This is a genomic window from Haloarcula sp. NS06 (genome assembly GCF_051122755.1).
Taxonomy (GTDB): domain Archaea; phylum Halobacteriota; class Halobacteria; order Halobacteriales; family Haloarculaceae; genus Haloarcula.
Map to the genome: position 1 here is coordinate 2,394,157 of NZ_CP184844.1, position 115,343 is coordinate 2,509,499.

Annotated in this window: 98 protein-coding genes and 5 pseudogenes (2 of these 103 only partly in view); 51 read left to right on the top strand and 52 right to left on the bottom strand. The window is 60.9% G+C overall.

The window, feature by feature from the left end; translation table 11 throughout:
- The 4 genes and pseudogenes from gyrB to ACODNH_RS16330 form a co-directional block, all read left to right on the top strand.
- Positions 1–354 carry the final stretch of a DNA topoisomerase (ATP-hydrolyzing) subunit B gene (gene gyrB / locus ACODNH_RS16315; RefSeq protein WP_306706040.1) on the top strand. The gene continues 1,575 nt to the left of window position 1, outside the view, so the window shows 354 of its 1,929 coding nt (coding positions 1,576–1,929); the start codon falls outside the window, past its left edge; it ends in the stop codon at positions 352–354.
- Positions 351–2,804, top strand: coding sequence for a DNA gyrase subunit A (gene gyrA / locus ACODNH_RS16320; RefSeq protein WP_434530583.1), 2,454 nt, complete (start codon positions 351–353; stop codon positions 2,802–2,804). Before gyrB ends, gyrA begins: the two co-directional genes overlap by 4 nt.
- 406 nt (positions 2,805–3,210) lie before the next feature.
- Positions 3,211–3,348 (top strand): annotated as a pseudogene (locus ACODNH_RS16325) (FAD-binding oxidoreductase); the annotation flags it as partial.
- A gap of 18 nt (positions 3,349–3,366) precedes the next feature.
- Positions 3,367–3,924, top strand: a complete 558-nt coding sequence (locus ACODNH_RS16330) for a hypothetical protein (RefSeq protein WP_434530584.1) — start codon at positions 3,367–3,369, stop codon at positions 3,922–3,924.
- Here the strand turns inward: ACODNH_RS16330 and rocF (ACODNH_RS16335) are convergent, their stop codons facing one another.
- Together rocF (ACODNH_RS16335) and ACODNH_RS16340 are read right to left on the bottom strand one after the other, a co-directional pair.
- Positions 3,925–4,839, bottom strand: a complete 915-nt coding sequence (rocF, locus tag ACODNH_RS16335) for an arginase (protein ID WP_306706046.1) — start codon at positions 4,837–4,839, stop codon at positions 3,925–3,927.
- A 63-nt stretch (positions 4,840–4,902) separates the two neighbouring features.
- Positions 4,903–5,820, bottom strand: a complete 918-nt coding sequence (locus tag ACODNH_RS16340; RefSeq protein WP_306706048.1) for an NAD-dependent epimerase/dehydratase family protein — start codon at positions 5,818–5,820, stop codon at positions 4,903–4,905.
- 110 nt (positions 5,821–5,930) lie between these two features.
- Here ACODNH_RS16340 and ACODNH_RS16345 point away from each other — a divergent pair, with 110 nt between their 5' ends.
- Together ACODNH_RS16345 and ACODNH_RS16350 are read left to right on the top strand one after the other, a co-directional pair.
- Positions 5,931–6,464 (top strand): Rrf2 family transcriptional regulator, encoded by a 534-nt coding sequence (locus ACODNH_RS16345; protein WP_004515710.1) that lies wholly within the window; start codon positions 5,931–5,933, stop codon positions 6,462–6,464.
- A gap of 145 nt (positions 6,465–6,609) precedes the next feature.
- Positions 6,610–7,779 carry an NAD(P)/FAD-dependent oxidoreductase gene (locus tag ACODNH_RS16350; RefSeq protein ID WP_306706051.1) on the top strand — a complete coding sequence of 390 codons (1,170 nt, stop codon included), beginning with the start codon at positions 6,610–6,612 and terminating at the stop codon, positions 7,777–7,779.
- Between the two features lie 233 nt (positions 7,780–8,012).
- Here ACODNH_RS16350 and ACODNH_RS16355 read toward each other — a convergent pair whose 3' ends face one another.
- The 6 genes from ACODNH_RS16355 to ACODNH_RS16380 all read right to left on the bottom strand — a co-directional run bounded on the left by ACODNH_RS16355 (position 8,013) and on the right by ACODNH_RS16380 (position 12,677).
- Positions 8,013–8,837: a nucleoside phosphorylase gene (locus tag ACODNH_RS16355; protein WP_434530585.1), complete on the bottom strand. Its 825-nt coding sequence runs from the start codon at positions 8,835–8,837 to the stop codon at positions 8,013–8,015.
- A complete protein-coding gene (gene cdd, locus ACODNH_RS16360) occupies positions 8,834–9,220 on the bottom strand; it encodes a cytidine deaminase (RefSeq protein WP_004962275.1) in 387 nt (128 codons plus the stop codon). The genes ACODNH_RS16355 and cdd overlap by 4 nt, the downstream gene beginning before the upstream one ends.
- Before the next feature lie 64 nt (positions 9,221–9,284).
- A complete protein-coding gene (locus ACODNH_RS16365; RefSeq protein WP_306706058.1) occupies positions 9,285–10,652 on the bottom strand; it encodes a phosphopentomutase/phosphoglucosamine mutase in 1,368 nt (455 codons plus the stop codon).
- 44 nt (positions 10,653–10,696) lie between these two features.
- Positions 10,697–11,497 carry an FkbM family methyltransferase gene (locus ACODNH_RS16370; protein WP_306706060.1) on the bottom strand — a complete coding sequence of 267 codons (801 nt, stop codon included), beginning with the start codon at positions 11,495–11,497 and terminating at the stop codon, positions 10,697–10,699.
- A 191-nt stretch (positions 11,498–11,688) separates the two neighbouring features.
- Complete coding sequence (gene psmB, locus ACODNH_RS16375; protein ID WP_306706062.1) at positions 11,689–12,411, bottom strand: archaeal proteasome endopeptidase complex subunit beta; 723 nt, start codon at positions 12,409–12,411, stop codon at positions 11,689–11,691.
- Positions 12,412–12,506: 95 nt separating this feature from the next.
- Positions 12,507–12,677 carry a hypothetical protein gene (locus ACODNH_RS16380; protein WP_306706064.1) on the bottom strand — a complete coding sequence of 57 codons (171 nt, stop codon included), beginning with the start codon at positions 12,675–12,677 and terminating at the stop codon, positions 12,507–12,509.
- Positions 12,678–12,950: 273 nt separating this feature from the next.
- On the opposite strand from ACODNH_RS16380, the gene ACODNH_RS16385 reads away from it, so the two are divergent.
- The 3 genes from ACODNH_RS16385 to ACODNH_RS16395 all read left to right on the top strand — a co-directional run bounded on the left by ACODNH_RS16385 (position 12,951) and on the right by ACODNH_RS16395 (position 14,201).
- Positions 12,951–13,322 carry a DUF555 domain-containing protein gene (locus tag ACODNH_RS16385; protein WP_004515717.1) on the top strand — a complete coding sequence of 124 codons (372 nt, stop codon included), beginning with the start codon at positions 12,951–12,953 and terminating at the stop codon, positions 13,320–13,322.
- A 70-nt stretch (positions 13,323–13,392) separates the two neighbouring features.
- The gene (locus tag ACODNH_RS16390; protein ID WP_306706070.1) at positions 13,393–13,935 is read left to right on the top strand and encodes a CBS domain-containing protein; all 543 of its coding nucleotides are present in this window, start codon (positions 13,393–13,395) and stop codon (positions 13,933–13,935) included.
- An 86-nt stretch (positions 13,936–14,021) separates the two neighbouring features.
- Positions 14,022–14,201, top strand: a complete 180-nt coding sequence (locus tag ACODNH_RS16395) for a hypothetical protein (protein ID WP_434530586.1) — start codon at positions 14,022–14,024, stop codon at positions 14,199–14,201.
- Positions 14,202–14,228: 27 nt separating this feature from the next.
- On the opposite strand, the gene purM is transcribed toward ACODNH_RS16395, so the two are convergent.
- From purM to ACODNH_RS16410, 3 genes and pseudogenes are all read right to left on the bottom strand, one after another.
- Entirely contained in the window at positions 14,229–15,239 is a 1,011-nt protein-coding gene (purM, locus tag ACODNH_RS16400; protein ID WP_306706074.1) for a phosphoribosylformylglycinamidine cyclo-ligase, read from the bottom strand.
- Between the two features lie 60 nt (positions 15,240–15,299).
- Complete coding sequence (locus tag ACODNH_RS16405; RefSeq protein ID WP_434531448.1) at positions 15,300–15,974, bottom strand: metalloprotease; 675 nt, start codon at positions 15,972–15,974, stop codon at positions 15,300–15,302.
- Positions 15,974–17,504 (bottom strand): annotated as a pseudogene (locus ACODNH_RS16410) (TraB/GumN family protein). The gene ACODNH_RS16405 and the pseudogene ACODNH_RS16410 overlap by 1 nt, the downstream one beginning before the upstream one ends.
- Positions 17,505–17,751: 247 nt before the next feature.
- Here ACODNH_RS16410 and ACODNH_RS16415 point away from each other — a divergent pair.
- The 4 genes from ACODNH_RS16415 (at position 17,752) to ACODNH_RS16430 (ending at position 19,397) form a co-directional block, all read left to right on the top strand.
- The gene (locus ACODNH_RS16415) at positions 17,752–18,027 is read left to right on the top strand and encodes a PadR family transcriptional regulator (RefSeq protein WP_004515723.1); all 276 of its coding nucleotides are present in this window, start codon (positions 17,752–17,754) and stop codon (positions 18,025–18,027) included.
- 57 nt (positions 18,028–18,084) lie between these two features.
- On the top strand, positions 18,085–18,528 hold the full coding sequence (locus tag ACODNH_RS16420) for an acyl-CoA thioesterase (RefSeq protein ID WP_306706079.1): 444 nt from the start codon (positions 18,085–18,087) through the stop codon (positions 18,526–18,528).
- Between the two features lie 105 nt (positions 18,529–18,633).
- The gene (locus tag ACODNH_RS16425) at positions 18,634–19,089 is read left to right on the top strand and encodes a hypothetical protein (protein ID WP_306706081.1); all 456 of its coding nucleotides are present in this window, start codon (positions 18,634–18,636) and stop codon (positions 19,087–19,089) included.
- Between the two features lie 128 nt (positions 19,090–19,217).
- Entirely contained in the window at positions 19,218–19,397 is a 180-nt protein-coding gene (locus tag ACODNH_RS16430; protein ID WP_004593110.1) for an HEWD family protein, read from the top strand.
- Between the two features lie 133 nt (positions 19,398–19,530).
- Here the strand turns inward: ACODNH_RS16430 and ACODNH_RS16435 are convergent, their stop codons facing one another.
- Positions 19,531–22,347: an oligosaccharyl transferase, archaeosortase A system-associated gene (locus ACODNH_RS16435; RefSeq protein WP_434530587.1), complete on the bottom strand. Its 2,817-nt coding sequence runs from the start codon at positions 22,345–22,347 to the stop codon at positions 19,531–19,533.
- 96 nt (positions 22,348–22,443) lie between these two features.
- Between ACODNH_RS16435 and aglG the strand changes: the two genes are divergently transcribed.
- Together aglG and ACODNH_RS16445 are read left to right on the top strand one after the other, a co-directional pair.
- Positions 22,444–23,379, top strand: coding sequence for a glucosyl-dolichyl phosphate glucuronosyltransferase (gene aglG, locus ACODNH_RS16440; protein ID WP_306706084.1), 936 nt, complete (start codon positions 22,444–22,446; stop codon positions 23,377–23,379).
- 3 nt (positions 23,380–23,382) lie between these two features.
- Positions 23,383–24,576, top strand: a complete 1,194-nt coding sequence (locus tag ACODNH_RS16445; RefSeq protein WP_434530588.1) for a glycosyltransferase family 4 protein — start codon at positions 23,383–23,385, stop codon at positions 24,574–24,576.
- On the opposite strand, the gene ACODNH_RS16450 is transcribed toward ACODNH_RS16445, so the two are convergent.
- Genes ACODNH_RS16450 through ACODNH_RS16460 form a run of 3 tightly spaced genes read right to left on the bottom strand, consistent with a single transcriptional unit; the run spans position 24,564 to position 28,776 of the window.
- Positions 24,564–25,916 (bottom strand): sulfatase, encoded by a 1,353-nt coding sequence (locus tag ACODNH_RS16450; RefSeq protein ID WP_434530589.1) that lies wholly within the window; start codon positions 25,914–25,916, stop codon positions 24,564–24,566. The two genes, ACODNH_RS16445 and ACODNH_RS16450, sit on opposite strands and share 13 nt — an antisense overlap.
- A gap of 35 nt (positions 25,917–25,951) precedes the next feature.
- Positions 25,952–27,394, bottom strand: a complete 1,443-nt coding sequence (locus ACODNH_RS16455; protein WP_434530590.1) for an oligosaccharide flippase family protein — start codon at positions 27,392–27,394, stop codon at positions 25,952–25,954.
- On the bottom strand, positions 27,391–28,776 hold the full coding sequence (locus ACODNH_RS16460) for a sulfatase (RefSeq protein ID WP_434530591.1): 1,386 nt from the start codon (positions 28,774–28,776) through the stop codon (positions 27,391–27,393). The genes ACODNH_RS16455 and ACODNH_RS16460 overlap by 4 nt, the downstream gene beginning before the upstream one ends.
- A gap of 379 nt (positions 28,777–29,155) precedes the next feature.
- Between ACODNH_RS16460 and ACODNH_RS16465 the strand changes: the two genes are divergently transcribed.
- The gene (locus ACODNH_RS16465) at positions 29,156–30,127 is read left to right on the top strand and encodes an alkaline phosphatase family protein (protein WP_434530592.1); all 972 of its coding nucleotides are present in this window, start codon (positions 29,156–29,158) and stop codon (positions 30,125–30,127) included.
- 1 nt (position 30,128) lies between these two features.
- On the opposite strand, the gene ACODNH_RS16470 is transcribed toward ACODNH_RS16465, so the two are convergent.
- Positions 30,129–31,241: a glycosyltransferase family 4 protein gene (locus ACODNH_RS16470; protein WP_434530593.1), complete on the bottom strand. Its 1,113-nt coding sequence runs from the start codon at positions 31,239–31,241 to the stop codon at positions 30,129–30,131.
- 2 nt (positions 31,242–31,243) lie between these two features.
- On the bottom strand, positions 31,244–31,561 hold the full coding sequence (locus ACODNH_RS16475) for a hypothetical protein (protein WP_434530594.1): 318 nt from the start codon (positions 31,559–31,561) through the stop codon (positions 31,244–31,246).
- Between the two features lie 476 nt (positions 31,562–32,037).
- Here ACODNH_RS16475 and ACODNH_RS16480 point away from each other — a divergent pair, with 476 nt between their 5' ends.
- Positions 32,038–33,774 (top strand): carbamoyltransferase family protein, encoded by a 1,737-nt coding sequence (locus tag ACODNH_RS16480; RefSeq protein ID WP_434530595.1) that lies wholly within the window; start codon positions 32,038–32,040, stop codon positions 33,772–33,774.
- 102 nt (positions 33,775–33,876) lie between these two features.
- On the opposite strand, the gene ACODNH_RS16485 is transcribed toward ACODNH_RS16480, so the two are convergent.
- Positions 33,877–34,719 carry a TrmB family transcriptional regulator gene (locus tag ACODNH_RS16485; RefSeq protein WP_434530596.1) on the bottom strand — a complete coding sequence of 281 codons (843 nt, stop codon included), beginning with the start codon at positions 34,717–34,719 and terminating at the stop codon, positions 33,877–33,879.
- Positions 34,720–34,968: 249 nt separating this feature from the next.
- Between ACODNH_RS16485 and aglJ the strand changes: the two genes are divergently transcribed.
- On the top strand, positions 34,969–36,015 hold the full coding sequence (gene aglJ, locus ACODNH_RS16490) for an S-layer glycoprotein N-glycosyltransferase AglJ (RefSeq protein ID WP_434530597.1): 1,047 nt from the start codon (positions 34,969–34,971) through the stop codon (positions 36,013–36,015).
- A gap of 1 nt (position 36,016) precedes the next feature.
- On the opposite strand, the gene ACODNH_RS16495 is transcribed toward aglJ, so the two are convergent.
- Positions 36,017–36,343, bottom strand: coding sequence for a hypothetical protein (locus tag ACODNH_RS16495; protein WP_434530598.1), 327 nt, complete (start codon positions 36,341–36,343; stop codon positions 36,017–36,019).
- Between the two features lie 46 nt (positions 36,344–36,389).
- Positions 36,390–36,740 (bottom strand): winged helix-turn-helix transcriptional regulator, encoded by a 351-nt coding sequence (locus tag ACODNH_RS16500; protein WP_306706106.1) that lies wholly within the window; start codon positions 36,738–36,740, stop codon positions 36,390–36,392.
- A gap of 136 nt (positions 36,741–36,876) precedes the next feature.
- On the opposite strand from ACODNH_RS16500, the gene ACODNH_RS16505 reads away from it, so the two are divergent.
- Complete coding sequence (locus ACODNH_RS16505) at positions 36,877–37,296, top strand: DoxX family protein (protein ID WP_306706108.1); 420 nt, start codon at positions 36,877–36,879, stop codon at positions 37,294–37,296.
- Positions 37,297–37,411: 115 nt separating this feature from the next.
- Positions 37,412–39,070: a rhomboid family intramembrane serine protease gene (locus tag ACODNH_RS16510; protein WP_434530599.1), complete on the top strand. Its 1,659-nt coding sequence runs from the start codon at positions 37,412–37,414 to the stop codon at positions 39,068–39,070.
- On the opposite strand, the gene ACODNH_RS16515 is transcribed toward ACODNH_RS16510, so the two are convergent.
- The 5 genes from ACODNH_RS16515 to ACODNH_RS16535 all read right to left on the bottom strand — a co-directional run bounded on the left by ACODNH_RS16515 (position 39,067) and on the right by ACODNH_RS16535 (position 44,842).
- A complete protein-coding gene (locus ACODNH_RS16515) occupies positions 39,067–39,693 on the bottom strand; it encodes an METTL5 family protein (RefSeq protein WP_434530600.1) in 627 nt (208 codons plus the stop codon). The two genes, ACODNH_RS16510 and ACODNH_RS16515, sit on opposite strands and share 4 nt — an antisense overlap.
- Positions 39,694–39,736: 43 nt before the next feature.
- A complete protein-coding gene (locus ACODNH_RS16520) occupies positions 39,737–41,302 on the bottom strand; it encodes an ATP-binding protein (protein WP_434530601.1) in 1,566 nt (521 codons plus the stop codon).
- Positions 41,303–41,398: 96 nt separating this feature from the next.
- Positions 41,399–42,472 (bottom strand): ATP-binding protein, encoded by a 1,074-nt coding sequence (locus tag ACODNH_RS16525; RefSeq protein ID WP_434530602.1) that lies wholly within the window; start codon positions 42,470–42,472, stop codon positions 41,399–41,401.
- A 2-nt stretch (positions 42,473–42,474) separates the two neighbouring features.
- Positions 42,475–42,921 (bottom strand): response regulator, encoded by a 447-nt coding sequence (locus ACODNH_RS16530; protein WP_306706118.1) that lies wholly within the window; start codon positions 42,919–42,921, stop codon positions 42,475–42,477.
- Positions 42,914–44,842 carry a PAS domain-containing sensor histidine kinase gene (locus ACODNH_RS16535; protein ID WP_434530603.1) on the bottom strand — a complete coding sequence of 643 codons (1,929 nt, stop codon included), beginning with the start codon at positions 44,840–44,842 and terminating at the stop codon, positions 42,914–42,916. Before ACODNH_RS16535 ends, ACODNH_RS16530 begins: the two co-directional genes overlap by 8 nt.
- A gap of 220 nt (positions 44,843–45,062) precedes the next feature.
- Here ACODNH_RS16535 and ACODNH_RS16540 point away from each other — a divergent pair, with 220 nt between their 5' ends.
- Both ACODNH_RS16540 and ACODNH_RS16545 read left to right on the top strand, forming a co-directional pair.
- On the top strand, positions 45,063–45,644 hold the full coding sequence (locus ACODNH_RS16540; RefSeq protein ID WP_306706122.1) for a LemA family protein: 582 nt from the start codon (positions 45,063–45,065) through the stop codon (positions 45,642–45,644).
- Complete coding sequence (locus ACODNH_RS16545) at positions 45,644–46,405, top strand: hypothetical protein (protein ID WP_434530604.1); 762 nt, start codon at positions 45,644–45,646, stop codon at positions 46,403–46,405. Before ACODNH_RS16540 ends, ACODNH_RS16545 begins: the two co-directional genes overlap by 1 nt.
- Position 46,406: 1 nt before the next feature.
- Here ACODNH_RS16545 and ACODNH_RS16550 read toward each other — a convergent pair whose 3' ends face one another.
- The 3 genes from ACODNH_RS16550 to ACODNH_RS16560 are packed head-to-tail and all read right to left on the bottom strand — an operon-like array spanning position 46,407 to position 49,709.
- Positions 46,407–47,288: a cytochrome-like protein gene (locus ACODNH_RS16550; RefSeq protein ID WP_434530605.1), complete on the bottom strand. Its 882-nt coding sequence runs from the start codon at positions 47,286–47,288 to the stop codon at positions 46,407–46,409.
- A gap of 3 nt (positions 47,289–47,291) precedes the next feature.
- On the bottom strand, positions 47,292–48,338 hold the full coding sequence (gene dph2, locus ACODNH_RS16555; protein WP_434530606.1) for a diphthamide biosynthesis enzyme Dph2: 1,047 nt from the start codon (positions 48,336–48,338) through the stop codon (positions 47,292–47,294).
- A gap of 54 nt (positions 48,339–48,392) precedes the next feature.
- A complete protein-coding gene (locus ACODNH_RS16560; protein WP_434530607.1) occupies positions 48,393–49,709 on the bottom strand; it encodes a methyl-accepting chemotaxis protein in 1,317 nt (438 codons plus the stop codon).
- A gap of 293 nt (positions 49,710–50,002) precedes the next feature.
- On the opposite strand from ACODNH_RS16560, the gene ACODNH_RS16565 reads away from it, so the two are divergent.
- Positions 50,003–50,401 (top strand): YlbF family regulator, encoded by a 399-nt coding sequence (locus tag ACODNH_RS16565; protein WP_004593080.1) that lies wholly within the window; start codon positions 50,003–50,005, stop codon positions 50,399–50,401.
- 112 nt (positions 50,402–50,513) lie between these two features.
- Here ACODNH_RS16565 and ACODNH_RS16570 read toward each other — a convergent pair whose 3' ends face one another.
- Positions 50,514–50,963, bottom strand: a complete 450-nt coding sequence (locus ACODNH_RS16570) for a universal stress protein (protein WP_306706133.1) — start codon at positions 50,961–50,963, stop codon at positions 50,514–50,516.
- Between the two features lie 197 nt (positions 50,964–51,160).
- On the opposite strand from ACODNH_RS16570, the gene ACODNH_RS16575 reads away from it, so the two are divergent.
- The 3 genes from ACODNH_RS16575 (at position 51,161) to ACODNH_RS16585 (ending at position 54,207) form a co-directional block, all read left to right on the top strand.
- Positions 51,161–51,994, top strand: a complete 834-nt coding sequence (locus tag ACODNH_RS16575; RefSeq protein ID WP_306706135.1) for an MBL fold metallo-hydrolase — start codon at positions 51,161–51,163, stop codon at positions 51,992–51,994.
- Between the two features lie 173 nt (positions 51,995–52,167).
- The gene (locus ACODNH_RS16580) at positions 52,168–53,271 is read left to right on the top strand and encodes a hypothetical protein (RefSeq protein ID WP_306706137.1); all 1,104 of its coding nucleotides are present in this window, start codon (positions 52,168–52,170) and stop codon (positions 53,269–53,271) included.
- Between the two features lie 39 nt (positions 53,272–53,310).
- A complete protein-coding gene (locus ACODNH_RS16585) occupies positions 53,311–54,207 on the top strand; it encodes a hypothetical protein (protein WP_434530608.1) in 897 nt (298 codons plus the stop codon).
- An 8-nt stretch (positions 54,208–54,215) separates the two neighbouring features.
- Here the strand turns inward: ACODNH_RS16585 and ACODNH_RS16590 are convergent, their stop codons facing one another.
- From ACODNH_RS16590 to ACODNH_RS16625, 8 genes are all read right to left on the bottom strand, one after another.
- Positions 54,216–55,160, bottom strand: coding sequence for an ABC transporter permease (locus ACODNH_RS16590; RefSeq protein WP_306706141.1), 945 nt, complete (start codon positions 55,158–55,160; stop codon positions 54,216–54,218).
- Positions 55,157–56,164, bottom strand: a complete 1,008-nt coding sequence (locus tag ACODNH_RS16595) for an ABC transporter ATP-binding protein (RefSeq protein ID WP_306706143.1) — start codon at positions 56,162–56,164, stop codon at positions 55,157–55,159. Before ACODNH_RS16595 ends, ACODNH_RS16590 begins: the two co-directional genes overlap by 4 nt.
- Complete coding sequence (gene nosD / locus ACODNH_RS16600; protein ID WP_434530609.1) at positions 56,151–57,542, bottom strand: nitrous oxide reductase family maturation protein NosD; 1,392 nt, start codon at positions 57,540–57,542, stop codon at positions 56,151–56,153. The genes ACODNH_RS16595 and nosD overlap by 14 nt, the downstream gene beginning before the upstream one ends.
- Complete coding sequence (locus tag ACODNH_RS16605; RefSeq protein WP_306706147.1) at positions 57,539–58,330, bottom strand: hypothetical protein; 792 nt, start codon at positions 58,328–58,330, stop codon at positions 57,539–57,541. Before ACODNH_RS16605 ends, nosD begins: the two co-directional genes overlap by 4 nt.
- A 30-nt stretch (positions 58,331–58,360) precedes the next feature.
- On the bottom strand, positions 58,361–60,340 hold the full coding sequence (gene nosZ / locus ACODNH_RS16610; RefSeq protein WP_306706148.1) for a TAT-dependent nitrous-oxide reductase: 1,980 nt from the start codon (positions 60,338–60,340) through the stop codon (positions 58,361–58,363).
- Between the two features lies 1 nt (position 60,341).
- Positions 60,342–60,854, bottom strand: a complete 513-nt coding sequence (locus tag ACODNH_RS16615; RefSeq protein ID WP_306706149.1) for a plastocyanin/azurin family copper-binding protein — start codon at positions 60,852–60,854, stop codon at positions 60,342–60,344.
- 200 nt (positions 60,855–61,054) lie between these two features.
- Positions 61,055–61,744, bottom strand: a complete 690-nt coding sequence (locus tag ACODNH_RS16620; RefSeq protein ID WP_306706151.1) for a YqjF family protein — start codon at positions 61,742–61,744, stop codon at positions 61,055–61,057.
- An 85-nt stretch (positions 61,745–61,829) separates the two neighbouring features.
- The gene (locus tag ACODNH_RS16625; RefSeq protein ID WP_306706152.1) at positions 61,830–62,555 is read right to left on the bottom strand and encodes a DUF7260 family protein; all 726 of its coding nucleotides are present in this window, start codon (positions 62,553–62,555) and stop codon (positions 61,830–61,832) included.
- Between the two features lie 535 nt (positions 62,556–63,090).
- Between ACODNH_RS16625 and ACODNH_RS16630 the strand changes: the two genes are divergently transcribed.
- The 9 genes from ACODNH_RS16630 (at position 63,091) to ACODNH_RS16670 (ending at position 72,288) form a co-directional block, all read left to right on the top strand.
- Complete coding sequence (locus tag ACODNH_RS16630; RefSeq protein ID WP_306706154.1) at positions 63,091–63,897, top strand: IclR family transcriptional regulator; 807 nt, start codon at positions 63,091–63,093, stop codon at positions 63,895–63,897.
- A gap of 724 nt (positions 63,898–64,621) precedes the next feature.
- On the top strand, positions 64,622–65,905 hold the full coding sequence (gene gdhB, locus ACODNH_RS16635) for a glutamate dehydrogenase GdhB (RefSeq protein WP_306706156.1): 1,284 nt from the start codon (positions 64,622–64,624) through the stop codon (positions 65,903–65,905).
- 63 nt (positions 65,906–65,968) lie between these two features.
- A complete protein-coding gene (rocF, locus tag ACODNH_RS16640) occupies positions 65,969–66,859 on the top strand; it encodes an arginase (protein WP_306707477.1) in 891 nt (296 codons plus the stop codon).
- 94 nt (positions 66,860–66,953) lie between these two features.
- Positions 66,954–68,276: an aspartate aminotransferase family protein gene (locus ACODNH_RS16645; RefSeq protein ID WP_306706157.1), complete on the top strand. Its 1,323-nt coding sequence runs from the start codon at positions 66,954–66,956 to the stop codon at positions 68,274–68,276.
- 59 nt (positions 68,277–68,335) lie between these two features.
- Complete coding sequence (locus ACODNH_RS16650; protein WP_306706159.1) at positions 68,336–69,124, top strand: basic amino acid ABC transporter substrate-binding protein; 789 nt, start codon at positions 68,336–68,338, stop codon at positions 69,122–69,124.
- Between the two features lie 4 nt (positions 69,125–69,128).
- On the top strand, positions 69,129–69,806 hold the full coding sequence (locus ACODNH_RS16655) for an amino acid ABC transporter permease (protein WP_306706161.1): 678 nt from the start codon (positions 69,129–69,131) through the stop codon (positions 69,804–69,806).
- Positions 69,803–70,555 (top strand): amino acid ABC transporter ATP-binding protein, encoded by a 753-nt coding sequence (locus ACODNH_RS16660; RefSeq protein WP_306706163.1) that lies wholly within the window; start codon positions 69,803–69,805, stop codon positions 70,553–70,555. Before ACODNH_RS16655 ends, ACODNH_RS16660 begins: the two co-directional genes overlap by 4 nt.
- Positions 70,552–71,529 (top strand): amino acid ABC transporter permease, encoded by a 978-nt coding sequence (locus ACODNH_RS16665; protein WP_434530610.1) that lies wholly within the window; start codon positions 70,552–70,554, stop codon positions 71,527–71,529. Before ACODNH_RS16660 ends, ACODNH_RS16665 begins: the two co-directional genes overlap by 4 nt.
- A 42-nt stretch (positions 71,530–71,571) precedes the next feature.
- Positions 71,572–72,288 (top strand): helix-turn-helix domain-containing protein, encoded by a 717-nt coding sequence (locus ACODNH_RS16670; protein ID WP_306706167.1) that lies wholly within the window; start codon positions 71,572–71,574, stop codon positions 72,286–72,288.
- 331 nt (positions 72,289–72,619) lie between these two features.
- Here the strand turns inward: ACODNH_RS16670 and ACODNH_RS16675 are convergent, their stop codons facing one another.
- The 7 genes and pseudogenes from ACODNH_RS16675 to ACODNH_RS16705 all read right to left on the bottom strand — a co-directional run bounded on the left by ACODNH_RS16675 (position 72,620) and on the right by ACODNH_RS16705 (position 81,744).
- A complete protein-coding gene (locus ACODNH_RS16675; protein WP_434530611.1) occupies positions 72,620–73,657 on the bottom strand; it encodes a tyrosine-type recombinase/integrase in 1,038 nt (345 codons plus the stop codon).
- Positions 73,654–74,067: a DUF5805 domain-containing protein gene (locus ACODNH_RS16680; RefSeq protein ID WP_306706171.1), complete on the bottom strand. Its 414-nt coding sequence runs from the start codon at positions 74,065–74,067 to the stop codon at positions 73,654–73,656. Before ACODNH_RS16680 ends, ACODNH_RS16675 begins: the two co-directional genes overlap by 4 nt.
- A gap of 2,233 nt (positions 74,068–76,300) precedes the next feature.
- Positions 76,301–77,007: pseudogene (locus ACODNH_RS16685) on the bottom strand (transposase); the annotation flags it as partial.
- A 122-nt stretch (positions 77,008–77,129) separates the two neighbouring features.
- Positions 77,130–77,609 (bottom strand): hypothetical protein, encoded by a 480-nt coding sequence (locus tag ACODNH_RS16690; RefSeq protein ID WP_306706173.1) that lies wholly within the window; start codon positions 77,607–77,609, stop codon positions 77,130–77,132.
- A gap of 531 nt (positions 77,610–78,140) precedes the next feature.
- Positions 78,141–78,569, bottom strand: coding sequence for a hypothetical protein (locus ACODNH_RS16695; RefSeq protein ID WP_306706175.1), 429 nt, complete (start codon positions 78,567–78,569; stop codon positions 78,141–78,143).
- A gap of 56 nt (positions 78,570–78,625) precedes the next feature.
- Positions 78,626–80,548: a HAMP domain-containing protein gene (locus ACODNH_RS16700; protein WP_306706177.1), complete on the bottom strand. Its 1,923-nt coding sequence runs from the start codon at positions 80,546–80,548 to the stop codon at positions 78,626–78,628.
- Positions 80,549–80,550: 2 nt separating this feature from the next.
- Complete coding sequence (locus tag ACODNH_RS16705) at positions 80,551–81,744, bottom strand: ABC transporter substrate-binding protein (RefSeq protein ID WP_306707479.1); 1,194 nt, start codon at positions 81,742–81,744, stop codon at positions 80,551–80,553.
- A gap of 351 nt (positions 81,745–82,095) precedes the next feature.
- Between ACODNH_RS16705 and kdgK1 the strand changes: the two genes are divergently transcribed.
- The 3 genes from kdgK1 (at position 82,096) to ACODNH_RS16720 (ending at position 85,970) form a co-directional block, all read left to right on the top strand.
- Positions 82,096–83,055, top strand: coding sequence for a bifunctional 2-dehydro-3-deoxygluconokinase/2-dehydro-3-deoxygalactonokinase (kdgK1, locus tag ACODNH_RS16710; RefSeq protein WP_434530612.1), 960 nt, complete (start codon positions 82,096–82,098; stop codon positions 83,053–83,055).
- Positions 83,056–83,155: 100 nt separating this feature from the next.
- Positions 83,156–84,946 (top strand): pyruvate kinase, encoded by a 1,791-nt coding sequence (pyk, locus tag ACODNH_RS16715; RefSeq protein ID WP_306706181.1) that lies wholly within the window; start codon positions 83,156–83,158, stop codon positions 84,944–84,946.
- A gap of 52 nt (positions 84,947–84,998) precedes the next feature.
- Positions 84,999–85,970, top strand: coding sequence for an ROK family protein (locus ACODNH_RS16720; protein ID WP_004962100.1), 972 nt, complete (start codon positions 84,999–85,001; stop codon positions 85,968–85,970).
- A gap of 29 nt (positions 85,971–85,999) precedes the next feature.
- On the opposite strand, the gene ACODNH_RS16725 is transcribed toward ACODNH_RS16720, so the two are convergent.
- The 4 genes and pseudogenes from ACODNH_RS16725 to ACODNH_RS16740 all read right to left on the bottom strand — a co-directional run bounded on the left by ACODNH_RS16725 (position 86,000) and on the right by ACODNH_RS16740 (position 92,532).
- The gene (locus ACODNH_RS16725) at positions 86,000–87,175 is read right to left on the bottom strand and encodes a Cdc6/Cdc18 family protein (RefSeq protein ID WP_306706183.1); all 1,176 of its coding nucleotides are present in this window, start codon (positions 87,173–87,175) and stop codon (positions 86,000–86,002) included.
- Between the two features lie 62 nt (positions 87,176–87,237).
- Positions 87,238–88,320 (bottom strand): hypothetical protein, encoded by a 1,083-nt coding sequence (locus tag ACODNH_RS16730; protein WP_306706185.1) that lies wholly within the window; start codon positions 88,318–88,320, stop codon positions 87,238–87,240.
- A gap of 3 nt (positions 88,321–88,323) precedes the next feature.
- Entirely contained in the window at positions 88,324–89,856 is a 1,533-nt protein-coding gene (glpK, locus tag ACODNH_RS16735) for a glycerol kinase GlpK (RefSeq protein WP_306706187.1), read from the bottom strand.
- A gap of 128 nt (positions 89,857–89,984) precedes the next feature.
- Positions 89,985–92,532: pseudogene (locus tag ACODNH_RS16740) on the bottom strand (extracellular solute-binding protein).
- A 350-nt stretch (positions 92,533–92,882) separates the two neighbouring features.
- Between ACODNH_RS16740 and glpA the strand changes: the two are divergent.
- The 3 genes and pseudogenes from glpA to ACODNH_RS16755 all read left to right on the top strand — a co-directional run bounded on the left by glpA (position 92,883) and on the right by ACODNH_RS16755 (position 97,249).
- Positions 92,883–94,613 carry an anaerobic glycerol-3-phosphate dehydrogenase subunit GlpA gene (gene glpA, locus ACODNH_RS16745; protein ID WP_306706192.1) on the top strand — a complete coding sequence of 577 codons (1,731 nt, stop codon included), beginning with the start codon at positions 92,883–92,885 and terminating at the stop codon, positions 94,611–94,613.
- Positions 94,603–95,877, top strand: a complete 1,275-nt coding sequence (gene glpB, locus ACODNH_RS16750; protein WP_306706194.1) for a glycerol-3-phosphate dehydrogenase subunit GlpB — start codon at positions 94,603–94,605, stop codon at positions 95,875–95,877. The genes glpA and glpB overlap by 11 nt, the downstream gene beginning before the upstream one ends.
- Positions 95,874–97,249: pseudogene (locus ACODNH_RS16755) on the top strand (anaerobic glycerol-3-phosphate dehydrogenase subunit C). Before glpB ends, ACODNH_RS16755 begins: the two are co-directional and overlap by 4 nt.
- A 23-nt stretch (positions 97,250–97,272) precedes the next feature.
- Here ACODNH_RS16755 and ACODNH_RS16760 read toward each other — a convergent pair.
- Together ACODNH_RS16760 and ppc are read right to left on the bottom strand one after the other, a co-directional pair.
- On the bottom strand, positions 97,273–97,725 hold the full coding sequence (locus ACODNH_RS16760) for a universal stress protein (protein WP_306706198.1): 453 nt from the start codon (positions 97,723–97,725) through the stop codon (positions 97,273–97,275).
- Positions 97,726–97,822: 97 nt separating this feature from the next.
- Positions 97,823–100,519 carry a phosphoenolpyruvate carboxylase gene (gene ppc, locus ACODNH_RS16765; RefSeq protein WP_434530613.1) on the bottom strand — a complete coding sequence of 899 codons (2,697 nt, stop codon included), beginning with the start codon at positions 100,517–100,519 and terminating at the stop codon, positions 97,823–97,825.
- Between the two features lie 153 nt (positions 100,520–100,672).
- Here ppc and ACODNH_RS16770 point away from each other — a divergent pair, with 153 nt between their 5' ends.
- The 9 genes from ACODNH_RS16770 (at position 100,673) to ACODNH_RS16810 (ending at position 111,999) form a co-directional block, all read left to right on the top strand.
- Entirely contained in the window at positions 100,673–101,377 is a 705-nt protein-coding gene (locus ACODNH_RS16770) for a helix-turn-helix domain-containing protein (RefSeq protein WP_306706202.1), read from the top strand.
- An 860-nt stretch (positions 101,378–102,237) separates the two neighbouring features.
- A complete protein-coding gene (locus ACODNH_RS16775) occupies positions 102,238–103,650 on the top strand; it encodes an ABC transporter substrate-binding protein (RefSeq protein ID WP_306706204.1) in 1,413 nt (470 codons plus the stop codon).
- 2 nt (positions 103,651–103,652) lie between these two features.
- Positions 103,653–104,465 carry an ABC transporter ATP-binding protein gene (locus ACODNH_RS16780; protein ID WP_306706206.1) on the top strand — a complete coding sequence of 271 codons (813 nt, stop codon included), beginning with the start codon at positions 103,653–103,655 and terminating at the stop codon, positions 104,463–104,465.
- Positions 104,462–105,160 carry an ABC transporter ATP-binding protein gene (locus ACODNH_RS16785; protein ID WP_306706208.1) on the top strand — a complete coding sequence of 233 codons (699 nt, stop codon included), beginning with the start codon at positions 104,462–104,464 and terminating at the stop codon, positions 105,158–105,160. The genes ACODNH_RS16780 and ACODNH_RS16785 overlap by 4 nt, the downstream gene beginning before the upstream one ends.
- Positions 105,157–106,146, top strand: a complete 990-nt coding sequence (locus tag ACODNH_RS16790; RefSeq protein ID WP_306706210.1) for a branched-chain amino acid ABC transporter permease — start codon at positions 105,157–105,159, stop codon at positions 106,144–106,146. Before ACODNH_RS16785 ends, ACODNH_RS16790 begins: the two co-directional genes overlap by 4 nt.
- A gap of 136 nt (positions 106,147–106,282) precedes the next feature.
- Positions 106,283–107,449, top strand: a complete 1,167-nt coding sequence (locus ACODNH_RS16795) for a branched-chain amino acid ABC transporter permease (protein ID WP_306707481.1) — start codon at positions 106,283–106,285, stop codon at positions 107,447–107,449.
- A 142-nt stretch (positions 107,450–107,591) separates the two neighbouring features.
- Entirely contained in the window at positions 107,592–108,446 is an 855-nt protein-coding gene (locus ACODNH_RS16800; protein ID WP_306706212.1) for an alpha/beta fold hydrolase, read from the top strand.
- The gene (locus tag ACODNH_RS16805) at positions 108,439–110,073 is read left to right on the top strand and encodes an AMP-binding protein (RefSeq protein ID WP_306706214.1); all 1,635 of its coding nucleotides are present in this window, start codon (positions 108,439–108,441) and stop codon (positions 110,071–110,073) included. The genes ACODNH_RS16800 and ACODNH_RS16805 overlap by 8 nt, the downstream gene beginning before the upstream one ends.
- 54 nt (positions 110,074–110,127) lie before the next feature.
- Positions 110,128–111,999, top strand: a complete 1,872-nt coding sequence (locus tag ACODNH_RS16810; RefSeq protein ID WP_306706216.1) for a PAS domain S-box protein — start codon at positions 110,128–110,130, stop codon at positions 111,997–111,999.
- A gap of 80 nt (positions 112,000–112,079) precedes the next feature.
- On the opposite strand, the gene ACODNH_RS16815 is transcribed toward ACODNH_RS16810, so the two are convergent.
- A complete protein-coding gene (locus ACODNH_RS16815) occupies positions 112,080–113,330 on the bottom strand; it encodes a mandelate racemase/muconate lactonizing enzyme family protein (protein ID WP_306706218.1) in 1,251 nt (416 codons plus the stop codon).
- 103 nt (positions 113,331–113,433) lie between these two features.
- Positions 113,434–114,894: a DUF4397 domain-containing protein gene (locus ACODNH_RS16820; RefSeq protein ID WP_306706220.1), complete on the bottom strand. Its 1,461-nt coding sequence runs from the start codon at positions 114,892–114,894 to the stop codon at positions 113,434–113,436.
- Positions 114,895–115,209: 315 nt separating this feature from the next.
- Here ACODNH_RS16820 and ACODNH_RS16825 point away from each other — a divergent pair, with 315 nt between their 5' ends.
- Positions 115,210–115,343 carry the beginning of an ArsR/SmtB family transcription factor gene (locus tag ACODNH_RS16825; protein WP_306706222.1) on the top strand. Its footprint extends 145 nt past the window's final position, so the window shows 134 of its 279 coding nt (coding positions 1–134); the start codon lies at positions 115,210–115,212; its stop codon lies beyond the right edge, outside the window.

Consider the following 115,343-nt stretch of genomic DNA (forward strand, 5'->3'; position numbering starts at 1 on the left):
AAGCCGCTGCTGGAAGCGGGCTACGTCTACGCCTCCCAGCCGCCGCTGTACCGGATTCGCTACCGTGGAGACACCTACGACGCGATGACGGACGCGGAGCGCGACAAAATCATCGAAGAGAAGTGTAACGGGAACCCCACTCAGGTTCAGCGGTTCAAGGGCCTCGGTGAGATGAACCCCGATCAGCTCTGGGAGACGACAATGAACCCTGACAACCGGATTCTCAAGCAGATTACCATCGAGGACGCCGCGGCCGCGGACAAAATGTTCAACATCCTGATGGGCGACGCTGTCGAACCGCGCAAGGAATTCATCAAGGAACACTCGCCTGAAGCGGAGTGGGTCGACATATGAGTTCCGACATCACAGACGATGCGAACGCCCCGGCAGAGCAGATCAAGCACGTCCGCATCGAGGACGAGATGGAGCAGTCCTACATCGACTATGCGATGTCGGTCATTGCGGGACGGGCGCTCCCAGACGTTCGGGACGGTCTCAAACCTGTTCACCGGCGCATCCTCTATGCGATGCACGAGATGGGCGTCTCCTCGAACACCACTCATCGGAAGTCCTCCTCGATCGTTGGCGACACGATGGGTGACTACCACCCACACGGCGACTCGGCCATCTACGACACGCTTGTTCGGATGGCACAGGACTTCTCGATGCGGTATCCGCTGATCGACGGGCAGGGGAACTTCGGTTCGATGGATGGCGATCCGGCGGCTGCCATGCGGTACACGGAGGCGCGGATGGCCCCCATCGCCGAGGAACTGCTCGAAGACATCGAGAAGGACACCGTTGATTTCTCCAGCAACTACGACGACCGCCTGCAGGAACCCGACGTGTTGCCGTCGAAGGTCCCGAATCTTCTGTTGAACGGGTCTTCCGGAATTGCTGTCGGCATGTCGACCAACATCCCGCCGCACAACCTCGGCGAACTGGTCGACGCGACGGTCCACCTGCTGGAGAATCCCGAGTGTACCGTCGAGGACCTGATGGAACACGTCAAGGGGCCGGATTTCCCGACCGGCGGCAACATCGTCGGCCGCGACGCCATCTACTCGGCGTATGCGACTGGCCGCGGCCGCTTACGGGTCCGCGCGGAGTACGAGGTCGACCCGGAGGAGGGTCGCATCATCATCAGTGAACTTCCCTACCAAGAGAACAAGGCCCGCGTCGTCGAACGCATTGCTGACGACGTGAACGAGGGGAAAATCGAGGGCATCTCGGACCTCCGCGACGAGTCCGACCGCAACGGCGTCCGTATCGTCATCGAACTCAAGCGCGGGGCGAACGTCGACGTAGTCGAAAATCGGCTGCTCGACCACCACCTCGAATCCACGTTCGGCGTCATCAACCTCGCGCTGGTCGATGGCCAGCCGAAGGTCCTCTCGCTGAAAGAGAGCCTCCAGCACTACATCGATCACCGTCGCGAGGTCGTCCGCCGGCGCTCAGAGTACGACCTCGCCGAGGCCGAGGACCGTGCTCATATCCTCGAAGGCCGGTTGAAGGCACTCGAGAACGTCGAGGACGTGGTCGAACTCATCCGTAACAGCGAGGACCGCGACGCCGCTCGCACTGGGCTGCAGGAGTCCTTCGAGTTCTCGGAGGATCAGGCCGCCCATATCGTCAGGATGCAACTTGGCTCGCTCACCTCGATGGAAGCGGCCGAAATCAAAGACGAGTACGAGGACGTACAGGACACGATTGACTACCTCGAATCCGTCCTCAACAGCCGCAAGAAGCTCGACGGCGTCATCGCCGACGAACTCCAGGAAGTCAAAGACGAGTACGACGATGACCGCCGGACGAGCATCATCGAGGATGAGGGGCAGGTCACTCACGAGGACCTCATCCCAGAAGAGGACTGCGTCGTCGTTATCACTGAGGACGACTACATCAAGCGGATGCCTGTCGAGAACTTCGATCCCCAGAACCGCGGCGGCAAGGGGATAATCGGCGCTGACCCCAAGGAGAACGACCGCGTCTCGAAGGTATTCCGGGCCAACAGCCACGACTACCTGCTCTGTTTCACTAATCAGGGACAGGTCTACCGGCTCAAGACCTACGAGATCCCGGAAATGTCCCGCACCGCACGGGGCAAGTCCGCCATCAACCTCATCGACTTAGACGACGGCGAGGAACTGACCGCCGTTGTCTCGACCGACGAGTTCGGCGACGACGAGTGCATCACGATGGTGACCCGGAACGGCTACGTCAAGCGGACCTGCTGTTCGGAGTTCGAGAACATCCTCTCGACGGGTATTATAGCCGCCAAGCTCGAAGACGGCGACGAACTCATCGACGTGGGCGTCACCAACGGCACTGGCGACCTCGTCATCGCCACGGAGGCCGGCATGACCATCCGCTTCAGCGAGAGCGAAGTCAGCGAGATGGGCCGTTCCGCACGTGGTGTCAACGGCATCAAGCTGCAGGGCGACGACAAGGTCGCGGCGATGGTCGCTACTGACGACGACGACGACCCCCGGTCGCTGCTGACCGTCACGGAACACGGCTTCGGGAAGCGGACCAAACTCGACGAGTACCGCACCCAGTCCCGCTACGGCAAGGGACTCATCGACATCAAGACCGACGACCGCAACGGTCGCGTGTCGACGGCCAAGGCGGTCACCGACGAGGACCATCTGGTCATCATGTCCGAACAGGGCCAGATCATGCGTATCCGCGCCGGCGACGTGTCGCAGGTCGGCCGGAACACGAAGGGTGTGACGATTATGGGACTCGAAGACGACGACCGCGTGGCGAGCGTAACGGTCGTCCCGGCAAAGACCGACCAGTAGCCGCGAGCGATCTTTTTCATCTGGTTGCTATGTCCGTGGCATAGACATACCCGTATCGACGACGTACCCCGCCCATGGACCTGCCCCGGCATCTCTCACAGCACGACCGGGCGGCACAGTTGCCGCTGGTCACCGAGAACGCACGGGTGACGCTCGTCGAACCGATGGATCGCAACCGTAACAACGAGGTGCTAGCGGCGGTCCGCGACCAGATCGCACCCGTCGGGGACCGGTCGTGGGTGGCGGCCGCCCGGAACGGGTCGACGATCCGGTGGTCGGCATTGCTGGACCGCGTTCGTGACGCAGGGGCATCGGAACGGCGACTCGCGCGGATCGAAACACTGGCCGAGCGCTTCGACCGTCCCTATCCATCGCTGTTGCGACTGCGTGTCAAACCCGACGTGGACTGGATTTTGCACCTGGCCAGTATGTCACGCTCAGGCTCCGGAACACGCCACGAGCGTACTCGCTGGCTAATTCCCCCAGTGAGGACGAACTGGAGTTCTGTATCCGACTGGTCCCCGGCGGAAAACTGACCAGCAGGCTGTTTGAACGCGTGGACGTGGGTGAGCCAGTCGTCGTTCGCGGGCCGAACGGCGACATGGTACTGGACCCGCCGTCGAGCCGTGACATGGTCTTCCTGGCGACGGGGACCGGCGTCGCACCGTTCAAGAGCATGATCGATTACACGCTCGAACAGGGGCGGGACGTGGTCGACGGCGAGCCCCGCGACATCTGGCTGTTCCTCGGCTGTGGTTGGGCGGACGACCTGCCTCACCGGGTCCACTTCCGGCGACTCGACGCCAAGTACGACCATTTCCACTTCGTCCCCACGCTTACGCGCGAACCGCTGCTAACCGACTGGGACGGCGCGACCGACTACGTCCAGTCGGTGTTCGTCAGACACGTGGCACGGAACGCGCTGGCCGGCGCGGACCTGCCGGCACGGTTCGACGCCGTCCAGGAACAGCCACCCCAGTCGGGCGTCGACGCCCGCATCGACCCGACGAACGTCGAACTGTACGCGTGCGGCATCAGCGCGATGGTGTCGACGCTGGTCCGGGCCGCCCGGAGCGTCGGGGTCCCCGACTCCGAGATGCAGTACGAAGGGTTCGGATAGCTACAGCACGCGCTTGCCGAAGGCACTGGCGACGAGTTCACAGGCCAGTTCGGCAGTGCGGTTGTGCTCGTCGAGAATCGGGTTCACCTCGACCAGTTCCATCGAGCGCAGTTGGTCGTGATGTTCGGCGACGTACTCCATCGCAATGTGGGCTTCGCGGTAGGAGACGCCGCCCCGGACCGGCGTCCCGACGCCGGGGGCCTCCGTCGGGTCGAGCCAGTCGAGGTCGAGCGAGACGTGTATTCCGTCCGTCCCGTCAGTCGCGATATCAAGCGCCTCGTCGACAACCTCTGGCGCGCTCCGGGCGTCGATATCCGACATCGTGTATGCCGTGATATCGCTGTTTTCGATCAGCCGGCGTTCGCCATCGTCCACGTCTCGAAGACCAACGATGACGACGTTTTCCTCACTCACCGCTGGCGTGTGCGCCCATTCGTGATCCGAGAACACTCCGAGACCGAGGACAGCCGCCAGCGACATCCCGTGGATGTTCCCGCTGGGTGTCGTCTCGGGTGTGTTGAAATCGCCGTGGGCGTCGAACCAGATAACGCCCAGCTCTTCGTCCTCGCGGGCCGCGCCGGCGATGGTCCCGACGCCGATAGAGTGATCGCCGCCCAGAACGAGCGGGAATCGTCCCTCTCGGAGGGTCGCATCGACCGCCGTCGTCACGTCCTCGCAGACTTCTTTCGTCTCCCTGAAGAACTTCGCGCGCCCACTGTCCAGCCCGCCAGCATCGGGGTCGCGCTCCTCCGGTCGTGGCACAGCGATGTCGCCGCCGTCGATGCAGTCGATACCGATATCCGACAACTGGTCGGCGAGGCCGCCGTACCGTATCGCTGATGGTCCCATGTCGACACCGCGCCGGTCGGCACCGAGGTCCATCGGCACGCCGAGCACGCGAACCTGTTGTTCCATACTATCGCCTCCACGGGCGGCGAATAAAGACCCAGCGTTGGGACGACGACCGTCACCGGTTCCCTACGTATACGGCGCACAGACCAGCTCGATGCCTTCTTCGAAGCTGGTCTCCGGTTCCCAGCCCGTCGCCTCGTGCATCTTCGAGAAATCGGCACAGGTGTCGTGGACGTACACGTCCTCGGGAATCGGATTCTCCACGTACTCCGGCTCGATGTCCGTTTCAAGTTCGTCGTTCAGCATCTCGACGACGGTGTTGAAGTCGTAGGCCTCGCCGGTACCGAGGTTGTACACGTCGTTCAGTTCGTGTTCGGCGGCCAGGACAAGTCCGCGGACGATGTCGTCGACGTGGGTGAAATCGCGAGTCTGTTCGCCGTCACCGTACAGTTTCGGTGCGTTGCCGCTGGCCAAGTCGTCGGCGAACTGTGCGATAACGTTCGCGTACTCGCCCTTGTGTTCCTCCGCGCCACCGTAGCCCTGATACACCGAGAAGAAGCGCATCCCGGCCAGCGTGAGGTCGTAGTGGTTCTGGAAGTACTCGGCGTACGTCTCCCGGGCCATCTTCGAGGCCTCGTAGCCGGTGTTGACCGTCACGTCCATGTCTTCTGGCGAGGGCTCGGTCCGACTGCCGTAGATGGAGGACGTCGAGGCGTAGACGATGGTATCACAGCCGTCGTCCCGGGCCTGCTCGACGGTGTTGACGAACCCCTCGACGTTCACGCGAGCGCCGTGGGTCGGGTTGTCCTCGTGCATCGCATAGGAGGAGAGCGCTGCGAGGTGGAACACGACGTCTACGTCGGTCGGCAGGTCGTCGTCGAGGACGCTCTGTTCGACATACTCTACGTCTTCTGATACGTTTTCCGGCGTGCCGAGGTAGCCGTCATCTAGGGCGACGACATCGTTGTTCTCGGCCAGTTTGTTCGCGAGGTTTGCCCCGATGAACCCCCCACCGCCAGTTACCAGAACGCGCTGATTTTCCATATCTGTGTCAGGTCAGCGCCGGAATAAAGTACTAACGTTTTCCGCGATTCTAAGACGGTTCCAGAGGGTTTACCGTCGCATTTAAGGACGGCTGTACCGAACAGGGCATTATGTCATCTATCGAACTGACACCCAGTCAAAAGAACATTCTGCAGGAACTGGTAAATCTCTATCGGGAAAGTGAAAGCGCTGTGAAAGGCGAGGACATTGCCGAGAAAGTCGACCGGAACCCCGGCACGATTCGAAACCAGATGCAGAGCCTCAAAGCCCTGCAGCTCGTCGAGGGCGTCCCCGGGCCCAAAGGTGGGTACAAGCCCACCGCCAACGCCTACGATGCGCTCCAGATTCAGGACATGGACCAAGCCGCGGAGGTCCCGCTACGCCACAACGGCGAACTTGTCGAACACTCGAACGTCGAGGAGATCGACCTGACCAGCGTCCACCACCCCGAGGAGTGCCGCGCAGAGATTCAGCTCCAGGGCACGATGTCCGAATTCCACGAAGGTGACTCGGTGACAGTTGGGCCGACACCGCTGTCGAAGCTCCAGATTATCGGGACTCTTGAGGGCAAGGACGACACCAACAACAAACTCATCCTCGCTATCGACGATATGCGGGCACCGGCGGGCGAGCCGGAGCACTAATACGCCTCACTGGTCTTTTGAATTGTTTTTCTGCGGTCATCGGGGCCGCATCGTACCGCCCTGACGATGAGTATTGCTTAGGAATTGTTCCCCCGCTGAGAGGGATTTCAAAGGGTTTGTATCAGTCGGTTGCGGAGTCTCCGATATGACGGAGAACGTGGTCGTGCTCGGTTCGGGGTATGCCGGCGCAGGGGCAATAAAGAGTTTCGAGGACGAGCTAGACGGTCAGACGGACGTTGATGTCACCTGGATTTCTGAGACAGACTATCATCTGGTCCTACACGAGTCCCATCGTTGCATCCGGGACCCGAGCGTGCAGGAGAATATCGCCATCCCCGTCCACGAAATCAAACAGCCCTCGACCGCATTCATTCAGGACGAGGTCGTTGGTATCGACACCGACGCCCAGGAAGTAGACCTCGCCGATTCCGACACCGTCGAGTACGACTACCTCCTCGTGGGGCTGGGTTCCCAGACGGCCTTCTTCGGTATCGAAGGGCTCGAAGAGTATGCCCTGACGCTCAAGAGTCTCGACGACGCCCTCGACATCCACGACAAGATCCAACAAGCCGCCCGCGAAGCGTCCACGAACGACCCAGCGCAGGTCGTCATCGGCGGTGCTGGCCTCTCCGGCATCCAGACCGCCGGCGAGGTTGCCGAATTCCGTGACGAACACAACGCGCCCATCGACATCCACCTTGTCGAAGGTCTCGACCAAGTCTTGCCAAACAGCGACCCTGAACTCCAGGGTGCCCTGCGCAAGCGTCTGGAAGCCGCTGACGTGAACATCAAGTGCGGGGAGTTCATCGGCGAAGTCGACGAGGAGACGGTCTATATCGGCGACGAGGACGAACTGGACTACGACGTGCTGGTCTGGACGGGCGGCATCACCGGGCGCGATTGCATGCAAGAGGTCGATCTAGACAAGGACGAGCGCAACCACCGCGTCCACGCGGAAGGGAACTTCCAGACCGAGGACGAACACGTCTTCGCGATCGGCGACTCGGCACTGATCGACCAGCCGGGCGACCAGCCCGCTCCGCCGACCGCCCAGGCCGCTTGGCAAGCCGCGGAAGTCGCGGGCGAGAACCTTGCACGCGCCGTGCGAGAGCAGCCACTGAAGACCTGGACCCACAAGGACAAGGGTACGGTCGTTTCGGTCGGCGAGAAGGCTGTCGCCCACGACGTGGTGAATGTGCCTATCGAAACCTTCGGCGGGATGCCCGCGAAACTGCTGAAGAAAGCTATTGCCGCCCGCTGGATCAACGACATGACCGGTGTCGGCCGGGCCGCCAAGGCCTGGCCCGATATGTAGTACCTTTTTACTTCATCCCCTCTCCTCGCGCCTCCGGCGCTGCGGGGAGCGGGTTCGCAAAAATCTACGCTAAAAACGACCTTCTCGCTCCCGCTGGTCGCGAGAAGTGAAACCGCTCGCCAACGGCGCGCGGTATGCTGTCTCCTACTGCGCCGCGACTGCACAGCATCCGCTGCCGCACTACTTCTACTACTGCAGCAGCGGCCGCTCGCGGCTATCGGGTGTCGAGAAGCCTAGCGGTCGACAGACAGACCGGCGTGCCAGCCGTCGGCATCGGCTTCCTCGACAGCGGTGTCCATCTCCGCCAGATACGACACAGCAAGGCTGGCACACTTGGCTGCTTTGCGCTCTCCTTCGGTGCGGAACTCGCCGGTAACGCGGTTAGCGTACACCGTGCAGACAGCACCAGCCCGCAGGCCGTACAGGTTCGCGAGCGTGAGAATCGTTGCCGCCTCCATCTCGAAGTTGAGGACGCCGGCTTCCTGGAGCGCCGCGATGCGTTCGTCGCTGCCGCTGGCTTCGAAGTCCTTGAACCCGGGGCGTGACTGCCCGGCGTAGAAACTGTCCGTCGAGCAGGTGACGCCGAGGTGGTAGTCGTAGCCGAGTTCCTCGGCGGCGGCGACGAGCGCCGAAACAATCCGGTGGTCGGCGCTGGCGGGGTAATCCTCGCGGACGTACTCCTTGCTGGTCCCTTCCTGTCGCACCGCGCCAGTCGTGATGACGAGGTCGCCGATGCTGGCTTCCTTCTGGATAGCCCCACAGGAGCCGACCCGGATAAAGGAGTCAGCGCCGACGCGGGCCAGTTCTTCAAGCGCGATAGCGGCTGATGGGCCACCAATACCCGTCGAGGTCACGGAGATGGGTGTCCCGTCGTGGGTGCCCGTCGCCGTGCGGTACTCACGGTGTTCGGCGACGATGTCGTGGTCGTCCCAGTAGTCGACGACCTTTTCGACCCGCTCGGGGTTCCCCGGCAGCAGGACGCTGTCGGCCACGTCGTCATCGCTTACTTCCAGATGGTACTGTACGTCATCGTTCGGGTCTTCACTGTCGCTTGTCATTTGTCGAGGTGGTCGCTGGTGATTGTCGTCGGCAGGAGCTCCCCGAGTTCGTACACCGTCGGCTCGTCGCCGTCGGTGATGATCTCGAACGACTCGTCACAGAACTCGCTGAACGTCTGGCGGCACATCCCACAGGGGGTGACGCCGTCACGCTTGCCAGAGGTGACAGCGACGCGCTCGAACGACCGGTGCCCGTCGCTAACAGCCGCACCGATGGCCACTTCCTCGGCGTGCAAGCTGTTGCTGTAGTTGGCGTTTTCGATGTTACAACCGGTGTAGACGCTGCCATCACTCGTTTCGAGCGCCGCGCCGACCGTGTACTCCGAGTACGGCGCGTACGCCTCGTCAATGGCGTCTCTCGCTGCGTCGAGGAGGTCCTCCATGCACTGGGCGTCGAAGGGCCGTGTAGAAATTCTATCGGTCTCGGTAGCAGTCGGTGCTCAGGCGTCAGGCGTCGGCGGCACTGACAGCCGTGACGGCGTCACGGACTGCCTGTGTGGTGTCCGCAACCAGCGCGTCGATATCGTCACTCTCTGCGTAAACCCGGACGTACGGCTCGGTGCCGCTCGGCCGGACGAGCGTCCACGACCCGTCATCGAAAGAGAGCCGGACGCCGTACTCGGTCGAGACATCGGCTTCGGGGAACGCATCCGGCAGGTCGGATTCCAGTCGCTCCATCGTCTCGGCTTTGGCGTCGTCGGGGCACTCCACACTTACCTTCTCATAGGGCCGCTCGGAGATGACGGCCCGCCTGTCACCCACACTCTCCTTGGCGAACAGGCGCGTCAGCACGGCCGCACTGGCAACGCCGTCGATCCAGCCACCGAAGGCGGTGTGGATGTGTTTCCATGGTTCTGCGGCGAAGACGACCTCGGTTTCGTCGGTCGCGTCCGCGCGAACGTCGGCGATACCGACGTGGAGCGAGCCGAGGTGGATGCGTTCGACGCGGCCGCCAGCGGCTTCGACCCGTTCGTCGATGCGGCCGGAGGCGTTGGGCGTCGTCACGACGACGGGGTCCGAAACGTCCGTGGCACGCGTGTAGTGTTCGGCCAGCATCGCGAGTATCGTGTCCTCGTGGATGACATCACCGTCGGCGTCGACGACGACGATACGGTCGGCGTCGCCGTCGTGGCCGAACCCGAAGTCGGCGTCGGACTCGGCGACGAACTCGCGGAAATCGGCCAGTGTCTCCGGCGTCGGCTTGCTCTCGCGGCCGGGGAAGGTCCCGTCGACGTTCGCCTCCGTCGCGAGTACGTCGGCACCCAGTTCCCGGAGGACCTGTGGCGTCGCCACGCTGGCCATCCCGTTCCCGCAGTCGACTGCCACCGTGAGCCCTGCTGGGTCGCCACCAAGCGACTCGGCGTAGTCGGCGACAGCGCCTCGATACTCGTCGAGGTAATCGACCGATTCTGTGTCGCCCCAGTCGCGCCAGGCCGTCGGTGTCGAGCCGTCCTCAATTCGCCCTTCGATGCGCGTCTCGTCGTCGTCGCCGTACTCGGTGCCATCGGCGAATACCTTGATGCCATTGTCCGTCGGCGGGTTGTGGCTCGCGGTAATCATCACACCGCGTCGACCTTGCGAAGCGTACGCCAGCGTCGGCGTCGGCACGCGGCCGATTCTGACGACTCGCGCGCCGGCGCTTTGCAGTCCCGCGGCCATCGCGTCAGCGAGGGCTGGCGAGGTCACGCGACCGTCGTACCCTAGCACGAACGTCTCGCCGTCTCGGCCAGTCGCCTGTCCAACGCGCAGCGCGAGGTCCGGCGTCACCTTCGATACGACATCACCGCGGATCCCCGCGGTCCCGAACAGTTCCATACCGGCGATGCGGAAGCCGACCGTATAATTCTCTCGTTCGGCCCTCACTTCTTCCCGATAAGGAATGTGTCGCCCTTGCCGTCACGGATGACCCGTTCGGTCACAGCAAAGCCATGTCCCTCCAGTTGACTCCGGATGCCAGCAACGGAGTGGCCGTTGGTCTCGAGTCGGTTTCCGTGGACTTCACAGTACACGAGCCGACATGAGGGCTGGTCGAGCGTCGACGACAGACCATTGAGAACAGCGCCCTCCGTCCCTTCGACATCGATTTTGATCGCAGTCGGTGTCGGGAGGTGGTTGTCAGCGATGAACTCGTCGCCGTGTCGCTTGCTAATTGTGATTGTCTCGTGCTCTGTCGCTGTCGTCACCAGCGAATGCCCGGCTGAACCAATCTTTTCGAGCGTAATCGAGAGTTCGGCTTCACCGTCCTCATCGACCATCGCGTGTTCGAATAGCGAAATATCGGCGCGGTTGTGTTGCATATTCTGTCGCAACCGCTCGGCGTTGTCGGGGTGTGGTTCGAATGCGATGACCGGATTGTCGGTCACCTCCGATGCCAGACAGGCATACAGACCGATATTAGCCCCGATATCGTAGAACACGTCGTCGGGCCGGAGTTCCCCCAGCAGATCAGCGAGTACCGGCCGTTCGTCTATCTTCCAGAGGTCAGTAAACTCATTGTAGGTTGGTATCAGGAACTCTGTGCTGACATCACCGACTGTGACCGCGTATGTATCGCCAGCAAGGCGGTACGAGACTTCACGATACTGATTGTAACACCGGTTGAGTAGCGGTTTGAAGCCGGTCTGGGATGCAAGCTGAACGACGACGTCTGAAGATATCATTTAGAAAAGTTATTCAGACCAACTATCTATACTTGTCGTTTCATGGTCACATTACACCGTTGCGTATATCTACAGCTTAGACAGAGTGCCCCAGTCGTCGTCTCGTAGTCTCTCACTGCGGTAAAACAAAGCCGACCTCAGCACGAAAAACGTCTGGGCCGAGACCCGACCGTAACGATTGTTTCGTGTGGCTACAGCAGTTCGTCGAAGTCGTAGCCGTTGATGTCGACGCCGTCAGCGGTGACATCAGCGAGGTAGATGCCGTTGCCGGAGCCGGTGTCACGCTCGGCAGCAGCCTTGATGGAGGCAGCAGCGACTTCTTTGGCCTCGTCGTTGGTCATGTCTTCCTCGTAGCGGTCTTCGAGGGTCCCGTATGCGACGGTGAGCCCGGAACCGGTGACAGTGTAGTCGTCTTTCATGACGCCGCCAGCCGGGTCGATGGAGTAGACGTGGTGGCCATCGTCGTCAACGCCGCCGAGGATGGGGTTGATCGCGAAGAATGGACCACCGCGGGCGAAGTTGCCAGCCAGCGTCGAGAGGGCCTTCATGCTGATATCTCCACCGCGCCGTGCTTCATAGAGGTTGACCTCCGCACGAAGCGTCCGGATGAAGGACTGTGCGCCGCCGACGCTCCCGACCAGAGTGAGCGCCGCCGTGGGGTGAATCTGCTCGACCTTCTGGACATTCTTGTTCGAAACGAAGCGACCGCCAAGTGAGGCGCGCATATCCGTCGCGATGACGACGCCATCAGACGTACTAATGCCGATGGTGGTCGTCCCGGTCTTGTTCACCTTCTCCGAATCCTGTGCGGACTGTTCGAGGAGCTCGCCGACTTCGGGCGCGTACGGGTCACTCTGGAACTCGTCGGTAGCCTGGGGTCCAGAAAGATCCGGCCCCGGAGTCATATCTCGCATTACTGTGAGGTACTAGTCGGGTGCTGATAAAACCTCTTTTCCTGATGGACTTGGCCGCAACCACTGCGGGCAGGTCTTCAGTCAGCTGCTTCGTCTTACGCGCTCGCCTGGTCGTATGCCTCATTGAGTCCCGACACGGCCCGGTCCATCGGCAGTCGGAGTCCGAACTGCTCCGTGAACATCGCCACCGGCAGCAGCATGATGCCCAGCAGCAGGGTGAGTTGGTACAGTGCGAACAGCGTTGCGGTGTACAGTCGAGCTACCATCTTCCTCGGTCCATCCAGAGTGGGTCTGGTATATAAGTCTTGTCGCCACATTTCAGTTCCAGATCATTGATCGTGATTGGCTAATCGGCCGCTGTCTTGCGGTTTATCGAGATGCCTGAAAGACAGGACTGGTGCCCGACCGATCTCCTGATCAGATATAATTGGGGTATGGGTCAGATGGCTGGTTTGCATAAGTTATAGAGATAGTAATGATGACGTGCGCAACAGCGGCGAATCAAAACTATCGAATAGTCGGACCACGAGAGCTAGTGTATGAACTACCTCGTGGCGATGGAAGCAGCCTGGCTGGTTCGTGACGTAGACGACATTGACGACGCTATCGGTGTAGCAGTGAGTGAAGCGGGGAAGCGGCTCAACGAGGCCGAGATGGACTACGTTGAGGTCGAAGTCGGCGCGACCGGCTGCCCGGCCTGTGGCGAACCGTTCGACTCGGCGTTCATTGCGGCCGACACGGCACTCGTCGGACTGGTACTCGAGATGGATGTTTTCAACGCCGAATCCCCCGAACACGCTCAGCGGATTGCCAAGAGCGAAATCGGCGGCGCACTCCGGGATGTCCCGCTGAAAGTCGTTGAGGTGTTCGAGACCGAAGCCGACGAGGACGAAGCCGAAGCCGAAGCATAATACCGTTCCACGTGAGTCGCCCGCCGCAGTAGCCGTGGGCTTTTTATATTACCTCTGGTAATTAGCGGATATGGACTTACCGACGCCACAGGATCTGCGGGAGCGCCGCAACGAACTTGGGCTAACTCAGAGCGAACTGGCGGAACGGGCTGACGTCTCTCAACCCCTTATCGCTCGTATCGAAGGTGGCGATGTGGACCCGCGGCTGTCGACGCTTCGGCGGATCGTGACCGCCCTCGAAGAGGCCGAAGGCGGCATCATCAAGGCCCGCGATCTGATGAACTCTCCCGTTGTTGGCGTCGCACCCGACGACTCCGTCCACCAGACCAAAGACCTGATGGACGAGAGAGGGTACTCGCAGGTTCCCGTCATTCGGGATGGGGCACCGCAGGGACTCATCGGTAACTCCGACATCCGCCAGCGACCCGAAGAGAACGTCGGCGACCTCCCAGTGGCTGAAGTGATGAACGAATCTATCGCAACAGTTGAGCCCGACGCACCCATTGACGAAGTCGACGCTTACCTGAACCACAATGCCGCTGTGATGGTCGTTGAAGATGGGGAAACTATCGGTGTCATAACCGAAGCGGATATCGCGCGTACGGTCAGCTAACTCCAATTCTCACAAACGCAAATCAGGATAGTTGCCCCGTACTCCCCGTAGGAGGGACTTAATACCGAAAACAGTGTCAGGGCTATATGTCTATTCTCACCAATGAGAGATATACACACATGGCCAATCCCAGCGACCCGCTGTATGCCGAACTCGAAAAGGCCCTCGAGAACGCCGAAAGCGAGGCTGCCAGATACCACATCCGACAGGCGCTCCAGATTCGGATTGCGGAGGAGACTGCCGGCAAAGACATCTTGTCCGCCTGATCGGCTTCTGTCAGCGCCACGGATCGCTTACTCGGTGAGTTCGAGGTCGCGAATCGCAACCGTCTCATCCCCGTCAGCCACTTCGCCGATCACGCGAGCGTCCTCGCTGTCGGCGACAATCTCCGCAGCATCGGCCTTGGGGACCGCAGCGACGAACCCAGTCCCCATGTTGAACGTCCGGTGCATCTCCTCGTCAGAGACTTCACCTTCCGCCTGGACGAACTCGAAGACGGGCTGGGCCTCGAAGGGGTCGGTAATCTCGTACCGGTAGCTCCCCATCCGGGTGAGGTTTGTCCAGCCGCCGCCGGTGACGTGTGCGGCCGCGTGGGTCTCGCTGGCTCGAAGGGGCGCAAGCACCTCGCTGTAGATCCGCGTCGGCGTCAACAGTGCCTCGGCGATGGTCTTGTCAGGGTTCGGCGGGAACGAGTCGGTGTAGTTGTGGTCCTGCGTGACTGCCTCGCGAGCGAGCGTGAGGCCGTTGGAGTGAATCCCGGAGGACGGCCAGCCGACGATAGCGTCACCGGGCTCGGCCTCGCCGGGGAAAACATCGTCTTTCGGTGCCAGTCCGGCACAGGTCCCGGCGATGTCCAGTCCCTTGATCACGTCAGGCATCACAGCGGTTTCGCCACCCACAAGCGCCACGTCGGCCCGCTTGGCTCCTGTCCGGAGCCCCGTGCCGATATCCTCGCTCGTCTCCTCGTCGGGCGTTTCGACCGCGAGGTAATCGACAAAAGCGACCGGCTTGACACCGGTCGCGATGAGATCGTTGGCGTTCATCGCAATGCAATCGATGCCGATTGTCGAGTAGTCGTTGACGGCCTCGGCGACAAGGAGCTTTGTGCCGACGCCATCCGTTGCGAGTGCGAGGTACTGGTCGCCGATGTCTACCAGTCCCGCGTAGTCGCCCTCGAACTCGCCGGCTGCACCGATGAGCGCCTTCGTGGCCGCCTCGCTGGCGTCGATGTCCACACCAGTTTCCGCGTAGGTCAGTCCCTCCTCGCTGTCGGCGTCGTCAGCCTCGGACTCACTGTCGGTCATACCCGAGAGCGTGCGTGGCGCAGGCAAAAGAGCGTCGTTCCGGCGGAGCGCTCCGGCCGCTCAGAGGACGAACAGCGCGCCGACCCCGAGCAGAATCGACGGCACTGCGACGGCGAGAAACACCGGCGTGCTCCATTCCCGAACCGTTCGACCGTCGAGCGGGCCGAAAGGAAGCATGTTGAAGCCAGCGAGCAGGAGATTGATCTGCAGCCCCATCCGGGCGACTTCCCAGAGGAAGCCACCCGTGCTCAACAGTAGTGCCGCGACGAACGGAACGAGGAACACGACAGCGAGCGCGAGGTTCGTCACCGGTCCGGCGACGGCGATGAGGCCATGTTGCTTCGCTGTGAGTCGACCACGGTGGACGACCGCCCCCGGCGCGGCGAACAGGAAGCCAGCGAGGCCGCCCAGAACTGCAAACCCGAGCATCCGGTAATCGGCCTTGAACGCAGCGATCTGTCCGAAGCGGACGGCGACAACCTTGTGAGCCAGTTCGTGTAACAGGAAGCCGACGCCGACGGTCAGCAGACTGATTGCGAATGTGCTGGCGATTTCGGCACCCGAGAGGCCGCCGAACTGGCCGAAGACGATGCGGCGGAACTGTCGTTCAAGGAAGAATGTAAACGCCAGTCCGAGTGCAAGCCAGGCGACGAGGAGGTCCCGGAGTTCGCGCTGGCTGAAGCTGAGGCCACCGATAGTTCGCTCCGTGGTGGGTCGCCGTCGTCGACCCACGATTAGAGCACCCCCACGAGTATCTGGGTTCCTTCGCGGACACCCTGCCAGAGCAGGTTCGAGACACCCTGCATCCCGCCGATGTCCGAGGAGATGTACGGGATCAGCACCGGGAAGACGACGTAAGAAGCGATTGCGCTACCGACGTTCGTCAGCGCGACGACGAGAATCAGGCGGAACAGCGGTACTGCACGCATCCGGCTGACGAGGTCCATAACCGGTGATTCCTGGTCATTGAGTATCTCATTGAGCGTCGCAATGTCGCTGATATTGACGGAGATGTACCGCAGTTCGACGTAGCCCGCGAACCAGCCGGCGGCTAGGCAGCGGAAACAGGCTCGTCAGCCAGCCGAACGCGCCGGCAGCAGCCGCGCTCGACCAGTGTGCGCCGGCCACCTTCGCCAGCCCGCCGGCCAGTACCGCGTTAACGGCGACTAGCGCGACGAACAGCTGCAGTAGGACAGCCTGACTTGCCCCGCCGAGGATGAGCAGACCGAAGAAGACGAGAAAGACGACGCCGAAGCCGTAGCCGACGAGTTTGTACAGCGAAACGCGACGCCCGCCCTCGGTTCCGGTGAGCGACTCCATCGGCGGGAGTGTCTCCGGATTGTCGAGATAGTTCTGGATGCCCTCGCGGTGGCCGGCCCCCACAACGGCGAGGACGTGATAGCCGGCCTCGCGAAGAGCAATGAGTCGGTGGGCGATGAACGCGTCGCGTTCGTCGATGAGCGCCTCCGCGCCGCCGGGAGAGAATTGACGGAATTCCTCCATCATCGCACTGACCACGTCGGTGTCGGTAAGCTTCTCCATGTCGAACTCCTCGACATCGGCCTCGCCGCGGAACCGGACCAGCAGTGCGGCGATGGGCACCCCGATACCGGCCGCGACAGTACAGATGAGCAACAGCGTATCAAGCAGGCCCTCGACGGTCCCACCGAGACCCCCTGGCAAAACTGAAAGACCCCCACTCGGGACAATAAACGGGCCGCCGAAGGCCCCGGCGACGACCGCAAACAGCCCGCCGAAGACAGCGCCGATGGTCAGCCCGACGGTCAACGGCGGCCCCATCTCGGCTGCGAGACTGCCGACGAGCTTGAGTTTCTCGACGGCCGTCAGCCGCGCCCAGAACCGCTGGACAGTCGTCTGGATATCTCGGTCGACGAGTGCGACGCCGAGGCCGAGCCGTTCGGCGGTGTCGATTCCCGCTTTCATGTCCGCACCCGGCTCGATATCGAACCGATCGCCAAGCCGGGTCTGAATGTACGACAGCATCCAGTACGCGAGGAACTGAAAGACGGTGTTCCCGCGCAGGAGGTCGCTCGCATCGAGATCATCAGGAGTTTCCCCCTTGATCTGGCGATACCGGCCCTCGTCGAGTTCGACAGCGACGATATCGGGTTCGGACTCCTCAATCGCTGATTCCACTTCTTTGACGCTGTGCTCGGAAACGTGAGCGGTTCCGACGACATCGACGCGTCCCGCCCCTGACGGTTCCGGGAACTCGTCTGCCGCCGACTCCGCGTGTTCGGTCATCACCCGCGTTACACATTCGTTTCCTTTACCCTTGTCGGGTCCGGATGACCGCCGAGAAACGGCGACCAAAATCATGTCCGTGACGTTGTATGTTCTCTGTACGTGCCGAAGCTATTACCAACTCTTGTATTAATACAGCCACAGACATCGTGGTAACTACTGGACGGAGGCGGTATTTGTAAATACGTAATAGATTTGCTGATTCAAAAGACTGATATGTACGGGGTCGAACTGTATCCGATATACGATGTATGACCTGACTGGATTTCAGCGGGACCTGCTGTACGTCATCGCAGGCCTTGATGAGCCCCACGGGTTAGCGATCAAGGAAGAGCTCGAAAACTACTACGAGAGCGAGGTCAACCACGGCCGCCTGTATCCGAACCTCGACACGCTCGTTGAGAAGGCACTCATCGAGAAGGGCGAACGCGATCGCCGAACGAACTTTTACACGCTGACCAAGCGTGGCCAGCGCGAACTTGACGCCCGGAAGGAGTGGGAAGCACAATACGTTTCGGCATAGTCACGTTTTTCAACTCCGTTCGACAGACTCAACCCCGGTGCTGGCCAACCTCGCGCCATGCCAACGGTACTAGAAACCTATATCGAGAACCGCTGGATGGTCCAGCCCAACCATTCGAACCACCTCGGTTCGACCCACGGAGGGAACGTACTGAAGTGGATGGACGAACTCGGGGCGATGTCGGCGATGCGTTTTGCCGGCGAAACCTGCGTTACCGCACGGATGGACCAAGTAAACTTCAAACGGCCCATCCCTGTCGGAGATACGGCCCTCATTGAGGCGTTCGTCTACGACACTGGCGAAACGAGTGTCAAAGTTCGACTCCAGGTTGCCCGAGAGAACCTCAGAACCGGCGAGACAGAGTCGACAGCGGAGTCGTACTCGGTGTACGTCGCAGTCGACGAGGACAGGAACCCGGTTCCTGTCCCCGACGTGATGACCGAGACTGACCGCGGTGAACAACTGCGACAGCGCGCCCTCGACGGGGAAGCGAACCGCTGATCTGCTGTAGTCACGTGAAAGGTATTGCACCATGGAGTGGGAATACCGTCGGGAAGGAGCAGCCAACAGTATGAGCTTTATTCGGCTCCGCCGCATACCACGATTATGACACTCGATGTCGAGACGCCGGAGCGCCCGGAGCTGTCCACCGGCGTCGCTGCCGACGAGTACGATGACGCGGAGGTACAGGGCGACGAATACCGACGTGAGGAGCTTGCCGAAGCCCTCGATGACGGCGCGTGGGCGGACGCTTTCGAGGAGTGGACCGCTGACGCGTCGCTTGATACCGACCAGTGGGCAATCGTCACGGATCTGGGACTCATCGACGAGTTCGATTTCTTCTGGGACTCCTTTGCGGGCCGCGTCGGCTACCACGCCCCGGGCTTGCCCGAGGACTGGCGCGAGCGGGAAATTCATCCGGACATCGACTCCTGGGGCACTGTTTCAGGTATCAACGCCGGACTGACCGAATTCGGCCAAGTCGTCTGCGAGGTACTGGCCGACGAGTACCTCGATTGGGAAGCGGAGGAGGTCGACGCGGACGACCTCCCGGACTTTTAAGCACTGCAGCGGTTGCACTACCTGGCGTCAGCGTCGGTGCAGCACTCTCACATCGTCGGCTGTGAATCGTTCCGATGGACCAGTCAGGGACCGGCAGCCTGATAATCACCCACGCGCTTGCACCAGATATGGCTGAAATCGTCACCCCACGCAAACGCGAGTGTGAGCGGTGTGGGCGGGTCGACGAGTGGGACCCGGACCAACACAGTTGGCGTATCGTCACCGACGACGGGACCAAACAATCCGGCGACCCACACTGTCTCCACGAGTGGGACATCAACGGCACGTTCAATCCGCTGGCCGAGTGAGTTCGCCGCTCCGCTGCTATCGACCTTTTGACTGGTAGGTGTCGCCGCTAGAACGTACTCCGCTGATGGAATCTACAAAGAGTCTCGGGCAGATCAAACATCGGTCAGCCAGCGAACGACCGCTGGGACTCCGCTACGCTCCTGCTTCAGCTGCGTCTTCGGTCATCGGTGCGCGCGATTCACCGCTGGTCTCATTGCCCTGCTGAATCGTTACCGGTTCCAGTTCGACGGTTGCGGCGGCGGCGTCCTGGCCGATGACCTGCCCTTCAGTGACCTCGGTCGCGCCGGTAAAGCCGGTCCGGGTGCCGTTGTTAGCCCCGACTGCGCTGAACTGATACTGGGTCTCGGCACGGACGCTCACGTTCGTGTAGCCCTCGTCAGTCCCCCAGTCGTCGTACCCAGTGGTCGAGTAGGGAACAGTCATCTCGAAGTTCCCGTTCTGATCTGTCTGGGTCCGCTGGCGGTAGACGAACGTCTTGTTCGTGGCCGGGTTGCGCATCTGGACGGCGGTCCGGACTGTCGCGTTCGCCGGTCCGGTCCCTTCAATCGTTGCGCCGGGGACTCGCTCGAATATCTTTGCCCAAGCGGAGGACTGATACCGCGGGTTGTTCGGGAACGCCTCAGTCTCACTTGAACCGACCAGCCGATAGTGCTCCATTGCTGAAACCCGTTCAGATGGGTTGTCGCCGAACCCACCGACCTGTGAGGTCGCGTCTTCTTCGACGTACTGACGGGCCTGCTCCATGCTCTCGAACTGTCGGATGACCCGTCCCTGTTGCTGGCCTTCTGGTTCCTGTTCGTTGGTCGGCGCACCGCGGTACTGACCTCCCTGGCGTGTCTGCTTGTTCTCCCAGTCGACGACAACCGGCTGCGGGTTTTTAGCGCTGCCGTGGAACCGGTACAGCCGAGCGGTCATCGTCTCGTAGTAGGCCTGCTGCTGGAACGTTATCTGTCTGGCACCGCCGTCCTGGGACTGGATGTACATTCGGCTGTAGTAGTCTCCTGGCCCCACGCCGTCAGCGTACGTCGCTGGCGCGAAGAATTTGCCATTGAGGTTGCCGTTGGTTTCAGCCATCTTCCAGTCGACAGCGACGTATCTGGTCTTCGCGTCGTCCTCGTCTGCGCTGTCGAGGATGCTGTTCGCCTGTGTTTCATTCTGTGCGACTAGGAACGGGGCCACAGTCTCAGTTCCCTGCTGGAACGGGTTCGCGTTCGGCACGCGCTCTGCTCTGGTGGTAATCCAGTGCCCGTAGTCCCACCACGACAGAACACCGTACTGCCCTTCCTGATAGTCGAAGTCCTCTTGTCGATCATAGGTGCCATAGTACTCGAGTGTCGCGTCACCGCCGGAGCCGTACGCTCCCTCCGCAGGCGTGTTCCCTTCCATCCACTGCAGGCTCTCGTCCCAGCCCTGAATACTCGGCCCGGGACCGGTCGAACCCGCTTCGACCGGCGTCGTACCGAACGCGAACAGCGGGACGACGATGACGAGAAGTACCGTGAGAATTGTCATGACCTGATAATACTCGATGCCATCGTCGGCACTGAAATCGAACCAGCGAATAAACCGGCCGACGAACATCCCCGACAGCACTGCAATCGGCGCGACGAGATAGTAGGCGAACCGTCGCTGGGTAAACGTAGCTAGCAGAATGAATAGTGCCCAGACGACGACGAGTAGCTCTTCTGCGGGCGCATCGTTAGAGAGGAACTGCTTTCCGAGCAAAAACAGACCACCGATCGCCGCAACGATGACAGCGAATCCGTGCGCCTCGAATAGGACACCAGCGCCCGGCAGTGGGCTGGCTTCCCCAACAGTGTTGGCCGTTTCACTGGTTGTAAGCCCAATAACCCGCATGACGTTGTTTGTGAAGAAGCTCCACAGATCGGGGGTCAATACTGCCATCAAAACGGCCCCAAACGCGAGGACTCCGAACACAGTCGCCGGATACACGTACTGGCCGTACTCTCGCTGCTCCATGAATCGGGCCAGCCATGCCATGAACACACAACCGAAGCCAACAGCCAACGCCAGCCCCGGCTGTAGCAGCGACTGAGAGGTTGCTGTGATCTCCAGAACGTTGATTCTCGACACACTCACCACGGCGGCAGTCGCCATCGTGATTGCACCAGCGATGGCTGTGTGTTCTGGGCTGCTGTCGTGAACGTACTCCAAACATAGCCGGAGCAGGAAGAAGACACCGAGGATCCCGAGAAGGAGCACACCGGGCGGCCAGACCCAGAGGTACATCGCGATTGCCACACCGGCCAACATGGACCAGCTGATGGTATCTCGGAGTGCATCTATATCTCGCTCGAGGAACTGCTCATAGATCGGCTTGTCCCGCGCGGCGACGCTAACTGCCACCATGACGCCGAGGACTCCGAGTACTTGGAAGAGCGCTTCAGCGACTTGGTGGTCAGAGAAGCCGACGATGCTCCGTCGGAGGAGCGTACCAGTCGAGAATGCGAGTACGGTGACTGCGGTCACCCCGCCGATGCGGTCGCCAAGTCGCCGTCCGATGAGGTACGTCGGAATCGCAACGAGCGTTCCGAATACGGGAGGTGCAAACAGAAGCGTCATTGCAACGGTCTGGTCGCTAGGGGACCCCAGACCGACAATCAGGGCGACCGTTGCGACGATCTGATCGAACAGCGTCCCGAACTGCCCGGTGCTGGTCCCGTACGGGAAATATGTCCAGGGGTCGAACGGCATCGTCGCGGGCCAGTGATCAACGACGTACTGGGTCGAACGGTAGTGATACCAAGCGTCGTTCCCGCTGAAGAGCACTTCGCCGTCAACGATAAAGTTCTGCCAACTCCGGACACGATTCCACAGCATGAACCCGAGCAGTACCAGGAGGACCGGAACGTGGTACCAGCGCTCGGCCCACTCCAGGGCGGACTCGAGTTCGGGGTTGTCGTCAAGATAGCCCCGTGATTGACTCATTGCACGGAAAAACTGCCAAGGCGCGCATAAGCCTTTTGACCTCTATTCGAGCGCAGGATGGAAACGCCTAACAGCACCGGTGGCACACCACCGACCATGCGAGTCTCGGTCGTGCTCTGTACGCACACGATGGAGCGATATGACGACTGTCAAGCGGCGGCCGAGAGCATCTTAGCCCAGACCTACGGCGACGTAGAACTCGTACTGGTCTCGGATGGGAACCGAGAAGTGTACGAACAGTACGAATCCGACTTCGGTGACCGAGACGATGTCCTGACTCACTGTAATGATGCAAACGTCGGGCTGTTAGAGAGCCGGAACAACGGGGCCGAAGTCGCTACCGGAGACGTCGTCGCGTTCATTGATGACGACGCAATCGCTGACGAGGAGTGGGTCGCGGTGCTAGTCGATGCCTACGAACAGCATGACGCGCTCGCGGTCGGCGGCCGGATGACGCCAGCGTGGGTCGCCGGCAAACCCAGTTTCTTGCCGGCGGAGTTCTACTGGCTCATCGGCGTGACCCACCGAGGATTCGGACCGAACGGCGACCCCGACGAACCCGGCGTCGTTCGCAACACCTTCGGCTCGAACATCTCCTTCAACCGGGACGTGTTTCTCGAACTGGGCGGCTTCGACGACGACATCGGCGGTCGGCAGGGCGAAAAGAACCTGCAGGGCGGCGAGACGGAACTCTGTGCGCGCCTGCGAACTGAATACGACAAAGGTGTGTACTACACCCCGGACGCGCTCGTCGCCCACAAGATATTCGACTACCGAACTGACCCTGGGTGGCTGTTAGACCGCGCGTTCTGGCAAGGCTACTCAAAACGCGGCATGGAGGTGTTCGTACCGGAATCGACCGGTGAAGAGTCCGATTTTCTCGGCGACCTCCTGCTCCGGTTTGCCCCCGAAAGGATCGGGGGCCTCATCCGCGCTCCCTCTGTAGCCGGCGTGTTACAGTTCGTGTTCCTGTTCGCCCTCACGGCATTCGTTGGCTTTGGCTACCTGTACGGGATGACTGTCTGGAGGTAACAGATGACGGACCCAACACGTCAGCAAAAGTGTGAGACGGAAACACAGGAAGCGGACCTGCCGAACGTCTGTGTCGTCACGCACCCACTTGCCGCGGCCGGCGAGAACGCCACACGGAGCCTGCTGGATATCCTCTCTGCGATCACATCGGTCGCACTCGTGACGGCTGACCTGCCAGTCGATTCTGAGATCCGCGACCGGCACGAACTCGTTGAAGTCACGCGGAAAGGCGCGGGCGACTCCATCGTCACCGCCGCGTTCCGGTTTCTGCTGAACCAACTCCGAATGTGTCGCGTTATTGCTGATCGTGACGAAGACGTGGTCCTGTTTTTCGGCGCAACGTCGTACCTGCTACCCATTATTGTGGCTCGGTTACTCGGGAAGACTGTCCTCGTCGAACCCCGCGGCGACGTGCCGCTGACGCTCCGGCTGAACTGGGAACAGCAGTTGCCGGACCCGGTGGCTGCCGGGCTCGCCGGTGCCGTCCGTGCACTCGAACGAGCTGGCTTCGCCGTGGCTCACGGCGTCATCACCTACACGCCCGAGATGGCTCGCCAGCTGGACCTGCATCCGGAAGCTCCGACCGTGTATCCGACAGGGGCGCGCTACGTCCGGACGGACGAATTTCGCGTCCAGCGTCCCTACGCTGACCGCGACCGCGTCGTCGGGTTCCTCGGGCGGCTTGACGAAGAAAAAGGCGTCCGGGAACTGGCAGCAGTTGCCACGCAACTCCCCGACGACATCACCTTCCGATTCGTCGGGGACGGCGACCTCCGAGAGTGGCTGGAACAGGACCTCGCCGCGGAGATTGAGGCCGGTCACGTGGAATTGACCGGCTGGGTAGACCACGATGCGGTCCCACACGCTCTGAATGACCTCGAACTCCTGATCTTGCCCTCCCAGCCGACTGAGGGACTCCCGACGACTATTCTGGAGGCGCTGGCTTGCGGAACGCCAGTATATGCCAGCCCAGTCTCGGGTGTCCCGGATGTGGTTAGGGACGGAGAGACAGGTTTCACTATTAACTCACGCGAGCCCACAGCACTGGCGGCGGGTATCGAGCGGATTCTCGACAGAGATGATCTGGCAACAATCAGCGAGAACGGACGCGCCCTGATCGAACGCGAGTACAGTTTCGATGCGGCCTGTGAGCGATACCGCGGTATCCTTCGTTCTGTCGCCGGCTACTCGTCGTAACCCAACCGTCGGAGCCGTTCCTTGACATCCTCATCCATGTCCGGGCGCTCGACGTCGTCCGCCTCCGTTGCCCGAACGAGTTGCCGGTGGTCATTGAGCTGTTTGCGGAGCCGCCGCTCCTGAGCTGGATGGTCCTCGATGACGTTTACCTGCTCTTCAGGATCCGCTGTCAGGTCATACAGCTCGTCATCCTTGTCCTCGTGGGCAATGAGCTTCCACTCGGGCTCACGTACGCGGACGTGTTCGTCGCCGTCGTCATCGCGGTAGCCGCCCAGAATCTCGTTGCGATCCCACTCCCCGTCGAAAGCGAGTCGCCGGAGGCTCTGTCCGAACCAGTTGTTCGGCACATCGAGCCCAGCGGTGTCGACGAGCGTGCAGGGCAGGTCAGTCAGCCCGACTAGCTCGTCGTAGCTTCCCGTATCGTCCCAGCCGTTAATCAAGAGCGGGACGTGGTTTTTCACGTCAAGGAGGCGTGCGCCGCCGAAGTAACCGTGTTCGAGGAAGTGGTCGCCGTGGTCCGCCGTCAACGCCATCACGTAGTCGTCTCCCCACGTTGATTTGACGGCGTCCATGAGACGGCCGACTTCTGCGTCGTTGAACCGTATCTCCGCATCGTAGAGGTCGATGAACGTCTGGTGCTCTTCCGGTGTCACTGCCTCGGGCTCCTCAATGAACTTTCGGCGAAGTTGGATCGATTCGTTGTCCGACACCGTTTCGTCCCGGAACTCTCGCTGGTATTCCTCGGGCGGAAGGAACGGATGGTGGACGTCCATGTAATGTGCCCAGACGAACGTCGGGGTCTCATCGTCGCTGTCCTTGATGAACTGGATCGCCCGGTCGGTGATTTCATCGGCCGGGACGTGATAGGACCCGACGTTGAGACCCTGTGAGGACTCGAGGAAATCATAGCCTCGCCTCAGGAGGGAGAGCAGTCTGCCGTCGAGGTTCGTCTTGGCCCACTTGCGGAGCTTCGAGGTAGTTGACTCGTCGGGCGCCGAGTCGTAGAACTCGTCCCAACCCCGGTCGTAGCCGAACTTCCCGGAGACGTAGAGGTTCGAGTGAAACCCGCCGGTGCGGTAGCCGGCATCGTCGAACACTTCAGAGATAAGGGTCTGTTCCTCGGAAATGCGTTCGTGGCCGCCGTACATCATCGGCGTCACGCCCGAGAGGATGCCGGGAAATGAAAAACGGGTGCCGCCGACATGAGAGAAGGCGTTCAGGAACGTGCTGCTTTCTTCGGCGTAAGCGTCAATCTGTGGTGTAGTATCTCGCTCGTATCCGTGGTACCCCACGTGGTCCGCTCGTAGCGAATCGATAGTAACGAGGAGGACGTTGTTCATGCTACTGCGTCCGCCAGTGGCACAATTAAGGATTGCTATAGTGTCGTTTCCGGCATAAGTAATCGAGCTTTCGCACGGACCCGCGTCGAAATGATTACAAGGACGACAGCGTAGACGACCCCGCCGAAGCCGGCGAGCAGCAGCGTCCCCAGTCGACCCGGGGGCATCAGCATGGCGACGGGGGAGACTGCAGCGGCCATCACCGTGGCAGCGGCGACCTGAGTGCCGAGTGTCCGGTACGGAATTTGGATGGATCCGACGATGTTCCCGAGCACCCAGTAACTGATTAGCGCTCGAAGTAGCGACGACAGCGCGGTAGCGATGGCCGCACCTGTCCAGCTGAATTGCCAGATGAGAACTGCGTTCAAAATCACGTTAGAGGCGATAAAAACCATGTTGACACGGAACGCTGCGTCAGGCCTGTCGACCCCGTTGATGACGTTTGTGAACTGGGAGGCGAACGCGTCAGCAAGATATGCTGCAATGAGGATGAGCAACACCGTCTCGCCCTGGCCGAATTCCGGGCCAAAGAACCGAAGCACCCGTTCGCCGATGATGGCCGCACCGACGAGTCCCGGAATGACGAGGATACCGCTGAACGCCAGTGCCTCGTCGAGGTAGTGAACGATGCGGTCGTAGCCGTCCGCCGTGCTCAGGTCGCTGACCTCAGGAAAGAGCGTCTGGCTGATCGAAGAACTTGCAATCGCAAGCATCGATCCGATACCCCACGCCGCCTCGTAGATACCGATGAGAGATGCACTGACGAAAAACGAGAGAAAGATAGTGTCGAGCCAGCCGAAGACCCGGCCTCGGAGTGCCCCCATCCACGCATACTTGGCGTAGTCGATGAGGCTCCGGATCTGGTCAACAGTGGGCAGCGCCGGCCGCCGCTTACTCAGCAGGAAAGCAGCCCCGGCGGCGACGGCTAGGGACAAGGCGTGGCCCAGCGCGATGCCGGCCACCCCCATCGCCGCCAGAAGTGCCCCGACCTGTAGAGCGGTCCGCGTCACGCGCTCGCCGGCCTTGAGCCACCCCGTCGCAGCGACTCGTTTCTGTCCTTGCAAGCTTCCCTGTGTCGTCCGGTATGCCACTGCCGCGATCAACATGACCACGATCTCCACGTCGTAATCGATGAGGACCCGCATGAGCTCGCGGTTACGGGAAACAATTCCTCCGAGAAGTTCGCCGGCCGCCAAGACGAGGACGCCGAGCACGGCAGTCGTAATCGCGTTGAGCAGGATACCGCCACCGATGAAACCGGCAGGACTGTCACCCTCGCTAATCCGTTTTTTCATCGCGTTCGCAACAGCGTTACCCGGAATTACCAGCCAAAAGAAGCCCAGCGCGACGATAACAGAATACTGTCCAAGACCGCCTGCACCCAGAACGATAGCAATGAGCCATCTTGCGGCGAAGCCGGCCAGCGTGACAACGGCCTGTGAGACAAAGTGTGAGAAGGCGGTTTTCCCAAGCTTCATTCCATGTAGCCAAGGTCCCGAAGCTGGCGCTGGACCGCACCAGAGAACTCCTCTTGTTGGCCCCCCGATACTGGCTGGCCGTTCGCCTCAATCCAGTCCGCTAAATCGGACTGTAGCGACTCGGCCACCTCTGGGTGCGCCTCACGCACGTCGGTTTCCTCATCGGTTACCTCGAACAGTTCTGAACCTGCTTCGCTCTCCTGATAGCGCCACTCCTCTGTCCGGAGCCCGCTCAGCGTCGCGGTGTGGAACGCTGAGTAATCAAAGTCAGGGTTGTGTGTGAGTAGTTCTTCGTAGGTGTTCGGGCCCCGCTGGGAAACGGCGAACTCACGACCTTCCTCACGGAGGTCGACTCCGATGGTATCTGAACCGTCCACGCCGGCGACTTCAAGCAGCGTCCGCATTACGTCGCTATGCTGGATGATGTCGTCGTCGTCGACGGCTAACGGATCCTCGAGTCCGTCAATAACGAGCGGGACGCGGGTAACGGCGTCGTTCAGGACGTAGCTGTGCGAAAGCAATCCCCACTCGCCGAATAATTCGCCATGGTCGCCCGTAATCACGATGATGGTGTCACCGAGGTTGAGCGAGCGCAAATTCGAGACAAGCTGACCCACCATCTCATCGGTGTAGGCGATTTCCGAGTCGTACATCGCACGCAGGGCGGCCCACTCCTCATCGGTCAGCTCGCAGCCGTTTGCGATGATTTCATCGAGGTTGTAGTGGATCTCGAGCGCACGTTCAGCGGCCTCACGTCCGGACATTTCAAGATCATCAGTAAAGGTATCAAGGTATTTTCCCGGCGGATAATAGGGTCGGTGGGGTTCATTATAATGGAGATAAAAAAAGAACGGCTTGGACTCGGATTCGAAGTCGCCCAGCCATCGCTTCGCAACACCGTTCATCAGCAGTGGCGACGCGTGTTTTGACGTGTCCATCGTCAGCCCGGCCGAGTGGCTCCGGATGTTCCAGAGGTACGAGGCGAGGGTCTTTGCACCGGCCTGATGAATTGTTGAGGATGCGAGCCACTGAAACCGATCGAAGCCGCGGTCAAGATTGGTCGCCGAGCTCAGATAGGAGTTGCGCGACAGGCAGGCCGTCCGGTAGCCGGCGTCTTGGAACCGTTCCGCGACAGTAGTAATGCTGTCGGGGACTGCGTTCCCCTCGATGCCGATATTCGTGTGGGTTGGAGCATAGCCAGTCAAGATGGCGCCACTGGAGGGCAGTGTGGATTTACTGTGAGCGATGCACGTATCGAACCCGTGGCCCGAAGCAGCTATATCGGCCATCTCCGGGGTCGTGTCGCGCTCGTATCCCCCGATCGTCGTGTGATCCGACCGAAGGCTGTCGAGAGTTATCCAGACGATGTTCGGCGTCGACATGCGGTATACCGTTGTTGATTTGCCCTCCAGTAATTTATATTCCGGTTCCAGACGGAGAAGGTGGATTACTGACGTATTGTGAGATCCGGAGGCACACCAGAAAGCATGACGGCAGACACCAGCGCTAGCGAGAAATTTCCTACTGGCTCAGGAAGTGCGCCTCCAGCACGTCACCTCGACTGCCGGCGCAACAATATGCGAACACCCTTCGAAGGTGGGAACTCGACCACTGACGGCTGTCCCGTGGGTCGAGTTCGAGTCCTCCCAGCCTGAGACGGCCGACGACAGGACTGTCAAAGACCGTTTGGAGACCTTGGGCTATGCTGAGTAGTCAAAGTAAATAAGTATTAAATATACACGTAGCCGAAGTAAGACAATCATGGTGCTGGTCGTTCTTGGTATCGACGCGCTGGATCCGGAGCTGGTAGACCCTGCGGACCATCCGAACCTCACGCTCGATAGCTACCGATCTATCGAGACAATAAACAGCGTTGAAGGGGAGCCAAGTACCCACGAACTGTGGCCGACGATTATCACCGGTCTTTCTCCCGAAGAGCATGGGCTCGAACTCGAGGACGGTGTGGCCTGGGAGAACCCCTTGCTACGGTACGGGAGCGCGGCCGCGAGCTACCTGCTTCCCGACGGGATTCAAACCAGAATTGGTGCGTGGCTGCTCAACAATACCGGCGAAGACGCGTTCCGTGTTCCAGCGACCTACTACCAGAACGAAGGGATATCGACGGTATTCGACGGTCGTGAGGCCGCGACCATCGGCATCCCGAACTACGTTGTCGATCCCGATATCGAGGACCGAGAACACAGCCTTCGGCGGAACCTCGGAAACCTGTTCGAACGCGATCAGAGCGCCCGGGGTGGTCATACCTCATCCGACCCGGTAGCGTTCTACGAGCAGTGTCTGGAGATGTCAATGATTCGCCTCGCCCGGGCGCGAAGAGCACTCAGAGGCGGCCAAAAGAGTCTGGTCTTCGCGTACACGAGCGGACTTGACCTTATCGGCCACGTCACCTACGACCAGCCGACTCTCCAGATGCAGGCCTACGACGAACTCGACGAGTTCGTGGGTGAACTGCGGGATGACCTCCACGAGGACGATGAACTCCTTCTCGTGAGCGACCACGGGCTACAGGACGGCGTCCACACCCACGAGGCAATGGTCGCGGCGACGGACAACCGTCTCGTTGACGATGTCGGGAGCGTACTGGATGTCCGTGCGGCCATCGAGTCCGAACTGGACGCCCACGACCACGACGGCAGCGGCCGCGGGCAGCGACTCTCGATGGGGCAGAATGACGCCGTCACCTCGCAACTTGAAGACCTCGGGTATATGTAACTCAGTCCACTAGCTCGCCGTACAGCTCCCGATACGCGTTCGCAACAGTGCGTATCTCGTACTTCTCTTGGACCAGCTCTCGACCCGCGGTGGCGAGACGTTGGCGTCGTTCGATGTCGGAGGCCAGCGTGACCAGATGGTCTGCGAGACGGGTGGCGTCCCCGGTCGGGTGGAACAGCGCCACGTCGCTGTAGGGCTCGGTGAACGGTGGAATCTCAGAGAAGACAGCCGCATTGTCGGTGGCCAGACCCTCGACGGCCGCGGCACTGAACCCCTCCCATAGCGACGGCATCGCGTAGATGTCTATCTCGTCGAGCATCTTGTAGACGTATCGACGATCGAGATAGCCGAGGAAGTGGACGGCGTCGGTGACGCCGTGTTCTGCTGTGACTCTCCTGAGGGCGTCTTCCTCCGGACCGTCGCCGGCGATGACCAACTCGATAGGGGTGGCCGAGCGGTCGCGGGCAAGAGCGAGCGCGCGGACGAGCGTCGCCTGGTCTTTCTGTTCGGTGAGCATCCCCGCGGTACCGACGAGAGCGGTGTCGTCATCTATGCCGGCCACCTCGCGGGCGCTCCAATCGACTGTTCGACCGGCGTCGATTCGGGCGAAGTCAACGCCGTTTGGGATGAACCTGACACGGTCTTCGGGGAGTAGGATGTCCTCCCAGCGAGTAAACGAGTCGTATACCGCCCGTGAATTACAGACGACGCGGTCAGCCAGCGGATTCGTGAATCCGTTCGCTACCCTCCCCAGTCTGTTGAACCCCTTCCGCATGTTCCCCTCTCGGGATACCGACGGGACCCCGAGACACCGTGCGATGGCCTTCGCGAACGACCCGGAGTGGTTGTGGTGAGCCTGCACGACATCGTACTCGTGGAGTATCGACGCGGTGCGTCTGACGGTCTGTACGTCTGCTCCGACCGTCGTGTCCGGCGCGTCAAGACAGGTGACACCCACCCGGTCGTCGCCGTCGAAGGACTCGGCGTCGAACCACGCGAGGATGTCCACCTCGGCGTCGGTGTACTTCACTACCGCCGTAGCGATATCGGCCGGGACGCTCGTCTCGCCGACTGCGTTGACGACGAAACAGACGCGTGGGCTGGTCCCGGTCATGTTCACTCTTCGGCGTACCCCAACGCCGCCAGTCGGTCCGAGACGTAGTCGGCGGCCCCGACAGAGGTCTCGGGCTCGAAGACTACCTCCGGCACCGTCACCAGCGGGTCGTTCCAACCGCTATCGTGGACCGAAACGTGCTCGCAGTTGGGGCTTGGCGACCCCTGGTCGGAGTCCGGGTTCGCACAAACATAGGTGGTATCTTCGAACCCCACCGACTGTACGGCCTGTATAAACTCCCACGTCGCACTCGCCGGTGGCCGAGCATGGCCGACGACGGCGTCTGTCACCATCTCCGACAGCGTGTCGTACCAACACATACCGGGGGTGATGAGTCCGTCCCAACCGACTGCCTCTAACCGTTTGAACAGGCTCAGAGAGCATGTCTCCGGGAGGTCTTTCGAGAGCCACGTCCACGCGCAATAAGTCAACGGCTCCCGTAAAGAGCCGGAGGCCGGTGGCTCGTCAGTTCCAAACAGCTGGTACGTATTGAATATCTTCCCTAGCATTGGTCTACATGGCCGATGGGCTTCAGAGGGCGCCTGACAGACATCGGTTACTGCAGCGAGTGAACTCACACCACGGCCCACTCCAAGCGGACGCTCGCAGTTCGCGATATCAAGCGTCTACTGGCCTTGCCGCAGGAAAATTCTTAACCGTTGTGGTTCAAACCACACGAGAGCGGCGTCTCAGTGTGGCGTCTGACTGCCGAGAGTGCCCGCAAACGGCGGACGACACCGACGAGGTGGCGAGGAAAACAGAGTGTTTTTTATATTCGTGTTGTAGCCAACTAAGTATGCATCTGGGTATCGTTCCCGCCAATGATGGGTCACATCACGACCCGAGTGCCTGTCTCGTCGAGCGGGGCGAAGTACGGGCATTCGTCGAACAAGAGCGGATGAGTCGGGACAAACACGCCGAGGGGCAGTTCCCGCTTGAAGCCATCGAAGAGGTCTTCTCTATCGCGTCTATCTCTATCCGCGATGTCTCGACGATTTCGCTTTCGCGGAACTACGACAACCGACGGAAAGCGCTTGGCCGTCTCGCCCGTCGGGGGTACAACTCGACAACATCGGGCCGTTTCGAACGGCTCTACGACACTGTCATGTTACCGCTCAAACAGAGCACGCAGTTGACAAACGAGAAACTCCAGTCGCTGACGGCCTCGAAACTGAGCACCCATTTCGATATCGACCAGTCCGAACTCCCCGAGATTCGCTGCCGCAACCATCAACACACCCATGCGACGAGCGCGTTTTTGCCCAGCGGATTCGACGAAGCACTGGTCGTCTCGTTGGACAACTACGGCGGTCACCTATCCGGTGGCGTGTACCACGGTGAGGGGTCTCAACTGCGGATGTTGGAGTCGTTCCCGCGGTTCAACTCTCTGGGTCGGTTCTTCGGTGACTTCACCGCCTTCCTGGGCTTCCGTCGGTCCAATGGCGAAGGGAAAGTCATGGGACTGGCCCCCTACGGAGAACCGAATGAACACATCGGTTCCGTGGTGGAGTCCTACTACACCGTCGAGGATGGGCACTACGATGTCGAGGCGTTGACCTATCGTAAGCCCAGCGACGCTGTCGCGAAACTAGAACGTGACCTCGGGTTCGACCAGCGATACTGGCGCGACGAAATCGAGCAACGTCACAAAGACGTCGCGTTCCACTTACAGCGAGCCGTCGAGGACATCGTCTCGCAACTGTCCGAGTTCTATCTCGAGCGCGAGGGCCTGTCGAAGGTCTGTTTGGCCGGCGGCGTCGCACTCAACTGCAAGATGAACAAACGAATTCGGGAGCTAGACGCCGTCGAGGACATGTTCGTCCAGCCTGCGGCCAACGACGCGGGCGGCGCACTCGGTGCCGCTTACATCGACAGCGTCGAGGCAGGCGACAGTATCGCCGAGATGCACCACCCGTACTTCGGGACGGCGTACACCACCGAGGAGGTGACAGCCGTTTGCGATGAACTGAAAGTCGACTACGACGTAGTAGATGACCCACCGGAACGGGCTGCAGAGCGACTCGCCGACGGCGAGCTGGTCGGCTGGTTCCAAGGCGGAATGGAAGGCGGTCCCCGGGCGCTCGGCAATCGGTCGATACTGGCGGACCCGCGGTCACCTGACTCGCTTGACCGCGTCAATCGGTACGTGAAACACCGGGAGGAATGGCGACCGTTCGCCCCATCGATGCTGCGCTCGGCGGGCGAGCAGTATCTCGAAGGCGAACTCTCGAAGGCCGCACGGTTCATGATAGATACCTACGAGACAACTGCTGCCGCGAGAGAATCGATTCCGGCGACTCTACACCCGGCGGACGACACCACCCGGCCACAGATCGTGACGGCGGATGCCAACCCCCGGTATCACTCGCTTATCTCTGCGTTCGAGGACCGAACTGGCGTCGGTGCCGTTCTGAACACCAGTTTCAATGACAGCGGCGAACCGATGGTACGGTCGCCACAGGAGGCGATACGGGATTTCTACTCCATGGGACTCGACGTACTGTTCGTCGAAGACGTGATGATCGAAAAGTGACCGAAGGCGGCAATTTGTCTACGGCCACCCACGAGGGCACTGATTGACGGACCAAGCCACTCAGTTCTGGACGAGTCGTGTCACTATCCACTTTCGCTCGATTCACTGGGAGTCCGCGACACTCTCGTACTCCCACACTAAATCGAAGTACCGCTTCATCCCGGCGACGAAGGAACCGTTCTCGGTCAAGGCGGCCTGCCGCATGTGGTTGGGGACATCGGGTTCCTCGACCAGCAGAATAGCTTCCCCGCCTTCGTAGTCCATACTGGGGTCCATCAGGGTGCCGCGCCAGGGCAGTTTCTCGGGGCTGAAGCGTACGTCTACGGCGGGGAATTTTGTAGCCAGTCGGTCAACGATATTCGACTGTACTGCGGCCTTCTCCGGCGGAAGATTGTCCGGGTACAGGAAGAGAACAGAGACGTCGACGCCCCTCTCAAGAGCGTCTTCCAGCGCCTCGCTGACGCTGTCCAGATAGGCGAAGCTATTGGTGATCACCCGAAGCGTTTCGTCGGCGTCGTCGTACAGCCGTCGGGTCTCGCGTTCGCTCGGTTCGCCGACGTCGACGACATGGAACAGTTCGGCCGTCGGTGATATGTCTTCGCTTGCCTGTTCAAACCGCGGTTGGTACTCGGCGAGAAAGGCGTCGCGGTAGGAGTCCATGTCGGCGGCGAACGATTCATATGATTGCCTGCGGTTTTCGACGGCCCGGTCGAGGATGTCGCTGGGAGATTTTGGCTGGTACTCCTTGGGGCGGCCGGGTATCACCTTGATGAAGCCGCGGTCGGACAGCGACTCCAGTACGCCGTAGACGCGGGCCTTGGGGATGCCACTCGCTTCGGCGAGATTCGGGGCCGTCGTTCGGCCGAGCGAGAGCAACTGTTCCAGCGCCGTCGCCTCGTATTCAGTCAGCCCAACTAGGTCGAACACGTCCGCAGGGTCGCTCATACACGGCCATGTGTGGCACGGGATGTAAAACGCGTCGCCCGGCGCCCAAATCTATTAGTGGATGGCGGTGAGTAGTTACTCGCAGAGTGAGTAACATGACTACGACATCCCAGACTGAAGAAGACGAGCACCTGGCAGACATCGAAGACGGCTGTGGCTGTGCAGAGGTCTGGGAGCACATGAGCGAGCAGCGCGACGACTGAGTCCAGACCCGCATTTATTTGCCTTCGCGTGGATGACGTTGAGTCGATGGCCGACCGAGACGACGTCTGTATACTGTTGCCGACATTCAACGAGGCCGAAACTATCGAGTCGGTCGTGTCCGGGTTCCGTGAGCAAGGGTTCGACAACGTCCTCGTCATTGACGGTGGTTCGACTGACGGGACACCGGATCTCGCCGAATCAGTCGGCGCACGAGTCGTTGAACAGTCTGGCTCGGGAAAGGGACAGGCTGTCAGGGAGGCGGTGACGCGCCACATCAAGCAGCCGTACGTCCTGATGGCCGACGGCGACGAAACCTATCGGCCCGACGAGGCGGACAGGCTACTCGAACCGCTGTTGTCGGGCCAGGCCGACCACGTCATCGGAAACCGGTTTGCGGATATGCAACCCGGCGCGATGACGAAGCTGAACCAGGTCGGCAACCGTATCATCAACAGGTCCTTCGAAACGATTCACGGACGGGACCTCACTGATATTCTTTCAGGGTATCGTGCGTTCACGCGCCAGTCCTTCCAGCGGAGTTCGCTGACGGCCTCGGGCTTCGGTATCGAGACGGAGATGGCCGTCGAGTGTGTCAAACACAACATCTCGACGGCGGTAGTACCAATCACCTATCAACCCCGTCCCGACGAGTCCGACACGAACCTTCGCCCGTTCCGAGACGGTGCGACGATCATCCTGACGCTGTACCAGATGGCAAAAACCAATAATCCGCTCTTTTACTTCGGGAGCGTCGGTCTCGGGAGCACTGCGGTCGGGTTCCTTCTCGGCGCGTACGTGGCCTACGACTGGGTTGTCAACAGCATCTCACACGAGGTGATTGCAGTTGTGGGCTCCTTTGCTATTTTGCTGGGGATTCAGCTCCTCATGTTCGGCGTCCTATCGGATATGCTCGTGGCGGTGAACCGCGAACAGACGCGCCGGCTGGAGGACATCGCCGTCCAGCTCACACACGAGAGCCGCAATCAGCCGGCAGACGTGTTTGACGACCAGCAGGTCAACGGCGCGGAGGGCACCGAAGATAGTGACACAGAGACAGAGCCGGCGGTATCTCCGCACCAGTCCGACGAGTAATTTAGAACGGGACCAGCGCGCGTAGCTGGGAGAGAATACTGTTTCTGGTGGCTTCCCGTTTCCGCTCGAATATCGGATGGAGATCGTTGAGTAGCTCCTGCTCGTTGTCGAACTCCGTGGCGGTCGTCTCGTCGAGCGCCTCGGATAGCGTCATCGAGTGGCCCGACGCGTCGAACGGGACCGCGATGTGTCCGGCGGCGTCCCGGACCTCCCTCGCGGTCGCGGGATACTCGATGTCCACGTCCGACAGGCGGGCGTCGAGTGCCGCGATACCGAACTCGATGACGTCTGGCTCGTCGCTGTTATCGGCTGGTGGCCGTACTCCCATTGCTAAACCGATGGGGCCGGGGGATAGAAAAGTCTGCGTTGTCGGCTTAACTTTCGCAACCGGCCAGCCACTCCTCGGCCCAGCCCTCGATTTCGGCGAACACCGGACAGAGGGATTCGCCCTTGGGCGTGAGCTGATAGTACGTCGCGACGGGTGCGTCTTCTTCGAGCCGCCGGTCGACAAAGCCCATCTCCTGGAGGTCGTCGAGGACCCGCGAGAGGGTGCGAGAGCTGGCGTCGGTGGCGCGTTTGAGTTCGTTGAACCGCTGTTCGCCGTTCTGGAGTTCGTGGAGTACGACAAGGCGCCAGCGCGACCCGATCTGTTCCAGCGACTCAATGACGGCACACGGCCCGCTCTCTTCCTCCTCGTCCGCGGCAGTGAATACTTCAGATGACATCGGTGCTACCTGGTATCTTCGTTGTCCGGGAACGTACAAATAGGTTCGCATACGAACCAAGTAACGTAATGAAACCACCAATCGCGGTTCGACAGCTTCGTAGCGAAACGACGACTGCTCCGGCGGTGAGCGCCTGATGGCGTTTGAGTCTGCGGCGGCGGGCGAACTGTTCCTGCTCGGCCGACTCCTGTTCGGCGGGGTACTTGCCTTCATGGGCCTGAACCACTTCCAGAACGCCGGGCAGATGGCCCCCTACGCGGAGGCGAAGGGGCTCCCAGCACCTGCGGCGTCGGTCTACGGGAGCGGCGGGCTACTCCTCGTCAGCGGCGTCCTCGTCATCCTCGGTGCGTACCCCGTCATCGCGGCCGGGGCGCTGGCGACGTTCCTCGTCGCTTCCGCCGTCATGATGCACAACTTCTGGGCGGTCCCGGACGATCAGATGCAAGACGAGATGACGCAGTTCCTCAAGAACATCGCCCTCGCCGGCGGCGCGGTGTCACTGCTTGCAGTGGCCGGCACGTCGTGGCCATACAGCGTCGGTATGTCTCTGTTCTGAGGTGACGCATTCGCTGGACAGAGTTGCCTGACCGTGGCCCGTTCCCTGTTTGTCACTGTTGGAGAGTGACACCTGCCGTCATCCATAAGCCGTCCCGTACCTGAACTGTGCGTGAATGATGCAGTCGCTGCCGATGCCGGCCATGCCCGCATGGCTCCCGTGGCAGGAAGCGGTCGTCTTCGCCGTGGTGATCGCTGTCCTCCTTGCCGTCCGACGCTTCTCGGATGCGCGACTCGGCGACGAGATACGGGCGCGACTCTTCCTCGGGGTCCCGTGGGGAACGCTGCTGACGATTGTGGGTGTCGCGGCGGTGTACCTGTTCCTGCAGGGCGCGTGGTGGCATCCACGGAACCCGCTTGTAACCCCGTTCCGGACGTGGTCGTACTTCTACCCGTTTGGGATGCTTACGGGGGCGTTCACCCACGGCAGTCAGGGCCACATCACGGGGAACCTCATGGGTACGCTGGTGTACGGGACGGTCGCCGAGTACGTCTGGGGACACTACCCTCGCAAGCGTGGGGTTCAGACCTTCACGTCGCTACGGACGAACCCGTTTACCCGAATTCTGGCTGTCCCCGTCGCCATGTTCGTTGTGGGCGTGTTCTCCGCGGTGTTCGCTATCGGGCCGATTGTGGGCTTTTCGGGCGTGGTGTTTGCCATTGCCGGGTTCGCGCTCGTGACGCGGCCGACGCTGTTTCTCGGCGCCTTTCTCGGGAACCGCGTGCTCGACCTCCTGTATTCGGCGCTTCGCTATCCGGTGTCGACAGCCTCGGGTCAGACCCGCTTTGTGACGCCGTGGTGGTCCAACATCGCTATTCAGGGGCACGCCATCGGCATTCTGGCAGGCGTCGTCGTGGCACTCGCGCTCCTGTGGAGTCGGGACGAACGCCCCGACACCCTTCGGGTGTTCTTTGCAACGCTCGTGTTCGCCGTCGCACAGGGACTCTGGGCAGTGTACATACCGCTCGGTGGCGGCCGGTTTCGATTGTTCCGCTGGGCCGGAACAGCACTGGTGTTCGTCCTCGCGCTTGTCGTCGCCGCGGCGACCGTCGGTTCTGACCGGCGTTTTCGCCCGTCGTTCGACCGCCGCCCGGCGTCACTTGCGGTGGTGGTCCTCCTCATTGTACTCGGCGCACTGAGTCTCGCTGCTGTCCCAACCAACGTCGTGGACCTTCAGGCAGACCAGCTCCCCGAAGACGGAATCGAAATCAGAGACTACGTCGTGACCTACGACGAGAACGTCCCGAATGCGTACTTCGAAGGTATCTGGGTCCCAACACAGCGGGGCAGGGCGAGCGTCAACGAAAGCGGTGTCATCGTCGCCAGCGCTGAGCGGGAGGTCTGGATCGCCGCTATCCAGCCGGGCCGGCTCGCCGTCAACGGTAAGGAGCGGGTCACAGTCGGCGGGCCGACCTGGCGCGAATCGGTGTATGCGAACCGAATAGACTGGTCAGTACTCGGCAATTCCAGCGTCTACCGGGTCCAGCTCAGGCGCGAGGGCGACCAGCCCCGGACGGCGTACACATCAGCGCCGTCAACGGCGGATGTGATGCTCGACGGCCGGAACGTGACAGTGGCGGCCCGGCAGAACGGGTTCGACGTGGTCGTAACACGGGGGAACGAAACGGTCGGGCAGGCACCGCTTCCAGCAAACATGACGCGGACGCGGATCGGCGGGCTGACCTTCGAGCGGAACCGCTCGAAGCTGTACGCACGGACAGATGGCACTCGCGTGAAAATCGCCGAGCGTCGCCAGCAAGCGGCGCGGAACTAGGTCCAGTCGATGCGGTACACTTCTGCGGTAATCGCATGCCGGTCCGACTCGTGGAAGTCAAACTGCCGTGGCAGGTCGAACTCAGTCTCGAAAGCGTGGGTTACCTCGCCACCGTTGTCGTCGGTAAAGGATTCGACAAACGATTGGCTTCCGTCGTTGTGAATCGAGTACGAAACGCCCGCGATGGATGCGGCAGTTTCGAGGAACCGACGGTCAGCGTGTTCGTTGTCCGACTGTGCACCAAAGGGAGGGTTCATCACGACTGTAGTTTCTCCGGCGGGCGGACACAGCGGGGCTGTGGTGGCATCCGCTCGCACCCACGACACTGGCGTCGTCGACCCGACCTTCCGCTCGTTTTCGCGCGCCGTCGACAGCGGTGCGGGGTCGATATCTAGTCCGACCACCCGCGCCGGCGACCGCAACGCTGCACCCAGCGACAGCATCCCGGTGCCACAGCCCAGATCGACGACAGTCTGTCCCTGAACATCGCCCTGGAGGTCCGCAGTATGGACCAGATGGGCCGCCAGATCCGGCGGTGTCCGGTACTGTTCGAGACTGGCCCGCGGGTTGTCGAACCCGGCGACAACGGCGAGTTGTTGGGCGAGCGCACTCTTTGTCGGCATTACTCGATATACGCAGGATTCATTCAAAAACGTTTGGAAATACTCAGTAGTTATTCTGAGGGAGTGCAACGACGAACTCACTGCCACCGAAGTCGCTCTCCTCGACCCAGATGGCGCCGCCGTAGCTATCGACCATCACCGACACGAAGTACAATCCGAACCCGGTCCCAGTCGACTCGGTTCCACGCTCCCCCTTCTCGAAGATTGCCTCGCGCTCTGCGGGTGGTATCCCGGGTCCGTCGTCAGCGATGTGAAGGTGAACCATCGAACCAACGCGTTCTGTCGTTACCTCGATTGTGGTGTCTGGACCGCCGTGTTCGACAGCGTTCGTCAAGATGTTCCCAACAACATCGTCGAGAAGGTCGTCAGCCACGACCTCGATACCGTCGTGGATGTCTGTTTTGAGCGTACAGTTTCCGTCCATCGAGGCCGCCTTTCTTGTTGCCCCTTCGATGACCGGCCCTAGTTCGATCGTCTCTGCCTCGGTCAACCCGTCGTTTGACATCGTGCTCAGGACGCTCCGGACCTTCTGTGTGAGGTCGACAATGTCATGACTCCAGTCCAGAATCGTCTCTGCGTAGTTCGCCTGTGTACCGTCGAGCGTATCTGCAAGCGTCTCTGCGCGTGCTTCGATGACAGTCATCCCGTTGAGGATGTCGTGTCTGAGAATGCTATTGAAAAACTCCATCTGCTCTTCGCGGCGCTTGAGGTCCGTGATATCTGTCCCCTCGACGATTATCTTTCGGACAACGCCATCGGCCGTTACCGGTCGGGCCACGACGGACGTCGAGATACGCTGGCCGTCCATGCCGATATGCTCGGCCTCGAACCTGACCATCTCCCCCTCTCCCGCTCGCTCGACAGCATCCCGACAACGGCGTGCTGTCGTCGCATCGTGGTCCCACCAAGGCGTCTCCCAGATCGCGTTTCCCGAGATGTCTTCAGCGTCAGCCTCGATGAACCCGAGTGCTGTTTCGTTTGCCCTGATGAGGGTTCCATCGGCCTCAAGGATGCCGATGAATGTCTCCGGTGAGTTGAACGTCGCTTCTAACAGCCGCTGGCTCTCCTCTTGTGAATCGACAGCGATCTCGCGTTCAATCTCCGCTTCGACCCACTGCGTCAGATGCTTGAGCAGCGTCTGCTGCCAGTCCGAGAACTCCGAAATCGCCTCATCATCGTTGACGAAACACAGCGTCCCGTATTCTGACCCGTTCGCCCGAAGCGTCGTGCCGACGTACGCCTCCAGTCCGGCCTCCTTGTATGCAGGGTCAGCCGCCATCGATTCGCTCGCGTTAGTGATGATGTGAATCCCGGAGTCGTTGAGGGTGTGCTTACAGTATGTTTTGGAGAGTGGGCGTTCGACGCCCTCTGCAATCGTTGATGGCAGACCACTACTGGCGACGACTTTGTGTTCGTCTCCGGAGACGACCGTGATGTGGCCGTTCGGGAACCCCAGATGCTCTCGCCCGACGGCCAAGACCGGTTCTACACGCTCCTGAAAGGTAGTTCCGCTGGCCGCCATCGCTGCAGTGAGGTCCTGCATAGCTGCCAGATAGCGATCTCGCTCCTCCGAATCGCTACCCTCGTTCCCGTCCAGCGGATCATCCATAGCAGGTGAGTCGACCTCCCCGGAATTGAAGATTCGGACCCGTTTCTCAGAAGCTGAAATGCGGCCGAGCAATAATGGTGTGACGATCGCCCATCCCTATAGAGTTGCACGCGGGAGTTCAACATAGAAGGCTGCCCCGCCGAGGTCGCTGTCCTCAACCCAGATGTCGCCGCCGTAGCTTCGGACCATCGTGTCCACGAAGTAGAGCCCGAAGCCAGTGCCGCCGGACTCGGAGCCCTTTTCGCCTCGCTCAAAGATACGGCGAGCGGCGCTGCTCGGAATCCCGTCTCCGTCGTCCGCGAGACAGACAGTCACGGTGCCGTCCGCAACCGCCGTCGTCACGTCGATGGTCACGTCGTCGCCGCCGTGTTCGACCGCGTTGAGAAAGAGGTTCCCGAACACGTCATCGAGTAATTCGTCAGCGACAACAGTGACCCCCTGTGTCTCGATTGTGACGGTACAATCGTCGCTGACCGACCGGGCGCGGTCCGCCGCATCGTCGAGGACGGCCTGTAGCTCCCGGTGCTCTTGGTCCCGCCCGCCGCCTTCGGTGACGGTCTCGAGCACCGACCGGACCTTCTCGGTGAGTTCGATGAGGTCGTCGCTCCACTGGACAATTGTCGACGCGTACTCGCGCTCCTCACTGTCGAGCGTGTCCTCGAGGAGTTCGCCCCGCGCCCGGATGACGTTCATCCCGTTGAGGATGTCGTGTTGCAGAATGCTGTTGAAGAAGTCCATCTGGTCGGTCTGGCGCTGAATGGCACGCTGCTGGCGGCTCCTGACGACTGCATACCGGAGTGCTCTCACGAGCCGGTCGCCGTCCAGATCTGCCTTCGGCAGGTAGTCCTGTGCGCCCCGGTTGATCGCTTCGATGGCCATCTCCCGGTCCTCCATGCCTGTGAGGACGATGATCGGCACCTCATCTATCATCTCGGTCGCCCGATCGAGTGTCGCGAGCCCTGTTGACTCGGGGAGTCCAAGGTCAAGCAGTAGCACATCGTAGGCTGCCGCTGATTGTTCGTCGACCGGCGCCAGCGACTCGACGTGGGAAATCGTCACGTCATCGACGAAATGCGCTACAGCCGGCGAATTCAGGTGGTGCTCGACGAGGCGGGCATCGCCCGGGTTGTCTTCGACGAGGAGTACATCGAGCTGTATCGTCTCAGACATCGTTATTTCGGCGGCCGCTTGACCACCGTGAGGAAGAACTCCTCGACGCTACTCACGATGTCAACGAAGCCGTCGAAATCGACAGGCTTCGTCAGGTAGGCGTTCGCGTGGAGGTCGTATGATTCGATGATGTCCTCCTCTGCCTCGGAACTGGTCAGCACGACGACCGGAATCCGGCGGAGCGACTCGTCGCTTTTCATTTCCTCGAGGACCTCCTGCCCTCCCTTGCGCGGCATGTTGAGGTCGAGCAACAACAGGTCAGGCCGCGGTGCGTCGTCGTACTCACCCTTCTGCCGGAGGAACGCCAGCGCCTCGACGCCGTCGTTGACGACGTGCAGGTTGTTCAGCACTTTCCCCTTCTCAAGCGCTTTCTCGGTCAGTTTGACATCGCCGGGATTGTCCTCCGCTAGCAGAATCTCGACCGGCCGCCCCTCACTGGACTCAGTCATCGCCGCTCACCTCCATCACTGCGGGCAATGTGAACTTGAACGTCGCACCGTCGTCTGACGGTTCGACCCAGATACGCCCGTCGTGGCGCAGGACAATTCGCTGGCAGACGGCCAGCCCGATGCCGGTTCCCTCCGTGTCGTGGGCTCCGGCGCGGTGGAAGATGTCGAACACCTCCTCGTGGTCCGCCGCCGGAATCCCCGGTCCGTTGTCCGAGACGGTGAACGTCACCATGTCGTCGTCTTCTTCGGCGCTGACCTCGACGCGGGGTTCGATGTCGGCTTCCACGGAGTACTCGATGGCGTTTTCCAGCAGATTCTGGAACACCTGCCCGACCTGGTTCGGATCGGCTTCGACGGGTGGCAGTGACTCCGCTGTGATGGTCGCGTCCACCTCCTCTATTCGCATTCGCAAGGCGTCTAGCGTCCGGTCGAGAACTGTCCCCGGGTCTGTCTCCTCGAAGTCACCGGAGTTCGTCTCAACTCGCGAGTACCGGAGCAAGGCGTTGACCATCTCCTGCATTCGGCGTGCCCCGTCGACGGCGAAGGCCATGTACTCGGCCGCCTCGTCGTCAAGCTCGTCGCCGTATTCGCTGTCCAGTAGGTCTACGTAACTCGACACCATCCGGAGAGGCTCCTGCAGGTCATGCGACGCGATGTAGGCGAACTGCTGAAGTGCCTCGTTCGATCGTTCGAGTTCCGTCTGCTTGGATTTGAGCCGGGTCTCCCGTTCGACCCGGTCCAGCGCAGCGGCCCCGGTACTCGCAAGAATCTCGAGCAAGAACCGCTCGTGGCTGTCAAAGGATTCGACAGTTGGCGAGCCGATACACAGCATCCCGTAGTCCTCAAGGGGGAGAAACAGCACCGTCCGCAGCGGTGTCTGAGGGACTGATGGGTTCGATAGCGTTTGGTAGTCCTCAACGACGGTCGGACTGCCATCGTGGAACAGGCGGTTTTCGTCGCTTTCGGGACCCATCGGCGGGAGGTCAGATGCCGTCTCCACCGCCGCAAAGTCTGCCGCCTCGCTTGTTGCACCGATCGGATAGAGGGTGTCGTCGTCGCTGTCGTAGGACCACATCGCCGCCAGTGGCTGGTCGATGATGCGCTGTGCGATCTGCGTCACCGTATCCGCGACCGCGTGTTCCGTCCGAGTGTACAGCAGTTCGTTCGTCGCCTCGCTGAGTGTTTCGACGCGCGCTTCGCGCTGTTTGAGGTCAGTGATGTTGCGGGAGACGCTGACTACCTGCGTTAGTTCTCCGTCGTCAAACACCGGCCGGTACCACGTCTCGAAGACGAGGCCGTCGAGGTCCTGGGTCACACGGACCTCTTCGCCGTCCAGCGCTTGCTCGACGGCGGTGATGATGTCCGGATACTGGCTGTAGGCCTCGAACACCGAGACCCCTTCGAGCTCGCCGGGCTCTATCCCCAGTTCGTCCAGCCCCCTTCCGGCCGAGTAGGTAAAGACGCCATCAGGGTCAAGTGTGAACACGACGACTGGGAGGTTCTCGATCAGCGTCTGGAGTTGCTTGCTCCGTTCAGTGTGTTTTCGCTCCTGTTGGCGGATCTCAGTCACGTCGTGAATGAACGCTACAACGCGGGTTGTGTCGTCGATGACGGCGCGTTCGAGCGAAACTTCGACCAGCCGGCTCTCACCGTCCGGACCCTGTGTCGACCACTCGACCTGTGCCGACCCCGATGTGGCTGCCTCCGTAATCAGAGCGTTTGCGTCTGCCGTCGAAAACCCCGGCGGGCTGAACTCGCCGACGTGCATTCCGACGACATCCGCCGGAGGACGCCCGAGCAACGCACCCGCTGCCTCGTTAGCCCTGACGACTGTCCCGGTGTCAGCGTCGTGGACCATAATCGGGTCCGGATTCGCCTGGAACACGTCGCGGAAGAGAGCAGTGTCCTCCGTAGAAGCCATACGAAGGTTGGGATAGCAGGCTACAAGACTGTACGCTCTCTGTTATCATATGTGATTCTTACCCCACTGATTCGATAGATACGCGGGCCGAGGTAGAGTCCACCAAGATTGGGGGGGTAATATTCTATTCAATAAACACTTTATTTTGGTTCACCGTACTATTTCTGTCCTCGATTATATCGGTAAAATTATATCATGGTAGAAGATAACCTGAAGGAATATGGCGCTATATGTATCTATCGTTGGAGGGTTCTGTGTCCTCCTCACTGCCTGGTTGGTCGGTTCGTACTTTCGACGGGCACACGACAATCTTGTCGAGGCCCGCGAAAGTTGTGACGCTGCCTGGGGGAACGTCGAAGTGCTACTTCAGCGCCGTCACGATCAGGTCGGAAACCTCATCGAAATCGCTGACGAGTACATGTCCATGGAGCAGAACGTTCTCGCTGGCATGGTCGAGGCTCGCGAGAGCGCGATTGATGCAAGCACTCCTGCGGAGGCAGCGATGGCCCAAGTTGACGTCCGAGAATCTGTCCGCGAGTTCTACTCGATTGCCGAGGAGACGCCAGAACTGCGAACCGACGAGAAATTCGACGACGTTCGCGATGCTCTCGAAACCATCGAGCAGCGGCTGGAAAACCGTCGGGAGTATTACAACGACACTGTGAGACGGTACAACGCGCTGTTACAACAGATCCCAGAGCGGTATCTCGCGGCTCATAGGGGATACAAGCCTCGTGACTCATTTGAAGCTGACGAGGCTGCAAAAGGGGAATTCTCCGTACGTGACCGTCTTCAAAACTGATGCTGTTTGCCATTCTGCTGTATCTCGGTATTCTGGCACTCTCGGGGTTTGGTGTTCTCTGGGGAATCGGATCAATACTGATGGGATTTGACCGCTACGAGGAAGAACACGCAATTCGAACGACACCGCTTTCGGAACTCGATTCAGTTGCTGCTGGTCCGACAGCAGTCCGGGGTCGCATCGAACCTGCTGGTCGACATATCGGAACGCTGTACGACTGCGAGGCCTGTGTTGCCTACGAACTCAAAATTGAGGACACGGGAGGCGATTCGAGCAGGACACACGTCAACAAGTCGGAAGCGGTACCGTTCGACATTGTGACTGATGAGGGCTCGGTCCGGGTCTGCAACGCGGAGTTCGACTTCCACGTTTCCGAGGACCGTCGTTGGAGCGAGAAGCGCAAGAGCCACACCTCGCCTGACGATCAGTTGGCGCGCTTTGAGCGCGACTGGCAAATCCCGGACCTGCGGGCCGGTGACGACCGACGTTATGAGATGGCGTACATCGAACCCGGCGATACCGTGTATGCGTACGGGACGGCTGAACTGGACAACTCGTTGTCCGGGGAGCAATCGAAACCGCTCGTACTGACTGGCCGCGATGGGTTGTTTTTCCTCTCCGACCAAGATCCGGACGAACTGCTCCGGGAGCGACGGTTCGTGCTTGCGAAAAACGGGCTGCTCGGCATCGCCGTTGCAGTCATTTCGCTGGCTGTGTTCCTCTGGCTGACGGGTATCGCACAGATATTTCTCGGCGCGTAGATTACCGGATGCTCTCGATAACTACACGGCTGATTACCTTGATAACCGCTCGACAGTTCCTGTAGACGACCCATGCAACAGCAGCAGTGATGACGACAATCACCCAGGTAGCTGCATCCGAGTCCGTGATGGCGAATCCGACGACTTCTTCAAGCAGACCAATCAGAACAAGGAGCGTCACGATGAATGCGACGCCGTAGCCGAGTACTGACGTCCAGAAGCGAGCAGTGCCAGCGAGGAGGTGTGTCAATTGATCCGTCGAATGATCTTGCGGTGTGTTATCTGATTGGCCCACCGATTTCTCAGTGCGTCCATTATCTGCCGACTCGGAGTCCGCTGTCGCATCGCCAGACGTGATGGCCTCGGCAAGTTTCGTCTGGCAGGCCTCACAGGGAGACTCGTCGACCGCATCCAGCGTCGCTACTGAGTCTGTTCTCCTGAACGGGCACTGCTCGTTTGGACAGAGCTCAAGCCCCAGCATGTACCCGACCTCACTGACAGCCAGTTTTCGAACCCGGTCGTCGAACCTGTCCCCACCCAGACGGAACGTCGAGAGTAACGATGTCCGGCCGTACCGGATTCCAATTCCGAACAGCGACTGCCGCCGGCCTTGTGAGACATCTTGATTCGTCACAACAAGCGTTCGGCTGCCATCCGTCTCACTGGCTACGTATTTCGCCAGCTCAACTGCGTCGTACTGATCACTATCACCGGTAGGCTGGGCGCTGTCGGGGATTCCGTCGGTGTGAAACTTCCTATGATCGACGCGCGCGGTCAGCGAGAATTGTTCCTCAACGGCATCCACGGCGAGTTCAAGTGTCTCTCGCTCTATTGCGCCGACGGCAGCGACTGCGAGTGGTTCGCTTTCCACCCTCCGGACCATGGGTCACCAGGTGCCGTGGAAGGTGTCGAACTCCAGCGAATCGAGTGGCTTCTCGCCGATCGCGATCTCGTACTCGCCGGGCGTGAGCATCGGCTTCTTGAACTGCGGACCGTCGTCGGTGGTGATTCGGGGACAGCCAGTGTTAACGTAGGCGTCCATCCCGAAGTTCGTCAACCGGTCCGGTGTCACCTCGTCCATGGTAATGAGGTAGGCGTTTTCGTTGTTTTCGACGATTTCCTGGGCCTGATCCCAGCGGCCTTGTCCGATTTTGGTACAGAAGATGACGCCCCAGGACTCGGCGTCCATCGCGCGATGGACTGCACCGTAGCGCTGTTTCATGAACTTCTCCGTGTCGGCGACGGTGACGACGTTGTTCACGGGGTCGGCGATGACAACGTGTTTGTCGGGGTGCTCCATCGCCAGCCCGAGCGGGTGGAACTTTCCGCCACCGACGTACAGCATCTGGTCGGCGTCAACGTCGGCGCTGGCGTAGTTACAGCCGAGCACCTGGCCCTCATGGGTGAGTCGCTCGTCGCCGCGGCGCGTGTGCACGTTGTAGCCGCGCTCCTCCAGCCACTCACGCATCTCGTCGAACTTGTTCATGTGCTGGGCCGTCGTCACGAGCCCCACGTCGGGATCTTCTTCCGGATCAGCAAGCTGTTCCTCGCGAGCCTGCTGCATGATGGGGAAGACGTCGACGTTGGAGAACAGCGGCACGTAGATGATCTTGTCCGATTCCTTCATCGGTGAGTGGCCGAAGTGGACGAACACGTCCGTCCGACGCATCATGTACGTATCGAGGTCGCAGGCACCGTAACAGGGCTGGCCCGAGAGCAGTACTGTCACGTCGTCGGGGAGGTTCTTGCGGAGGTCATCGGCCACGGCCGGGCCGCGGCGCTTCAGCCCTTCGGGGAACTGCAAGCCCACCTTCTCTGCGTCGCGTTCTTCGACAGCTTCGACGATTCGGTCAAGTTCGTAATCCCACTCTCGGTCGTGCTTGAGCGACAGTCCGGTGTTCCGGAGGTCGCCGTCAGTCCGCTCTTGACTCATTGCACCCCTGTATCCGTTCGAGAGTCATAACCCCCGTGTTTCGATGAGCGCCAGTCACTCCATAATCTCGGCGAGTCGGCGCTCGACCCGCTCGACGTTCTCTTCTAAGTCTTGGGCCAGTCGGTGCTGGGTTTCGTTTGCGTCAGCCAGCTCGTCGATGGACTCGGACACCTCGGCGGCACGTTGGGCGATTTCGTCGATCATGCTAGCGATTTCTTCGGCGCTTGCGGCCTGGTCGTCCGTCGCCGCCGCGACTTCGCCGATGCCCTGTTCCGTCTCCGAGGTCGCGTCGACGATAGCCTGCTGGTTGTCTAGCACTGTCTCTATGTCAGTGAGTGCCTGCTGAATCGCGTCCGTCGTCTCCTCGACGTTTTCGGCGGTGCTGTCGGCCATCTCGCGGACCTCCCCGACGATGCGCTCGACTTCGTCAGCGTGCTGTTTGGACTCGTCGGCCAGTTCCTTGATCTCGTCGGCGACGACCGCGAACCCGTCGCTGTCGCTGTTGCTTCGCGCAGCTTCGATGTTGGCGTTCAGCGCCAGCATGTTCGTCTGGTCCGCGATGTCGTTGATCACCTCGACGAATTCGTCGATCTCCTCGATATGGCCCCGGAGTTCCGTCGAGTCCGACGCGACCTGTTCGGCGGACTCCGTCGCATCCTCGACGCGTTCGATGGTTTCCTCGGCTGTCTCGACGGATTCCTCGGCGAGTTCCCTGGCCTCACCGCTCTGGCTGCTCACTTCCTCGGCACTGGAGGCGATTTCCTCGACAGTCGCACTGAACCCGGAGACCTCGGACTGGACCTCATCGAGGTTTTCAGACTGCTCGCCGGCCATCTGCTTGATATCGTCGGACTGGTCGGTAACGGCCGCGGCGGAGTCGCCGATTTCGCCGACCGCTGACTCGACGTCTGTCGCCATCTGTGACTGGAGGTTCTGGAGCGCCTCACGCTGTTCGACGATCTCACTGAAATCGATCAGTAGCTCCAGCGCACCGATAGCATTGCCGCCAGGACCCATTAGCGGAATTGCTACCGCCCGCGCGTGTGCCATCGTCCCGTCAGGTCGCTCGGCCGAGCGGAACTCGCTTTCGCGGACTGGCTCTCCCGTTCTGATGACCTCCTGAGCAAGCGTCTCGTCCTGTCCCTCTGTGCCGAACACGTCGTATGCGTTCATCCCGACCGCCTTGCTCGCCGGCAGTCCGAGCATACGTTCAACCGTATCGTTCCAGTGTGTGATGTCGCCGTCCGCATCGACCACGAACGCCGCTTCCGGTAAGTCCTCGACGAGTGATTCGAACGTGTGGAGCCAGAAATCTCCGCTGTCGTCGACGGACTCCGGTAGCAGACCGTCTTCAGATGCAGTTTTTGCCATTGTAAGAACTATCTTAGAAACTAATATACGGTTTTCGACCGATTACATCAGTTGATAACTGGATTGAGCGAATCTCAGCAGGAGCGAAGCCACAGCCCGACCAGTATAGCGGCGCTCCTGCATACCACAACGACCGGGATAAACACGGATTCCCGACTCAATCTTAAACAACTGCCAGTCTGGCGGTCCGATGCAAGCAACAACACGGCCGGAACGCTGCCAGGGACCGATATCCTGCCTGTAGCAACCCGGTTTCGGCAGGCCTATACCGCCCGAGTTCATACGTTTTGTTGATGAGTATCGAGACCGATACCGCCGCTGACATCGACGGTGACCACGTCGAAGCGCTCGCTACAGAGTTCGGCGAAGCGATCGCCGAACTACCGGTGTACCAGCGATTCAAGGAGACGAAAGACGCCGTCGAGAACCACGACGAGGCGCAGGCGGCCATCCAAGAGTTCGAGCAGATTCGCGAGGAGTTCATGCTCGCCCGCCAGACTGGTAACGCTTCTCAGGAGGACCTCCGGAAGGTCCAGCAGAAGCAGGAGGAACTTCACGACATCCCGGTAATGAGTGATTATCTGGAGGCCCAGAACGAACTCGAACTGCGCCTGCAGGAACTCAACGAGATCGTGTCCGAGGAACTGGCCGTGGACTTCGGCCAGAAAGCCGGCGGTTGCTGCGAGGACTGACCCTCGTATTTCTCGCGGTCGTACTTTTCGCCGACTCTGGAGCCGCCGGTCGAGGCTGCCGATGCCGCCGACAGCTATCATCAGTCAGCGACACATCCGGTAGACTGGGCGGTTACCCTTCGACTTCGGTTTTCACCACGACCGCTGGTCGTTCGCTTAGCCTGAGCACCTTGTCCGTGATGCTACCGAGGAGACTGCGGTACTCCGCTGGCCGCCGCTTCGTCCCAAGCACAAGCAGATCGACATCCGCCTCATCGGCGGTTTCGATGATGGATTCGGCCGGCCGTCCGTGTTTCAGGGTCGTCGTTACGTCAACGCCGGACGCCTCCGCGTCGGCCTGTATCCGGGCCAGCGTCTCCTGACCCGTTTCTTCGAGGCCGTGCTCGGGCCCTTCGGATTCGTCGACGTATTCGTCACCGCTGTAGGCCGTGTACACGTCCTCGTCAACGACATACAGCACGTGGAGGGCCGCACCATGTTCTGCTGCGAGGGCAATCGCGTGGGACTCGGCGTTGGTTGAAGCTTCTGTCCCATCCGAGGCGAGGAGGATGTGATCGTACATACAGGTTATATTTCTCGCAGTTGGGAAATAAACCGAGGGCTCCGTTCTCAGATAGCGAGAGGCGCCACGATCACGAAACGCCACAGGTGACCGTAGAACTGGGTCCGAATTGCAGCCGAAGTATCCGCACAGCAGCCAGCGACCGACGGTCCGGCGTCTTCGAAACATCTTAGCGACCAGGCGTGGCATCTCTCGACATGACAGTCGAATCTGACTGGGATGACTGGCTCCCGCGTGCGGTGGAGTCAGCGACGCCTGACGGACTGGCAATCTGGTATCTGGGCTGTAACGGCTTCATCGTGAAATCGAGCGGCGGGACGACCGTCTTCATCGATCCGTATCTCGGCATTGGCGACCCGCCGCGAACCGTCCGGATGATCCCGGTCCCGTTCAACCCCGAGGACATCACCGAATGCGACGCGGTTCTGGGCACTCATGAGCATACCGACCACGTCCACGGACCGTCACAGGTCCCGATTCTCGCTGGGACGGGCGCGGACTACTACACGACTGACAGCGGTCACGACGTTATCCAAGAGGAGGCGTGGCTGGAGAACGACAGTGTCACCGACGACCAGCTCCACGAAGTCGCGGACGGGGACACGCTCGAAATCGGCGACCTGACAATTCACGTCGAACCTGCCAATGACCCCGACGCTGAGCACCCGGTGTCGTACGTGTTCGAACACGACTCCGGCACGTTCTTCCACGGCGGCGACGCCCGCCCCGGCGAGTTCGAGTCTGTCGGCGAACGTTACGATATCGACGTCGGCGTTCTCGCGTTCGGGACGGTCGGGCTGATCGACGACAAGGAGACCGGCGAACCCACGCGAACCCAGTGGTACAACGACGAGAACATGATTATCGAAGCCGCGAACGAACTCCAACTGGACACCCTCATCCCGACCCACTGGGATATGTGGAAGGGGATGACGACGGAGCCAACCGTCCTGCACAACCACGCCAACAGCTTCGCGTATCCTTCGGCACTTTCAATCGTTGAAATCGGCGACCGGTACGACCTAGACTGAAAGCGGTCTGCCAGTGCCGCGCGGACGGATCGTCTATCTCTCTGCCCTCACGCTCTGTTCGTGTTACTGAGGTTACGTCTGTGGAATTATATTAACTACTACAGTATAGAAAAAAAGGTGTAAATGTTGGTCAGGTACGTACCTTTAATACTATTGCTGAGACCATACAGACCATGAGCAATTCGCAAGCCTACGACGAAGTCACTGTCGCTGCCGATGGCGTGACAGTGACCAAGCGGTTCGAAGCGGACGAGTTCCCCGTGCCCGCGATAGCGTTTAATCTCACTTCGCGACGGTCCGTCCCGGTGACAGTCAGACTGGTCGACACTGTTCCAGACGACGTAGCAGTCGAGGATCTGGGCTTCCATCCCGAGTACGGCAGTGAGTACTGGGACATCAACGAAGACCGGATCGCCTTCGAGAAGGAACTCGAAGCCGAAGCCGACTACACGACCGTCTACGGCATCCGTGCGACGGGCACCGACGACGTCGAGAAGTTCCTGACGGAACCCGAAATCGAGAGTGTGGACCCGCCCCTGGACGAGGACGAGGAGGACCTCGTCGGTGGTGGCGACGAGGCTGTTCGGGATGTCATCGCCGGTGACGCCGACAGCGTTCCCGGTCTGGAAGACGATGACGACGAGGACATTGAGACGCTGGACCTCTCAGATCCGAACAACCCAGAATCAAGCGTCGAAGCCCCCGAAGAGAGCAACGCTGCGCCGGCAGATTCCGAGGTCCAATCCGGCGCTGTCGTCGCGACGATGGCACAGGAAATCCGCGACCAGAACGTCTCCCCCGAAGACGTGAAGCTCCTCAAGCGTGCGCTCGACGCCGTCTCCGAAGATGACAACGACAGTGACACCGGTGGCGTCAACGACGCTCGGATCCAGCGCATCCAGAGCGATGTCGCAGACCTCCGTGCGTACACCGATGCCCTCGAAGAGTTCCTCGAAGAGAACGGCACTGGCGAGGACATGATTCAGGAGTTCGGCGAGCGCCTCGACTCTTTCGAGGAGGCTCTGGAGGGTTTCCAGGACGAAGTCCAGTCGGCGACGGACACAGCCACTTCGGCCTCCGACCAGGTCGACGACCTTTCCGAGGAAGTCGAGAGCGTCGAAGGGCAGCTTGACGACCTCGAAGACGATATCGAAGCCGTCCGCGAGGAGATCGACGATGGAGAACTCGCTGACCGGATCGACGAAACCGAATCGGAGATCGAGGAGCTCAAACAGTGGCGCGAACAGCTGTCATCGGTTATCGGCGGCGGCGAATAACCGAACTCGTTTTACCGATCCCCCGTCTGTGCCTGCATAATGACGACGACGAGGGTGGCCGTTCCGCGCAAGGGCCGGCCTCTCGAAGCAGTACTGGAGCGACTCGCCGGACGCACGGGGACGACCGACCTGGCCGACGATATCATCTCGACGCTTCGCTACGAGAAGGCCGTCACCAAGGGCAATCAGGACGCGGTCGCCGATGTGTACCATCGCATTAGCGATTACTCCTCGCTCGATGCGCCATACGAGCCAGAATACACGCTGCTGCGGGACGACCGCGACGGGATGCCGCGACGGATCGTCTTCGACAGCGTCACCGTGCCGACCGAACACGGTGATGTCCAGCTGGTCGGCCGCGAGGAACCGTTTCGGGCGCTCCGGACACACGAGTTTGCGCTCGGGTTCGACAGCGCCGACCTCGTACTCGAAGAAGTCGTTCAGCTCCGGGACGAACCGCTGACTGCTATCCACGAGATCAACGACCGCATCGATCCGCTGGACACGGATGTCCGGGTCGTGACCGGGCTAGGCGACACGGTGTACCACACGCTGCTGGCGACGCCGGAGGTTATGGACACACAGGACGGTCCCCTCGACCGGTCCTTCGTCACCAACTACGAGGGCGAACTCTGTATCTCACCGCGGTACGAACGGCTCGTCGAAGCCGTCCTCGGGACGAGCGCGCTCGATGGCGTCTCCTTTACCTATCCGACTGAGGGTGGCGAAGAGGAAGCAGACATCGCGGCGACCGGCCTCGGCGTCTACCTCACCGTCACGGGGTCGACCGCGCGCGACCATGGCCTTGAACTGGGCGAGCAGTTGTTCCCCAGTGAAACCGTACTTCTGGAAAACGCCCACGAGCGTACCGAGAGGACGAAACAGGTCGCCAGTCTGTTCGAGGAACCAGAAGAAACAGCGCTGCAGTCGGTCTAAAACCGTTTTCAGAGACGCCGCCGCTGGATGAGCTTCGCAGCGACGCCGACGGGTACAACGACCCACGCGACGAGCCCCGCGGCGACCATCGGCGTGGTCAGCCCGGCCTGTGTCAAGACGCTGCCGAAACCACCGGCGACCACGTCCACCTGTGAGAGCGCGAGCACGCGGAAGCAGTCCACTGGGTTGAGGAGTATCGCCACGGCGATAGCGCCGGATCCGAGATCGAACCCTGCGACAGCCCCCAGCGCGACGAGGTCGTGCAACAGCGCGACCCAGAGCCAGATGGCCAGTGTCGCACCGAGCGCGTGCGTCTTCGTCCGCGCAACCGTCGAGATCAGCACCGCCACGCCAAGCATCGCACAGGCGGTCAACACCGCAACAAGGGCGACCGCCGCGTACTGGCCGACGCTAGCGAGGCCGATGTAGCGGACGGTCAACAGCGCACCGGGAACGAAACCGAGTAACATCGCGCCGGACAGCACCGCCGCTCGGCCGATGGCAGTCCCGACGACGACACGGCCTTTCGTCACCGGAAGCGCGAGCATGAGTTCGAGCGAGCCGCGCTCGTCGGCACCGACGATGGCGTCGTAGCCGACCGCCAGCGCCGTCAGCGGCACAAGGTAGACGCCGAGTTCCGCGATGGTTGCAATGACTGCATCGAAGCGACCCGGGCCAACTGAACTCGCCCCGAACTGGACGACTGCGGTGGTAAAGAGGCCGAACAGCAGCGCCACGCCGAGTGCCCACCGGCTCCGGACGGCCAGCCGGTACTCTCGACGAGCGATGGTGAGTAGACTGCTGTCGGCAAGTCCTTCGAGCGCCGATCTGTCGGCCGCGTCCGTCGCCGTCTCCATCTCGGTTCCGCCGTCGTGCAACCGGGTGGCTGGCGCGTCGACTGCGACGACGCCGCCGTCGGGGGCAGGGTCCGTCGAGGAGTCGTCTTCGCTCATGCTGGCTCACCGCCTGAGTCCTCGGACGCTGTTTCCGAAGCCGATGCCGCCGCTGTGCTGTCGGAGCCAGAGTTGCCGCCGTCGTCCGCCTCGACGGCCTCGTGGAACGCGGCCTCAAGGCCGGGTTCCCGGACCTCGAAACGGTCGATGTCGTACCCCTCACCGACGGCGGTCAGCAGGTCGTAGGCCTCCGCTGGCGTGGTCCGTGCCGTCACGTCCGCGCCTGAACGACTGACGCTGGACACTGCCTCGTGGGTTTCGAAGTCGGTTGCCACATCGCTCGCAGCCGCCTCGGACGCAAGCGACAGCGCCAGCGTCACCTCGTCGGCGGCGGCGCGGCGAAGTTCTTCGACTGGGCCCGCAGTCGCCACCTGTCCGTCGGCGATGATGACCGCCTCCGAGCAGAGCCGCTGAATCTCCCCGAGCGCGTGCGAGGAGAAAACAATGGTCACGTCGGTCTCCGACGCCAGAGACTCCACGACCTCGTGGAATGCCCGGATACCGTTGGGGTCGAGCCCCGCGGTCGGTTCGTCGAGTATCAGTACGGCCGGTTCACCGACGAGCGCGGTGCCGAGGCCGAGCCGGCGGTTCATCCCGTTGGAGTAGCCGCCGACCCGGCGGTCCGCGGCGTCCGCGAGCCCGACGGTGTGCAGGATACGCTTGACGTGGTGGTCCCGGTTCTCGCGGGGCACCGAGCGCATCCGGGCGTGGAAACTGAGTATTTCGCGGCCGGTCAGGCTCGGCGGGAAGCCGGCATGCTCGGGGAGATAGCGCACTCGTTCGCGGACGGTGGTCCCGTCGGTGGGGTCCGCACCGGCGACGGAGATACTCCCCTCGTCCGGCCGGTTCAGCCCGGCGAGCATTTTGAACAGCGTCGTCTTGCCGGCTCCGTTCGTGCCAAACACGCCGAGGGTGGCCCCCTGCTCGACAGACAGACTCAGTCCGTCGAGCGCCTGCACGTCACCGTAGGCTTTCGATACGTCGTCGACGTCAATCACGTTCATAGTAGCTCCTCCAGTTCTCGTGGGGTGGTTCGGTGAGCGGGCGGGCATCGACGACGCCGGGCGACTTGACCACAGGCACGGACGACTCGGCCAGCCGAACGGCATCGAAGGCCGGGCTGCTGGCGAATACCCGCGCGGCGGGCTTTTCGGCAGTCACCTGCTGGACAGCCCCGGCCGGTTGATAGCGGGTGTCTCCGATGCCATCGTCATCGACGTCCGTTGGGTTCGCCCGGGACCAGTAGTTCCCGACGCTCTCGTTCCAGTGGACCTGGTCGCTCATCACCGCGAGCACCGGCCTGTTGTTGCGGATGAAACTGTTCTCGGTCACGGTGCCGTCGGTGCTCCCCGCAGCGATGTGGACGCCGATGTCGTTGCCGACGATGAGGTTGCCGACGATGCGGTTGCTGACGGAGTTGTAGACGAACAGCCCGTTCTCGTTGTCGACGAGGTGATTCCCGCGGATGTCCGTGTCGTCGATGCTTTTGACGAGGATGCCGTGACCGGACTGCCCGCTGTTGTTCACCGCGATATTGTCCTCGATGATGAGGTGTTTCGACACCATCAGCGCGTACCCGACGTCGTTGTCGAAAGCGGTGTTGTTCCGCAGGTGGCAGTCGTCGGAGTACATGTAGTGGACGCCGTACCGGAGGTCCCACATGGTGTTGCCGGTCGCGTTCACGTCCTTGGCCCAGTTGAAGTAGAGCCCGTCCCGAACAGTGGTGATGTCGTTGTTCCGGATGACGCTGTCCTCGGTCTTCCAGATCTGGATGCCATTGCCGCGCTTGGTCAACTGCGTAATCTCCTCGCGGCCGACGATGGTGTTGTTCCGGATGTCGGCGTCGTCGACCCCGTCAAGCCAGATGCCGAAGGTCATGCCGGTCACGCGGCTGTCACGGACAGTGACCTCGCTTGCGTTGACGAATATCGCGGCATCATTCGTCGCGGTGCTGTAGCCGCTGTTGCGGACCCAGAGATCCGATACGGTGACACCCTGTGCTTCGATGGCGAGAACGTCACCTTCCCCGTCGCCGTGCAGCAGCGCCGACCCGGGACCGCTCCCGGAGAGAGTGACGTTCGGCGTCGTGACGACGAGAGTCTCGTTAAAGCGACCGTCGAGCGTGACGGTATCGCCGGGGTCAGCGGCGTCAACCGCCGCCTGCGCGCTGTCGTACGTTTCGCCATCGACTGTCGCGGTGCCGTCGGCTGACGGGGCGATAAACGAGTCCGTATCTGGCACGTCGGGATCAAAGGCGAGGTCATCGTGGGTTCCGTCGGTCTCGCCGGCGCTGGCCATTCCGACAGCCATGACCGACAGCACGAGTAGGACCGCGGTCCCAACGGCGAACACTCGCTCGAAATCGTGGGACAGTGGGCTCATGAGTGAATTTCTGGTTGGTCAGACTCAGCCGCGGTGGTTGTCGGGCGGTGCGGGGCATCTTCCTCGTCGTCGGAGTCGCCGTCACGGTCCCGAACGGCGTCGGGAAGCCCGGTGGCCCTGTCGCGAATTCGGGCCGGGAGCTCGTTGAACGTCACTGCCTGATCGCGGTAGTAGTACGAAACCGCGAGCAGTCCAACGGCGGTGGCGGCCATGTACGCGCCGAGGCCGAACCGGGAGGCACTCGTGATGTTGGCGACCTGGTACTGGCCCCACAGAGGCGGTGTGAAGCCGGCAACGCCCATCACCGGTGCGCCGGGGTCGAGCGTGTGGCCGGCCTGCCAGAGCCGGTACTGGATGTCGGCCAGCATCACGGTGAACACCAGCACGGTGCCGCCGAACTGGTATTTCAGGCCGCGTTTGAGCTTCTTGACGGTCGGCGCGATAGCGACGAATACTGACAGCAGTGACACGCCGATGAACGCGACCGGCCCGAGCGCCCACTCGGGTACGTCGATGGCGTTCTCCTCAACGGGGAAGTTCGGCTCGACTAACACCGGGTCGGGGAAGTAGAACCCGACGTAGTGGTTCAGCCGCGCCATCTCGATGAAATCCCCGGTCAGGTGGGGGTAGGCGTACAGAGAGACGCGGAGCGTCGTGCTGGGGTACTGGACGGCGTCGACGCTGATGCGCCACATCGGGAACGCGAGCGCCGCGACGAACAGCGCTGCTGCTGCCACGGGGAGACCCCGCCGGATCTCACGGAAGTCGTCGATGGTGGGTCGTTGCATGGCTGAACACCTCCGAAGTGGGTTGTGTCGCTACCCCTCCGCCGGTTCGACAATCATCCGGCTGCGCATCTCCAGGTGTAGGGCGCTACAGAAGAACGTACAGTAGATCCAGTACACGCCGGGATCGTCAGCCGTGAACGTAACCTCACGAGTGTCCTGTGGCGCCACAGCGTAGTTGATGTCGTGCTCGGGGATGGCAACGCCGTGGATGATGTCCTGCACGCCCTCAATGTTGGTCGTGGACAGTTTCACTTCGTCGCCTTCCTGCACCGTGAAGTCCGGCAGGCCGTACTCCGAGCGCTTGGTCGTCATCTTGACGTGGACGCTGTTCTCACCCGTGCGCTCGACGCCGGAGTCTTCCTCGGTGATATAGGTCTCGTCGTAGTCGCTCTTGTCGTAGACCTTCTTGGCGTCGATCTTGTCCTTATGGGCGAACACGCAGTCGTGTGGCTCGGGATATGCCGGGTGGTCCGCGACCAGTTCCATCTCTTTTTCACCTTGCCCGATGTGTATGAGCTGGTCGTTATCGGGCATGATCGGACCGACCGGGAGGAACCGGTCTTTCGAGAGCTTGTTGAGGCTGATGAGCCATTCTCCGTCCGGGTCGGTCGTCATCGCCTCAAGCGCCTGAATGTGACCGGGGTTGTAGTGAACGTCCTGTTTCTCGATGATCGGGTCTTCGGACCCCTCCTCAGCCTCGACAGCGGCCTCGATGTCCCACTTGACCGCCTGGGAGTCGATGAATAGCGACGTGTAGGCGTGGCCGTTGCCGTCGAAAGTCGTGTGCAGCGGGCCGAGCCCGACACGCGGTCGTCCGGCGACAACCTCTTCGGGATCGGAGGAGTCGGCCAACGCGTTCAGGTCGAGCATGGTCACCGTCGGCGAGAGCTTCCCCGCGATGAAGGCGTAGTCGCCGTTCGGCCCGACCTCGACACAGTGAGGGCTTTTCGGCGTCGGAATGTACTTCACGATAGGGCGGTCGCCCTGATTGAGTGAGCTTCCCTGCGTGCCGTCGATGACGGGGATGCCGTTGACTTCCTCGTAGTTGCCGTTCTCGACGGCCTGCTCGATGGCCGGGATGTCGAAGGCCTTGACGTTATCCCGGTCGTCCTTCGTCATGCCCTGAATGTCGGTAGCCTCCTCGCTATTGTATGCCGAGGAGATGGCCCACCGACCCTCTTTGCCGGTGTCGACGATATCGAGATTACCGTCGACCTTGACCTGCCACTGGGTCTCCATTGACTCGGGGTCAACGGCGACGAACAGCGACGTGTAGTTGTCCGGGTTCTTCACGTCGGTCCCGTCGTTGGGTAGCGGCGCGCGGAACTCGCCGTTGCCCAGCACGTACTTGGTGTCCGGGGAGAGGACGGTACAGCCGTGGATGGCCTGCATGTTCGGGACGTCAGTGATCGCGTCTGTCTCGAAGTACGTGAGGTTCACGCGGGCGATGCGACCGTTGGCCTTGTCGTTGACGTACAGATACTCGCCGTCGTAGTCGCCGTCCGTCTCCGAGAGGTTCGGGTGATGGTTGTCACCCCAGCTATACCCGCCGCCCTCTTCGAGCAGCTCTTTCGTGTCATCGGTGAAGCCATAGCCCGACGCACAGTCGGTGTTGAACACCGGAATGCGGGTGAGCTCGCGCATCGACGGGATGCCAATGACCCGCAGTTCGCCGGAATGTCCGCCCGACCAGAAGCCGTAGTACTCGTCGTGTTCGCCGGGTTCGACCGTGTGGCTCGCGCCGCTGCCCGATGGTGTCGACTGGCTGCCAGCGCTGCCACCGCCACCAGTCAGCGCCGAACACCCGGCGACCGACCCCATCGCACCGGCGGCGACGCCGGCTTTCATGAAGTCCCGGCGACCGAGCGAGAGCCCGGGCAGTCCCAGCGAGATGTCGTCGTCTTCAGCCGTTTCATCAGGGGACTCGACCTCCGCCAGAACAGAGTCAAGCGTTTCTTCGTACTCTTCGAGAACCTCGTTCGGGTCGCGGGGGGTTTCGTTCTTACTCATATCAGACCACCTTGATTGTGCCGGCCATCCCGTTCATCTCGTGGGGAATGCAGTAGTACTCGTACGTGCCCGTCGTCTCCAGCGTGACCTCGTAGCTCTCGCCTTTCGGGACGTTGCCCTCCTGGCCATTGCTGTACCCGTCTTTCGCGGCCTGTTCGGAGTCGAACTCACCGGACGCGAAGTAGTCCGCGCCGTCGGGGATCTTGTTTTCGTAGGCCGTCACCGTGTGACCGATGCTGCCGACGTTCTCGAATGTGACCGTCGTCCCAGCCTCGACCTGAATTTTCTTCGGCTCGTATGCCAGTTCGTCCGTCATTTCGACGGTGCTCGTCTCGGTCCACTCGGACCCACTCCCGCCGTCACTGGCCTCAGTCTCGCCGCCGTCTGCTCCGTCGCTGCTGCTGCCCGAGTCGCCGTCACCGCCACTGTCGGACCCGCCGCCCGACGAACAGCCAGCCAGCGCAACTCCAGCTGCGAGACCCAGACCGCGCACGAATGTTCTACGCGTTTCCATGGTAGCTCACGACTGCAACTCGAAGACCAACCTGTATATATGGGGAACCGCACTTTCATTTCGCAGGAAGCGGGGCGAATATGTTCGTCGGTGAATAGTGAACCGAGTATTCTCACAGTGGCTCCGTTAGAATAGCGACTGCCGAACTACCTGATCGGGGCAGTTGGGAGTGATCGATTCGGGTCTCCCCGGCGGACGCCTCACACCGGTTTACTCTGGGATGCGACAACATCTACCCCCGGGCTGTAGTAGCACACGGGGTCATCGTTGGGACGGGCGAACCCGTCGGCCCGCAGTAATGTATCGGTCTCGACGGTCGCCGACGCCGGGTACAGCGTCCAGGTGTCGTGGCTGACATCGGTGTACCGGAGCGACCCGTCCGGTGCCTCGGTGTAGAACCGATAGCGTTCGACCAGAAACTCGGCCAGCGAATCCGCAGTGGCGGTGAACGGGTCGTCCGTCGGCCAGTACGCCGCCTCGTACACGCCGGGACGTGCCCCGGGATGCTGCCGTCGGCTGTCGAATTGTACGCGACCGTCGCGAAGTTGCAGGGAGATGCGGGCGTAGTAGTACGGGAGGTGGTGAAACAGGCGTGCGCCGACGACGCTCGCAAGCCCCTGTGCGTCGAGGCTGAAGAAGTAGACGCTCGGGACGCCGTCGCGGGTGACGTACGTACGGACGTTGATCTCCGGGAGCCGAACGCCGAGCGACCGTGGGACCCCTTTCGGTCGGACGGCGACGTTGGTGAACGGCACGACCGAAAGCCACGCCGACCCGTCGTAGCGGTCGGCTTCGAGCGAGGGCGGGAGGTGTGCATCCATCAGTTCGGGGTCGACCGGCCAGTTCTCGAACAGCAACTGCCGCCAGCTCATCTCCAGGGGCAGGACCATACGCTCGAGTTCACACCGTAGCGAAAAGAGTCTCCTGTTGGAGGCGTCAGATAGCGCGCGAGATCTAGCGCCCGCTTCCAGTAGCTCAGCTGTCCACGGATTCCTGTAACCGTGCGAGACTGGTCAAAACCGGATACGTCCAGAGTTGCTCTTCGTACATATATGTGCAGAACTCGTGTGTCTCGAACCGGTGAACGCTTGAGTGGAGTTGGTCCTGTCGTTCCTGTAGAAGCGCTGTAACGTCGTTTTGGAACGTCTCGCGATACCACTCAGGAACGACTGTGCTGTCGAGCGTCTCAATGATCTCCTGCAGACTGCTGTGGTACTCCTGCATCGATTCCTGTTCGATTTTGACAGCGCGGTCCAGCGAGGTCCGTTCGTCGATTGCTTGCTCAGTCGCGGCCACCAGCGAACGCTTGATCGGCGGCGAGAGCCCGACGTTCGTCTCAGGGTGAAACAGCGCTGCGTAGTCCGGCCCGAACTCGATAGCAACGTTCTCCACCAGCGACTCGTCGTACACCGACTCGTAGTGATCGACAGCCAGCACCGTGTCGGCGTAGGCGTCCCGTAGCGCTTCAACGGGGTCGGATACGGACTGTCGACTTCGCGCACCGACGGGGGAGGAGGGCTGTTCGGCGGGGTCGACGGCACGCACACGCTGTAGAAAGTCCTCGAGCCCGTCTTGCTCGGCTGCAAGCTCGGTGTGCTCCCTGTCGAGCACTGTGAGAGCCGTCTCTACCGGCTCGAGAATGTGGTCTCGCCATGTGTGCAGGAACCACTGCGTGCCGTCCTGCGCAGGCGTCGTTGACATACTAGTCTCTCGTTCAGTAACAACAATAAGTGTTTTAGTTACCCGTCAACACCACCGTGTTCTGTACGGTTATTTATAAAGGATATCGGACAGCGGCGTTGCGTCCGCGGTGTGTCCTGCGGTTTCAATCTATCGACAATTACAGCTCGCACCGAACCGTATCTGACTGCAAGAGCAAGACATATAACCCATATTTACCCACAAACCAGTTCCATATAGAACTATACAAAACGTAAAATACGGTATAATATAGAAGTCCCGAGATATGCGATTGTATTGCTATTATAAAATCCATATATTCCCTAATTCTCGTGGCATAAGAGAGATATAAATTTAAATACTGGCCACACGCACTCTGGTGCTTAAGCTACGGCCTGGTCTACGCTTCGGCTTCCACCAACTCCATAGAGCGGTATCCATAGAGTCTGATTATGTCAGATATTGACAGGTGTCGGTTACCAGCGGCCGGTCTGTTGGTCTGGCTGCCCATCGTTTACATCCGGGTTTTAAATAATGACGGCAACTCTACTCGGTAATGACCGACGACGCCAACACACAAAACACGGGCCGGCGGATACAGTCCGTGGAGAACGCCTGCGAGATCATCGAAGCCGTACAGGAGTCACACAGCGCGACGTTGCAGGAACTGAGCGAACGAATCGAGCTTTCCCAGGGAACGCTTCACACATATCTTGCGACGCTGACCGACTGTGGCTTCCTCACGAAGGACGACGACACGTACCAGCTCGGCTTTCGATTCGTCACGATGGGCGAACACGTCCGTAACGAGACGGAGCTCTACACTGCTGGACAGGAGGAAGTAGACAAACTGGCCGACAGATCCGGTGAGTACGTCCATCTAGTCGTCGAAAACGACGGTCGCGAAGTCGCCATCTACGAACGGCGGGGCGAACATGCCGTCGGAATGGACTACCACCTCCAGCTGCGGGAGGCACCACAACACCTCCACGACAGCGCTTCGGGCAAGGCAATCCTCTCATGTCTCCCGGACGAGCGCGTTGAGAAAATAATCGACCGGGAAGGCCTTTCACGACAGACACAGCACACGATTACGGACCGAGAAACACTTCGTGACGAGCTAGAAACTATCCGGGAGCGGGGATACGCAACGAACGACGAGGAAGAGATCCGTGGCCTCCGGGCGATCGGTGCGCCGATTCTGGACAACGATGGGACCGTCGTCGGCGCGGTCAGTGTGACTGCACCGACCAGCCGTCTGAAAGGGGCCCGCTTCGACACCGAAATTCCTGAGATGGTGATGGAGGCAGCCAACCTCATCGAGGTCAATCTCGAAATGACCTCGTTCGACCGGAGCACGTAACAGCCTCGTCATACGCTCGTCACTGTGTGTCGGCGACGACCACTAACCGACGACGGCCTCAGGCCACTCCAATTTGGATTACTCAAATCACAGGTGTGCTGCTGTGACGATGGAACGGAGCGATTGTCCCGTCGAGCGATCAATAATAACAGTCGTACCACCGTTAGTAGCCAAGCCACGATAGCACAGCGGATCGGATAGTCGTGGTTGTAGGCAGTCTACGGTGGGGTACTACGAGATTGGTACCTGTTATCGCCGGCATGCCTCGGTATAGTACCCCGTTGCTACGATACCAAGCTTGCTTTTGACTTGCTCAAACTACTTATTGTCACCCAACTCCGGTAGACAGACGCGCTGTAGCGCGCATACGGTATGCTCTGTGGCATCATGCGCACGTTCATGCAAGTACCGCAATCACTCTCAGATTGAGTATATCAAGCGTATATTCCAGCAGTATTTCACAGATAAAGCGTTAGATGGGCTTAAAATCTTCTGTAATTGGCTTGAGAAGGCGTTATTAACTTTTGCTATGTTCAAACTAGTTGTCCCGTAGACAGTCCCAAATGTTTATTAACAATACCGGTATTGGTGCCGATACACTGTCTCACTCCAGCCGTCGGATGCTGACAGTCAAGACGGAACCAGCGTCTGAACAACTCAGCGTACTCGCCCCATTGGTCCCGAAGCGAGTGGGCGTACGCACCACCGAACCCACAACCCAATCATGAGCACACAGAAGGAGCCATCAGAGCAAGCGACAGACGAGGACGAATCGCCAATCGCGACTGCCCGCCACCAGCTGGAGCAAGCAGCTGAACACCTTGACCTTTCTGAGGGGATGCTTGAGCAGCTCCGCCACCCATCGAAAACAGTCGAGGTATCTGTTCCGATCCGCCGAACCGACGGGAGCGTTGAGGTGTTCAGCGGGTATCGCGTCCAGCACTTCGAGATCAGGGGGCCGTATAAAGGCGGTATGCGATACCACCCGAGCGTCTCCGCCGAGGAGTGCACGGCGCTAGCGATGTTGATGACGTGGAAGTGTGCGGTGATGGACCTGCCCTTCGGCGGCGCGAAGGGTGGCATCGTCGTCGATCCGTCGACGCTCGATGCACAGGAGACCGAGCAGTTGACGCGTCGGTTCGCCGAGGAACTACGCGAAGTCGTTGGACCGACGAAAGACATCCCCGCACCCGATATGGGGACCGACGAGCAGACCGTCGCCTGGTTCATGGACGCGTATTCAATGCAGGAAGGCGAGACGGTCCCCGGCATTGTGACTGGCAAACCGACAGCGGTTGGCGGGACACACGGCCGTGAGGAGGCACCCGGCCGAAGCGTCGCTATCGTCGCCCGCGAAGCACTCGACTACTACGACGGAAACATCGATGGTGCGACTGTCGCCGTCCAGGGCTTCGGTGCCGTGGGCGCGAACGCCGCACGCCTGCTTGACTCGTGGGGTGCGTCTGTCGTCGCTGTCAGCGATGTGGACGGCGGCATCTACGACGAATCCGGGCTCGATATCGAATCGATTTCGGCTGACGGCGACGAACACGGCCAGCTGGGGGCTGTTGACGCACCACGTCAGGTATCCAACGCCGAGTTGCTGGAACTCGATGTCGATGTCCTCATTCCTGCAGCAGTCGGGAACGTCCTAACCGAGGAGAACGCTGCAGACGTACAGGCGAGCATTATCGTCGAAGGGGCGAACGGCCCGACAACGACAGCGGCCGATACAGTGTTCAAGGAGCGCGACATCCCAGTCATCCCGGATATCCTCGCGAACGCCGGCGGCGTCACCGTGAGCTACTTCGAATGGCTCCAGCACATCAACCGACGGAGCTGGTCCCGTGAAGAAGTCAACGACGAACTCGAAGCCGAGATGCTCGATGCCTGGGAGGCCCTGCAGGCTGAGGTCGAGGACCGTGATGTCACGTGGCGAACAGCTGCCTACATCGTCGCGCTTTCGCGAATCGGTGACGCTATGAACGCTCGTGGACTATGGCCGTAACAACGGATGTCGCTTCAGTCCACCCACTCGCGAGACCGTAGTCGTCCCGTGTCACCTGTCGCGGTGCTCGGTGTCCCGTTCGCCCTCGGTGCCGACCGGCGCGGCGTCGACATGGGCCCGTCAGCGATTCGCTACGGCGGCCTCACCGCTGCGCTTGATACGGCCGGCGTCGACTACACTGACGTCGGAGACCTTTCAGCGCCGACGCTACAGTCCCAACCGGCGTCCGACGACAACAGTGCGAAGTACCTCGACGCTATCGCGGAAATGACCGATACACTTGCCGACCGGGTGGCGACAGAAATAGCCGACGGGAGCGTGCCGCTGGTGTTAGGTGGCGACCATTCTATCGCGATGGGCACGATGCGCGGTGCGGCTCAGACGACCGAACTCGGCGTCATCTGGTTCGACGCCCACGGCGATTACAACACCCCGACTACGTCGCCCAGCGGGAACGTCCACGGGATGCCGCTTGCGGCCGCCCACGGCTACGGCGACTTCGCAGAGATGCCGTGGGCCACCGCCCCGAACGTTGCCGAGGAGAACACCGTCATCGTCGGCGCGCGGAGCCTCGATGCCGACGAACGAGCAGTCCTCCGCGAGAGTGACATCTCCGTCTTCACGATGGAAGACATCGACAGTCGGGGTATCGGCCCAGTCACTGATGAGGCACTCGACATCGCGACCGATGGGGTCGATGACATCCACGTGAGCCTTGACCTCGATTGGCTTGACCCGGACGATGCACCGGGGGTCGGGACACCGGTTCCCGGCGGCGTCACCTATCGGGAGGCGCATACGGCGATGGAACGGGTCGCCGACCGCGACGCCGCCGAATCGGTGCTGCGCTCGCTTGATGTTGTCGAGGTCAACCCCATCCTCGACCAGCGCAACACGACGGGCGAGCGAGCGGCCGAACTCGCCGCTAGCGCGTTCGGCAAGCGGATCCTGTAGCCCAGTTTCGAACCGCAGCAAGGACCCAGCTATGTGGCCAGTACGCGGGCCCGGAACACAGTGATTTATTACTAATGATTGTTATTGTGATAACATGGACCGCGATACTGCGGAGCCGCGTGTCGATAGTATGCCTGGCCCACAGAGCAGCGAGTGGGTCGAGTACCATCACGAAACCGCCGCGCCGAGTACGTACGTGTACGAATTCGTCTGGGACATCACTGAGGACGCAATCGGCCCGTTCTGTACAGACGCGGACGGCAACGTCCTGCTAGATTTTACCTGTCACGTCGCCGCATCGCCGCTCGGGTACAATAACCCGAAGGTGCTCGACCGTGCCGACGAGTTCGACATGGTCGACCCGCTGAAGATCGCCGGTCAGGACTTCTACATCAGCACCGGCGGCTCACCCGACGAAACGTCGCTACCGGGGCCCGCCCACCTGATGGATAGACTGACCGATATTACCAGCCAGTACGACTTCGACACCGTCTTCCTCTCGAATTCTGGTGCCGAGGCCGTCGAGAACGCGATGAAGATTTGTTACGATAACTGCGAGACGCCGAAGTACGGCATTACCTTCGACGGCGCGTTCCACGGTCGGACGCTGGGGGCGCTATCGCTTAACCGTTCGAAGTCCGTCTACCGTCGAAAATTCCCCGAAATCAGCGGGATTCACGACGTGGAGTACTCCGAGGCCGGCGTCGAGCGCCTCCGTTCGAAGCTCGACGCAGACACTGGCCACATCCCGCCCGAGGAAGTCGCGTTCCTCATCTTGGAGCCGATACAGGGCGAAGGCGGCTATCGCGTTCCGAACCCCGAGTTCCTCTCAGCCGTCGACGACCTCTGCCGGGAACACGATATCCCGATCATCGCTGACGAAATCCAGTCAGGAGTGGGCCGCACTGGCGAGATGTGGGCCGTTGACCACTACGACATCGAACCGGATGTCATCACGAGCGCGAAAGCACTTCGGGTCGGCGCGACCGTCTCCCGGTCGGACATCTTCCCGTCCGAAACGTCACGGCTCTCCTCGACGTGGGGGGCCGGCGACATCCTCGGCTCGATGCGCGGCGCGCTGACTCTCGCTGCTATCGAGGACCATGATCTGGTGGACAACGCCGCCGAGAAGGGGACGTACTTCATGGATCGGCTCCGCGATATCTCGGCGGGCCGTTCGCTGGTCGAAGACGTGCGCGGCCTCGGCTTGATGACCGCGCTGGAGTTCGATACGGCTGATCGACGCGACGCTGTGATGGAAACTGCGCTCCAGCACGGCCTCCTCACGCTCGGCTGTGGCCAGAAATCTCTCCGGCTTCTTCCGCCACTCGACGTCACCGAGCGCGAACTGGAACTCTGTCTCGACATCCTCGATTCGGTGTTTACCGAGGTTGCAGGCGCTGTCGCGTCCGCCTGACCCTCGCGACTTCTGCGGTAACCGAAATGTTAAAATATGACTGATTCGACTGTGGCACTATGCCACGAGAGGCACGCGTAGACAGACGGAGGTATCTGCAGGCAATTGGTGGCACTGTCGCGACCCTGTCGGTCGCTGGCTGTCAATCGGGCAGCGGGGACTCACAGACGCTTACCGCGGGCACAGCGCCGGGCTTTCCGCCGTTTGAGATGAAACAGGACGGCGAACTCGTCGGCTTCGACGTCGAGTTGCTGGAAGCCGTTGTCGCGGCGTCGGAGTACGAACTGAGCGGCTGGGAAGAACTTGAGTTCAAATCACTTATCCCGGCGCTGAACAACGGGAATGTCGACGTCGTCGCAGCGGGCATGACGATCAACGACGAACGCGACGAAGCGATCGACTTCTCCGACCCGTACTACAGTTCGAATCAGGCCATCATCGTCCGAGAAAGCGGGTCGTTCTCACCGTCGTCGCTGGATGACCTCTCCGGGGCGACAGTCGGGGCACAGAAGGGGACAACCGGCGAATCCGTTATCAAGGACCAGCTCATCGAAGCGGGGACGATTCAAGAGTCTAGCTACAACGCGTACGGTAACTACGTGCTCGCTGTTGAGGATCTGCTGAACGAAAACGTCGACGTCATCATCATCGACGTCCCTGTCGCGAACTCGTTCGTGGCAGACCGCTCCATCGAATCCGCGTTCGTCCACGAGACTGGCGAGCAGTTCGGTTTCGGAATTCAGTCCGGCAACAACGAACTCGCAGGTGCGCTCAACAGCGGGCTGACCACCGTTGAGGACGATGGGACGTACCGGGACCTGACCGAGAAGTGGTTCGGACAAAAGTGAGGCCATGGAAGCAATACTTCAGGTCGCCGACTGGCTGTTCGTCGTCGACAACCTTGGACTGTTGCTCGGTGGGACAGCTGTTACCGTCGCGCTCACCGTAGCCAGCATTCTCCTGGGATTTGCAATCGGGTTCCCGGCCGGTGCGATAGAGGTGTACGGCTCGGACAGAGCCCGTCGGCTGGTCGAACAGGTCGGGGTTGTCCTTCGTGGCACTCCGCTGCTAGTCATCATTATGATCCTGTACTTCGGCCTGTCCGTCTCCAGTAGCGCGTTCGTCACGGCGACCATCGCGCTTGGGCTCCGGAGCGCCGCCTACCAGTCCCAGATCTTCCGCGGTGCGCTCCAGAGCGTCGACGATGGGCAACTCGAAGCGGCACGCGCCGTCGCGATGTCCCGGTTCGAAGCGATCCGGCACGTTGTCGTCCCGCAGGCGCTCCGCCGGAGTGTTCCGGGCTTCCAGAACGAGTTTACTATCGTCCTCAAGGACACGAGCATCGCCATCATCATCGGTATCGGTGAACTGCTGACGACAGGACAGAACCTCTACGAAGGCGGCCAGTCGACGGCGGCACTCGAGATATTCCTCGCCGTCAGCCTTGTCTACTTCGTGCTGACGTTCGCGACGAACCGGTCACTCGACAGACTCAGCGACTACTACGCGGTACCGGAGGGAACGACATGACACAGCCACTACTCTCAATCGACGATCTGCACAAGTCCTACGGGAGCGAGGAGGTACTGGAAGGCGTTGGCCTCGAGATGGATCAAGGCGACGTGACGGTCCTCATCGGCCCCAGCGGCTCGGGCAAGTCCACGCTGCTCCGGTGCGTGAACCGGCTAACCGAGATCAACAGCGGCCGGATTGCGCTCGATGGGGAAGACGTGACTGGGGTCGACACCGACGTCAACGAACTGCGAAAGCAGGTCGGCATGGTGTTTCAGGATTTCAACCTCTTTGCGCATCTGACCGCGCTCGAAAACGTCACGCTCGGCCCAAAGAAAGTACTCGGGATGGACGCTGCCGACGCCAAGGCAGCCGGACGGAACCACCTCGAACAGGTCGGATTGCTGGAGCAGGCGGACTCCTACCCCGCGGAACTCTCCGGCGGACAGAAACAGCGTGTCGGCATCGCCCGCGCACTCGCGATGGACCCGGAACTGTTGCTGTTTGACGAGCCGACCAGCGCGCTCGACCCCGAACTTGTCGGCGAAGTCGTCGAAGTGATGCGTGACCTCGCTGCCGAGGGCATTACGATGCTCGTGGTCAGTCACGAGATGGACTTCGCCCGGTCGGCCGCATCTGACATCGTGTTCCTCGATGACGGCGAGATTGTCGAGCATGGCCCACCGGAGCAACTGTTCCAGAACCCCACAGCGGATCGAACCGAACAGTTCTTGAGCAGATTGCACGCGCACGAGGAAACGGCATGAGCACAGCCGAATCTACAACGTCACCGCTTCGGGACCGCGTCGAGACAGTCTTCAGCGTCCGTCCACTCACAGTCGGCTTGGCACTGTTCTGGATCTGGGTTCTCGCCCGCTGGACCACTGATTTCGTTCTCGCAGGGGTATTCGGACTCGACCGTGGCGCACCGTTTGTCCCGGCAGCCCCGTTTCTGACAACAGCGGATACCGTTGCCTCGCTTGCCACGCCACTCGGTGCCGCCGGAGCGCCGCTGGTATGGCTCGCTGACACGCTCCGGTTCACCGCCGATGCGACGGCGTACCTGCCGGCGCTGGCGCACGGCATCTGGACGACGGTCCTACTGACAGTCTTCAGTGTCTGCCTCGGGTTCATGCTGGCGCTCCCGCTCAGCGTCGTCCGCGTGTACGGCGGGCGATGGGCCCGGTGGTTCGCTCTGTCGTACACGGAACTCATTCGCGGGACGCCGCTGCTCGCCCAGTTGTTCGTCCTCTACTTTGCGACCTCACTAACGCAGGTTCTCAGAGGCGTCCCGGGAGTCGGTGTCGGATTCATTCCAGCACAGGCGTTCTGGGTCGCCGTCATCAGCTTCACGCTGAACAGCGCCGCCTACCAGTCCGAATACCTGCGTGCGTCGCTGGAGTCCGTCGATGGCGGGCAGTTGACTGCCGCACGCGCGATCGGGCTCTCGAAGCTAGAAGGGATACGGTACGTCGTCGTTCCACAGGGTCTGCGACTCGCGCTTCCCAGCTGGACGAATGAACTCGTGTATCTCATCAAGTACTCCTCACTGGCGAGTTTCATCACCGTCCAGGAACTGTACGGGAGAACGAGCACCCTCGCTAACGAGACGTACCAGTATACAGAACTCTTCGTGCTGGTGGCGATACTGTATCTGGCCCTAGTCGTCTCGGCATCAGCACTGATGGACCGCGTCGAATCGCACACTGCAACCGCCGGTGTCGGACACACAAGACAATGACCACTCTCTTAGGGTTTCCGCTCAACTATTCCAGCACATCCCATGAGTCACGCTGATAGCGCCGGAGCACGGCTAACACTCGACCTGTGGCACCCGAACTGCTGGGCTATCGAAGCGACCGACCGCACCGATGGCGGTATCCTGGCACACACAGTGCAACAGAGCGTCCAGTCGCCGACAGCATCGGTCAACGGCGTGTTTACGGCGTACGGAGCCACGAAGTCGGCTGTCGAGGACTGTCTTGACGCAGTCCGTGCGTCGTCTCACGCCGGGGAGATACAGGAACTTCAGGCACGTATCGGCCACAAACGCGATGCGCCGGGCACCGTCGTCAGACAGTTCCTGCTGGAGTACGACCCGGGCGAACTGGTCTGTCCGACGTTGCTCGAACATGGGTTCGTCCACAGCGCCCCCGTTCGCATCGAAGACGGTCGCGAACGGTGGCAGGTGAGTTTCACCGGCGAACGCCCCGAGATTCAGCCCGCACTCGATGCTGTCGAAGCTGACGCCGACGCTGACGTGTCGGTCGAATCCATTGTCACCCCGGACAGCGATACTGAGCGGTCGGTGGGGGGGCTGCGTACTGACTCGCTGACGCCGGCTCAGCGACGGGCCTTCGAAGCGGCCCGCGACGCGGGCTACTACCAGTGGCCGCGCGGGATTTCAGTCCGCGAACTCGCCGACCAGATGGACATCTCGAAGACGACACTCCTCGAACATCTCCGAACTGCCGAGTCGAAACTTCTGGACCCTGAGTAGTTTCTCCGGATCTCCCTCTGGATAGCGGCTGATATGGACGTATGTAAGGTTAGTGCCGACAGTCTCTGGTTCTGCCGCCGTCTCAGTCCAGTGATGTGCTATACACTGATCTGCTGCTTTGGAAATGCCTGTCAACGGGCTGTTCGATCGATTTTACCACAGGACAACCGACGCATGGAACCTGTCTGTCTCATATGCGGCCATCAGAACCATCATTGAGACAGTACAAATGCGAAGTAGCATTCGGCCAGTTCCATATAGCATTATGGAGTTTATTAGTTCAGCAGCGACCATCTCAAATGCAATTATAGTATTAAAAATTGACAAAAAGCTACAGTAGTGAGTAGATTTCGGCCTCGTACACATCCCTGACTCGGGTCCCCCATTCGTGGGTGTACGTGTCGATAACATCCTGTGCCACGTCGCCCCTGAGGTATTTGACGACGCCGCGATCACCGGTCCGGTCCCGGAGATGTGTCGTGAAGAAGTGCCGGAAGTAATGTGGCGTCACGTTCTCTTCGGCTCCGCCACCATCCGTGTACCAACCGAACTCGCGGGCGTGAGACTCGACGATATGGTGTACCATGTTCGGCGTGAGTCTATCCCCCCAGCTGTCGCTTGTAGACACGAACAGCGGCGCTGCCGGGGACTGCGTGTCCGGTCGGATTGCGAGCCAGCGTCGCAGTACAGATGTCAGCTCGGCGTCGACTGGAATCGTTGTCTCACGCTTGCGCTTGTTTGACGCAGTTCGTTCTTCCCCGTTACTGGCCTCGCTACGAGCCGGGTCCGAGGCGACGAACAACGAGTCCGGACGCCCATCGAGGCCCGCTCGAACCGGGATCTCCGGTCTGGGGCCGGGGGTTTCGAGGTTGAGGTCGCGGATATCGAGGTTACACAGTTCGCCAGCCCGCATTCCCGTCTTCAACAGTGTTACTATGATAGCGCGCTCTAGTGGGTGCGAGACGCTGTCGACGAACGCACGCATCGACTGGAGGCCTATCTCCCGACGGGTCGGGTCGGTGTTGATGGACTCGTCCATCTCCTCCATGACCAGCGTCATCGGGTTCGATTCGAAGACGCCTACCTGGGTCATATACGCAAAAAACCGGTGCAGATAGGAGGCATACGTTGCGACAGTGCTTTCCCCGACATCTCCACGGAGGCTGTGGACGTATGCCATGCAGTCCCGGTGGGAGGCCTCTCGGACAGGGAGGGGCTGGTGGCCGTCCGCCAGATAGGATTCGAAGTCCCGGAGGACGCGCTCGTAGGACGCACGAGTCCGGTCGCTCTTTCCGTGGTACGTGATATCATCAAGGAAATACCCAACCGGGTCCGATTCGGCGCCCGGTGTGGCTGCATCCGTGCTCATTCGTCTCGAACATACCCCCCGTGTCGCCCGCTGTACTGCACTTTGTTGTCTGACTGCAGTTCCTGCAGTGCGTCCTCGAGTCGCTCCTCGATATCATCGGTCAGCCCTGCGAGCAGGTCGTCCCACTCGTAGTAGTCCCCGTCAGCAAGGATCTCCTGGACCCGGTCTTTCAGCCCCTCACCCCCAGGGGTAGCATCCGGAGAACGGGGTTCCTCGCTATCGCTCTCAGCGGCGTCTGATTCAGTCGTCTCGGACGCTGCTGACTCGAATCCGCTTCGGCCTGCCTGTACCATCGTCCGGACGAACTCGCTTTGACTCATATCCAGTTCCTCAGCGTGGGCCTGCCATTGCTCTTTCTGGTAGGCCGGAATGTACGTCCGAACCGTCGTTCGCTCACTGTCACTGGACACATTTTACTCTCGGATGCCGGGAACTTCAATGTAGTCCCATACTTAGAGATAAAAGCCTTTATTTGGGTGAGTGACACCCTATTTCACCGCAATTTGTCGCCTTACTGACAACTAATTCACGCTTTATCGAAAAATAGGCACATATTCACAAATATAAATACGGGCGCAGATTACTGTACTCTCTCTGGTTAGCCCACCTGCCCAACAAGATTCAGGTGGACGAAAGCAGACTACCGCCTGTTGACAGGGTATCAATATTCGGTTTGGCGCAGTGAACGGCCACGGGGTCGAGTCCAAGACTATACAGGCCTGATCCACTACTCGCCGAAATCAAACCATGGGGTTGGCAGTCTATCCAGTTGCTCAGTCTCACTGATTTCCCTGCACGGTTGGCTCCTTAACCTTCCCACGCTACGTAGCATCCACAGTCCCCCAGATGTGGCATGTGCTACTGAGGCTGGCATCCTCCCGGCGGAGAACGGCGTGGCTTTTCTCCTGGAGCCACAGTTGGTTTAGTGTACCCGGACGCACTATACCGGTCACGCTGGACCGTATTCAGGTCTGTATGCTGGTCTTTGAGACTATGAGGATGTGACCCTCCAACCAGACGTGGTAGCCCCGCTTAACCCCACGAACCGCGTCGTCAGCTCGACTGCCTGCTTTGCGTGCCACTCCAGAACCGTTTCTGACAACGTACGGTCTGCGTGGCCTTCGATATCTACCGGACAGTGAGGTGTGGTCTTGATTCTCCGTCAGCCGGCCTGTGTCTCCCACTGCAGGCACTGCTAACAAGCCCACGCTTCTGACCGAGATACACTGTGTCCAGCCGTTCCTGTCCAGTCGTTCCAGCAGGGCACGACATGGGGATTCTTCGGCGTGGCTGCGGCGTCGGGTCCGCTTCCGAGCAGTTGCCAGAGACGTTCGCTACTGCATTGGCCTTCCCGTAGCCGTCCGCGAGACTCTGTCTTTCTGTGACTCTAAGAGACGCCGTCTCTCGGGCAATTTGGACCGCACTGGGCGCTTTTCCGTCGTCGCACGGAACCGCTGGCCCGACCCACGGCCTTTGTGCAGGTACTGCTCGCCGGTTGCGGTAGTGCAGGCGACAAGAGTGTGGCACTAGGACTCAAAGCGGCCGTTTCGTCGGCCAGTGGCGTCCCGTGCCTTGCCAGAAACAGTCACGGGTTGCAACACTCGACAGGTGCATTCAGTCTCGTCGTGCCATAGGTCCGGCCTGCTTTTTGTCATCGGGATAATGCGGGTCGCCAGCGGTTTCGAGTCGGAGACGCCCGGTGGTTGTACGGTCCTTCAGTTGGCCCCCGATCAGCACCTCAAATCGGACTGCTCGCCTCATTCGACGATGTATGATATGCAGCGAATGCTACCTTTGCGTACACGCCAATCACGATCATTGCCACGGAAGTCCGGCGAGTTCGGTGTCCTGTAACCGACGTATTCGGCTCGTCACAGTACCTGTTCGTATCGAAGAACCCGCACAGCGCTTCGCTGTCTTTGTGTATCATTCGAAGAATGGTACTGCACTGAGAACAGCCCTGTATTGCCTTCAATCTGACCTGTCTCGGCGTGGCCCCGTCACTCTCTCCTGCACACGTAACACATCCCCCAATAGACGGACTTCAGTATAGACGAGCACTAGAGTGCTAAACCGAAACCCTCCTACATTAGCGTGTCGAGGCTGAAGCTAGCGATATGCGCTCCCGACGACACGCGTTCTCTCAGGCGGGTGAGTCCGGTGGCTAACGACGCACTCGTCCTTTTGTTCATGATTGCGATCGTACTGGTAGTCATGGCTGTCACCCTTATTGGCGGGTTCTATCTGGTCAAATACCTCGTCGAGCGTACGTTTAATTCGTGATTTCGTTTCCTTCAATAGTCTATGCGCGTCGATAGTCTGTAGCGGTAATTAACGGAGATTACTGTGGATAGTCCATTTGCTGGTTACTGCTGGTAACCTTGAGACCATCATCACACTGGTCCGCCCAAGACACATAAATTGCATACCGCTATATCAAATAGGTGGGCAGGAAGTTGAGACTATAACGGGTTTAGCGAGGCTGTAATGCGTGTATTTGGACGAATCGCCGAGCGAAAAACCGATCAAGATTAGCTCTCATTCACTGGTTCCTGTTGTATTACTGACTATATTGCCGAATTTCAAAGACTCTCAAGATTGTATCCACTCAGACACCGCCTTACACCCTGATTGAGTCACTCTCTACCCGATTCTTTCCTTCTTTACCAACGTTAGCGTGTTATCTGCCGTCACAATCGGTTGGTGCTCGTACTCTCCGGTCAACTCCACCTGCACGAGTAGATTCACCGCAAGCCAAATCGAGTACAGGAGACACGCAAACGCGAAATAAAAGAATCGCAGCCCGAAATCTTTCGACGCAGTGGCAGCCATGAATCGCTTGATCGATTTGTATCCACTCTCGATCGCCCACCGGTAACCGTACTCAGTGAGGAAGCTACTACCGCGGTTAGACATGAACACTGAGCACTGACCGTGGTCGTCATGCTCAGAATCCTCTTTTCGCCGATAGACCAGCGTCGTCTCGTGCCACTCGTTCTTCCCGAGATGCAGTTTCCTATCGGTTTCATATCGGTCTTGACCCCGCTGGAGCAACCGCTTTGCTTGGGCTTTCTCGCTGGTCTGCATCCGTTTCGGGACGACATATGACAGTCCACGCTGGCTGAGCATCTCCAGAATGTGCTGGCTTCAAACTCCCGATCCATCAACACGTTATCGATGTGGACCAACTCCTCAGCAGAGTTGAGCAGATCCTCGACGATTTCTTTCCGACTCTCGCCCTTCCGTACTGGTCGCGCATCCAGTACGATTGGGACACCGTTCCCGACCAGTTGGACTGTCGCCCACTGGTAGGCGTACTCATCAATCTGCTCTTTCGTCCCGATAAATTTCGTCTAACTAGTAATAGAGAGAACACATTCACCTCTCAGTATCGCTAAGCAGTATGAGTGGACAGTAGTCAGTACAAGGGATCTACTTATCGCGCGCTAAATACTCCCGGATATCAGGCTCCCTACTCCTGACTGGATGAGTTGTCCTCAGATGGCAGTTTGAGTAGAGAGTGTATGCGTTGGCGGACCCGGTTTCGGATCTTTCTTCCGTAGTTCGTGAATACGAGGGTCGCTGCCAGGGAAATCGATGTGGTATGGAGGCCGACTTCCATCCAGGGCGTCAACTTGCGACTGAACACGAGGTTGAAGGCGAGGAGTAGGAGGATATTGAGGGCTATTTCAGCGACGAAGTAACCAGCACTGACTGGAAGTGACGGGTGCCAGCCGGCAGACCAGAGCAGGACAATGACAATTGTACCAAACAACAGCCCAGCACCCATTCGTGAGAAGGGGATGGCAGCCGGAACTGCATCGACCAAGGCGAATCCGAGGGTCCGGAACGACGACCCGACAAGAAACCAGACCAGTAGTAGGTGGCCAAACGAAGGCTTCTCTTCGGAGGTGGGGCTGGCTTCCCGTAGCTCCTCAATGGACTGTCCCATTACACCACCGTCAACACGACTTCCAAAAGAGTATTTGGCTTATCGGGTACACTCCCCGCTCAATACGCACCCTTACTGAACAGTGTTCTCACGGGAAGTCCTGAAATGAAGCGGTAACTCCAGTAAATTCAATGAGTCGGTTGTAGTCAGTACCGGTTATTCGTTGCGCGACTGAGTGGACTCAAAGAACTGCTGAGCCAATACGACTCCAATACCCACAGAAACTGCCGAAACGCTGGTCTCTAAGAAGGTCTGGTCAAGGAGCAGGATTGATGCGAGGACTGAAGAAGCGGCTACGGCCCCGAATAATACGAATCTATTCCGGGGGGAAAGGGGATAATTCACATTCTACACAGCCCTGCATTGGTGTAAAACGCGTTCGATATATACACAATCCTACTGAGTAGCCGGTTCGGTCAACATCTTGCTGAACGAAATCGCGAGAAGATTAGCCCGTATGCATTGAGAGCGCCAGTCTCAACTTCTGGGTGGGGCAGTGGCCTCAGAACTTCGGTAGATGAATTCTACAAATCAGTCGTCCCCATTTTCTCCGGTCGCCACTCCCAGAATCGTCGTCTCGGCGTCAAAATACGTCGGCGCATCAGTGTCGATCTCGAATTCAAGAACGGTTTCAAGGTCACCGGAACCCTCTGCGAGTTGTTCGGCAAGATCAGTATACCCCTCGGTAAGCGTTCGGTATTCGTCCAGTTCTGCTTGTTTCGCCTGGGCTTGCTCCTGCTTGGCCTCTATGTCGGCAACAGTTGCTTCCCCAGCAGTCTCCGGCTGGCCAAGGCCTTCAGTCAACGCCGTACGAGCGTCGGCAGTGTCCTGTTCGATCTCCGCAAGTAAATCTGAAAGCTCTGCACTGCGCTGGTCCAGATGGCCCGCAAGAATCGCAGCCTGGGTTCGACAGTACTCGGCGAGTTCAGCCTGTGAGATATCGCCCGCGTCGTCGTTCATTGCATCAAGTACGACGCCAGTGCGAAAGTCGGTTTCGGTGAAAGCAGTGAAGCGGGTTACTCTTCTTCCTCTTCGCCCAGACTCTGTGACGGACCACCTGAGAAGACGAACTCGTGCTCAGCTTCGGTTTCGAAGCGGTTCAGGATATCACCGAGTGGTTTTGCGTAGCGTTTGAGTTGCTCGGCTCGAGAGGACACTTCGTTGAGCTCTGCAGCCTGTTCTTCGGCTGCGCCGGCAACGGTCTGGGTTTCGGCCATCATCTGGTCACTCGTTTCAGCGGCCGACTGTAGCGTCGTCGCAACCGTCCGGAACCGTTCAAGCGAGTCGCCCAGATTGATGTCCGGATTGTCCGCTTCCAGTTCTTCGAGTGTGTCGACGAGAGTGTCGAGGTCCTCTGAGATGGTCGCGAGACGGTCCTTCTGGTCGTAGGCGTCGTCGGAGATCTTCTGTGTCGATTCGGCGACCTGTTCGGACGCGTCACGGACGGACTCCGCACTCGACAGAACGACGTCTCCGGATTCCGCGACTTCGTCGGCGAAGCTGTTGAGTTGGCCGATAGTCTTTTCGAGTTCGTCGACCATGCCGTTGAATTCGCTGGCGATACGGTCCATCGACTCATTCTCGCCGTCTGTTGCCATCCGTTCAGTGAGGTTTCCAGCGGCCGTCTCCTCCATCACGTCGGAGAACTCCTCGGCCTTCTTCTGGAGGTACTTGTTGACTTCGAGGGCTTCTGCGCGGGAAACTTCCGCTTCCTTCTGTGCGCGCTCGGCCTCATTGATCTGTTCGTTGAGCGCGTCACGCATGTCAGCGAACCCGCTGTACAGGCGGCCGATGTTGTCGATACGACTGGTGGCGATCTCGACCTCAAGATTGCCCTGTCGCATCTGGTCCGTCTTTCGGGTCAGGCGGTCGATCGATGTGGCCGTGTTGTATCCGAGTATTGCACCGACGCCCGCGATGAGCAACACCATCAGCGCCGTCCCAATGAGCCCGTACTGCTGGACGTTCTGGACGAAGCCGAAAACCGCGGAGTTGGGCGCGTGCACGAGAACAACCCAGTCTGTCCCCTGTATCGGTGCATAACCGACCGTGTAGCGTTCGCTGAGCACGTCGGCCGCCGGCATATCAGCGGTGACGCCGGATTGCTGTTCTGAAGACCGGAGATTGTTCGCCTCACCGATTGGTTCGGTGGCGCGGTTGTTCTCGCTGTACGACTGCAGCATGTTCTCACCGAGGCCGCGGCTCCCGTCTCTGGGTTCGTCAATCATGACGACCGCCGATCCGTTGACGACTTGGGTAAACCCGCCTTCAGCCCTGTTGTTCCCTTGAAGCGAGTTCGCGATCTCGTCAAGCGAGTATTCGATGAGGATATACCGGTTCTGCGAGGCAGCGACAGGACTGACGAAGCCGACAACCGGCCCGGAGTTCGTCTGGTACACGTCGGAGACGACCACATCGCTCGCCGTTTCGAAGTTCGCACCGGCAAGCCAGGCCCTGCTCGTCGATTCGAGCGGTGAGTTAGTCAGCACCTGTGAGTTAGATGTGCTGGCGACAACTTGCGATTGGGCGGCATTCCGTTCGACCAGATGGATGTCGGCAGCGTCTGCGGACAAGGCGGCTTTCCGATTGTTGAGTTCGATATCGATATCGTCGGTATCATTACTGGCCCAGACGTCGTCCGAAGAGACGAACTGGGTCGATAGCCGGTTTCGGTCGACCCACTGTGACAGGATGTCTGCTTCCTGTGCAGCGGCGTTTTCGTAGTCACTCAGAACCTGTTGTTCCGTGTAGTTCTTGACTTGCTCTGTCGCGGCAAGGCCGATGAGCCCAACCGACAGCGCCATGACAAAGAGGACGATACCGAATTTGAGTGCGAAGTTTCGCCGGATGAAATCCGGGACGACTGTCGCCAGAATCCCACCGGAGGCGTTCGAATCGTTCTCTGAACTGTCTGGTATCTGTGTATCTCCTGAACTCATACTTAGTTCCCTCCAAGCGAGCAGTTAGCCGCTGGCCCGCTATCGCACGCGTACTGTACATCCGCTGGCTCCCCAACTAGGCCGTAGTAGGTGCCATAGGATTGCTGTATCTCTGATTTTCCTCTCACAACCGGCACTTGACGCGTTGCTTGGTGATCACAGGCCCGGAGCGTCTGCGGTCCAAGACCGGCGTCGTACTCGTGTCCTTCGAGCGCCCCGATGACATCGATCGGATTGAACGTTCCCGCTCGCTCGACTGCGCTGGCGTATTGCAGCGTTTGCGTATATGCGATATGCGCTGCCCCTGCTGGGAGCGCCGATTTCGAGGACCCCGTCGAACTGCCGTACTCCTCGCGGAACGCCTCCCGGAAGGTATTAGATAGCGGCGAGTTGATTGCCGGACTCCAAGCAACAGTTCCGATGACACCCTCGATCGCATCGCCTGCAGTCTGGGCGATATCTCTCGAAGCTAACGGAAGGACAATATTTGACTCCGGGAACTCCTCTCGGAATGCTCTGAGTGCGTTTACCGCGTCAAGACCGCCGAGTCCAAGCACGATTACGTCGAAATCGACTGACTTGATATCCGCTGCGTACTGGGAGTAGTCGCTTGTCCCGACTTGTGCTGTCGTGTCCCAAACAGGAGCCCAGCCGATTTTCCCGAGGGCTCCGTCCATATCATCCCGGAGCGTCCGCCCCCAGTCATTGTCCTGGAAGATCTTGACGTAATTGACATCTTCTCCGAACTCTTTACTGAGGGCCGGGGCCAGCGCCTCGGCCGCCATGCGGTTGTTGAACATCTCGCGGAAGGAGTACCGGTTGCAGTCGGCACCCGTCAGCGAGTTCGCGTTAGCCATCGTCGCCATATACACGACCTGATTCTGCGCGGCAACCTCCTGGTTGGCCAGGCCGGAACTACTGGACGTGCCACCAGCAAGCATAATGGCATCCTCACTATCGACAAGCCGCTGTGCGTTACTCCGGGCGGTATCCGAATTTCCACCCGTGTCTTCGACAACGAACTCGACATCCTTATTCAGAAGCCCGTCACCGTCCAAGGGCGAGTTATACTTCTCGCTTGTTACCCATCCACCACCGTTGTTGATGTGCTTGACCGCGAGTTTGAAACCGCGTAGCTCCTGCTTGCCGGCCGTTGAGTACGCCCCCGAGGAAGCGACGTTGAAGCCGAACGTCACCGAATCCCCGGATACCGGAAAGTTTCCAACTGGAGTTGAGGTCGGCGTCCCGTCCCCATCTGTCACACCCTCGCTGCCACCACAGCCCGCAAGTCCGGCCAGTCCGGCCGCACCAATCGAACGGAGTAGGTTCCGCCTAAAGACCGACGGCCCACCTCCATCTCTCCCTGAATCCATACTGGCGTGTCTAAATTACTATAGCACATAAACTTTTGGAGAAAACTTATACTGTCCATAATCTATACGAAAAATACAATCTAACGCCCTCCGCTCTAGGTAAGGTGTGATTAACAGGGCCGTTAGACGACTGGTTCTCCGGGATTTATACCAAGCCAGTGAGCAACGTCGGATATGACGGAGTTAGTTACGTTCGGTGAGACAATGTTACGGTTATCGCCACCTGGTGACGAGCGACTGGAGACCGCAGACCAGTATACCGTCAGGGCGGCTGGCGCGGAGTCAAATGTAGCTGTCGCCGCCCAGCGGCTTGGGCTCGACGCGACGTGGACCTCAAAACTCCCGGAGTCGCCGATCGGTCGTCGAGTCACGGGTGAACTCAGGCACCACGGCGTGTCGGTCGATGTTGCCTGGGACGACTCGGACAGCGCCAGGCAGGGAACCTACTATCTGGAACAGGGCAGTCCACCGCGGGGTAACGATGTTATCTACGATCGCCAAAGCGCCAGTGTCACAACTGCCATCCCGGCTGAGCTTCCCACAGAGACCATCACAGACGCCGCAGGGTTCCATACCTCGGGGATCACACCGGCGCTCTCGGAGACGCTTGAATCGACCACTGCTGACCTCCTCTCGCTCGCACAGGACGCCGGCACGACTACGAGCTTTGACCTGAACTACCGATCGAAGCTCTGGACGCCGGCGGAAGCCCGCTCAGTTCTGACTGAGCTGTTCCCGTCTGTCGACGTGCTCGTCGTCGCCGAACGTGATGCGAACGTCGTGTTAGACCGGACCGGCGACGCGGAAACGATTGCCCGGGACCTCGCCGCCGAGTACGGGTTCGAAGCGACAGTGATCACCCGCGGCAGCGATGGGGCGCTCGCGCTTGCTGATGGGACTGTAATGGAGCAACCGACGTTTGAGTCGACCGATGCGCACCCGGTCGGGACTGGCGACTCCTTTGTCGGTGGTTTCCTCTCGCAGTACCTCTCCGGTGGCACCGTTGCAGACGGGCTCGCTTGGGGTGCTGCGACGGCTGCACTCAAACGGACGATCCCGGGCGATATTGCTGTCGTATCCCCAGACGAGATCCGTTCTATTCTTAGTGGCGACATGGAAGCGATTTCGCGGTAGCTACGGCGTCCAGCAAGCTTCTTATCCCTTCGCGGGGAACGACAGAGTATGATTAACTATGAACGCTGTAAACTGTGGCTCCCCGGAGGCCGAGGTCACAATGCGTAGCGCAAAGATCGTCTGTACGCTCGGTCCTGCGTCGGACTCAGTCGACGACATCGCGTCACTTGCAAAGGCCGGTATGTCTGTTGCCAGGCTGAATGCAAGCCACGGCTCGCCGGAACACCGTCGTGAAATGATCGATCGCATCCGCAAGGTCGACGAGGCGGTCGAGGAGCCGGTCGCGGCCATGCTTGACATGCCGGGGCCGGAAGTCCGGACCGCGGAGATCGATGAACCGATTCAGCTCACGGAGGGGTCCACTATCCGGTACGTCGTCGGTGACGATGCGACGCCGGAAGAGGTCGGGCTCTCGCAGTCGATTACAGCAGTTGAGCCGGGCGACCGGGTATTGCTTGACGACGGCCGAATCGAGACCACCGTAGAGCGCGTCGAGGACGACACAGTGTTTGCGACCGTCGAGAACGGCGGCGAGTTGTCCGCCCGCAAAGGCGTCAACGTTCCCGGCGTCGAACTCGACCTGCCGACGATTACGGAAAACGACGAACAAGAACTCGACGTGGCCGCCGAGAAGGAGCCTGATTTCGTGGCCGCCTCGTTTGTCCGTGACGGCGAGGATATCTACGAGATCAGCCAGGCACTCGAAGAGCGCGGTGTCGACATTCCGATCATCGCCAAGATCGAACGGGCCGGAGCTGTCGAAAACCTCGATTCGATCATCGATGAGGCCTATGGTGTGATGGTCGCCCGCGGTGACCTCGGCGTGGAGTGCCCGCTAGAGGATGTCCCGATCATCCAGAAGCGCATCATCCGTCGGTGTCACGAGGCCGGCGTCCCGGTCATCACGGCGACCGAGATGCTCGATTCGATGGTCCACTCCCGGCGGCCGACCCGCGCAGAAGCCTCTGACGTAGCAAACGCAGTGCTTGACGGGACGGACGCAGTGATGCTCTCCGGCGAGACAGCGATCGGTGACCACCCGTCCCGCGTCGTCGAGACGATGGACCGGATCATCCGCGATGTCGAGGGCAGCGAGGAGTACGCCGAGTCCCGCGAACAGCGCGTGCCAAACGCTGGTGATACCCGAACGGACGCGCTCGCGCGCTCAGGTCGGTTCCTCGCACGTGATATCGGGGCGTCGGCGATTGTCGCCGCATCCGAATCCGGGTACACCGCCCTGAAATCGGCAAAGTACCGGCCGTCGATCCCAATCGTCGCATCGACACCAAACGAGCGCGTCCGACGGAAGCTCGCGCTTTCGTGGGGCATCACGCCCGTAACGACTGAGTACACTACCGAAGGGGCCGATGCCGTCATCCAGACGGCTGTTCAGGCCGCTCTCGAAACCGAAGCCGCGGACAGCGGTGACACGGTCGTCGTCCTCTCCGGGATGATGACTGAACTGGAGGGGATGAACACGGCGAATATGCTGAAAGTCCACGTCGCGGCCGAAACGGTCGCCAGCGGTCGGTCAATTGTCGACGGCCTGGTGACCGGCCCTGTCCATCGGCTTTCGGCGGCCCCGCCCCAGGAGTCGCCGGGCGACCTCTCGAACGTCCCCGACGGGGCGATACTGGCGGTTCCGGAAGGGTTCGACGGCGAGTTCGTGGGCGACACCAGCCGTATCGGCGGCATCATTGACGCCCACGAGGGAGTCACGAGCTACGCTGCCATCGTTGCCCGCGAACTCTCGATTCCGATGATATCGAACGCGGACCTGCCTGATGCTGTCTCGGACGGGTCGACCGTCACACTGGATTCCGAGCGCGGTGTCGTCTACGAGGAGTCCGTCGGACGAGAGGACATCTCAGGCAGAGAGCGAGACTACTAACCGCAGTAGAATCTGTGTAGTTAAGTATCGGTGGGGCAACCCTTCGACCAGCATGGGCGCTTACGCAGGGGTCGACCTCGGAGCGACACATATTCGCGCTGTTATCGGTGATGAGACGGGCTCGATAGTCTCGTCACACAAAACTGAAACACCACGTGGACCGGCAGGTATTGCGGTCACGGAGGCGGTCCTCGATGCGATCCGGCAGGCCTGTGACGCCGCCGACATCGCCCCCACAGACGTGGTTGCCGCCGGTATCGGATCCTTCGGCCCGATGGATCTGGCCGAAGGCGTCGTGGAAAACCCAGCGAACCTTCCCGACACCATCGACCGGATTCCGCTGACTGGGCCGGTCGAAAATCTCATCGGCAGTGAGCGGGTGTCGCTGCACAACGACGCCAACGCCGGCGTCATCGGCGAGCGGTTCTACTCGGACCGGAGCCCCGATGACATGGTGTATCTCACTATCTCCTCCGGGGTCGGCGCTGGGGTGGCTGTCGACGGGAACATCCTCTCAGGCTGGGACGGCAACGCCGGCGAAGTCGGTCACTTGACAATTGATCCGCACGGGTTCATGACCTGTGGCTGCGGGCACGACGGCCACTGGGAAGCGTACTGCTCGGGCGAGAACATTCCGCGGTACGCCACACAGCTGCACCGGGAGGACCCCGTCGAGACAGCGCTCCCAATCGAGACTGAGGAGTTTTCCGCGGCAGATATCTTCGAATATGCTGGGGAAGACGAGTTCGCGTCTCACGTTCTTGATCAGATCTGTCACTGGAACGCGATTGGCGTCGCGAACATCGTTCACGCGTATGCTCCCCTTGTCGTCTACGTCGGTGGGGCCGTTGCACTCAACAACCCCGAACAGGTACTCAATCCGATCCGGGAGCGGCTTGATGACATGGTGATGTCGAACATTCCGGACATCCAGTTGACGCAGTTCGGCGACGATGTCGTGGTTCGCGGCGCACTGGCATCCGCGCTGACTGGCGGCACAGGTGACCCGTCACAGCGCGTGTAAAAAGCGTCGACCTGACCGCGAACTGTTGGCTACTGTTGCAAGTCGTACAGCCGCCGGAACGCCGTCGGGGGGAATCGCGGTTCAACACGGCTCGGCGGGCGTCCTTGACCGTTAGTGACCGTCGCTTCGACGCGGTCAACGACGCCGGATTCAGCCATTTCGTAGAGGAACCGCTTGACGGTCCCGGCAGAGAGATCGACGGACTGTGCTGACGCAATCGCCTCTGTCGTCGCCGTCACCGAGGAGCGTTCGCTCTCCTCTAGGTCGATGAGCTCCCTGAGAACGGTCTGTCGGTTCGTCGGCAGGGAGAGAACAACACCCAACGAAACACAGGGGTTTGGAACCTCCGCGATGGCCGCGTCGACGTTGGCCTGTGTGATGCGGTCCTGACCCCGTTCTTCGGCCAGTTCTGCGGCGATGAACAAAGCGGCAAGGGCATCGTGGGCGTTGCCGTCGGCCCAGTCAGCGATATGTCTTGCCTGACCGTGATCGAGCCCCTGCTGGGCCAGCCCGTTCGAGGTTCTGGTCATCAACACGTCGACGAGCATCTGGCGCTGGTAGCGGTCAATACTAATCGACTCGGCGGTGTACCGCGTCAGTTCAGTCGTCGACGGGTCATCGCGGCCGATAGCGAGCCAGCTGACGTTGCTCGGTAAGCCGGCAAACAGGTCAACGAGTGCTGGGGCCTGAATGCTCTCCGGTTCGCTGATGTGGTCGACTGCAATGACGATGCCTGTGCGTTGTTCTCGAACCAGGTCGTGAAGCCGCGACTTGAGCGTCTCCGTCCCGATTCCGTGTTCCGGCACCGATTCGTCAACGAGTGCGTCAAGGACCGCGTGGTAGAACGCGAATTCGCTTGCGGTCTCCCGGGCGTTCACGTAGACGAACGACGGAGAGGTCGGTGGTTGCGCACGGGTCGTCGTGTGGATAATCGCCTGTTGCTCCGTCGGGAGCTGTTCTAAGTTGGCGAACAGCGCCGTGATAACCGCGGATTTCCCTGAGCCACAGGGACCATGCACGTACGCGTTCGGCGGAAGCTGCCCATCGAACACCGGGTCGAGGTGGTCGAGGAGTCGTTCGAGGACCGGACCGCGGTCGGCCGGCTCCTCTATGTGGACAACCGGTGAGATGGACTCGTAATCCTGAATGAGCCGGGGCTCACCGTTCCGGCGTTGTCGACGCTTGATTCTCGCTTCAATATCCATGCTTGGAAATTAGATCGTGTGTATATTCGATTGGACCTGTAAATAAAAAGCCGTATGAGTTCTTACGGCAGGGGGACAGCTGCGGATGTCGTGAACACTCCAGCCAGTGCCAGAATGCCCAGGATGAGGGTCGTCGTAATGATTGATGCGGCTGGCGGGTCAAAGTGCGTATCTGAGTGGGCGTAGAAGATGCGCTGGTAGACCTCACCAAATAGCGCACCCAGGATACCGAAGAACGCTCCTAGGCCGAGCGCGACCAGGACACTCGCACCGTCCGTCATCGCCATACTGGCGACGAACGTTGCCGGGAGCGTCATGTGGTGCGTAACCGGGAATTTCTCCACGCCGAGGTTCAGGAACAGCAGACTCGCTGCTGAGATACCGAATGGGAGGAAGAGACTCCCGGTTTTCGCGAAGATGTACGCACCAAGGATGCCGGTAATGAGTCCGAGCATTGCGACGTGCGTCCACTTGTACTGGTGTGGGAGCCACGGCTCGACAGCCGGTCGTTCGGCGGCCATTCCACCATCCGTTGCGACTTCCTCACCCGACCGCATCTTGCCGCTCTCGAATGGCGACATATCCAGCAGGCTGCTGCCGCGGACACGTCCGATAACCGGGTAGCCAAAGACTAAGCGGGCGATAACAGCCGTCAGGATGACACCTGCTGCAGGCGGGTCAATCGGAACCCCGAGTCCACCGGACGTCTGTCTGATTGCCATCCCCAGGATACCGAAGACCCCACCGACAGCGAGGACATCTGGTCGGGTACCGAGGGCATAGGCGATGTCCTTCGCCGGGTGGTAGTCACCGTCGTCCGGCTCGTACATGCCGTCATACTTCGCGGCGTACGCTGCTGCTGCCACACCACCGGCGAAGGCAACGTGCGGCCCGAACACAGGGCCGAACGCCAGTGGGCCGACGATACCGGCTCCATACCCACCGGCGGCGCCCGAAATGACATCAGGAGAACCGCCGACGAACGACTCGGAAACGACGTTGCCGGCTTCACCGATAAGGACCATGAAGCCGGTGAAACAGAATGCCGGGAGTGCACCGATGGAGGCCCCGAACGCGCCGCCCGCAAACGCCGCGATGGCGAGGACGAGCATATCAACTGCCGTGAGTCCGAATGCGATCGCCATCTATTATTCCTCCTGTGCCCAGTCGCGGGAACGATCGACAGCGTCGTCCCAGCGGTCGTACATCTTGTCTGCCTTTCCAGCGTCCATCTCCGGCGAGAACTCCTCGTCAACCTGCCAGTTGTCCCGGAGTTCGTCGACGGTGTCCCAGTACCCAACCGCGAGGCCGGCTGCGTATGCCGACCCGAGGGCAGTGGTTTCGTCAACCTGTGGTCGAGCGATGTCCGTCTGGATTATGTCGGACTGGAGCTGACAGAGGAAGTTGTTCTTGACTGCACCACCGTCGACTCGCAGCGTCGTCATCTCGACACCGGAGTCTTCCTCCATCGCTTCCGCAAGGTCGCGGGTCTGGTACGCGATGGACTCGAGCGTGGCACGCACGATGTGCTCCTTTCGCGTTCCGCGGGTCATTCCGACAATCGTCCCGCGGGCGCGGCCGTCCCAGTGCGGAGCGCCGAGACCCGTGAAGGCCGGCACCATGTAGACACCGTCGGTTGATTCAACCGAGCGGGCCAGTTCCGCTGTCTGGGCAGCGTTGTTAATGAGGTCGACGTCCTCGAGCCATTCGATGGCCGCGCCGGCGATGAAGATAGAGCCTTCCAGCGCGTACTGGACGGGCTCACCGGACATCTGGAAGCCGACGGTCGTCAGCAGGCCGTTATCGGAGGCGACTGCTTCGGAGCCTGTGTTCATCAGGTAGAACGCGCCGGTCCCGTAGGTGTTCTTCGCATCACCCTTATCGAAGCAGGTCTGGCCGAACAGTGCGGCCTGCTGGTCACCCAGCGCGCCCGCAACGGGGACTTCCTCTTCGAGGAAGCCGTCCGCGTCGGTGTGCCCGTACAGACTCTCGTCGGAGGACGGGCGGACTTCCGGAACCATGGACTCCGGAACGCCGAACTCTTCGAGGAGCTCATCGTCCCACTCCATGTCGTGGATGTTGTACAGCATCGTCCGCGATGCGTTCGAGACATCCGTGATGTGGTTGCCGGTGAGCTTGTAGATGAGCCACGCGTCGATAGTCCCCATCAGGAGTTCACCGTCTTCGGCTCGTTCGCGGAGGTCAGCACCGCGCGAGCTCTGCATCTTGAGCGGCTCCGCGTTGTCGAGAATCCATTCGGTTTTGGTCGCTGAGAAGTAGGCGTCACATTCCAGCCCGGTCTTCCCGCGGATCCACTCGACTTTGTCCTCTTCCTGGATTTCCTCGACGCGGTCGGTGGTTCGGCGGTCCTGCCAGACCAGCGCGTTGTGGACAGGTTTGCCGGTCTCCTTGTCCCAGACGATCGTCGTCTCACGCTGATTCGTGATGCCAAGTGCCTCAAGCTGTTCGGCACCGACGCCTGCATCCGCCAACCCCTTGGTCACGACTTCCTGCGTGTTTTCCCAGATTTCGACGGGGTCGTGTTCGACCCAGCCGGGCTCCGGGTAGATCTGTTCGTGCTTCTCGTAGGCGTTCGCAACGACCTGGCCGCTGTGGTCGAATACCATGAAGCGGGTACCGGTCGTTCCCTGGTCGATCGCGCCAACGTATGTGTCTGCCATTGTTGTGTTCTCCGTGGCGGAGGTAGCTTATTTATGAAAGCTACCACCTTGCCAGTAAACAACATAGTGAACCATTATAAAGATTACTAATGGTGATGTTTGGCGAGTAAAGAAAGGACGGGGCGGCGCTACCGGTCGGAATCGTACCGCTCAAGCTGCTTTGTGACCTGTGTGTCGAGTCGATCGAGCGCGGACGGGACTGAATCAGGCCCGTCCATACTGTCGACGGCATCTTCGATGATTGTTCGAACCGTATCGAACGGGCCGATCTGCGCGCCCCGCGTCGCCGTGGTGTCACGTGTTTCCGTGAGCTGGTCGAATGCCGTTCGGTAGTGTGGGTTCTGTTCGAACCAGTCCGCCGACCGGAGCTGTGGAATCGTCTCCTCGTGGACGGGGAAATATCCAGTTTCTTGATGCCACCGACGCTGCTGAGCCGGTTCGGTGAGCCAGGTGAGGAACTCCCCGACAGCGTCGTGCACGGCTTCGGAAACTTCATCGCCGACCCAGAGCGATGCGCCGCCGACGAGTACGCCGGTCCGGTCGTCTGAGTACGGGGAATCGGCCGGTCCCGACATCGAAGTCGGCGCTGCTTTCGATGCTGTTCAGCGACGACGTCGAGCCGATCAGCATCGCAGCGTCCTCCTCGGTGAAATGTGTCCGCGCCGCTCCTCTGGCTTCAATACCGGGGTCGTGGTACAGTCCGTCCGCTTCGAGGCCCTGCCACCATTCGAACAGGTCGTGGGCGAACTTGCCGTCGAGATTGCTCTCGGCCGGCGATCCGGATCGTCCGTTGTTTTTGTCTACGAGGAGCTGGTCAGCTTCGGCAAACCACTGCTCGACGAACCACGAGTAGTTCGCGAATGTGATACCGGTATCCACGCCACTCCTGTCGACGAGTTCCTCAGCCGCGCTCCGAACGTCAGCGAAGGTTTCCGGCGGTGAATCGGGGTCGAGTCCAGTCTGTCTGAACGCGTCGCGGTTGTACGCCATCACTGGATTCGATGCGTTGAACGGCAGCGAGTGGAGCGTCCCGTCGAACCGGTAGTAATTCGTCACCGGGTCAAGCAGCGAGTCGATGTGGGCTGTCGGGAGGAGTTCCTCGACGGGTCTAAAGTATCTACTGTCGCGCGCACGCGTAGTGCCGATCTCAAATATCTGTGCGATTGCCGGCGGGTCACCGTTTTCGGCGGCGTTTAGCGTCGCATCGAGAGTTCCGCGATAGCTCCCTTTCGATCGCAGTGCGAGACTGATGCCGTCAGTCTGTGATTCGAACTCACGAACCAGTTCTTCGAGCAGTAGCGCCTTCTCACCGCCCATCGCGTGCCAGAACTCGACGACGGTCCCATTCGTGTTAGTCGCCGCTGCACCGGTCGCCAGTTCGAAGGAATCGAGCGATGCATCCAGTGATTCGGCTCGCTCGGTGAGCGTCGAGACACGCGTCGAGACCTCCGCGAGTTCCGTCGTCTGGTCCGCTGCGGCGTCGGCGGCGACGGCCGCTTCTTCGGCCGTCCGGGCGCTTATGCCTTCAACATCGTCGACCATCGACACGACTTCCTGCGTGGAATCGGCCTGCGTATCCGTCGCATCATCAATTTCCTGTACGCTCGAATCAACTTCCTCAACCATCGAGACAACGGAATCCAGTTCATCGAGCGCGCTGGCGACTGATGAACGAGTGTCTTCGACGCTTTCCCGGGTGTCGTACATCTCCGAAACCGTTGCGTCGGCCTGTTCGTGCACCTCCTGAATGGAGGCTGCAATCTCGTCGGTCGCTTCCTTCGTCTCGGTTGCGAGTGATTTGACCTCCTCAGCCACGACAGCGAACCCGTCGCCGGATTCCCCTGCTCGGGCCGCTTCGATGTTGGCGTTCAGTGCCAGCATATTGGTCTGGTCCGCCACATCCGTGATGAAATCCACAATCTCCTCGATATCCGACAGCAGGTCGTTCAGTTGTTCGACCTTGTCGACGGTCGCTTCGGCGTTGTCGGTCAACTGGTCAAGCGTCGTCATCGCCGAGGACGCCGACTCCAGTGCGGATTCGCCTCGAACGCTGGCTTCGCCTGATGTGTCCGCGACCTCGTTTGCGGCGCTCGCTATCTCCTCAATCGTCGCTGAGAGGTTCCGCATCTCGTCGGAGATCGACTGGATCTCGTCACGTTGCTCGTCAGACCCGGTGGCAATCTCTCCGACGGCACCGCTCACATCCCGGCTAGCGGATTTGACTGACCCGATGCGGGTGTCGACCTGTTCCGTTGCGGCGGTCACCTGTTCGCTGAACGACGCCATCCGGTCGACGGTGTCTGTCCACTCTCGGAGCAGTTCACCGTATGCCTCGTACAATGGTTCAGCCGCTTCCGTTGGTGGCTGCCCGGGCTTCGCAGTCAGGTCGCCGTCGGCGTTTGCCGCAGCAACAGAAGTGAGACGGTCGACAGCGGTTTCAAGTGCGCGACGCTCCGCCCGCTCCTGTTCGAGTTCCGCCGCCAGTTGCTCACACTGTGCTTTCAGTTCCGCCCGCTCGGGGTCGCTTTCTGTTTCCCCGGCCGCTTCGTGGAGGGCTTCTGTCGACGACCTTTCACGCTCCGACTCGCTTTCGTCCCGTCCCTCTGTGACGCCACCGTCGGTGCGTTCCCCATCGGGCCGGCCATCTTCTGAATTAAGTGGGTTCCATTTACTCATTGTTACTCTCGCTGGCCAAACGGCCAACACGGTCTCGCGGATAATCAACTATCAAAATACATAATAGTTACTGTTGGGTAGGCGGTAGTGATAATTAAAGTTTGAGAGAGGTAATTACGGATAGAATAGAAATACGCAGCCGAGTAAGTTTAATATTTAATTTCATTTTCAACATTCGAGCAGTTGTGTACGATCACTCGAACAACTATTCATTGAAATTTAAACTGTGGGGCGTTCACAACCAACAGTGCAGATCGCCGGTATTCCTCATGATTACATAGAAAATTTACTACCCAAGCACCAGCAACGGTAAAGTGAAGTGCGTGCGCTCCAAAACCACGGAAAGATAGATGGGACCGACACCACACATCGCCGTCATCGGTGGCGGCTCGACTGGGGCGGGCATCGCGCGGGACCTCGCGATGCGCGGGCTCGACGTAACCCTCGTAGAACAGGGGAATCTGACCCACGGGACCACCGGTCGAATGCACGGGCTACTCCATAGCGGCGGGCGGTACGCCGTTTCGGATCAGGCCAGTGCGACCGAGTGTATCGAGGAAAACCGGGTGCTGCGGGATATCGCAAGCCACTGTGTCGAAATGACCGGCGGCTTGTTCGTCAAGCGACCGGAGGACTCCGAGGAGTACTTCCAGAGGAAGCTCAGCGGCTGTGAGGAATGTGGTATTCCCGCTGAAGTCGTCTCTGGCGAGGAAGCCCGCGCGATGGAGCCACATCTGGCCAAGGACATCGACAAGGCCATCAGCGTCCCTGATGGGGCTATCGACCCGTTCCGGCTGGTGGTCGCGAACGCCGCGAGCGCACAAGAACACGGCGCACGCATCGAGACACACTCCAAGGTTACCGACCTCATCGTCGAGAGCGGCGAAGTTGTCGGCATCGAGGTCGAACACGACTCCGGTCCCGGAAAGCGCGTCCACGGTACCGAAGGCGGAACCGAGGAGATCCAGGCCGACTACGTCGTGAACGCGACGGGAGCCTGGGCCGGCCGCATCGGCGACATGGCCGGACTGGACATCGAGGTCCGTCCCTCTAAGGGAGTCATGACAATCATGAACATCCGCCAGGTCGACACCGTCATCAACCGCTGTCGGCCCAAGGGCGACGCCGACATCGTCGTGCCCCACGAGACGACCGCGATTCTGGGCACGACCGACGAAGAGGTCGAGGACCCCGAGGACTACCCCGAAGAGCAGTGGGAAGTCGACATGATGATCGACACCCTCTCGGAGCTGATTCCGATGCTCGACGATGCCCGCACCATCCGCTCGTTCTGGGGCGTCCGTCCGCTGTACGAACCACCGGACGTCGGCAGCGACGACCCGACGGACATCACGCGGGACTTCTTCTTGCTCGACCACGACGAGCGCGACGACCTGCCCGGCATGACCAGCATTGTCGGCGGGAAGTTCACGACCTACCGGATGATGGGCGAGCAGATTGCTGACCACGTCTGCGGGAAGTTCGGCATCGACGCCGACTGTCGGACCGCCGACGAGCCACTGCCGGGCAGCGAGGACTTCTCGGTGCTGCGGGACTACATGGACGAGTTCGGGCTCCGGTCGCCGATTGGTCGTCGGAGCGTCGAACGGCTCGGCTCACGAGCCGATGACGTGCTCAAGACCGACGGGCCGAACCCGACGGTCTGTGCGTGTGAAGGCGTCACCCGAGCCGAGATTCAGGACGCTATCAAGGGATCGGGCTCGGACCTCAACGCCGTCCGCATCCGGACCCGTGCGTCGATGGGCAACTGTCAGGGCGGCTTCTGCTCGCACCGGATGGCGAGTGAACTCCACTCGGAGTACGACGAGCCGGTCGTCCGCGAGGCCTGGGATGAACTGCTACAGGAACGCTGGAAGGGCCAGCGACACGCCCTCTGGGGCGAACAGCTCTCCCAGGCGGCACTGAACTACGCACTGCACGCCACCACGCAGAACCGCGACCAAGACCCGGCGGACGGCGACTCGGTGGACTTCTCGGCGTTCGATTCGGGCCGCGGGCAAACGGGCGGGAGCGTCGACAGCGCGGACGTAGCCGCTGACGGAGGGACAAATGGCTATTGAGTCGGAGGTACTCGTCATCGGCGGCGGCCTCGGCGGGCTGACCAGCGCGCTGGCGGCCGCCCGTGAGGGGGCTGACGTGCGACTGGTCTCCTACAAACAGAGCACGCTTCGACAGGCGTCGGGTCTGGTAGATATACTTGGCTACACGCCGGACGGCGACGGCCCACTGACCGATCCGTACGAGGCGATTCCGTCGCTGCCGGAGGCTCATCCGTACCGGAAAGTCGGTGTCCAGACGGTCCGGGACGCACTGTCGCTGTTCGACGACGCGGTTCCGACCTACGAAGGTGAGCACACGGACACGAACGCGCTCCTACCTACCCACGGCGGGAGTATCAAACCGACCGCCCGCTACCCGGCCGGAGCCAGCGCCGGCCTCGCTAGCGACACCCGCGACACGCTGCTGGTCGGCATCGAGGAAATGGTCGATTTCGACGCGCCCCACGTCGCTGCCCATCTCGACGCGACGGGCGTGCCCTTCGATGTCCGCGGCGAGACAATTCGGTTCCCGGGCGACCTGCGCGCAGACGCAAAGGTCACGCGGTATGCAAAACTTCTCGATACCAACAGCGAGGTGGCGGTTCGCGGGCGAATGGTTCCGGCCCGCGAAGCCCTCGCCCAGCGCGTGAACCCGCTGCTGGAGGACGAAGAGCGGGTCGGCTTCCCGGCGATTCTCGGCGACGACAACCCCGGAGCCATCCGCGACGCACTGGGTGACCACCTCGGTGTCGACGTGTTTGAGGTCCCGATGGGGCCGCCGTCGCTGCCCGGCCTCCGACTGGAGGACGCCCTGTTCTCGGCGCTGGACGAGGCCGGAGCCAGCATCGAGACCGGCAACCCTGTCGTCGACTTTGAGGGCGAAGACCGCATCGAGAAGGTATTCATCGAGAAGAACGGCGCGAAGATTCCCAACAGCGCCGACCAGTACGTCCTCGCGACCGGCGGCTTCGTCGGCAAGGGCGTCGAGTCCGACCGCGATGGGGTGTACGAGCCGGTGTTCGACTGCCACGTCCCCCACGCCGCGGACCGCTACGACTGGTTTGAGGGCGAACTGTTCGGCGACCACGAGTTCGCTCGCTACGGCGTGGCGACCGATGATGACCTGCGGCCCCTTGACGCAAGCGAGCATAGCGAGTTCGAGAACCTGCGCGCTGCCGGCTCCGTACTGGGCGGCTACGACTTCGCCGCCGAGAAATCCGGTAGCGGGGTCTCGATCGCAACAGGCTACGCGGCGGGCCAGCGCGCCGCACAGGAGGCACGATGAGTGACGCTGAAACCCCACCAGAGACAGATTTTGACCCGGTAGCACCGAACACAGGCGAGGAGTTCGAACCAGTTGATGTCTTCCCCGACAGCGACGACTTCGACCTCCGGCCCGGCGCGGACTCCTGTTTCAAATGCTCGACCTGCGACACGAACTGCCCCGTCGCGGAGGTCGACGACGATTTCCCCGGCCCGAAGTTCCAGGGTCCCGAACAGTGGCGACTCAAGCAGTCCGACGACGACCACGAGATCGATGACTCGGTGATGGACTGCTCGAACTGCATGCGCTGTGACAACGCCTGCCCGTCGGGCGTCCCGCTCAGCCAGATGCACAACACCGCCCGCGGGGAGTACGTCAGCGAGCAGATGGACAAGCTCTCCGTCGAGTACATCCGGAACCGCATTCTTGCGAACTACCGCACTTCCGCGTTCCTCGCGAGTAAGGTCCCCCGACTCGCGAACTTCGCCATGAACTTCGGGCCGGCCCGCTGGGTGATGGAAAAGACGCTCGGCGTTACCAGCGAGCGTGACTTCCCTGCCTTCGCAAAACAGACCTTTCGCGATTGGTGGGCCGACCGCGGCGGTCAGGTCCAATCACGGGAGAACGCGAGAGCCGCCCGAAAACGGCGTGGACTCCCTGAGGATGCCGACAAGAAGGTGGCGTATTTCCACGGCTGTTACTCCAACTACAACACGCCGGAGGTCGGCAAGGCGATGGTTCGGGTGTACGAGGAGTTCGGTTACGAGGTCGTCGCGCCCGAGCAGAAGTGCTCCGGAACACCGATGTTCGCCAACGGGATGCTTGACGACGCCCGCCGCCACGCCGAGACGAACGTCTCATCGATGTCCGAGCTCGTCGATGAGGGATACCGCGCCATCGCCTCCTGTACCTCGTGTTCGATGGCGCTCCGACAGGAGTACCCCGAACTGTTCGATATTGACGGCGTCGACAAAGTCGCCGAGAACACCTTCGAGGCTGTCGAGTACCTCCGCATTCACGAAGACCTCAAGGGTGAAGTGCAGGCGGCCGACGTAGACGGCGACCTCGCCGAAGAGTTCGCCTACCACGCTCCGTGTCACTCACGCAATCAGGGACTCGACCGCCAGGCCGTCGAACTATTCCGCGACCTCGACGGCGCCGAAGTCGAGGACGTCGGCGACTCCTGTTCTGGCATCTCGGGAACCTATGGCTGGAAGAGGAGAAATACGAGAAGTCGATGGAGATTGGCGAGGAGATGTTCGAGCACATGGAACACGCCGAAGGTGAAACTGGCATGACCGAGTGCCCGACCTGCGCGATGCAGATGGAACACGGCAGCGGCTACGAGATCCGACATCCGCTTGAACTCCTCGAAGCCGCGCTTGTAGAGTAACTGGAAAACTCGTTTTCTGCGTCTTAGTCCTCGCCGCGGACGAACGTGACCGGACACGGTGCGTTCAGCATGACTTCCTGTGCCGTGGAGCCGAAGACGGCCTTCCCAGTCGGCGAGCGCTTACGGCCGCCGACGACGGCAAGGTCCGACCCCGTCACTTCGGCGAGGTTGACGATCTGCTCACCGTGGTTGCCCACGGCACCACGGACCTGTGTCGACAGACCAGCGTCATCGAACCGCGAGACAAGTTCCCGGACGGTTGTGTGACGGTCGGCGACCTCGTCGGGATCGGCTTCACCGGTCGATGCGAATTCAAGCCTGTCGACGACGCCGTCGTATTGGTCGTCGGTGAATACGTGTGCGACGATGACCGTCGCACCGGCCGGGCCCGCGATATCGAGCACGGCGTCAGCGAGTTCGTCAATTCGGTCGGCGTCGTTCGGTCCAACTGCGAGAAGAACTGTTTCGAGTGCCATACCGGCTACTCCGGGGGCAGACGCGTAAATCCTTCGATGGGTACTACTTTCGTAGTAAGCCGTTACAGCGTCGCCTCAGCCGGCGTCGTGCAGTGGCTCACCCGGTGTTTTTCATCCCGGCCGCGATACCCTGGACGGTCAGCCGCAGGGTCCGGCGCTCGGTTTCGGTCCGGTGGGACTGCTTGAGCAGGCGGACCTGCAACAGGTTCAGCGGGTCGACATACGGGTTCCGGCGCTCGAGGTTCTCCTTGAGCCAGTCCCGCGAGAGCAGGCCGTCCTGCCCGGTGATTTCGAGCACCTTCTCGACGGTGTCCTCGTACTCCTCGACGAGACGCGGGTAGATGCGCTCGCGGAGTTCGGGGTCGGCGAGGTCGGCGTACTCCTCGGCGATCCCGAGGTCAGTTCGGGCGAGCGCCAGCGACGCGTTGTCGAGTTTCGTCCGGAAGAACGGCCAGTTCTCGTACATCTCCTGTAGGGTTTCCATGTCGCCACCGTTTTCGAGGTAGGCGTCGAGCCCAGTCGAAATCGAGTACCAGCCGGGAATGATACAGCGAGCCTGCGTCCAGGAGAACACCCACGGAATGGCCCGGAGGTCCTCGACACTGCGGTCTTCACTTCGGGACGCCGGCCGCGAGCCCATGTTGAGGTTCTCGATGACGGTGATTGGCGTCGCTTGATCGAAGAACTCGACGAAGCCATCGGTCTCAAGCAGGTCCTGATACTCGTCACGGGCGGCGTCGGCCGCTGTCTCCATCGCCTCCTCCCACTCGTCGGGAATCTCCTCGACGGGCTCCTCGATTGCGTTTTGGCGCGCCCGAATCTGGGCGTTGAGCATCTGTTCGAGGTTCCGCTCGGCGATGTCGTGGTTGGCGTACTTCTCTGCGATAGCCTCGCCCTGCTCGGTGAACTTGATCTGACCGGTCACCGTCTCGTTTGGCAGGGCCAGCATGGCGTCGTTCATCGGCCCGCCACCGCGGGAGATAGAGCCGCCGCGGCCGTGGAACAGGCGCATCTCCACGTCGTAGTCGTCGGTGATGTCCGCGAGTCGCTTCTGGTTGTTGTACAGCGACCAGTTGGCGGCGAGGAAGCCATTCTCCTTGTTCGAGTCGGAATACCCGAGCATGATCTCTTGGATATTGTCTCGGGCCTCCAGCGCCTGGGAATAGGCTTCGTTCTCGAACAGCGTGCCCATGATACGGCGGGCGCCGGAGAGTGCGTACTCCGACTCCAGCAGCGGCACCACGTCGAACCCGCAGTAGCCGGGCAAGTCGACGATATCGACCTGGTCGGCGAGGAACAGCACTTCCAGCGCGTGGCTGGGCTCTTCACACCACGAGATGGCGTAGGTATCAATGGCGTCGATACCGAACTCGTTTTGCCAGTCGGCGGTGGCACGGAAGCGGTCGAGGACGCGGGTGGCGTCCTCCGAGAGCCCCTCGGTGTCTTCCATGTCGATAACGGTGTTATCCTGGAGGATGGCCTCGGTCAGGAACTCGACGCGCTCGTCCTCGTCCATCGACGCGTAGTTAATGCCTTGCCGGTCGACAGCCTCGGCGATGGCGTCGGTGTGCATCTTCCGGTGGTCGCGCAGGTCGAGGCTGGCAAGGGTGAAGCCGAACGTCTCGACCTTCCGGATCAGCGGGTCGACATGGGCTTCAGCGATGACCTCGGCATCGTTCTCACGGAGGCTGTCGGCGATGACGCGGAGGTCGGTCAGCAGCTCCTCGTCGTTCTCGTAGCCGCCCTGGCGAACATCGCTGACCCGGATGACGGATTCGCGCATCAGCCGGAGCTTCTGGCGGTAGGGCTCATCGGGATACCGCTCCTCGGCTTCCTTGGCGACGCCGGGGAGCCTAGACTTGTGACGGTCCAGTCGCTCGTTGAACAGCGCATCAGTCGCGATGTTCGAGGCATCTTGGCTCAGCACGCCGGAGAGTTCCTTGAGCTTGGTGCGGTACAGCGGCAGTACAGTATCGCGCTGGCGCTCCAGCGTCTCCTCGGTCACGTCGGTCGTGACGAATGGGTTGCCGTCGCGGTCGGAGCCGGCCCACGAGCGGAACTCATAGAGCGTGTCGATGTCGATGTCCTCGTCGTACACGTCTTCGAGGGTGTGTTCGAGTTCGTCGTACACCTCGTCGATGACGTCAAACAGGACGTTTTCGAGGTACCACTGGACGTTCAGGGCCTCGTCAGTGACTTCTGGGCGGCGGTCACGGACCTGTGGGGTCTGCCAGAGGCTCGTCACTTCAGCATCAAGGTCCCGTTCGATGCGCTTTTGCTCGCGGTCAGTGAGCCGTCGCTCGTCGAGTCGCTCGATGTCACGGGCCACCGACCGGAGTTTCGCTTTCACCGTCTTCCGGCGGGCCTCGGTCGGGTGGGCCGTGAACGTCGGCTGGATGAGCACGTCTTCGAGGACCTGCTCGAACTCCTCCGGGTCTGCGCCACGTTCAGCCAAATCCCGGACGGCTTCCTCAACGCTGTCGGCCAGCACATCTCCTTGGCTGCCCTCCCGGATTTCTCGAACCCGTTCGCGTTCTTCGGCGAGATTGATAAGCTCGAAATACGTGGTAAACGCGCGTGCGACGATATCCTGCGTTTCCGGATTCAGTCGGTTCAGCGCCCGGTGGACCTCGTCCCGTGTCTCGGCGTCACCGCGTCGGTAGTCTATACACGAGTTCCGGATAGTTTCTACCGTTTCAAACGCCTCGGTCGACGTTTGTGCCTCCAGCACCTCGCCCAGGAGCGCACCCAACTCCCGTACGTCCTGGTTTATCTCTCTGGCGTGCAAAGTCATACCACTTCATCCAGAACCGAGCCCTAAAACACTATTGAAACGGTGTATCAGGGATAGACGTTCGTGAAGAACCCGGTTGCGAGAAATAGCCAATATTAATCGTGGGGTTCTTTACCGTATCACACGAATCATACGTGATACAGTGGACTGCCAATGATCGATATCGCACTGGACATGGAGCAGTACGACTGCCCCTTCATCGACACGACGGCAGACCACGATGTCGCTTTTGCAGCGGTACACTGGGACTTCGACCAGCGTGCGCGGGAGTTGGAGACGCGGATGGTTGTCGAAGCCGAGGACGCAGGGATACTCGATACGGGGCTAAACAGCTTGCAGTCCCACGAAAACATGAACGACTGTGCCCTGTTACGCCGCGAGGACAACGCCGCTCATATCAGGACGACTATCGAGGAAACGGCGGCGATGCAGACCATCAGAGACAACGGCGGCTACATCACCGGGCCATTCCATATTGAGGCGGGCAGCGAGACCTGGCACGTCGGCTTCGACCGCGGCCGGGACGCTGACACGACGCTCTCGGAACTTGACCGTGACAACGAGTACGACGTGGTCGACCGCACGTCGGCGACGCTCCCACAGCTGCAGGACCTCGTGCAGAACGCCGGCGCGGCGATGACGCTCGTCGACGGCTGTCGTGACCTCTCGGATACGGAACGCGAGACGCTGGAAACCGCCGTCTCCGAGGGGTACTTCGAGTCACCCCGTGATGCAACGCTGGGGTCACTTGCTGAGGACTTCGGCGTGTCCAAGCCTGCCGTCTCGAAGAATCTCCGGCGCGGCGAGCGGAAGATGATCGAACGCGTCGTCGAAGCACTGGACGACATCGAGGACTGACTTCGACGTGGCTATCGGCTTGGTCCTTTCCCACCCAGAGTGCCAATAGAAAACAGGTGGACGCTACGGCTTCCACAGGTAGCCAACCGACCGGAGCCTGACTCTTTCTGTTGTACGAATGTGATGTAGTATCGGATCCATCCAGCTAATCCGACATCAACAGCATCGGTAGAAATAGACCGATTATCGACTATGTCGCTGTCTGTCCGTATCAGCTACAAGACATACTAAAAAAGAAAACATATGCCACAGAATTCACAATAAGTGAACAGATTCTGCCCATGGAGATCAGTAGGACGCTCCGGGATCAACTCCCGTCTGTCGGTCTCAGCTTAGCTGGATTCTACGTTTGCTGGTTGGGAATCAAGCAGTACTGGACACACCTGCAAATAGATCCCAGCCACGAACTCGGTCTCCTAGCTGAAATCGTAACTCTCGCGTACCTTCTGTTCGGAATTACGCTCTTGGCTGTGTCTGTGTGGGCATCATTTCGTCAGCGACCAGTAATACCGACAGTGGTCCTTGTTTGGCTAGCTGCCGTCAAAGGAACCTTTGTCGCAGACATCTACTCTATTTCGTCTGACACACAGTTCGTGGTGGCGCTTGGTCTGGGACTCTCTGCTATTCCACCGTTGCTAACATGGGTGACCGCTGAGATGTACCGGGTAACTGTTGCTGAAGCAGCTACGTAGCAGATGATCAAGCCGATGTGAGAGGACAGTTCCCAAACAAGGAACGAGACAGGCCGCCTACCGCCATTTTTGTGACAGCCCCGGTCCGGACGAGAACTGCGTTCCGGCCGCCGCGTTAATATGTTAACTCAGCACACTATGTGGGCGGCGGGTCTACAATGATCTGTTATGCAGAACACGGCTACACGGAGGCGCGTTCTCGGTGCGCTCGGTGCCGGTGTTGTTGGACTCAGCGGCTGTGTCAGTGACGACTCATCCATGACTGAACAGGACGATTCGGACGGCGGCATGACGGACAGTGGCACAAACGGTGAATCGGGCGGCAGTGGCTCAGCACAGACCGTCAGTATCGGTGTACTTCAACCCCGCGCAGGCGACCTGAAATACTACGGCGACCAGTCGCTGTGGGGGTTCCTCTCCGGGCTGGCGTACAAGGGTGATACAGACCCGCCGACAGACCCCGGCAGCGGCGAGATCACGATTACCGCCGGTGACACGGAGTACCGCCTGCTGGTACGGGACACAGAGTTCTCGGCGGACACGGCCCAGACAGCGGCGACGAACCTCGTCGAGAACGAGGACGTAGATATGCTCGCCGGCTGTGCGTCCTCGGCGGTCGCCAGCCGGGTCGTCACGACAGTCGTCAATCAGGCGCAGGTCCCCATCATGCTCGGGCCGGCGGCGTCGGCAGACATCACGTCCAACTCGGATACCTGTAGCGACCTCGTCTATCGGGCGAGCGAGAACACCGCGATGGACGCCCGCTCAGGTGGGAAGTACGTCGCCAGAGAGACGGACGTGTCGAGCGTCTACCTGTTCGGCGCGGACTACAGCTTCGGCCGCGCAGTCGTCAACAACTACCGGGACGTGCTGGAATCTGAAGGCGTCGATATTGTCGGCGAACGCTTCGTCGAACAGGGGTACGCCGAGTGGGAAGGGCTGCTTGACAACGCCGAAGAAGCCGGTGCCGAGGGCGTCGTCGGCGGATTCACAGTTGCGACGCTTCCGGCAATGTTCAACGCCTTCCTCTCGGGTGAGTACTCCTATCGGGTGTTCGGCGGGTTCGCCACCAGAATCACCAACAGCGTCGTCGGCGGGACAATGCAGAGCGTGCTCGGCGAGCCCCTGACAGCCGAGAAGATCAGGGACTCACAGCTCGGGCCGTTCACGACCCGGTACCACTGGAACCAGTACGACAACCCGATCAACGATGCGTTTGTCGACAGCTACACCAGCGCCTACGGCGTCGTCCCAGACCTGTTCTCGGCGGGGACCTTCACCGGCGCGTCGGCGATCCATCAGGCGGTTCAGGAGAGCGGGTCGACCGAAGGTGCGGATATCGCCGACGCCCTGAAGGAGATGACAGTCACCGACACGCCGAAAGGCGAGGGCGGCTACACCTTCCAGGGGTACAACAACCAGGCGCGGTCGGCGATGACCGTCGCGAACCCGATTCCGACAACCGATGAGTGGGCCGACAACTGGGGCGCCGCTATCATGCCCGGCGAACCGCTCGCTCGCATCAGCGCTGACGAGACGACCATTCCGCAGGATAGCGACCAGATGGGCTGTTCACTGTAGGTATGCTCCGAACACAGGGACTGACAAGAGAGTTCGGAGGACTCACCGCCGTCGACAGCGTCGACTTCGAACTCGACGCGGAACTGTGCTCACTTATTGGCCCGAACGGGGCCGGGAAGACGACGTTCTTCAATCTGCTGACCGGGAGCCTCTCGCCCACCGAAGGCACGGTCGAACTCCGGCGGAACGGGACTTGGGAGGACATCACCGACGCGTCGCCCCACGAGACAGCCAGCAAGGGCCTCCACCGTTCCTACCAGGTGACGAACATCTTCCCCGATAGCACGGTCTTGGAAAACGTCCGGGTTGCCGAGCAGGCCCACAGCAACGACGCGACGACGTTCTGGCGCAACGTCGACCACTACGATGAGTTCACCGAGCGCGCCCACGAGACTCTCGACCGGGTCGGTCTCTCCCACCGGGCCGGGGACCTCGCGAGCACGTTGAGCCACGGCGCAAAGCGAAAGCTCGAAGTCGCCATCGCGCTGGCCGGCGACCCCGCGGTGCTCCTGCTGGACGAGCCAAACGCCGGCGTCTCCTCGGAGAGCGTCGACGAAATCCGGGACCTCATCGAAGCAGTGGCGGAGGACTACCCGGTGTTGCTGGTCGAGCACAACATGGACATCGTGATGGGCGTTTCCGACCGCGTCGTCGTGCTCCATCAGGGTGCGGTCATCGCTGACGGACCGCCGGCAGAGGTACGGGCTAACCCCGACGTACAGTCGGCGTATCTCGGCGGCTACGAACCGGGCAGTCTGGACGGCGATACAACTCCGACCGGGTCAGAACCGGACTCGGAGGAGGGGACGGCGTGAGCCTGCTCGAACTCGGCGGCGTCCACACGTACTACGGCGACAGCCACATCCTCGAAGGCGTGGACCTCTCCGTCGAGGAGGGAGAGGTAGTCGCGCTGGCCGGCCGCAACGGTGTCGGCAAGACGACCACCCTCCGGACCATCCTTCAATTGACGCCGCCTCGCGAGGGGTCGATCACGTTCCGCGACGAGTCGCTGGTCGGGCTGGAGACGCACGAGGTCGCCGAGCGCGGACTGGGCTGGATTCCGGAGGACCGTCGGATGTTCAGCCAACTCACCGTCGAGGAGAACCTCCGGGCGGCGATACCGGACCCGGACGATGTGGGCGACGGTCTCCGACTGGCCTTCGACTCGTTCCCCATCCTCGAAGAGCGGCGGGGGCAGGACGCCGGAACGCTGTCGGGCGGGCAACAGCAGATGCTCGCCATCGCTCGTGGTCTTGTCGGTGACAACGACCTGCTGCTGGTCGACGAACCGAGTGAGGGTCTGGCCCCGCAAATCGTCGCCGACGTGGCCGAGGCGCTGTCGAAAGCGAGCGAGGACGTGACGATGTTGCTGGTCGAGCAGAACCTCCCGCTGGCGCTGGACCTCGCTGACCGGTTCTACATCCTCGACAAGGGTCGCGTCGTTGACGACGGGGAGACGGCGGCGGTGACTGCCGACGACGAGCGGTTCAGGAGGTATCTGTCGGCATGATCGTCGACGCGCTCACGGAGTTCCTGACCCTCGGCGAACTCGGCGGCGTCATCGTCAACGGCCTCGCCAAGTCGGCGCTGTACGTGATGATCGCCAGCGGCCTCACACTCATCTTCGGCCTCATGGGCGTGCTGAACTTCGCCCACGGGTCGCTGACGATGGTCGGGGCGTACCTTGGCGGTCTCCTGATGGTGGTCACAGTCACCGGCGGGACAGCGCCGCTGACCCGTCTCGGCCTGTTTTTCGTCGCCATCGTCGTCGCCTTCGCGCTGTTGACGGTGCTGGGCGGGGCCATCGAGACAACTATCATTCGGCCGCTGTACGACCGGCCGCCAATATACCAGATCCTGCTGACGTTCGGCCTGACGCTCGTTATTGAGGAGCTCGTTCGCATCGTGCTGGGTATCTACGACCTCCAGCCGCTGTCGGACTGGCAGGCCGCGCTGGCGACCAAGCCGCAGATTCTGCGCGAACCGGTCACGCTCGGTCCCGTCAGCGCCGGCTGGATGTCGCTGTTCCAGATACTCCTTGGAACGATCACGGTGGTCGGCATCTGGGCGTTCCTCACCAAGACCCGCTATGGCCTGTACATCCGGGCCGGCAGCGAGGACACGGAGATGGCGTCGGCGCTTGGTATCGACGTTCGCCAGGTGTTTACCGTCGTGTTCGCGCTGGGTATCGGCTTGGCTGGCGCGGCCGGAACACTGCTGATGTGGGACCCGACGTGGGGCGCGAGCGTTCCGCTCGCGGCCGAGACGCTGCTGCCGGCGTTCATCGTCGTCATCGTCGGCGGCCTCGGGACGTTCCGGGGCACCGTCGTCGCCGCCCTCGTGGTAGGGATGGCAGACGCGGTGACGACCTGGTGGTTCCAGAACGTTATCGAGTTCACGGGCCTGCCGGAACTGGTGCTGTTTCTGGTGCTCGTGGTGACGCTTATCCTCCGCCCGCAGGGCCTGTTCGGCGTCGAGGAGGTGGGGGGCCATTAGCGCAGAGTCCGAGGCTGACGCCGAGGCGGCGTCCGAGCCACCGGCGACGACTGTGGAAACAGGATGGCCACGTGAGTACCTGCGGGACCACACTGCCCATATCGTCATCATCGCCCTGCTGGCACTGTACCCGCCGGTGTATCACACGCTGTTGAACTCGGCGGTCAGCGCCGAGACGCAAATGCTCCTACCGACGGTAGAGACGATGGTCGGCGTCCTCTATTTCGGCCTCTTTGCCATCTCCTTTGATTTCATCAGCGGCTACACCGGTTACCTCTCGTTCGGCCACGCGGTGTTCTACGGGACTGGCGCGTACACTATCATCCTCATCGCCAACGGGAAGCTGCCGCTACTCGGTCCCGGAACGCCGTTCATGCTGTCGCTGCTTGTTGGCGGCTGTATAGCTGTCGTGCTGGCCATACTCGTTGGACTCGTCTCGTTTCGCCTCTCGGGCGTCTACTTCGCGATGATCACCCTCGGCTTCGCACAGGTGTTCTACGTGTTCGTTCGCGGCTGGGACTACGTAGCGACCAACCCCCGGGACGGCCCCGCGGTCGGGCCAAGCCACGCCGAGGGGTTCCAGATCGGAATTCCCGGCATCGACCAGCTCTCGCTGTCAATCGGCGTCCTCACCGGCGACGAGGTAGCCCTGCTCGGGTCGACGCTGTCCGGCACGGCAGTGTCCTACTACATGATCGGCCTCGTCGTTCTGGCCTGCTACTTCGCCATGCAGCGGGTCATCCACTCTCCCTTCGGCCGAGTGATGATCGCGATCCGGGAAAACGAGGAGCGAGCCGTCGCCATCGGCTACAACACGTATCTGTATAAGCTCGGGGCCTTCGCCATCAGCGGCTTCTTCGCCGCCGTCGCCGGCGGATTATTCGCCGGCTTCAAGCGGTCGGCCAGCCCGGAGAACTCTTTTTACTTCCTGGTGACCGGCGACGCCCTGCTGGCGAGTATCATCGGCGGGTTCGGCACCCTCGCCGGCTCGCTGTACGGCCACTTGTTCGATGAGACCGTTCGAGAGTTCCTCTCGAAGGCTGGGCAGGGCGGCGGCCTATTGCCCTATCTCCGGGCTCTGCTGGGGCAGGAAACACTTGACACGACGCTGGTCGGGGACACGACTATCGGCGCGCTCATCGACCTGCTGTTGAACGGCCACGCGAGCCTCTACGTCGGTATCGTGTTCGTGCTGTTCGTGCTCTACGTTCCCGACGGACTGCTGGGGTCGCTACGGGCGCGCGTCGGCGGGACGTTCGCCGAGGCGCTGCCGGCGAAACTCTGGGGTGAGTCCGACCAATGAAATCCGTAAAAACGACCATCGAACCGCCTGACAGAACGACGACTTGGGCGTGGAGTGGCCGATCACTGCCCGGCTACCCGACAGAGGCGTATCGACGGCGAAACGATGCACCACGCGACCATCCGAACTCAGAGCCAGAGCAATGAACGCGGAACCGGACTACTTGAAGGATATTCAACCAGAACCAGTCAGTATGCAATACGCAACCAACGACGGCGTCTCGCTTGCCTACGAGCGCGAGGGGCCCCCGGACGCCGAAACAGTCGTCTTCGTCGAGGGCATCGGCTACGGCCGCTGGATGTGGCTGTGGCAACAGGAGGCGCGCGTCGAGGAATACGAGACCATCGTCTGGGACAACCGTGGTACCGGGGACTCCGACGAACCCGCGGGTCCGTACACGATGAGCCAGATGGCGAGTGACCTCGAAGCCGTGCTCGACGACGCCGGCGTCGAACAGGCCCACGTCGTCGGGGCCAGCATGGGCGGGATGATCGCCCAGCAGTACGCCCTAGAGTACGACCGGGCCCAGTCGCTGACGCTCATGTGTACCTCACCGGGCGGCCCCGAAGCGGCTCCAGTCCCAGAGGAGACACAACAGCGGATGTTCGCCGTCCCCGATGACCTCGACGAGCGCGAACTCCGGCGGTACAAGATGCAGCCGGCGCTCTCAGGTTCGTTCATGGATGCCCACGAAGACCTCATCGAGCGCATCATCGACTGGCGCATCGACAGCGACGCCAGCGACCACGCTCTCGAATGGCAGGGTGCGGCGGTCCAGGCGTTCGACGCGTCGGACTGCCTCGGTGAAATCACAGTTCCGGCCCTCGTCATCCACGGGACCGCCGACGAGGTGGTCCCCTACGAGAACGGAGAATTGCTGGCACGCGGGCTCCCGAACGCCGACTTCATTACCGTCCACGGCGGCCCCCACCTGCTGTTCATCGAGGAGTACGATCGCGTCAACACACAGATCCGGGAGTTCATCGACGATGTCTGAGGGCACGCCACAGGACTGGGTCGGTGCCTGGAGCGAGCGCCGGGCCGCGCTCACGCCGGACCGCGAGGGACTGGTGGACGCGACGACCGGCGAGCGGTTCACGTACGCCGAACTGGACCGGCGAGCGAATCGGACCGTTCGCTTGCTCCGGCGGTACGGCGTCGGCAACCGCGGCGAGGCCGCCGGCACCGTTGCCATCGTCTCGCGGAACCGTCCCGCCGTCGTCGACCTGTTTTTCGCCACCGCAAAAACCGGGGGCCGACTGGCCCCGCTGTCCCATCGACTTGCGCCCCCGGAACTCGCTGAACTCCTCGACCGCGTGGGCCCGGAAGTCCTCGTTGTCGAGGCACCCTTCACCGAGACTGTCTCGACTGCTCTGGAGACAGCAGATGCGACGGCTCCCCAACTTATCCATCTCGAAACCGCCACCAACGACGCGTCCTCGGCTGCCACGCTCGACAGCACGCCCTACGCTTCGGCCCTCCCCGAGGACGACACACCTGTCGAGACGGCGACAACGGCCCCGGAAGACACGCATCTCCTCCTGCACACTGGCGGGTCGACGGGGACACCCAAGGAGACGGAACTAACCCACCGGGGCATCGTCTGGAATTCCCTGAACACGATTACGGCCTGGGGACTGCGCGAGGACGACGTGACGCCCATGGTGTTCCCGATGTTCCACACCGGGGGCTGGAACGTCCTCACCGTCCCGCTGTGGCATATGGGTGGGACAGTGGTCATCGCCCGCGAGTTTGATCCTGGCGACGTACTGGGGACCATCGACGTAGAGGGTGGGACCGTCCTCGTCGCCGTCCCGGCAATCCTGCGGATGATGACCGACCACGACCGCTGGGCGGAGACGGACCTCTCGTCGCTCCGCTTCGCCAAATCCGGCGGCGGCCCCTGCCGCAAGAGTGTGATGGAGACGTGGTGGGACCGTGGCGTCGACCTCTCACAGGGGTACGGCCTCACCGAGTGCGGGCCGAACAACTTCGCGATGCCCGAGGACTGGCCCCACAAGAAGGCCGATTCCGTCGGCAAGCCGGTTCTGCATGTTGACGCCAGAATCGTCGACCCCGAAGATAGCGACGACGGAGGCGACCCCACCGGTTCACGGGACTCGGTCGACCCCGGTACCGTCGGCGAACTCCAGTTGCGCTCGCCCCACGCCGCGACGGGCTACCTCGACAACCCCGAGGCCACCACTGAGACATTTGGCGACGGCTGGGTGTCGACCGGGGACCTCGCTCGCGTTGACGCGGACGGCTACTACTACATCGAGGGTCGCACCAAGCACATGTTCGTTAGCGGCGGCGAGAACGTCTTTCCAGCGGAGGTCGAGGACGCTATCGCCGACCATTCCTCGGTCGGCGAAGTCGTGGTGATTCCGGTCCCCGACGACAAGTGGGGGCAGGTCGGAAAGGCCGTCATCGAGCCCGCGACCAGTGCCACAACCGACGGCGCTGGCGACCAGCCGTTGACGCTCGACGACCTCCGAGTGTTCCTCGACGACCGTCTAGCGCGGTACAAACACCCCCGCGATATCGCGTTCGTCGAGGCGATGCCGACCAGCGGCCCGGACAAGATTGATCGGGATGCAGTTTCGGACCGCTTCGGTGCGTAATGTATCACTGCAGGCGTAGCTTCAAGAGGGGTGATGCAGTTCTATTTACACAAGATGGCTGACACATATGCGACCGCGGATTCGATACACGTGTTGCAGGTCGACGACACACCGCTACTCGACGAGACTGTCGAGTTCCCGGATAATCGGGACCCGGACTCGCTGACACTGACGACGACTGCCCGGGCTGGCAGTGCGCTCGAACGGCTCGAAGACACGGCTATCGATGGCATCGTCGCCGCGGACAACCTCCCGGACCGGTCCGGCCGTGAATTCGCTAACACGGTCCACGAGCGGGACAGCAATGTCCCGGTGTTGCTGCTGACCGAGTCGGACTCCGTTGCCAGCGACGCAATCTCCAACGGAGTCACCGACGTTTTCAGAAGAGACACAGCCGTTGACTGTAGCGACCTCCTCGCCAATCGGGTTCGGTTGCTCGTTGAACATCACCGGTCAACAGAACTCGCGAATCGGACCAGACAGCGACTCACAGAACTGGCAGAACAGTCGAATGAACTGTTATGGGTGTTCTCCGGGGACTGGACCGAGATACAGTTCGTTAATTCGGCATACGAAACGCTCTACGGCCGCTCCGTCGAGTCGCTGCAAACCGACCCCGCGGGGTTCATGACGGCGATTCATCCCACGGATCAGGATAGAGTCGTCCAGTCGATGCAGCGCGTCTCAGCCGGCGAATCCGTCGACCTCGAATTCCGAATTACCAGACCGGATGGCGAACAGCGCTGGGTGCGTGCCGAGGCACAACCCATTGTTGAGGATGGGACGGTCGCCAGAATCGTCGGCGCCTCCCGTGACATCACCGAGCGGAAGCGACGCGAATCGAAACATGTTACAGAAATTGACCGCCCTGACGCACCGGTTGATGCAGTGCCGGATCTGTTCTATGAACTCGATGAGAACGGCGATCTGGCTGGCTGGAACGATGCGCTGGCGGCAGCCACCGGGTACGCAGACGCTGATCTCGCGCCGATGGCGCTGACAGCACTCTTCGCCCCATCAGATCGTGAAACCGTTCGACAGGGTATCGAGACCGCTTTTGAGGCGGGTGAAACGTCGTTCGAAGCCGATCTGCTGACTGCCGATGGCACGACAGTTCCATACGAATTCACCGGGGGCCGGATAACGGCTGCTGACGGCTCGACAGCCGGCGTGGCCGGTATCGGACGTGATGTCTCCGATCGCGAAAGCCGCCAACAGGCCCTTGAACAGCAAAACAAGCGCCTTGGAGAGTTTGCCAGCGTCGTCAGTCACGACCTCCGGAACCCGCTGGATGTTGCCCGGGGCCAGCTAGAACTCGCACGGATGGAACAGGATAGTGAGCATCTCGACGCGGTCAAGCGAGCTCACGGCCGTATTGGACAGCTCATCGACGACCTCCTGACGCTGGCCCAGAACGGCGAGACAGCGCTCGACAGCGAGCCGGTGCCACTCCAGACAGTCGCTGAGCAGTGCTGGCAAACTGTCGAGACCGGTGACGCAACACTGGAACTACAGACCTCGGCTGTGGTCCGGGCGGACCCCAGCCGGCTGCGACAACTGTTCGAGAACCTGATCCGCAACAGTGTGGAACATGGACAGACGCCAGACACCGAGAGACAGGAAGACGCCGGCGAACAGCGTGCGACAACCTCGATATCACAGTCGCAGGGAGCAACCGCTGACCTGACGTTCACTGTCGGCGAACTGGACGACGGCTTCTACGTCGCCGACGACGGCGTCGGGATTCCGGCCGACGAGCGCGACACGGTGTTCGAGGGCGGCTACTCGCTGGCTTCGGGTCCCGGGTTCGGCCTCCGAATCGTCGATGAGATCGTCGATACCCACGGCTGGTCGATAACGGTCACGGAAAGCGACGCCGGCGGTGCTCGCTTCGAGGTCACCGGCGTCGAGTTCGGTGCGGCGTAACTGTGCCGCCGTGAGTACTATCGGGTGACCACCACGTCACCCGGTGCCGCCCCAGTCAACACCAACGATGGGGCCGAGCCTTACGCTTCGTCGAAGACGGTGTCGCCCTCGACAACGTGCTCTTCGACAACGTCGAGATCGAGCGTCAGCCCGAGGCCCGGCTCTTCCGGAATCTCGATGTAGCCGTCCTCGATGACGGTCTCCTCGACCAGATCGTCCCACCAGCCGAGTTCGTAGGAGTGGTACTCGACAGCCAGTGAGTTCGGGACGGCAGCCCCGACGTGTGCGCTCGCCATCGTCGCCACCGGTGAGGACACGTTGTGCATCGCGACCGGGATGTAGTACTGGTTCGCCACGTCGGCGACCTTGCGCGTCTCGCGCATCCCACCGACTTTCGGCATATCCGGCGCGATCATGTCGACAGCTTGGTTCTGGATGAGTCGGCGTTCCTCGGTGACACGATAGCGGTTCTCGCCCACAGTGATCGGCGTCGTCGTGGACTTGGTGACTTCTTCCTGGACCTCGATGTTTTCTGGCGGAACGGGGTCTTCGAGCCACCAGACATCGTACTCCTCGATGGCATCGGCAAGACGCTTGCCTGAGCTACCCGAGAACGTCCAGTGACAATCGAAGGCCACGTCAGCCTCGTCTTTGACCTCTTCGGTGACTTTCTCGACAATCTCGGCCTTGTGGCGGATTTCGCCCGGACGGAGGTGACGGTTCGCGCGGTCCTTTTCCAAGCCGCTCGGCACGTCAAGGTCGAACTTAAGCGCATCGTAGCCCAGTTCGTCAACGACGCGGCGAGCCTCCTCGGCACAGGCCTCGGGGTCGGCCTCTTCCTCGGTGTGGCAGTCACAGTACACGCGCATCTCGTCACGATACTTCCCACCGAGCAACTGGTAGGCCGGCACTTCGAGGATCTTGCCCGCGAGGTCGTGCAGTGCGACCTCGATACCCGCAATAGCTGTCACGGTGACACCCTCGACGCTCCCTTCGCCACTCATCTTCTGGATGAGGTGTTCGTACAGGCGGTCGATGTCCAGCGGGTTCTCGCCGACGACGAACGGCTTCATCCGCTCGATGAGTTCCGGGACGCCCGCGCCCCAGTAGGCCTCGCCCGTGCCGACGATGCCTGCGTCGGTGTAGATTCGAACGAGCGTCCACGGGAAGTTCCCGTCGACCATCGTCGTCTGAACGTCGGTGATCTCCACGTCGCGACCGCCGCCGCGCTTGGCGGTGACACCCATTGTCTCCGCAGAGAGCTCCCGCATCGTGTACTCTGCGTTCGGGTCGTGCAGGTCAGCGTAGTCTACGTCGTTTGCCTTTCCCATACCCCCGCTTGCTAGTGGCGTCACAAAAGTGTAGAGGAAATCGTCCCACGTAGTCGACCGTGGCAAATACCGGCGAATAGCGCCTACGGCATCCCGCAGAACGTTACATCCCGTCCGCGTCCTGTGCAACGGTCAAGTCGAACGGCGTGTCGGCCGGCTCGTCGTCCGGCGAGAGATACCCCGCTGCAAAGCCGGTGTAGCCCGTTTCGCTCGCGAGTCCCAGGTCGTACTCCGCGACGACGTCCCCGTCGTTCTCGGGCGTGGCGCTGCGAACCTCAACGGTGTACTCGTTCGCCGGCACTTCGACGCTGCCGAACTCCCTGAAATCCACGGCGTCGAACAGCACGTCGCCGCTCGATTTGACCGTCACGTCGACCTGTGGAGCGTCGGGTGACAGGTGAACTAAACGGAGCCGGGCCGTCCCGTTGTTGGGCGCCGCGGTGGTGTCTTCTAGGACGAGCGGCTCGAACGGCTTACCGGCCTCGTCGCCGATTTCGCCGGCTGCGGCGACAGTGTACGCCTGCCCACTCTCGACGGGCACGCCGCCCTCGAACACCGACGCGTCCGGGTCGCCGGCAGCGGTTATCTGGACCGCTCGCGCGCCAGCGGGGATGTCCAGATACTCACTGACCGCACCGAAAGGCACATCTTCGAGGACCTTATCGCCCTCTACGTAGACGTCCACGTTTGGGGCGTTCGGTGACATGTGTGCCACCCGAACGCTTGCTGGTTCGGATTCGGTTTCAGTCTCCATACCGTCGCCGGCCGTGTCCTGCGTCACGAGCAGGTCGAACGGCGTGTCGGCCGGCTCGTCATCCGGCGAGAGATAGCCCGCCGCGAAGGCGGTGTACACTTCGCCCCCGGCCAGGCTCACGTCGAACTCCGCAACGACATCGCCGTCGTTGCTTTCCGTGTCACCCCGGACCTGAAGCGTGTAATCGCCTGCGGGTGCTTCGACGTAGCCGGAGCCGCCGTATTCCACGCCGTCGTACAGCGTGTCGCCGTTCGATGCGAGGGTCACGTCAACGGCCGGCGCGTCGGGCGAGGCGTGGACCAGACGGACGCGTGCGGTATCGCCGCCGGGGTCGCTGTTGTCGTCCTCCAGTACGAGCGGTTCGAACGCCTGGTCGGCGTCGTCGCCGATTTCACCGATTGCCGCGATAGTGTACTCGGTGTCCGCTTCCACTGGGACGGATCCCGAAAACACCGACGTGTCCGGGTCGCCAGCGGCGGTAATCTCGACCGACCGCTCTCCCGCGCGCACGTCCAAATACTCACTGACCGCACCGAAGGGCACGTCTTCGAGGACTGCATCGCCCTCCACGTAGACGTCCACGTTCGGGGCGTTCGGCGACATGTGTGCCACCCGGACCGCCGCCATTCCCGGGTCGGTTTCCGCTTCGGTCTGCGCATCTGTGTCGGTCTCCATCGGCGTGTCCATGCCGCTGTCCGTCTCGGTCGGCTCGGCACCGCCGCCACCGTCGCCGCTACAGCCGGCGAGACCGACTGTCACACCGGTTCCGATACCGAACAAAATCCGTCGTCGAGTCGTGTCTGGTGTCATACATCACTTGCTCAGTTTGTCAGATAAATAGTACATTTCGTGAGTCTCTCTCAATTCTCACTCAAATTCTCCTAGAGGGTTTGAAACCGCCTATCTCTTCTGATTCGTCGAAACTGTTTTATCCACTATTCTCAGAACTGTAACGCATGGAGAATAGGTTTGACACGCTGAATTCGGGGGTGGTTCCGGACCCCGAGTGGGAGCGTGGTACCCTGCGATCGCGAGCCTCCACCGGTGTGCCCCATCGAAGCCGACTCGCACGTCTAGCCCGTATGTCGGTGGATTCTTGCCATCCGGACCGGAAATGTGACCAGAATGGAGACGGTCCTCTGGCAAACGCTGGCAGGTACTCGCGGAGGACCCAACCGTGCCCGTGTTTTACGCGCGCTGGCCGACCAGCCGCGAAACGCCAACCAGCTCGCCGATGATCTCGATCTGGCATACAACAC

Coding starts and splice junctions, on each gene's coding strand:
- gyrA (WP_434530583.1), top strand. CDS start 351: ATGAGTTCCGACATCACAGACGATGCGAACGCCCCGGCAGAGCAGATC.
- rocF (WP_306706046.1), bottom strand. CDS start 4,839: ATGGAACAACAGGTTCGCGTGCTCGGCGTGCCGATGGACCTCGGTGCC.
- ACODNH_RS16340 (WP_306706048.1), bottom strand. CDS start 5,820: ATGGAAAATCAGCGCGTTCTGGTAACTGGCGGTGGGGGGTTCATCGGG.
- ACODNH_RS16345 (WP_004515710.1), top strand. CDS start 5,931: ATGTCATCTATCGAACTGACACCCAGTCAAAAGAACATTCTGCAGGAA.
- ACODNH_RS16350 (WP_306706051.1), top strand. CDS start 6,610: ATGACGGAGAACGTGGTCGTGCTCGGTTCGGGGTATGCCGGCGCAGGG.
- ACODNH_RS16355 (WP_434530585.1), bottom strand. CDS start 8,837: ATGACAAGCGACAGTGAAGACCCGAACGATGACGTACAGTACCATCTG.
- cdd (WP_004962275.1), bottom strand. CDS start 9,220: ATGGAGGACCTCCTCGACGCAGCGAGAGACGCCATTGACGAGGCGTAC.
- ACODNH_RS16365 (WP_306706058.1), bottom strand. CDS start 10,652: ATGGAACTGTTCGGGACCGCGGGGATCCGCGGTGATGTCGTATCGAAG.
- ACODNH_RS16370 (WP_306706060.1), bottom strand. CDS start 11,497: ATGATATCTTCAGACGTCGTCGTTCAGCTTGCATCCCAGACCGGCTTC.
- psmB (WP_306706062.1), bottom strand. CDS start 12,411: ATGCGAGATATGACTCCGGGGCCGGATCTTTCTGGACCCCAGGCTACC.
- ACODNH_RS16380 (WP_306706064.1), bottom strand. CDS start 12,677: ATGGTAGCTCGACTGTACACCGCAACGCTGTTCGCACTGTACCAACTC.
- ACODNH_RS16385 (WP_004515717.1), top strand. CDS start 12,951: ATGAACTACCTCGTGGCGATGGAAGCAGCCTGGCTGGTTCGTGACGTA.
- ACODNH_RS16390 (WP_306706070.1), top strand. CDS start 13,393: ATGGACTTACCGACGCCACAGGATCTGCGGGAGCGCCGCAACGAACTT.
- ACODNH_RS16395 (WP_434530586.1), top strand. CDS start 14,022: ATGTCTATTCTCACCAATGAGAGATATACACACATGGCCAATCCCAGC.
- purM (WP_306706074.1), bottom strand. CDS start 15,239: ATGACCGACAGTGAGTCCGAGGCTGACGACGCCGACAGCGAGGAGGGA.
- ACODNH_RS16415 (WP_004515723.1), top strand. CDS start 17,752: ATGTATGACCTGACTGGATTTCAGCGGGACCTGCTGTACGTCATCGCA.
- ACODNH_RS16420 (WP_306706079.1), top strand. CDS start 18,085: ATGCCAACGGTACTAGAAACCTATATCGAGAACCGCTGGATGGTCCAG.
- ACODNH_RS16425 (WP_306706081.1), top strand. CDS start 18,634: ATGACACTCGATGTCGAGACGCCGGAGCGCCCGGAGCTGTCCACCGGC.
- ACODNH_RS16430 (WP_004593110.1), top strand. CDS start 19,218: ATGGCTGAAATCGTCACCCCACGCAAACGCGAGTGTGAGCGGTGTGGG.
- ACODNH_RS16435 (WP_434530587.1), bottom strand. CDS start 22,347: ATGAGTCAATCACGGGGCTATCTTGACGACAACCCCGAACTCGAGTCC.
- aglG (WP_306706084.1), top strand. CDS start 22,444: ATGCGAGTCTCGGTCGTGCTCTGTACGCACACGATGGAGCGATATGAC.
- ACODNH_RS16445 (WP_434530588.1), top strand. CDS start 23,383: ATGACGGACCCAACACGTCAGCAAAAGTGTGAGACGGAAACACAGGAA.
- ACODNH_RS16450 (WP_434530589.1), bottom strand. CDS start 25,916: ATGAACAACGTCCTCCTCGTTACTATCGATTCGCTACGAGCGGACCAC.
- ACODNH_RS16455 (WP_434530590.1), bottom strand. CDS start 27,394: ATGAAGCTTGGGAAAACCGCCTTCTCACACTTTGTCTCACAGGCCGTT.
- ACODNH_RS16460 (WP_434530591.1), bottom strand. CDS start 28,776: ATGTCGACGCCGAACATCGTCTGGATAACTCTCGACAGCCTTCGGTCG.
- ACODNH_RS16465 (WP_434530592.1), top strand. CDS start 29,156: ATGGTGCTGGTCGTTCTTGGTATCGACGCGCTGGATCCGGAGCTGGTA.
- ACODNH_RS16470 (WP_434530593.1), bottom strand. CDS start 31,241: ATGACCGGGACCAGCCCACGCGTCTGTTTCGTCGTCAACGCAGTCGGC.
- ACODNH_RS16475 (WP_434530594.1), bottom strand. CDS start 31,561: ATGTGTTGGTACGACACGCTGTCGGAGATGGTGACAGACGCCGTCGTC.
- ACODNH_RS16480 (WP_434530595.1), top strand. CDS start 32,038: ATGCATCTGGGTATCGTTCCCGCCAATGATGGGTCACATCACGACCCG.
- ACODNH_RS16485 (WP_434530596.1), bottom strand. CDS start 34,719: ATGAGCGACCCTGCGGACGTGTTCGACCTAGTTGGGCTGACTGAATAC.
- aglJ (WP_434530597.1), top strand. CDS start 34,969: ATGGCCGACCGAGACGACGTCTGTATACTGTTGCCGACATTCAACGAG.
- ACODNH_RS16495 (WP_434530598.1), bottom strand. CDS start 36,343: ATGGGAGTACGGCCACCAGCCGATAACAGCGACGAGCCAGACGTCATC.
- ACODNH_RS16500 (WP_306706106.1), bottom strand. CDS start 36,740: ATGTCATCTGAAGTATTCACTGCCGCGGACGAGGAGGAAGAGAGCGGG.
- ACODNH_RS16505 (WP_306706108.1), top strand. CDS start 36,877: ATGGCGTTTGAGTCTGCGGCGGCGGGCGAACTGTTCCTGCTCGGCCGA.
- ACODNH_RS16510 (WP_434530599.1), top strand. CDS start 37,412: ATGATGCAGTCGCTGCCGATGCCGGCCATGCCCGCATGGCTCCCGTGG.
- ACODNH_RS16515 (WP_434530600.1), bottom strand. CDS start 39,693: ATGCCGACAAAGAGTGCGCTCGCCCAACAACTCGCCGTTGTCGCCGGG.
- ACODNH_RS16520 (WP_434530601.1), bottom strand. CDS start 41,302: ATGGATGATCCGCTGGACGGGAACGAGGGTAGCGATTCGGAGGAGCGA.
- ACODNH_RS16525 (WP_434530602.1), bottom strand. CDS start 42,472: ATGTCTGAGACGATACAGCTCGATGTACTCCTCGTCGAAGACAACCCG.
- ACODNH_RS16530 (WP_306706118.1), bottom strand. CDS start 42,921: ATGACTGAGTCCAGTGAGGGGCGGCCGGTCGAGATTCTGCTAGCGGAG.
- ACODNH_RS16535 (WP_434530603.1), bottom strand. CDS start 44,842: ATGGCTTCTACGGAGGACACTGCTCTCTTCCGCGACGTGTTCCAGGCG.
- ACODNH_RS16540 (WP_306706122.1), top strand. CDS start 45,063: ATGGCGCTATATGTATCTATCGTTGGAGGGTTCTGTGTCCTCCTCACT.
- ACODNH_RS16545 (WP_434530604.1), top strand. CDS start 45,644: ATGCTGTTTGCCATTCTGCTGTATCTCGGTATTCTGGCACTCTCGGGG.
- ACODNH_RS16550 (WP_434530605.1), bottom strand. CDS start 47,288: ATGGTCCGGAGGGTGGAAAGCGAACCACTCGCAGTCGCTGCCGTCGGC.
- dph2 (WP_434530606.1), bottom strand. CDS start 48,338: ATGAGTCAAGAGCGGACTGACGGCGACCTCCGGAACACCGGACTGTCG.
- ACODNH_RS16560 (WP_434530607.1), bottom strand. CDS start 49,709: ATGGCAAAAACTGCATCTGAAGACGGTCTGCTACCGGAGTCCGTCGAC.
- ACODNH_RS16565 (WP_004593080.1), top strand. CDS start 50,003: ATGAGTATCGAGACCGATACCGCCGCTGACATCGACGGTGACCACGTC.
- ACODNH_RS16570 (WP_306706133.1), bottom strand. CDS start 50,963: ATGTACGATCACATCCTCCTCGCCTCGGATGGGACAGAAGCTTCAACC.
- ACODNH_RS16575 (WP_306706135.1), top strand. CDS start 51,161: ATGACAGTCGAATCTGACTGGGATGACTGGCTCCCGCGTGCGGTGGAG.
- ACODNH_RS16580 (WP_306706137.1), top strand. CDS start 52,168: ATGAGCAATTCGCAAGCCTACGACGAAGTCACTGTCGCTGCCGATGGC.
- ACODNH_RS16585 (WP_434530608.1), top strand. CDS start 53,311: ATGACGACGACGAGGGTGGCCGTTCCGCGCAAGGGCCGGCCTCTCGAA.
- ACODNH_RS16590 (WP_306706141.1), bottom strand. CDS start 55,160: ATGAGCGAAGACGACTCCTCGACGGACCCTGCCCCCGACGGCGGCGTC.
- ACODNH_RS16595 (WP_306706143.1), bottom strand. CDS start 56,164: ATGAACGTGATTGACGTCGACGACGTATCGAAAGCCTACGGTGACGTG.
- nosD (WP_434530609.1), bottom strand. CDS start 57,542: ATGAGCCCACTGTCCCACGATTTCGAGCGAGTGTTCGCCGTTGGGACC.
- ACODNH_RS16605 (WP_306706147.1), bottom strand. CDS start 58,330: ATGCAACGACCCACCATCGACGACTTCCGTGAGATCCGGCGGGGTCTC.
- nosZ (WP_306706148.1), bottom strand. CDS start 60,340: ATGAGTAAGAACGAAACCCCCCGCGACCCGAACGAGGTTCTCGAAGAG.
- ACODNH_RS16615 (WP_306706149.1), bottom strand. CDS start 60,854: ATGGAAACGCGTAGAACATTCGTGCGCGGTCTGGGTCTCGCAGCTGGA.
- ACODNH_RS16620 (WP_306706151.1), bottom strand. CDS start 61,744: ATGGTCCTGCCCCTGGAGATGAGCTGGCGGCAGTTGCTGTTCGAGAAC.
- ACODNH_RS16625 (WP_306706152.1), bottom strand. CDS start 62,555: ATGTCAACGACGCCTGCGCAGGACGGCACGCAGTGGTTCCTGCACACA.
- ACODNH_RS16630 (WP_306706154.1), top strand. CDS start 63,091: ATGACCGACGACGCCAACACACAAAACACGGGCCGGCGGATACAGTCC.
- gdhB (WP_306706156.1), top strand. CDS start 64,622: ATGAGCACACAGAAGGAGCCATCAGAGCAAGCGACAGACGAGGACGAA.
- ACODNH_RS16645 (WP_306706157.1), top strand. CDS start 66,954: ATGGACCGCGATACTGCGGAGCCGCGTGTCGATAGTATGCCTGGCCCA.
- ACODNH_RS16650 (WP_306706159.1), top strand. CDS start 68,336: ATGCCACGAGAGGCACGCGTAGACAGACGGAGGTATCTGCAGGCAATT.
- ACODNH_RS16655 (WP_306706161.1), top strand. CDS start 69,129: ATGGAAGCAATACTTCAGGTCGCCGACTGGCTGTTCGTCGTCGACAAC.
- ACODNH_RS16660 (WP_306706163.1), top strand. CDS start 69,803: ATGACACAGCCACTACTCTCAATCGACGATCTGCACAAGTCCTACGGG.
- ACODNH_RS16665 (WP_434530610.1), top strand. CDS start 70,552: ATGAGCACAGCCGAATCTACAACGTCACCGCTTCGGGACCGCGTCGAG.
- ACODNH_RS16670 (WP_306706167.1), top strand. CDS start 71,572: ATGAGTCACGCTGATAGCGCCGGAGCACGGCTAACACTCGACCTGTGG.
- ACODNH_RS16675 (WP_434530611.1), bottom strand. CDS start 73,657: ATGAGCACGGATGCAGCCACACCGGGCGCCGAATCGGACCCGGTTGGG.
- ACODNH_RS16690 (WP_306706173.1), bottom strand. CDS start 77,609: ATGGGACAGTCCATTGAGGAGCTACGGGAAGCCAGCCCCACCTCCGAA.
- ACODNH_RS16695 (WP_306706175.1), bottom strand. CDS start 78,569: ATGAACGACGACGCGGGCGATATCTCACAGGCTGAACTCGCCGAGTAC.
- ACODNH_RS16700 (WP_306706177.1), bottom strand. CDS start 80,548: ATGAGTTCAGGAGATACACAGATACCAGACAGTTCAGAGAACGATTCG.
- kdgK1 (WP_434530612.1), top strand. CDS start 82,096: ATGACGGAGTTAGTTACGTTCGGTGAGACAATGTTACGGTTATCGCCA.
- pyk (WP_306706181.1), top strand. CDS start 83,156: ATGCGTAGCGCAAAGATCGTCTGTACGCTCGGTCCTGCGTCGGACTCA.
- ACODNH_RS16720 (WP_004962100.1), top strand. CDS start 84,999: ATGGGCGCTTACGCAGGGGTCGACCTCGGAGCGACACATATTCGCGCT.
- ACODNH_RS16725 (WP_306706183.1), bottom strand. CDS start 87,175: ATGGATATTGAAGCGAGAATCAAGCGTCGACAACGCCGGAACGGTGAG.
- ACODNH_RS16730 (WP_306706185.1), bottom strand. CDS start 88,320: ATGGCGATCGCATTCGGACTCACGGCAGTTGATATGCTCGTCCTCGCC.
- glpK (WP_306706187.1), bottom strand. CDS start 89,856: ATGGCAGACACATACGTTGGCGCGATCGACCAGGGAACGACCGGTACC.
- glpA (WP_306706192.1), top strand. CDS start 92,883: ATGGGACCGACACCACACATCGCCGTCATCGGTGGCGGCTCGACTGGG.
- glpB (WP_306706194.1), top strand. CDS start 94,603: ATGGCTATTGAGTCGGAGGTACTCGTCATCGGCGGCGGCCTCGGCGGG.
- ACODNH_RS16760 (WP_306706198.1), bottom strand. CDS start 97,725: ATGGCACTCGAAACAGTTCTTCTCGCAGTTGGACCGAACGACGCCGAC.
- ppc (WP_434530613.1), bottom strand. CDS start 100,519: ATGACTTTGCACGCCAGAGAGATAAACCAGGACGTACGGGAGTTGGGT.
- ACODNH_RS16770 (WP_306706202.1), top strand. CDS start 100,673: ATGATCGATATCGCACTGGACATGGAGCAGTACGACTGCCCCTTCATC.
- ACODNH_RS16775 (WP_306706204.1), top strand. CDS start 102,238: ATGCAGAACACGGCTACACGGAGGCGCGTTCTCGGTGCGCTCGGTGCC.
- ACODNH_RS16780 (WP_306706206.1), top strand. CDS start 103,653: ATGCTCCGAACACAGGGACTGACAAGAGAGTTCGGAGGACTCACCGCC.
- ACODNH_RS16790 (WP_306706210.1), top strand. CDS start 105,157: ATGATCGTCGACGCGCTCACGGAGTTCCTGACCCTCGGCGAACTCGGC.
- ACODNH_RS16800 (WP_306706212.1), top strand. CDS start 107,592: ATGAACGCGGAACCGGACTACTTGAAGGATATTCAACCAGAACCAGTC.
- ACODNH_RS16805 (WP_306706214.1), top strand. CDS start 108,439: ATGTCTGAGGGCACGCCACAGGACTGGGTCGGTGCCTGGAGCGAGCGC.
- ACODNH_RS16810 (WP_306706216.1), top strand. CDS start 110,128: ATGGCTGACACATATGCGACCGCGGATTCGATACACGTGTTGCAGGTC.
- ACODNH_RS16815 (WP_306706218.1), bottom strand. CDS start 113,330: ATGGGAAAGGCAAACGACGTAGACTACGCTGACCTGCACGACCCGAAC.
- ACODNH_RS16820 (WP_306706220.1), bottom strand. CDS start 114,894: ATGACACCAGACACGACTCGACGACGGATTTTGTTCGGTATCGGAACC.